The sequence below is a fragment of the Pedococcus bigeumensis genome (assembly GCF_006438965.1).
GTDB classification, from domain to species: domain Bacteria; phylum Actinomycetota; class Actinomycetes; order Actinomycetales; family Dermatophilaceae; genus Pedococcus; species Pedococcus bigeumensis_A.
Map to the genome: position 1 here is coordinate 969489 of NZ_RCZM01000001.1, position 104125 is coordinate 1073613.

General features: G+C 70.2%; 100 protein-coding genes, 2 rRNA genes and 1 riboswitch (1 of these 103 running past the window's edge). Of the genes, 73 read left to right on the forward strand and 29 right to left on the reverse strand.

All coding sequences use genetic code 11. From position 1 onward, the window contains the following. From EAH86_RS04445 to EAH86_RS04525, 17 genes are all read left to right on the forward strand, one after another. A 23S ribosomal RNA gene (locus tag EAH86_RS04445) occupies window positions 1-2927 on the forward strand; it begins 186 nt to the left of the window's first position. A gap of 78 nt (window positions 2928-3005) precedes the next feature. Continuing rightward, window positions 3006-3122: ribosomal RNA gene (gene rrf, locus EAH86_RS04450) — 5S ribosomal RNA — on the forward strand. A 141-nt stretch (window positions 3123-3263) separates the two neighbouring features. After that, a complete protein-coding gene (locus tag EAH86_RS04455) occupies window positions 3264-4337 on the forward strand; it encodes a tetratricopeptide repeat protein (protein ID WP_241668176.1) in 1074 nt (357 codons plus the stop codon). A 1-nt stretch (window position 4338) separates the two neighbouring features. Next, window positions 4339-5352 carry an HAD-IIA family hydrolase gene (locus tag EAH86_RS04460; RefSeq protein ID WP_140737350.1) on the forward strand — a complete coding sequence of 338 codons (1014 nt, stop codon included), beginning with the start codon at window positions 4339-4341 and terminating at the stop codon, window positions 5350-5352. 49 nt (window positions 5353-5401) lie between these two features. Beyond that, window positions 5402-6205 carry a hypothetical protein gene (locus EAH86_RS20515; protein ID WP_194150730.1) on the forward strand — a complete coding sequence of 268 codons (804 nt, stop codon included), beginning with the start codon at window positions 5402-5404 and terminating at the stop codon, window positions 6203-6205. Then, window positions 6202-6528, forward strand: a complete 327-nt coding sequence (locus EAH86_RS04470) for a hypothetical protein (protein WP_140737351.1) — start codon at window positions 6202-6204, stop codon at window positions 6526-6528. Before EAH86_RS20515 ends, EAH86_RS04470 begins: the two co-directional genes overlap by 4 nt. Next, window positions 6525-7331, forward strand: a complete 807-nt coding sequence (locus EAH86_RS04475; RefSeq protein WP_140737352.1) for a TlyA family RNA methyltransferase — start codon at window positions 6525-6527, stop codon at window positions 7329-7331. The genes EAH86_RS04470 and EAH86_RS04475 overlap by 4 nt, the downstream gene beginning before the upstream one ends. A 64-nt stretch (window positions 7332-7395) precedes the next feature. After that, complete coding sequence (locus tag EAH86_RS04480; RefSeq protein ID WP_170212765.1) at window positions 7396-8355, forward strand: NAD kinase; 960 nt, start codon at window positions 7396-7398, stop codon at window positions 8353-8355. Between the two features lie 36 nt (window positions 8356-8391). Next, a complete protein-coding gene (recN, locus tag EAH86_RS04485) occupies window positions 8392-10128 on the forward strand; it encodes a DNA repair protein RecN (protein ID WP_140737353.1) in 1737 nt (578 codons plus the stop codon). A 147-nt stretch (window positions 10129-10275) separates the two neighbouring features. Then, window positions 10276-11460, forward strand: a complete 1185-nt coding sequence (gene steA, locus EAH86_RS04490) for a putative cytokinetic ring protein SteA (protein ID WP_140737354.1) — start codon at window positions 10276-10278, stop codon at window positions 11458-11460. Beyond that, on the forward strand, window positions 11457-12398 hold the full coding sequence (locus EAH86_RS04495; protein ID WP_140737355.1) for a copper transporter: 942 nt from the start codon (window positions 11457-11459) through the stop codon (window positions 12396-12398). The genes steA and EAH86_RS04495 overlap by 4 nt, the downstream gene beginning before the upstream one ends. Before the next feature lie 5 nt (window positions 12399-12403). Further along, window positions 12404-13240 carry a hypothetical protein gene (locus tag EAH86_RS04500; protein WP_140737356.1) on the forward strand — a complete coding sequence of 279 codons (837 nt, stop codon included), beginning with the start codon at window positions 12404-12406 and terminating at the stop codon, window positions 13238-13240. A 13-nt stretch (window positions 13241-13253) separates the two neighbouring features. Beyond that, window positions 13254-14906 carry a murein biosynthesis integral membrane protein MurJ gene (gene murJ / locus EAH86_RS04505; RefSeq protein WP_140737357.1) on the forward strand — a complete coding sequence of 551 codons (1653 nt, stop codon included), beginning with the start codon at window positions 13254-13256 and terminating at the stop codon, window positions 14904-14906. Continuing rightward, window positions 14903-16021 (forward strand): glycosyltransferase family 4 protein, encoded by a 1119-nt coding sequence (locus EAH86_RS04510; protein ID WP_140737358.1) that lies wholly within the window; start codon window positions 14903-14905, stop codon window positions 16019-16021. Before murJ ends, EAH86_RS04510 begins: the two co-directional genes overlap by 4 nt. 11 nt (window positions 16022-16032) lie before the next feature. Further along, window positions 16033-17739 (forward strand): CTP synthase, encoded by a 1707-nt coding sequence (locus EAH86_RS04515; protein ID WP_140737359.1) that lies wholly within the window; start codon window positions 16033-16035, stop codon window positions 17737-17739. Then, a complete protein-coding gene (locus EAH86_RS04520; RefSeq protein WP_425325205.1) occupies window positions 17736-18371 on the forward strand; it encodes an NUDIX domain-containing protein in 636 nt (211 codons plus the stop codon). Before EAH86_RS04515 ends, EAH86_RS04520 begins: the two co-directional genes overlap by 4 nt. A gap of 127 nt (window positions 18372-18498) precedes the next feature. Continuing rightward, a complete protein-coding gene (locus EAH86_RS04525; RefSeq protein WP_140737360.1) occupies window positions 18499-19530 on the forward strand; it encodes a class I mannose-6-phosphate isomerase in 1032 nt (343 codons plus the stop codon). 49 nt (window positions 19531-19579) lie between these two features. On the opposite strand, the gene EAH86_RS04530 is transcribed toward EAH86_RS04525, so the two are convergent. Continuing rightward, window positions 19580-20464 carry a hypothetical protein gene (locus tag EAH86_RS04530; protein ID WP_140737361.1) on the reverse strand — a complete coding sequence of 295 codons (885 nt, stop codon included), beginning with the start codon at window positions 20462-20464 and terminating at the stop codon, window positions 19580-19582. A 138-nt stretch (window positions 20465-20602) separates the two neighbouring features. On the opposite strand from EAH86_RS04530, the gene EAH86_RS04535 reads away from it, so the two are divergent. The 3 genes from EAH86_RS04535 (at window position 20603) to aspS (ending at window position 23669) form a co-directional block, all read left to right on the forward strand. After that, window positions 20603-21322 (forward strand): VOC family protein, encoded by a 720-nt coding sequence (locus EAH86_RS04535; protein ID WP_140737362.1) that lies wholly within the window; start codon window positions 20603-20605, stop codon window positions 21320-21322. Next, a complete protein-coding gene (locus EAH86_RS04540) occupies window positions 21319-21720 on the forward strand; it encodes a YchJ family protein (protein WP_241668177.1) in 402 nt (133 codons plus the stop codon). The genes EAH86_RS04535 and EAH86_RS04540 overlap by 4 nt, the downstream gene beginning before the upstream one ends. 125 nt (window positions 21721-21845) lie before the next feature. Beyond that, window positions 21846-23669 carry an aspartate--tRNA ligase gene (gene aspS, locus EAH86_RS04545; protein ID WP_140737363.1) on the forward strand — a complete coding sequence of 608 codons (1824 nt, stop codon included), beginning with the start codon at window positions 21846-21848 and terminating at the stop codon, window positions 23667-23669. A gap of 66 nt (window positions 23670-23735) precedes the next feature. Here the strand turns inward: aspS and EAH86_RS04550 are convergent, their stop codons facing one another. Further along, the gene (locus EAH86_RS04550) at window positions 23736-24818 is read right to left on the reverse strand and encodes a helix-turn-helix transcriptional regulator (RefSeq protein ID WP_206665714.1); all 1083 of its coding nucleotides are present in this window, start codon (window positions 24816-24818) and stop codon (window positions 23736-23738) included. 119 nt (window positions 24819-24937) lie between these two features. Here EAH86_RS04550 and EAH86_RS04555 point away from each other — a divergent pair, with 119 nt between their 5' ends. Further along, window positions 24938-25294, forward strand: a complete 357-nt coding sequence (locus EAH86_RS04555) for a hypothetical protein (protein ID WP_206665715.1) — start codon at window positions 24938-24940, stop codon at window positions 25292-25294. Here EAH86_RS04555 and EAH86_RS04560 read toward each other — a convergent pair. Next, window positions 25291-25914: a hypothetical protein gene (locus tag EAH86_RS04560; RefSeq protein WP_140737364.1), complete on the reverse strand. Its 624-nt coding sequence runs from the start codon at window positions 25912-25914 to the stop codon at window positions 25291-25293. The genes EAH86_RS04555 and EAH86_RS04560 overlap by 4 nt on opposite strands. Before the next feature lie 77 nt (window positions 25915-25991). Between EAH86_RS04560 and EAH86_RS04565 the strand changes: the two genes are divergently transcribed. Then, the gene (locus EAH86_RS04565) at window positions 25992-26468 is read left to right on the forward strand and encodes a helix-turn-helix domain-containing protein (protein WP_241668178.1); all 477 of its coding nucleotides are present in this window, start codon (window positions 25992-25994) and stop codon (window positions 26466-26468) included. A gap of 9 nt (window positions 26469-26477) precedes the next feature. Then, window positions 26478-26906 (forward strand): VOC family protein, encoded by a 429-nt coding sequence (locus tag EAH86_RS04570; RefSeq protein ID WP_140737366.1) that lies wholly within the window; start codon window positions 26478-26480, stop codon window positions 26904-26906. Between the two features lie 96 nt (window positions 26907-27002). Here the strand turns inward: EAH86_RS04570 and EAH86_RS04575 are convergent, their stop codons facing one another. From EAH86_RS04575 to EAH86_RS04590, 4 genes are all read right to left on the reverse strand, one after another. Next, a complete protein-coding gene (locus EAH86_RS04575) occupies window positions 27003-27827 on the reverse strand; it encodes an alpha/beta fold hydrolase (protein WP_140737367.1) in 825 nt (274 codons plus the stop codon). 97 nt (window positions 27828-27924) lie between these two features. After that, entirely contained in the window at window positions 27925-28743 is an 819-nt protein-coding gene (locus EAH86_RS04580; protein ID WP_140737368.1) for a DUF427 domain-containing protein, read from the reverse strand. A gap of 55 nt (window positions 28744-28798) precedes the next feature. Further along, window positions 28799-29548 carry a GNAT family N-acetyltransferase gene (locus EAH86_RS04585; protein WP_140737369.1) on the reverse strand — a complete coding sequence of 250 codons (750 nt, stop codon included), beginning with the start codon at window positions 29546-29548 and terminating at the stop codon, window positions 28799-28801. Further along, complete coding sequence (locus EAH86_RS04590; RefSeq protein WP_241668179.1) at window positions 29545-31770, reverse strand: MMPL family transporter; 2226 nt, start codon at window positions 31768-31770, stop codon at window positions 29545-29547. Before EAH86_RS04590 ends, EAH86_RS04585 begins: the two co-directional genes overlap by 4 nt. Before the next feature lie 82 nt (window positions 31771-31852). Here EAH86_RS04590 and EAH86_RS04595 point away from each other — a divergent pair, with 82 nt between their 5' ends. Beyond that, window positions 31853-33187: a replication-associated recombination protein A gene (locus tag EAH86_RS04595; protein ID WP_140737545.1), complete on the forward strand. Its 1335-nt coding sequence runs from the start codon at window positions 31853-31855 to the stop codon at window positions 33185-33187. Between the two features lie 71 nt (window positions 33188-33258). On the opposite strand, the gene EAH86_RS04600 is transcribed toward EAH86_RS04595, so the two are convergent. Then, a complete protein-coding gene (locus EAH86_RS04600; protein WP_161988561.1) occupies window positions 33259-34167 on the reverse strand; it encodes a DUF559 domain-containing protein in 909 nt (302 codons plus the stop codon). Between the two features lie 184 nt (window positions 34168-34351). Here EAH86_RS04600 and EAH86_RS04605 point away from each other — a divergent pair, with 184 nt between their 5' ends. From EAH86_RS04605 to EAH86_RS04655, 11 genes are all read left to right on the forward strand, one after another. Further along, window positions 34352-34735 carry a DUF948 domain-containing protein gene (locus tag EAH86_RS04605; protein WP_091783080.1) on the forward strand — a complete coding sequence of 128 codons (384 nt, stop codon included), beginning with the start codon at window positions 34352-34354 and terminating at the stop codon, window positions 34733-34735. Between the two features lie 5 nt (window positions 34736-34740). Beyond that, entirely contained in the window at window positions 34741-35055 is a 315-nt protein-coding gene (locus tag EAH86_RS04610) for a DUF6167 family protein (RefSeq protein WP_194150731.1), read from the forward strand. Window positions 35056-35166: 111 nt separating this feature from the next. After that, complete coding sequence (gene alaS, locus EAH86_RS04615; RefSeq protein WP_140737372.1) at window positions 35167-37869, forward strand: alanine--tRNA ligase; 2703 nt, start codon at window positions 35167-35169, stop codon at window positions 37867-37869. 20 nt (window positions 37870-37889) lie between these two features. After that, a complete protein-coding gene (ruvX, locus tag EAH86_RS04620; RefSeq protein WP_140737546.1) occupies window positions 37890-38405 on the forward strand; it encodes a Holliday junction resolvase RuvX in 516 nt (171 codons plus the stop codon). Further along, window positions 38402-39604, forward strand: a complete 1203-nt coding sequence (mltG, locus tag EAH86_RS04625; protein WP_140737373.1) for an endolytic transglycosylase MltG — start codon at window positions 38402-38404, stop codon at window positions 39602-39604. The genes ruvX and mltG overlap by 4 nt, the downstream gene beginning before the upstream one ends. Beyond that, complete coding sequence (locus tag EAH86_RS04630) at window positions 39597-40415, forward strand: shikimate dehydrogenase (RefSeq protein ID WP_140737374.1); 819 nt, start codon at window positions 39597-39599, stop codon at window positions 40413-40415. The genes mltG and EAH86_RS04630 overlap by 8 nt, the downstream gene beginning before the upstream one ends. Next, window positions 40412-41107: a prepilin peptidase gene (locus EAH86_RS04635; RefSeq protein ID WP_140737375.1), complete on the forward strand. Its 696-nt coding sequence runs from the start codon at window positions 40412-40414 to the stop codon at window positions 41105-41107. Before EAH86_RS04630 ends, EAH86_RS04635 begins: the two co-directional genes overlap by 4 nt. Window positions 41108-41144: 37 nt before the next feature. Further along, window positions 41145-42368 carry a chorismate synthase gene (aroC, locus tag EAH86_RS04640; RefSeq protein WP_140737376.1) on the forward strand — a complete coding sequence of 408 codons (1224 nt, stop codon included), beginning with the start codon at window positions 41145-41147 and terminating at the stop codon, window positions 42366-42368. Continuing rightward, window positions 42362-42952, forward strand: a complete 591-nt coding sequence (locus EAH86_RS04645) for a shikimate kinase (RefSeq protein ID WP_140737377.1) — start codon at window positions 42362-42364, stop codon at window positions 42950-42952. The genes aroC and EAH86_RS04645 overlap by 7 nt, the downstream gene beginning before the upstream one ends. Beyond that, window positions 42949-44049 (forward strand): 3-dehydroquinate synthase, encoded by a 1101-nt coding sequence (gene aroB / locus EAH86_RS04650; protein ID WP_140737378.1) that lies wholly within the window; start codon window positions 42949-42951, stop codon window positions 44047-44049. The genes EAH86_RS04645 and aroB overlap by 4 nt, the downstream gene beginning before the upstream one ends. A 78-nt stretch (window positions 44050-44127) precedes the next feature. Then, window positions 44128-45045, forward strand: a complete 918-nt coding sequence (locus tag EAH86_RS04655; RefSeq protein WP_140737379.1) for an intradiol ring-cleavage dioxygenase — start codon at window positions 44128-44130, stop codon at window positions 45043-45045. A 35-nt stretch (window positions 45046-45080) separates the two neighbouring features. Here the strand turns inward: EAH86_RS04655 and EAH86_RS04660 are convergent, their stop codons facing one another. Further along, window positions 45081-46049 carry an aldo/keto reductase gene (locus EAH86_RS04660; protein ID WP_241668180.1) on the reverse strand — a complete coding sequence of 323 codons (969 nt, stop codon included), beginning with the start codon at window positions 46047-46049 and terminating at the stop codon, window positions 45081-45083. Window positions 46050-46200: 151 nt separating this feature from the next. On the opposite strand from EAH86_RS04660, the gene efp reads away from it, so the two are divergent. The 23 genes from efp to EAH86_RS04775 all read left to right on the forward strand — a co-directional run bounded on the left by efp (window position 46201) and on the right by EAH86_RS04775 (window position 71098). Beyond that, window positions 46201-46761, forward strand: a complete 561-nt coding sequence (efp, locus tag EAH86_RS04665; protein WP_140737380.1) for an elongation factor P — start codon at window positions 46201-46203, stop codon at window positions 46759-46761. After that, complete coding sequence (gene nusB, locus EAH86_RS04670) at window positions 46762-47175, forward strand: transcription antitermination factor NusB (protein WP_140737381.1); 414 nt, start codon at window positions 46762-46764, stop codon at window positions 47173-47175. A gap of 183 nt (window positions 47176-47358) precedes the next feature. Then, window positions 47359-47979, forward strand: a complete 621-nt coding sequence (pyrR, locus tag EAH86_RS04675) for a bifunctional pyr operon transcriptional regulator/uracil phosphoribosyltransferase PyrR (RefSeq protein WP_140737382.1) — start codon at window positions 47359-47361, stop codon at window positions 47977-47979. Next, window positions 47976-48998 (forward strand): aspartate carbamoyltransferase catalytic subunit, encoded by a 1023-nt coding sequence (locus EAH86_RS04680; protein ID WP_140737383.1) that lies wholly within the window; start codon window positions 47976-47978, stop codon window positions 48996-48998. The genes pyrR and EAH86_RS04680 overlap by 4 nt, the downstream gene beginning before the upstream one ends. Next, on the forward strand, window positions 48998-50287 hold the full coding sequence (locus tag EAH86_RS04685) for a dihydroorotase (RefSeq protein WP_140737384.1): 1290 nt from the start codon (window positions 48998-49000) through the stop codon (window positions 50285-50287). Before EAH86_RS04680 ends, EAH86_RS04685 begins: the two co-directional genes overlap by 1 nt. Further along, window positions 50284-51036, forward strand: a complete 753-nt coding sequence (locus tag EAH86_RS20520) for a hypothetical protein (RefSeq protein WP_140737385.1) — start codon at window positions 50284-50286, stop codon at window positions 51034-51036. The genes EAH86_RS04685 and EAH86_RS20520 overlap by 4 nt, the downstream gene beginning before the upstream one ends. Next, window positions 51033-52226, forward strand: coding sequence for a glutamine-hydrolyzing carbamoyl-phosphate synthase small subunit (carA, locus tag EAH86_RS04695; protein WP_140737386.1), 1194 nt, complete (start codon window positions 51033-51035; stop codon window positions 52224-52226). The genes EAH86_RS20520 and carA overlap by 4 nt, the downstream gene beginning before the upstream one ends. Then, a complete protein-coding gene (carB, locus tag EAH86_RS04700) occupies window positions 52227-55625 on the forward strand; it encodes a carbamoyl-phosphate synthase large subunit (protein WP_140737387.1) in 3399 nt (1132 codons plus the stop codon). Next, on the forward strand, window positions 55622-56530 hold the full coding sequence (locus EAH86_RS04705) for a dihydroorotate dehydrogenase electron transfer subunit (protein WP_140737388.1): 909 nt from the start codon (window positions 55622-55624) through the stop codon (window positions 56528-56530). Before carB ends, EAH86_RS04705 begins: the two co-directional genes overlap by 4 nt. After that, window positions 56530-57486, forward strand: a complete 957-nt coding sequence (locus EAH86_RS04710) for a dihydroorotate dehydrogenase (protein WP_140737389.1) — start codon at window positions 56530-56532, stop codon at window positions 57484-57486. Before EAH86_RS04705 ends, EAH86_RS04710 begins: the two co-directional genes overlap by 1 nt. Continuing rightward, on the forward strand, window positions 57483-58343 hold the full coding sequence (gene pyrF / locus EAH86_RS04715) for an orotidine-5'-phosphate decarboxylase (protein ID WP_425325206.1): 861 nt from the start codon (window positions 57483-57485) through the stop codon (window positions 58341-58343). Before EAH86_RS04710 ends, pyrF begins: the two co-directional genes overlap by 4 nt. 191 nt (window positions 58344-58534) lie before the next feature. Then, window positions 58535-58852, forward strand: coding sequence for an integration host factor, actinobacterial type (gene mihF, locus EAH86_RS04720; protein WP_140737390.1), 318 nt, complete (start codon window positions 58535-58537; stop codon window positions 58850-58852). After that, a complete protein-coding gene (gene gmk, locus EAH86_RS04725; protein WP_140737391.1) occupies window positions 58849-59433 on the forward strand; it encodes a guanylate kinase in 585 nt (194 codons plus the stop codon). The genes mihF and gmk overlap by 4 nt, the downstream gene beginning before the upstream one ends. Window positions 59434-59487: 54 nt before the next feature. Further along, on the forward strand, window positions 59488-59751 hold the full coding sequence (rpoZ, locus tag EAH86_RS04730) for a DNA-directed RNA polymerase subunit omega (protein WP_140737392.1): 264 nt from the start codon (window positions 59488-59490) through the stop codon (window positions 59749-59751). A 43-nt stretch (window positions 59752-59794) separates the two neighbouring features. Next, entirely contained in the window at window positions 59795-61093 is a 1299-nt protein-coding gene (locus tag EAH86_RS04735) for a bifunctional phosphopantothenoylcysteine decarboxylase/phosphopantothenate synthase (protein WP_140737393.1), read from the forward strand. Window positions 61094-61192: 99 nt separating this feature from the next. Beyond that, window positions 61193-62413: a methionine adenosyltransferase gene (gene metK, locus EAH86_RS04740; protein ID WP_140737394.1), complete on the forward strand. Its 1221-nt coding sequence runs from the start codon at window positions 61193-61195 to the stop codon at window positions 62411-62413. 26 nt (window positions 62414-62439) lie between these two features. Further along, window positions 62440-64488 (forward strand): primosomal protein N', encoded by a 2049-nt coding sequence (locus EAH86_RS04745; protein ID WP_140737395.1) that lies wholly within the window; start codon window positions 62440-62442, stop codon window positions 64486-64488. 201 nt (window positions 64489-64689) lie between these two features. Continuing rightward, the gene (locus tag EAH86_RS04750) at window positions 64690-66345 is read left to right on the forward strand and encodes an insulinase family protein (RefSeq protein ID WP_140737396.1); all 1656 of its coding nucleotides are present in this window, start codon (window positions 64690-64692) and stop codon (window positions 66343-66345) included. Window positions 66346-66424: 79 nt separating this feature from the next. Further along, complete coding sequence (def, locus tag EAH86_RS04755) at window positions 66425-66970, forward strand: peptide deformylase (RefSeq protein WP_140737397.1); 546 nt, start codon at window positions 66425-66427, stop codon at window positions 66968-66970. Next, a complete protein-coding gene (gene fmt, locus EAH86_RS04760; protein WP_140737398.1) occupies window positions 66970-67908 on the forward strand; it encodes a methionyl-tRNA formyltransferase in 939 nt (312 codons plus the stop codon). Before def ends, fmt begins: the two co-directional genes overlap by 1 nt. After that, the gene (locus EAH86_RS04765) at window positions 67901-69427 is read left to right on the forward strand and encodes an RsmB/NOP family class I SAM-dependent RNA methyltransferase (protein ID WP_140737399.1); all 1527 of its coding nucleotides are present in this window, start codon (window positions 67901-67903) and stop codon (window positions 69425-69427) included. The genes fmt and EAH86_RS04765 overlap by 8 nt, the downstream gene beginning before the upstream one ends. Window positions 69428-69490: 63 nt before the next feature. Beyond that, entirely contained in the window at window positions 69491-69994 is a 504-nt protein-coding gene (locus EAH86_RS04770) for a GNAT family N-acetyltransferase (protein WP_140737400.1), read from the forward strand. A gap of 42 nt (window positions 69995-70036) precedes the next feature. Next, window positions 70037-71098, forward strand: coding sequence for an LLM class flavin-dependent oxidoreductase (locus EAH86_RS04775; protein ID WP_206665716.1), 1062 nt, complete (start codon window positions 70037-70039; stop codon window positions 71096-71098). A 22-nt stretch (window positions 71099-71120) separates the two neighbouring features. Here the strand turns inward: EAH86_RS04775 and EAH86_RS04780 are convergent, their stop codons facing one another. Next, entirely contained in the window at window positions 71121-72137 is a 1017-nt protein-coding gene (locus EAH86_RS04780; RefSeq protein WP_140737401.1) for a hypothetical protein, read from the reverse strand. A gap of 92 nt (window positions 72138-72229) precedes the next feature. Here EAH86_RS04780 and rpe point away from each other — a divergent pair, with 92 nt between their 5' ends. Beyond that, window positions 72230-72886, forward strand: coding sequence for a ribulose-phosphate 3-epimerase (gene rpe, locus EAH86_RS04785; protein ID WP_140737402.1), 657 nt, complete (start codon window positions 72230-72232; stop codon window positions 72884-72886). Window positions 72887-72965: 79 nt separating this feature from the next. Here rpe and EAH86_RS04790 read toward each other — a convergent pair whose 3' ends face one another. The 3 genes from EAH86_RS04790 to EAH86_RS04800 form a co-directional block, all read right to left on the reverse strand. Continuing rightward, window positions 72966-74120, reverse strand: a complete 1155-nt coding sequence (locus tag EAH86_RS04790; RefSeq protein ID WP_241668181.1) for an HNH endonuclease — start codon at window positions 74118-74120, stop codon at window positions 72966-72968. Window positions 74121-74191: 71 nt separating this feature from the next. Next, entirely contained in the window at window positions 74192-74482 is a 291-nt protein-coding gene (locus EAH86_RS04795) for a hypothetical protein (protein WP_140737404.1), read from the reverse strand. 120 nt (window positions 74483-74602) lie between these two features. Beyond that, complete coding sequence (locus tag EAH86_RS04800; protein WP_140737405.1) at window positions 74603-74857, reverse strand: Smr/MutS family protein; 255 nt, start codon at window positions 74855-74857, stop codon at window positions 74603-74605. Window positions 74858-74960: 103 nt separating this feature from the next. After that, window positions 74961-75091, forward strand: a riboswitch (FMN riboswitch). Window positions 75092-75215: 124 nt separating this feature from the next. Here EAH86_RS04800 and ribD point away from each other — a divergent pair. Genes ribD through EAH86_RS04840 form a run of 8 tightly spaced genes read left to right on the forward strand, consistent with a single transcriptional unit; the run spans window position 75216 to window position 80931 of the window. After that, window positions 75216-76241 (forward strand): bifunctional diaminohydroxyphosphoribosylaminopyrimidine deaminase/5-amino-6-(5-phosphoribosylamino)uracil reductase RibD, encoded by a 1026-nt coding sequence (gene ribD / locus EAH86_RS04805; protein ID WP_241668182.1) that lies wholly within the window; start codon window positions 75216-75218, stop codon window positions 76239-76241. Beyond that, entirely contained in the window at window positions 76241-76885 is a 645-nt protein-coding gene (locus tag EAH86_RS04810; protein WP_140737406.1) for a riboflavin synthase, read from the forward strand. The genes ribD and EAH86_RS04810 overlap by 1 nt, the downstream gene beginning before the upstream one ends. After that, window positions 76882-77598, forward strand: a complete 717-nt coding sequence (locus tag EAH86_RS04815; protein WP_140737407.1) for a nicotinamide mononucleotide transporter family protein — start codon at window positions 76882-76884, stop codon at window positions 77596-77598. Before EAH86_RS04810 ends, EAH86_RS04815 begins: the two co-directional genes overlap by 4 nt. Continuing rightward, a complete protein-coding gene (ribB, locus tag EAH86_RS04820) occupies window positions 77595-78821 on the forward strand; it encodes a 3,4-dihydroxy-2-butanone-4-phosphate synthase (protein WP_194150732.1) in 1227 nt (408 codons plus the stop codon). The genes EAH86_RS04815 and ribB overlap by 4 nt, the downstream gene beginning before the upstream one ends. Then, window positions 78818-79303: a 6,7-dimethyl-8-ribityllumazine synthase gene (gene ribH, locus EAH86_RS04825; protein ID WP_140737408.1), complete on the forward strand. Its 486-nt coding sequence runs from the start codon at window positions 78818-78820 to the stop codon at window positions 79301-79303. Before ribB ends, ribH begins: the two co-directional genes overlap by 4 nt. Beyond that, window positions 79300-79563 (forward strand): phosphoribosyl-ATP diphosphatase, encoded by a 264-nt coding sequence (locus EAH86_RS04830; protein WP_140737409.1) that lies wholly within the window; start codon window positions 79300-79302, stop codon window positions 79561-79563. Before ribH ends, EAH86_RS04830 begins: the two co-directional genes overlap by 4 nt. A gap of 13 nt (window positions 79564-79576) precedes the next feature. Beyond that, complete coding sequence (gene hisG / locus EAH86_RS04835; protein WP_140737410.1) at window positions 79577-80422, forward strand: ATP phosphoribosyltransferase; 846 nt, start codon at window positions 79577-79579, stop codon at window positions 80420-80422. Next, window positions 80419-80931 carry a PH domain-containing protein gene (locus tag EAH86_RS04840; RefSeq protein WP_241668183.1) on the forward strand — a complete coding sequence of 171 codons (513 nt, stop codon included), beginning with the start codon at window positions 80419-80421 and terminating at the stop codon, window positions 80929-80931. Before hisG ends, EAH86_RS04840 begins: the two co-directional genes overlap by 4 nt. 111 nt (window positions 80932-81042) lie before the next feature. On the opposite strand, the gene EAH86_RS04845 is transcribed toward EAH86_RS04840, so the two are convergent. From EAH86_RS04845 to EAH86_RS04865, 5 genes are read right to left on the reverse strand one after another with little or no spacing between them, the layout of a single operon-like run. After that, window positions 81043-82239: a CynX/NimT family MFS transporter gene (locus tag EAH86_RS04845; protein WP_241668184.1), complete on the reverse strand. Its 1197-nt coding sequence runs from the start codon at window positions 82237-82239 to the stop codon at window positions 81043-81045. A 23-nt stretch (window positions 82240-82262) separates the two neighbouring features. Then, window positions 82263-83381 carry an FUSC family protein gene (locus EAH86_RS04850; RefSeq protein WP_241668185.1) on the reverse strand — a complete coding sequence of 373 codons (1119 nt, stop codon included), beginning with the start codon at window positions 83379-83381 and terminating at the stop codon, window positions 82263-82265. 1 nt (window position 83382) lies between these two features. Then, window positions 83383-83958 (reverse strand): DUF5655 domain-containing protein, encoded by a 576-nt coding sequence (locus EAH86_RS04855; RefSeq protein WP_140737411.1) that lies wholly within the window; start codon window positions 83956-83958, stop codon window positions 83383-83385. Window positions 83959-83991: 33 nt separating this feature from the next. After that, complete coding sequence (locus tag EAH86_RS04860) at window positions 83992-84183, reverse strand: hypothetical protein (RefSeq protein ID WP_140737412.1); 192 nt, start codon at window positions 84181-84183, stop codon at window positions 83992-83994. A gap of 1 nt (window position 84184) precedes the next feature. Next, the gene (locus EAH86_RS04865) at window positions 84185-84772 is read right to left on the reverse strand and encodes an AAA family ATPase (RefSeq protein WP_140737413.1); all 588 of its coding nucleotides are present in this window, start codon (window positions 84770-84772) and stop codon (window positions 84185-84187) included. 31 nt (window positions 84773-84803) lie between these two features. Here EAH86_RS04865 and hisF point away from each other — a divergent pair, with 31 nt between their 5' ends. Continuing rightward, window positions 84804-85577 carry an imidazole glycerol phosphate synthase subunit HisF gene (gene hisF, locus EAH86_RS04870; protein WP_140737414.1) on the forward strand — a complete coding sequence of 258 codons (774 nt, stop codon included), beginning with the start codon at window positions 84804-84806 and terminating at the stop codon, window positions 85575-85577. Between the two features lie 19 nt (window positions 85578-85596). Here the strand turns inward: hisF and EAH86_RS04875 are convergent, their stop codons facing one another. Next, a complete protein-coding gene (locus tag EAH86_RS04875) occupies window positions 85597-86241 on the reverse strand; it encodes a TIGR03085 family metal-binding protein (protein ID WP_140737415.1) in 645 nt (214 codons plus the stop codon). A 126-nt stretch (window positions 86242-86367) separates the two neighbouring features. Between EAH86_RS04875 and EAH86_RS04880 the strand changes: the two genes are divergently transcribed. Together EAH86_RS04880 and EAH86_RS04885 are read left to right on the forward strand one after the other, a co-directional pair. After that, window positions 86368-88197 (forward strand): ABC transporter ATP-binding protein, encoded by a 1830-nt coding sequence (locus EAH86_RS04880; protein ID WP_140737416.1) that lies wholly within the window; start codon window positions 86368-86370, stop codon window positions 88195-88197. Further along, a complete protein-coding gene (locus EAH86_RS04885) occupies window positions 88194-89975 on the forward strand; it encodes an ABC transporter ATP-binding protein (protein WP_140737417.1) in 1782 nt (593 codons plus the stop codon). The genes EAH86_RS04880 and EAH86_RS04885 overlap by 4 nt, the downstream gene beginning before the upstream one ends. A 66-nt stretch (window positions 89976-90041) precedes the next feature. Here the strand turns inward: EAH86_RS04885 and EAH86_RS04890 are convergent, their stop codons facing one another. Beyond that, entirely contained in the window at window positions 90042-90992 is a 951-nt protein-coding gene (locus EAH86_RS04890) for a transposase (protein WP_338325225.1), read from the reverse strand. Between the two features lie 12 nt (window positions 90993-91004). Continuing rightward, the gene (locus EAH86_RS20960; protein WP_338325226.1) at window positions 91005-91253 is read right to left on the reverse strand and encodes a hypothetical protein; all 249 of its coding nucleotides are present in this window, start codon (window positions 91251-91253) and stop codon (window positions 91005-91007) included. Between the two features lie 387 nt (window positions 91254-91640). On the opposite strand from EAH86_RS20960, the gene EAH86_RS04895 reads away from it, so the two are divergent. Then, window positions 91641-92045 (forward strand): hypothetical protein, encoded by a 405-nt coding sequence (locus EAH86_RS04895; protein ID WP_140737418.1) that lies wholly within the window; start codon window positions 91641-91643, stop codon window positions 92043-92045. An 89-nt stretch (window positions 92046-92134) separates the two neighbouring features. Here EAH86_RS04895 and EAH86_RS04900 read toward each other — a convergent pair whose 3' ends face one another. The 3 genes from EAH86_RS04900 to EAH86_RS04910 all read right to left on the reverse strand — a co-directional run bounded on the left by EAH86_RS04900 (window position 92135) and on the right by EAH86_RS04910 (window position 99495). Beyond that, a complete protein-coding gene (locus tag EAH86_RS04900; protein ID WP_140737419.1) occupies window positions 92135-95128 on the reverse strand; it encodes a S8 family serine peptidase in 2994 nt (997 codons plus the stop codon). A gap of 221 nt (window positions 95129-95349) precedes the next feature. After that, window positions 95350-95955 carry an FHA domain-containing protein gene (locus EAH86_RS04905; protein WP_140737420.1) on the reverse strand — a complete coding sequence of 202 codons (606 nt, stop codon included), beginning with the start codon at window positions 95953-95955 and terminating at the stop codon, window positions 95350-95352. 108 nt (window positions 95956-96063) lie between these two features. Then, on the reverse strand, window positions 96064-99495 hold the full coding sequence (locus tag EAH86_RS04910) for a protein kinase domain-containing protein (protein ID WP_140737421.1): 3432 nt from the start codon (window positions 99493-99495) through the stop codon (window positions 96064-96066). 373 nt (window positions 99496-99868) lie between these two features. On the opposite strand from EAH86_RS04910, the gene EAH86_RS04915 reads away from it, so the two are divergent. Continuing rightward, a complete protein-coding gene (locus EAH86_RS04915; protein WP_140737422.1) occupies window positions 99869-100369 on the forward strand; it encodes a cupin domain-containing protein in 501 nt (166 codons plus the stop codon). 182 nt (window positions 100370-100551) lie between these two features. Here EAH86_RS04915 and EAH86_RS20410 read toward each other — a convergent pair whose 3' ends face one another. From EAH86_RS20410 to EAH86_RS20760, 5 genes are all read right to left on the reverse strand, one after another. Next, a complete protein-coding gene (locus EAH86_RS20410; RefSeq protein WP_170212752.1) occupies window positions 100552-100716 on the reverse strand; it encodes a hypothetical protein in 165 nt (54 codons plus the stop codon). Then, window positions 100658-101179 (reverse strand): DUF309 domain-containing protein, encoded by a 522-nt coding sequence (locus EAH86_RS04920; protein ID WP_140737423.1) that lies wholly within the window; start codon window positions 101177-101179, stop codon window positions 100658-100660. The genes EAH86_RS20410 and EAH86_RS04920 overlap by 59 nt, the downstream gene beginning before the upstream one ends. 133 nt (window positions 101180-101312) lie before the next feature. Beyond that, window positions 101313-102278 (reverse strand): glutaminase, encoded by a 966-nt coding sequence (locus EAH86_RS04925; RefSeq protein ID WP_241668186.1) that lies wholly within the window; start codon window positions 102276-102278, stop codon window positions 101313-101315. A gap of 201 nt (window positions 102279-102479) precedes the next feature. Next, the gene (locus EAH86_RS04930; protein WP_140737424.1) at window positions 102480-103007 is read right to left on the reverse strand and encodes a cupin domain-containing protein; all 528 of its coding nucleotides are present in this window, start codon (window positions 103005-103007) and stop codon (window positions 102480-102482) included. Window positions 103008-103309: 302 nt separating this feature from the next. Beyond that, window positions 103310-103684 carry a DivIVA domain-containing protein gene (locus EAH86_RS20760; protein WP_140737425.1) on the reverse strand — a complete coding sequence of 125 codons (375 nt, stop codon included), beginning with the start codon at window positions 103682-103684 and terminating at the stop codon, window positions 103310-103312. A 264-nt stretch (window positions 103685-103948) separates the two neighbouring features. On the opposite strand from EAH86_RS20760, the gene EAH86_RS04940 reads away from it, so the two are divergent. Continuing rightward, the coding region (locus EAH86_RS04940; RefSeq protein ID WP_170212766.1) for a helix-turn-helix domain-containing protein at window positions 103949-104125 on the forward strand (177 nt) is incomplete at its 3' end.

Genomic DNA, 104125 nt, shown 5'->3' on the forward strand with positions numbered 1-104125 from the left:
GTGGGGAAGTGAAACATCTCAGTACCCACAGGAAGAGAAAGCAACCGCGATTCCGTGAGTAGTGGCGAGCGAAAGCGGAAGAGGCTAAACCGATCATGTGTGATAGCTGTCAGGCGTTGCATGGTCGGGGTCGTGGGACTTTTCAGTCAGTACTGACATTCTGACATGGAGTCAAAAATGCGCGTTATAGTCGAAGGGCATTGAAAGGCCCGGCACAGAGGGTGCGACCCCCGTAGACGAAATGATGTGCACTCCAGAGAAGTATCCCAAGTAGCACGGGGCCCGAGAAATCCCGTGTGAATCTGGCGGGACCACCCGCTAAGCCTAAATATTCCCTGGTGACCGATAGCGGACAAGTACCGTGAGGGAAAGGTGAAAAGTACCCCGGGAGGGGAGTGAAATAGATCCTGAAACCGTTTGCCTACAATCCGTTGGAGCCTCCTTGTGGGGTGACAGCGTGCCTTTTGAAGAATGAGCCTGCGAGTTAGTGCTCAGTGGCGAGGTTAACCCGTGTGGGGAAGCCGTAGCGAAAGCGAGTCCGAATAGGGCGATATAGTCGCTGGGTCTAGACCCGAAGCGGAGTGATCTACCCATGGCCAGGTTGAAGCGACGGTAAGACGTCGTGGAGGACCGAACCCACTTAGGTTGAAAACTGAGGGGATGAGCTGTGGGTAGGGGTGAAAGGCCAATCAAACTCCGTGATAGCTGGTTCTCCCCGAAATGCATTTAGGTGCAGCGTCACGTGTTTCTTACCGGAGGTAGAGCTACTGGATAGCTAATGGGCCTCACCAGGTTACTGACGTTAGCCAAACTCCGAATGCCGGTAAGTGAGAGCGTGGCAGTGAGACTGCGGGGGATAAGCTCCGTAGTCGAGAGGGAAACAGCCCAGACCACCATCTAAGGTCCCTAAGCGTGTGCTAAGTGGGAAAGGATGTGGAGTTGCATTGACAACCAGGAGGTTGGCTTAGAAGCAGCCACCCTTTAAAGAGTGCGTAATAGCTCACTGGTCAAGTGATTCCGCGCCGACAATGTAGCGGGGCTCAAGCACACCACCGAAGCTGTGGCATTGACACTTTGCCCGGCCGTGACATCTGAGGATCCACGGTCCAAGCGTGTTGATGGGTAGGGGAGCGTCGTGTGGCCAGGGAAGCGGCGGAGTGATCCAGCCGTGGAGGCCACACGAGTGAGAATGCAGGCATGAGTAGCGAATGACGGGCGAGAAACCCGTCCGCCGAATATCCAAGGGTTCCAGGGTCAAGCTAATCTGCCCTGGGTAAGTCGGGACCTAAGGCGAGGCCGACAGGCGTAGTCGATGGACATCCGGTTGATATTCCGGAACCGGCGAAGAACCGCCCATGACGAACCTAGTGATGCTAAGCGCCTGAAGCTCGATGACGTCTTCGGACTGATTTGAGTGGAGCGCGCGACCCGATCTAGTACTAGTCAAGCGATGGAGAGACGCAGGAAGGTAGCTGAGCGTGGCGATGGTAGTCCACGTCTAAGGGTGTAGGGAGTGAGATAGGCAAATCCGTCTCACACATATCCTGAGACCTGATGGGTAACCCGTATGGGTGAAATCAGTGATCCTATGCTGCCAAGAAAATCTTCTAGCGAGGTTCGAGCCGCCCGTACCCCAAACCGACTCAGGTGGATAGGTAGAGAATACCAAGGCGATCGAGTGAATCGTGGTTAAGGAACTCGGCAAAATACCCCCGTAACTTCGGGAGAAGGGGGGCCCTGATCGTGACGGCACTTGCTGCCCGAGCGTGATCGGCCGCAGAGACCAGGGAGAAGCGACTGTTTACTAAAAACACAGGTCCGTGCGAAGTCGCAAGACGATGTATACGGACTGACGCCTGCCCGGTGCTGGAAGGTTAAGAGGACGGGTTAGTTCTTCGGAGCGAAGCTCAGAATTTAAGCCCCAGTAAACGGCGGTGGTAACTATAACCATCCTAAGGTAGCGAAATTCCTTGTCGGGTAAGTTCCGACCTGCACGAATGGCGTAACGACTTCTCCACTGTCTCAACCACGAACTCGGCGAAATTGCACTACGAGTAAAGATGCTCGTTACGCGCAGCAGGACGGAAAGACCCCGGGACCTTTACTACAGCTTGGTATTGGTGTTCGGTACGGCTTGTGTAGGATAGGTGGGAGACTTTGAAGCCGGCACGCCAGTGTCGGTGGAGTCAACGTTGAAATACCACTCTGGTCGTTCTGGATATCTAACCTCGGTCCGTGATCCGGATCAGGGACAGTGCCTGGTGGGTAGTTTAACTGGGGCGGTTGCCTCCTAAAAGGTAACGGAGGCGCCCAAAGGTTCCCTCAGCCTGGTTGGTAATCAGGTTTCGAGTGTAAGTGCACAAGGGAGCTTGACTGTGAGAGAGGCATCTCGAGCAGGGACGAAAGTCGGGACTAGTGATCCGGCGGTGGCTTGTGGAAGCGCCGTCGCTCAACGGATAAAAGGTACCCCGGGGATAACAGGCTGATCTTGCCCAAGAGTCCATATCGACGGCATGGTTTGGCACCTCGATGTCGGCTCGTCGCATCCTGGGGCTGGAGTAGGTCCCAAGGGTTGGGCTGTTCGCCCATTAAAGCGGTACGCGAGCTGGGTTTAGAACGTCGTGAGACAGTTCGGTCCCTATCCGCTGTGCGCGTAGGAAACTTGAGAAGGGCTATCCCTAGTACGAGAGGACCGGGATGGACGAACCTCTGGTGTGTCAGTTGTTCTGCCAAGAGCACGGCTGATTAGCTACGTTCGGAAACGATAACCGCTGAAAGCATCTAAGCGGGAAGCGTGCTTCAAGATGAGGTTTCCATGGACTTAGGTCCGAGAGGCTCCCAGCTAGACTACTGGGTTGATAGGCCAGACGTGGAAGTGCAGTAATGCATGTAGCTGACTGGTACTAATAAGCCGATAACTTGATTACAAAGATGCTACGCGTCCACTGTGTGGTTCCCGAGATACGGTCGGGAAACAAAACCACTGATTGATATCTCCATAGAGTTTCGGCTGTCATAGCGAAGGGGAAACGCCCGGCTCCATTCCGAACCCGGAAGCTAAGCCCTTCAGCGCCGATGGTACTGCACTGGTGACGGTGTGGGAGAGTAGGACGCAGCCGGACATACTTTCAAAAGGGCCATCCCACTCGGGATGGCCCTTTTGGCATTCCCCGGGACAAGTTCGCCCCCGGTGGGCGGTGCTGTCCCGGGAAGACCGCAGTCCGTAGACTGCGACCGAATACCTGCACAGCGAGGAGCAGAACGTGCCCGAGAACCAGTCAGGCCGAGGTGGCCAGGACCGTCGTCCCCCGTCGGGTGGTGGTGGTCGCCCCTCCGGCGGAGCCGGTGGACGTGGTGGGTCCTCGGGCCCACGCCGTGACGGCCCCAGCTCGTCGCGCGGAGAAGGCTCCTCGCGTGGCGGTTCCGGAGGTCGCCCTAGTGGTGACCGGGGTGACCGGGGTGACCGGGGTGGCCACGCGCCTCGCGGCGGTTCCGCGTCGCGCGGCGACCGTCGGGACACCGGCGCGTTCGACACCGGTGAGCGCGGCGGCCCGCGGCTGGCGCCGAAGAAGCCCAAGCTCCCGGAGCCGCGGATCGCGGACGGCGTGACCGGCAAGGAGCTGGACCGCTCGGTCCACCAGCAGCTGCGCACCCTGAGCAAGGAGAACGCCGAAGGCGTTGCCCAGCACCTGGTCATGGCGGCCGCGCTCCTCGAGGTCGACGACCTCGAGAGTGCCGAGGCCCATGCCGAGACGGCGGTACGCCGGGCCGGGCGAGTACCTGCGGCCCGCGAGGCCCTGGGCCTGGTGGCTTACCGCAAGGGCGAGTGGGCCCGCGCGCTCAGCGAGTTCCGCACGGCCCGCCGGCTCAGCGGTTCCTCCCACATGCTCGCGCTCATGGTCGACTGCGAACGCGGTCTGGGCCGTCCCGAGCGCGCGCTCGAGCTCGCGATGTCCCCGGAGGCCAAGACCCTGGCCACCGAGGACCGGGTGGAGCTGGCGATCGTCATCTCCGGTATCCGTCGAGACCTCGGACAGCTCGAGGCGGCCCAGCTGGCCCTCGAGATCCCCCAGCTCAAGGCGGCTCGGAAGCCATGGACCGCCCGGCTGTCCTATGCCTATGCCGAGACTCTCCTGGCTGTCGGGCGCGACGACGACGCTCGTGAGTGGTTTGCCCGCGCCGCCGACGCCGACGACGAGCTGGAGACCGACGCGGCAGAGCGACTCGCCGAGCTTGACGGGGTCATCCTGACCGACCTGCTCGAGGGCGAAGAGGACGACGACGCGGACGACTCAGCGTCCCCTCGAGGAGAGGCTCCGGGCGGGGAAGCCCGCTGAGGTGACGGGTCTGATCGAGCAGTACTCGGCCGTGGTCTGTGACCTCGATGGGGTGGTCTACCGCGGACCGGAGGCGGTCGAGCATGCGGTCGCAGCCCTGACCGCCCTCACCGTGCCCATCGTGTTCGCCACCAACAACGCATCGCGCCCACCCGGGGAGGTCGCGGCACACCTGACCGACCTGGGCCTGCACGTGACCGGTCGCGATGTCGCGACCAGCTCGCAGGCGGGTGCGGTCGCGTTGTCGGGTCTGCTGCCTGCCGGAGCCACCATCCTCGCGGTCGGTGGGATCGGGGTGCGCGAGGCGCTGCAGCACCACGGCTTCACCGTCGTGACGCCGCAACAGGCGCGCGAGGATCCAGACGTCGACGTGGCCGGCGTGCTCCAGGGCTACGGCCTGTCGGTGACCGCCTCAGACCTCGCGGAGACGGCGTATGCCGTGACCGCGGGGGCGGTGTGGGTGGCGACCAACACCGACGTCACCCTGCCGACCCACCGGGGTACGGCGCCGGGCAACGGCACGCTCGTCACGGCGGTCCAGCTGGCCACCGGTCGCGACCCGCTCGTGGTCGGCAAGCCGCACGCGCCGTTGTACGCGCTCTGTGCGCAACGGCTCGGCCGCGAACCCGCTCAGGTCCTGGCGGTGGGGGACCGCCTGGACACCGACATCGCCGGGGCCGTAGCAGCGGGGATGGACTCGGTCCTCGTGCTGACGGGTGTCGACTCGGTGACCAGCCTGGCGACGGCGCCGCCTGCTCGCCGTCCCACCTACCTGCTCCAGGACCTCCGAGCGCTGTCCGAGTCCTACGTGGCCACCGAAGCCGACGAGGGCTGGTGGGTCTGCGGTGGCGAGCGTCGTCGCGTCGTCGACGGCGCGTGGGACGTGGCGACCACGGGTAGCCCGATCGAGACTGCCCGAGCCGGAATCGCGGCCCTGCACGAGGCACTGGACCGCGACCGGCTCGATCCCGATGCGGTCGGCAGACTCGTTCCGGAGATCGATGCGTGGCAGTAGCGTGAGGGTCGCGAGCGACACCCCGCCGCTTCCACCGAGGAGGACCACCGTGGCTTTCGAATCCGTGCGCAGTTACGTGCAGCTCGCTAGCGGGCTTGGCGAGATGACCAAGGCCAGGGCGATGGACGCGGCCCAGGGTCTGCTGGCGCTGCCCGGGGCCGACGAGGTCACCCGACGTGCGGTGCAGGCGTCGACCCTTGCTGACCAGCTGCTCGAGGCTGCCCGTGCGAACCGGGCCAACCTGCTCACCCTGATCCAAGGGGAGGTCGAGTCGGCCCTGAAGAAGGCCGACGTGGCCCGCGTCGCCGACGTGGATGCCGCCCGGATCGCGCTGACGGCCGTCACGAAGGAGATCGCTGACCTGCGCGCGATGCTCGTCGCCACCGGCGCGTCAGCCGTCGCCGGAGCGTCCCGCAGCCCGCTCGCCCGGACGGTCGGCGTCTCTGGCGCGGTGACCACGGCGCACCGGGCGCCGGCACCGGCCGTCGAGCCCAGCCCGACAGCAACGCCCGCGACCAGCTCCACCGTGAAGCGGGCCGCGCCGGCCAAGCGGGGAAGCGCGAAGAAGGCTGCGCCGGCCGCGAAGACGACGGCGAAGAAGACTGCGCCGGCCAAGAGGGCGACGGCGAAGAAGGCCGCGCCGGCCACCAAGGCGACCTCAGCCAAGAAGGCGACCGCCAAAAAGGCAGCGCCGGCGAAGAAGGCAGCGCCCGCCAAAAAGGCAGCGCCGGCGAAGAAGGCAGCGCCCGCCAAAAAGGCAGCGCCCGCCAAAAAGGCAGCGCCGGCGAAGAAGGCTGCGCCGGCGAAGAGGGCGACGGCGAAGAAGACAACTGCGAAGAAGGCCTCGACGTGAGTGACGATTTCCCCGACGACACCGACGTCGCGGGTGCGGCCTCGGACCTTCCGTCCGACAGCGCGGGTGACGGTCTGGCTGCGGCCGCTGCCGGTGGCAACGCCGCGGCAGTCGCGCACGCGTCCCAGCACGAGAACCCGACCGACCGGGCCGAGTCCCTCGGCGCGGGTCTGGGCGACCACGCCACCGGCGACATCGTGATCGACTCGGCCCTGCAGGACCTGCAGAACGCGCCCCAGGACGACCTCGACGCCCAGATCGACGCAGGTCAGCGGGTGCAGCAGACCCTCCAGGCGCGGCTGTCCGACCTCGGCGGCGAGTGAGCGACACGAGCCGGCTCGACCTCGAGCTCGTCCGGCGTGGGCTGGCCCGGTCCAGGGGGCACGCGCGTGGCCTGATCGACGCCGGTGACGTCAGCATCGACGGCAAGCCTGCGGCCAAGCCGGCCACGCCGGTCGGCCACGGCGACCGCATCGAGGTGCGCGAGGCGGGGCCGCGGTGGGTGAGCCGCGCGGCATACAAGCTGGTGGGTGCCTTGGAGACCTTCGGACCGGACGGACTCACGGTGGCGGGCAAGCGGTGCCTCGACGTGGGCGCCTCGACCGGCGGGTTCACCCAGGTGCTGCTGCACCACGACGCTGCGCACGTGGTCGCGCTCGACGTCGGGCACGGCCAGCTGGTGCCGGAGCTGGCCGACGACCCCCGGGTCACCGACCGGTCGCGCACCACCGTCCGTGGCCTCGCCGCCGCCGACATCGGGGGAGCAGTCGACCTGCTCGTCGCGGACCTCAGCTTCATCTCGCTGACCCTGGTGCTCGACACGTTCCGGGGGCTGCTGCTCGACTCCGGTGACGCCGTGGTGCTGGTCAAGCCGCAGTTCGAGGTCGGTCGCACCCGGTTGGGCAAGGGTGGCATCGTCCGCGCCTACGGTGACCGCGCCTGGGCCGTCACCGAGGTCGCCCGAGCGGGTGTCGCGGCCGGGCTGCATCCCCGAGCCCTGGCCAAGAGCCCGATCGAGGGCAGTGAGGGCAACGCCGAATACCTGTTGTGGCTGACCCCCCGCGACGCGCAGTCGCTGGGATGGGAGGCTCTGGTGAGGACCGCCGACGACGTGACAGCGCCATGAGCACCCTGAACGCCATGACGGATGCGCAGTTCCCGAAGGGACAGAACACCGTGGGGAGAACACCGTGAGCCCAGCGAGCGCGACGCAGGGACGCAAGATCCTGCTCGTGGCCCACCCCCGCCGCCAGGAGGCCCAGGACGTGGCGACCGAGGTGGTCGCCCGACTGCATGCTGCCGGTATCGAGGTGGTGGTCCAGCGCGACGAGGCCGCCGCGGTCAAGCTGGCCCAGCACCCGGGTGTCACGGTGGTCGACAACGGCAACTCCGCGGCCGAGGGGTGCGAGCTGGTCTGCGTCCTCGGTGGCGACGGCACCATCCTGCGGGGCGCCGAGGTGTCCCGGGGGAGCGGGGCGCCGCTGCTGGGGGTCAACCTGGGCCATGTCGGCTTCCTCGCGGAGGCCGAGCGAGAGGACATCGACGCCACGGTCGAGCACATCGTCGCGAAGACGTACTCGGTCGAGGAGCGGATGACCCTCGAGGTGTCGGCGCACGTCAACGGCGACCCGGTCTACACGAGCTGGGCCCTCAACGAGGTCACCGTCGAGAAGGCCAACCGCGAACGCATGCTCGAGGTCGTCGCCGAGATCGACGGTCGCCCGCTCACCACCTGGGGATGTGACGGGGTGGTCGTCGCGACCCCCACCGGGTCGACCGCCTACGCGTTCTCCGCGGGTGGCCCCGTGGTCTGGCCGGACGTCGAAGCGCTCCTGCTCGTCCCCATCAGTGCGCACGCCCTGTTCGCCCGGCCCCTGGTGCTCGGCCCCAACTCGCACCTTGCGCTGGAGGTCGTGCCCGACACGCTGGGCACGGGTGCCCTGTGGTGCGACGGTCGGCGGGCGGTCGACCTGCCGCCCGGCGCCCGGATCGAGGTGGTGCGGTCGGACACGCCAGTGCGGCTGGCTCGACTGAGCACCTCCCCGTTCACCGACCGGCTGGTGGCCAAGTTCGACCTGTCGATCCACGGGTGGCGTGGCGAGGCCCGGCGTGAGGACGCCGCTCGCGCGGGGCAGCTGCCGCCAGCCTGACCGGCGCCGTCGGTTGTGCGTGAGAGGCTGTGCACCGTGCTGTCCGAACTGAGGATCCAGGGGCTCGGCGTCATCGACGACGCCGTCCTCGAGCTGCACCCCGGGCTCAACGTCGTCACGGGTGAGACCGGCGCAGGCAAGACCATGGTCGTGACCGGTCTGGGCCTGCTCCTCGGCGCCCGGGCGGATGCCGGGCTCGTGCGCGCCGGTTCAGGCAGCGCCGTCGTCGAGGGTGTCGTCGACGTGGCCAGCGACCATCCCGCTGCAGTGCGTGCCGCCGAAGCCGGGGCCGATGTCAGTGACGGCCTGGTGCTGGTGCGCTCCGTGTCGGCTGAGGGCCGATCGAGGGCGCACGTCGGTGGGCGCACCGCCCCGGTGGGGGTGCTCAGCGAGATCGGTGAGCACCTCGTCGCCGTCCACGGCCAGGCCGACCAGTGGCGGCTGCGGCAGAGCGACCAGCACCGTGCGGTGCTCGACCAGTTCGGGGGAGCGCCGCTGCACAAGGCGCTCCAGCGCTACACCGATGTCTACGACGCCCACCAGGCCGCCGCCGCCGAGCTGGCGAGCCTGCGTGAGCAGGCCCGAGACCGGGCCCGCGAGATCGAGGTCCTGCAGCACGGGCTCGAGCAGCTCGAGCAGATCGACCCCCAGTCCGGTGAGGACGCCGACCTGCGGGTCGAGGATGAACGACTCGGCCATGCCGAAGGGCTTCGTGGTGCCGCGTCCCTGGCGCACGACCACCTGGCCGGAGCCGAGGAGTATGCCGTGGAGCCGGCACCCAGCGCCGTCGAGCGGATCGCCGCGGCACGTCAGGCACTCCTGGGGGAGGTCGACCACGACCCGGCGCTGCGTGAGCTGGACCGCCGGCTGGCCGATCTCGGCTACCTCGCGGCTGACCTGGCGGCTGACCTCAGCGGCTACCTCACCGACGTCGAGGTCGACCCGGCCCGGATGTCCTGGGTCCAGCAACGCCGCGCCGACCTCACAGCACTGACCCGCAAGTACGGCGAGACGATCGACGACGTGCTCGAGTGGGGCCGGACCTCGGCCCAGCGCCTCGACCTGTTGATGGGTTCGGACAGCCGGATCGAGGCCCTCGAGCCCGAGGTCGTCAGGCTGACCCAGGAGCGCACCGACGCCGCCCGGGCGCTGACCAAGGCCCGGGCCGCAGCCGCCAAGCGGCTGGCCGCCGCGGTGACCGGTGAGCTCGCGCACCTCGCGATGGGCGAGGCGACGGTCGACGTCGCTGTCAGCCCGCGCTCCACCGGACTGACCAGGCACGGCGGCGACGATGTCGAGATCCTGCTCGCCGCGAACCCCGGCAGTCCTGCCCGCACCGTGGCCAAGGCGGCCTCCGGTGGTGAGCTGTCGCGGGTGATGCTGGCGCTGGAGGTGGTCACGGGCGCGGCTGGTGGCAGCGACATCCCGACCTTCGTCTTCGACGAGGTCGACGCCGGGGTCGGCGGAGCTGCCGCCCTCGACGTCGGCGCCCGGCTGGCCGCGCTCGCGCAGCACGCGCAGGTCGTCGTGGTGACCCACCTGCCCCAGGTGGCCGCCTACGCCGACCGGCACCTCGTGGTCCGCAAGTCCAGCGACGGGCACATCACGTCCAGCGGGGTGCACGCCCTCGACGGTGACGAGCGGCTCCGCGAGCTCGCCCGGATGATGGCCGGCGTCGACACGGGCACCGCCCTCGACCACGCCCGCGAGCTCGTCGAGGAGACCACCTCCCGGCGCGCGGCCGCGGCCGGGGCGTCCTCCTCCCGCGTCTGACCCACCACCTCCGTCGACCGGCCATCGTCCGGCCATCGTCCGGGGCTTGCGTCCGGCTTGCATCCTTTGCCGGGGTGACCCAGGTCGCGCCCGCGTGCCCGCGTGGGGCGCGCGGCATACCCATGGGCCCATGGGAGGATGGGAACGATGCCTTTGAAGTTCCCCCGCCAACGTGCCCGCGACCCCGAGACCCCGGGGGTACGCGGGCTGGTCCGCGTGGACGCCCGGACCAAGAACCTCACCAAGCGGCTGCGCCCCGGCGAGATCGCGGTGATCGACCACCAGGACATCGACAAGGTGAGCGCCGAGGCGCTGCTGGCCTGCAAGCCGGCCGCCGTGGTCAACGCGGCGCCGTCGATCTCCGGGCGGTATCCCAACCTGGGACCCGAGATCCTCGTCGACGCCGGCATCCCGCTGATCGACAACGTCGGCAAGGACGTCATGCACGACCTGCACGAGGGTCAGCTGGTCCGGATCGACGGTGACGAGATCTGGGTCGACGACGAGATCGTCGCCAAGGGCCAGGCCTTCGACCACGCCCTGGTGCACTCCTCCATGGTCGAGGCCAGGGCCGGGCTGGCCGTCCAGCTCGAGGCGTTCGCGGCCAACACGATGGAGTACCTCCGTCGGGAGCGGGACCTGCTGCTCGACGGGGTGGGCGTCCCGGACATCACGACCAAGATCGACGGCCGGCACGCGTTGATCGTCGTGCGCGGCTACCACTACAAGGAAGACCTGCGCATGCTGCGCAGCTACATCCGCGAGTACCGCCCCGTGCTCATCGGCGTCGACGGGGGAGCCGATGCGCTCCTCGAGGTCGGGCTCAAACCCGACCTGATCGTTGGCGACATGGACTCGGTCTCCGACGCGACCCTGCGCTGCGGCGCCGAGATCGTCGTTCACGCCTACCGCGACGGCAACGCCCCCGGGCTGGAGCGGGTCCGCCGGCTCGGCGTCGAACCAGTCGTCTTCCCCGCCACCGGGACCAGCGAGGACGTCGCCATGCTGCTGGCCGACGACAAGGGGGCCGAGCTGATCGTGGCCGTCGGGTCGCACGCCACCCTGGTCGAGTTCCTCGACAAGGGGCGCAGCGGCATGGCCAGCACCTTCCTCACCAGGCTGCGGGTCGGCGGCAAGCTGATCGACGCCAAGGGTGTCAGCCGGCTCTACCGCTCCCGCATCTCCAACCTTGCCCTCACGCTCATGTTGCTCGTGGGTCTCAGTGCACTGCTCGCCGCGCTCTGGTCCACCACGGGTGGGCGCGCGTTCCTCCAGGTACTCGGCGCCCGCTGGGACGACTTCTGGTCCTTCGTCGTAGGAATTGTCACGTGATCGACTTTCGTTACCACCTCGTCTCGATCGTCTCGATCTTCATGGCTCTCGCCGTGGGCATCGTGCTCGGCGCCGGACCGCTCAAGGAGGACATCGGCAACACCCTCACCTCCGAGGTGAAGAACCTGCGCGCCGACAAGGCCTCCCTGCGCAGCGACCTCGATCTCGCCGAGAAGGGCACCAAGGCGCGCGACGAGTTCACCACCGCCAGCAACCGCAGCCTGCTGGCCGAACGGCTCAAGGACACCACCGTGACCCTCGTGGTGCTGCCGGGGGCCGACTCCAACCTGGTCAAGGCGACACAGGGCACCCTGGCCGCCGCCGGGGCGGTCATCGGCTCGACGGTCTCGGTGCAGGACAACTGGATCGACCCGGAGAAGGCGGCCTTCCGGGCGACGCTTGGCCAGCAGCTGGCCAGCCAGGTCGGCGTACCGATCGACCAGTCCGGCGCTGACGTCGTCAACGCCGTGCTCGCCCGGTCGGTGCTGGCCAAGGCCGGCTCGACGGCGGCCGGCGCGGCCGCCGCCCTCGAGGGTCTGCGCACCGGCGACCTCATCCGCTACACCCCCGGCGACGTCAAGGTCGCATCCGTCGCCGTGGTCGTGGCCGGACCTGTCACGGGGTCCGACAGCGGCGTCCGTGAAGCGCGCGCCACCGGGCTCAGCAGGCTCGCCGGTGCCCTCGATGCGGCCGGCGCCGGGGCGGTCCTCATCGCCCAGAGCGAGAGCCCCGGAGCCACCAACGCCACCTCGGTGATCAGCACGTCGCGCGAGGACGGCGACCAGTCGAAGGTGCTGTCCACGGTCGATGACGGGGAGCTGCCGATGGGCCAGGCCAGCCTGGTCTTCGGCCTGCTCGAGCAGGAGGCCGGCAAGTCGGGGCAGTACGGCCTCGCGTCGGACGCGGCGGCCACGTTCCCGCAGCTGGCGACCAAGTAGCCGCCGTGCGCGCACTCGTGTCCGGCGCCCTCGCCGGGGCGCTCGCGGCCTCGGCCTTGCGCCTGCTTCGCGACAACCCTCCGGGCGGCTCGACCACCTGGGACCGCACCAACCACGCCGGCCGCACCGTCACCCTGCTCGAGGGCCCCGCGTATGCCGTGGGGGCAGCGGGCGCGACAGCCCTGCTCGGAGCGGGCCCGGGCCCGGTGGTGGCTGCAGTGGCCTCAGCCGGGCTGGGGGCCCTCGACGACCTGGCTGGGGACTCGAAGAGCAAGGGCTTCAAGGGCCACCTCGGCGCACTGGCTCGAGGCGAGGTCACCACGGGTGCGGTGAAGATCCTCGGCCTCGGCCTCACCGGTCTGGTGTCGGCCGCACTCATCGACCTTGGCTCGCGCAGCCGCGAGCCCCAGCGGCACGGCATACCCACCGGCACACGCACCGTCTTGGACACCGTGGTCGGTGGCGCCGTGGTCGCCGGATCGGCGAACCTGCTCAACCTGCTCGACCTGCGCCCAGGGCGTGCCCTCAAGGCCACGATCCTGCTGGGGGCGCTCACCGCCAGGTCGCCTCGTTCGGCCGCGGCCTCGGGTGCCGCCACCGGCGCTGCCGTCGGGCTGCTGGGTCCGGACCTGTCCGGTGAGGCGATGCTGGGGGACACCGGCGCCAACAGTGCCGGCGCCCTGCTCGGCGCAGCCCTGGTCCAGCGCACCGGTCGACGCGGACGCTGGGCGGCCCTGGTTGTCCTCACCGCACTGACGCTGGCCTCGGAGAAGGTCTCCTTCACCAAGGTCATCGAGTCCACGCCCGGGCTGCGCGAGCTCGACGCGTGGGGCCGTCGATGACGCAGCGTCGCCGATGACGGCGAGGTCGGTCGGCACCTCGGTCGCCAAGGCTGCGGCGATCATCGCGGTCGTGACCCTGCTCGCGCGTCTCGCCGGGTTCGCGCGCACCCTGGTGTTCTCCGGCAGTGTCGGGACGGGTGGGGTGGGTGACACCTACCAGACCGTCAACATGCTCCCGAACGTCGTGTACGAGGTGGCCGCCGGCGGTGCCCTGGCCGCGGTAGCCGTGCCGCTCATCGCCGGGCAGCTGGGCGCCGGTCGCCGGGAGGACGCGGACCAGACCGCCTCGGCGCTGCTCACGTGGGCCCTGGCCGTGCTCGTCCCGTTGGCTGCGCTGCTCGCGGTGGCATCCCCGTGGATCAGCGACCTGTTCCTCGCCGACACTGCCGAGCCGGGCAGCGCCGACCTGGGCAGGACGATGCTGCTCATCTTCGCGCCGCAGGTCGCCCTCTACGGCGTCGGCATCGTCCTGGCGGGCATCCTCCAGGCCCACCGCCGGTTCCTCGCCGCGGCGCTGGCTCCACTGCTGTCGAGCCTGGTCGTCATGGCCGCCTACGTCGGCTACCGCCTCGTGGCCGAGCCCTCCACCACCCCTGCCGACATCTCGAGCGGGGCCGTCTGGGTGCTCGCCGGCGGCACGACCCTGGGTGTCGTCGTGCTCAGCCTCCCGCTGCTCGTCCCTGCGGCCCGTGCCGGGGTGCGGCTGCGACCGACCTTCACCTTCCCCGACGGGGTGGCCCGACGGGCCGGATCGCTCGCGGGGGCGGGTGTGCTGGCCCTCGTCGCCCAGCAGGCGGCCGTGGCGGCCACCCTGTGGTTGACGCACGCGCCACGCACCGTCGACACGGGTGTGGTCAACGTCTACACCTACGTCCAGGCCGTCTACCTGCTCCCGTATGCCGTGCTGGCCGTGCCGATCGCGACCTCCGCCTTTCCTGCCCTGGCCCACTCGACCGCCGTCGAGGAGCTCCAGCAGCAGGTCGGGACCTCGGCCCGGGACACCCTCGCAGGGGCGCTGCGAGGGATCCTGCTGCTGACCGCCGGTGCCGTCACGGTGCTGATGGCGGTCTCGCGGCCCGTGGGGGTCTTCTTCGCATCGTTCGACCGCGGCGCGCACGCCGGAGGTGCGGCCGCGCTGGCGGCCCTCCCGGGTGCGTTGTCGGCGTATGCCCCTGGACTGGTGGGCTTCTCGGTCACGGCGTTGCTGACCCGGGCTCTGTACGTCCGTGGTCGGCCGATCCACGCGGCGCTCGCGGTCGCCGCCGGGTGGGCGCTCGCCGCGTTGGTCCCTGTGGCGCTGATCCCGGAGGGCTCGGGCGCAGGCACGACGCTGGGAGTGCTGGGCATCGGTTCCACCCTCGGCATGACGGTTTCGGCCGCGGTCCTGGCGCTGCTGGTCCGCAGCGCCTGGGGCGTGGAGGCAGTCAAGGGCGCGGGACGGACGCTCGGAGCCGCGGTGGTGGCGGTGGCGGTCGGGCTCGCCGTGGGCGACACCGTGGCCCGTGGCCTGTCACCGGATTCGTTGTGGTCGGCGCTGGGCAGCGGCCTGCTGGTGGGGGTGGTGACCCTGTTGGCCTACCTGGGCGTGATGATGGTCGCCGACCGCAAGGCCATGCAGGCCCTCCGCCAACGCGGCCGAAGCCGGCGCAAGGGGACCCCCCCGTGAAGGTGGTGATGCTCGTCGGGCGCAGCACCGGGGGGATCGGGACCCATGCCGTCGACCTGGCAGAGGGCCTTCGGGCGCTGGGGGACGAGGTCAGCTTCGTGACGGACCGGATGACGGCCGACCGGTTCGCGATCGCGGGGGCGCTGCTGTGGTGGCCCGGCGGTGCGGTCGGGCCGGTCGAGTCGCTGCGGCACCTGTGGCGGCTGCGCCGGCTGGTCCGCGCTGCCGATGTCGTGCACGCCCACGGGCACCAGGCCGGACTGCTGGCCAGCATTGTCGCGGTCGGGACCCACACCCCGGTCGTCGTGAGCCAGCACAATGCCGTGCTCGGCTCGGGCGGCTTGAAGGGCAGGCTCTCGGGTCTGGTGCAGGGACTCGTCGCACGGCGGGCAGCCCTGACGACCGGAGCCAGCTCCGACCTCGTCGACGAGGCTCGGCGGCACGGCGCGCGCGACACCCGGCTCGCGGCGGTGCCGTCGCCACGGGTACCGGGGCTCCTTGCTCAAGAGACTCCAGACACCGAGGCCCGCCGTGCCCTCGCCGCAGAACTGTTGCGGGACAACGGAATCGACGCCGAGCCCGGCGCTCCGCTGGTCCTGACCATCGCCCGGATCGCACCACAGAAGGACCTCGAAACCCTCGTCGACGCAGGCGGCGCAGCCGAGCCAGCGCAGGCCCCCTGGGTGGTCGTCGGTGACGGGGACGCGGACCTGCTGAGCCGACTACGGCGGCGAGTGGAGGCAGCGGGCTTGCCGGTGCACTTCGTCGGACCGCAGGACGATCCCGACCGCTGGCTCCGTGCCGCCGAGGTCTTCGTGCTCCCCAGCCTGTGGGAGGCCCGTGCACTGGTCGTGCAGGAGGCGATGGCCGCCGGCGTCCCCGTGGTGGCGACCGAGACCGGCGGCCTGACAGACCTCGTGTCCGGCGTCGGCACGCTGGTGCCCGTGCGCGACCCCTCGGCCGTGGCCGCGGCAGTGCAGCGGTACCTCGCTGACCCGGCCGCCCGGCATACCGCCTCCGTGGCGGGCCGGGAGCGGGCCAGATCGTGGGACGACGGCACTGCGACGGCGAGTCGCTGGCACGAGTGGTACTCAGCCCTGCCCGGAATGACGTAGGCTTGAATCCCGTGGTGGAACAGACGAAACACATCTTCGTAACCGGCGGCGTTGCCTCTTCTCTCGGCAAGGGTCTGACCGCGTCCAGCCTCGGACATCTGCTCCGTGCTCGCGGTCTGCGCGTCACGATGCAGAAGCTCGACCCCTATCTCAACGTGGACCCGGGCACGATGAACCCGTTCCAGCACGGTGAGGTCTTCGTGACCGAGGACGGCGCCGAGACCGATCTCGACATCGGCCACTACGAGCGCTTCCTCGACAGCAACCTCGTCGGCCGGGCCAACGTGACCACCGGGCAGATCTACAACCAGGTGATCGCCAAGGAGCGGCGCGGGGAGTACCTCGGCGACACGGTCCAGGTGATCCCGCACATCACCAACGAGATCAAGGAGCGGATGCGGGCCCAGGCGGCCGGCAGCCCCGGCGTCTCGCGGACCGACGCCCCGGACATCATCATCACCGAGATCGGTGGCACCGTCGGCGACATCGAGTCGCTGCCGTTCCTCGAGGCCGCCCGCCAGGTCCGCCACGACGTGGGCCGCGACAACGTCTTCTTCCTGCACGTCTCGCTGGTGCCCTACCTCGCCCCGAGCGGCGAGCTCAAGACCAAGCCGACGCAGCACTCCGTCGCCGCGCTGCGCCAGGTCGGCATCCAGCCGGACGGCCTCGTGCTGCGCGCCGACCGTGAGATCCCGGACAGCATCAAGCGGAAGATCTCGCTGATGTGCGACGTCGACACCGAGGCCTGCGCGGCTGCGGTCGACGCCCCGAGCATCTACGACATCCCCAAGGTGCTGCACAAGGAGGGCCTGGATGCGTTCGTCATCCGTCGTCTCGGCCTGAACTTCCGCGACGTCGACTGGCACGACTGGGACGAGCTGCTGCGCCGCGTGCACAGCCCCGAGCACACCGTCGAGATCGCCCTGGTCGGCAAGTACATCGACCTGCCCGACGCCTACCTCTCGGTCACCGAGGCGATGCGCGCCGGTGGCTTCCAGAACGACGCGAAGGTCTCGATCCGTTGGGTCGCCAGCGACGAGTGCCAGACCGAGTCCGGTGCCCAGAAGGCGCTCGGCGGGGTCGATGCCGTGCTGGTGCCCGGAGGCTTCGGCGTCCGTGGCATCGAGGGCAAGCTCGGCGCGCTCAAGTGGGCCCGCGAGCGGCAGGTCCCCACGCTGGGCATCTGCCTCGGCCTGCAGTGCATGGTCATCGAGTACGCCCGCAACGTCGCCGGCATCGAGGGCGCCAGCTCGACCGAGTTCGACCCGAACACCCCAGCTCCGGTCATCGCGACCATGGAGGAGCAGAAGGCGTTCGTCGAGGGCGCCGGGGACCTGGGCGGCACCATGCGGCTGGGGTCCTACCCGGCCAAGCTGACCGAGGGCTCGGTCATCGCCGAGGCCTACGGTGCCGTGGCGGTCGACGAGCGCCACCGGCACCGCTACGAGGTCAACAACGGCTACCGCGAGCAGCTCGAGGAGGCCGGCCTGGTCTTCTCCGGCCTCTCACCGGACAAGAACCTCGTCGAGTTCGTCGAGCTGCCGCGCGAGGTGCACCCCTACTACGTGTCGACGCAGGCGCACCCCGAGTTCAAGTCGCGACCGCACCGGGCGCACCCGTTGTTCGCCGGTCTGGTCGAGGCAGCCATCAACGCCCAGCGCGCCGCCCGGCTGGTCGAGGTCGAGCGCCCGCGCAGCACGGCCGACGCCAGCGCGTGAGCGAGGAGCTCGCCGACCGGCACGAGGCCATGCCGGTCGTGCACTCCGAGGTCGCGATGCACGGCATGGTGTGGGACATCGTGCGTGACACCGTCGACCTCGGCGAGGCCGGCGAGGTCACCCGCGAGTACGTCCGGCACCCCGGTGCCGTGGCCGTCGCCGCCCTCGACGAGCAGGGCCGGCTCTGCCTGATCCAGCAGTACCGCCACCCGGTGCGCGCCTTCGAGTGGGAGATCCCGGCCGGGTTGCTCGACGTCACGGGGGAGCCGCCGCACGTGGGCGCTGCCCGCGAGCTGCACGAGGAAGCCGACCTCGTCGCGGCCACCTGGCACGTGCTCGCCGACTACGTCAGCTCACCCGGCGGGTTGGACGAGGCGCTGCGCATCTACCTGGCACGAGACCTCTCGCCCGTCCCGGAGGCCGAGCGCCACGTCCGCGACGGTGAAGAGCTCGGTATGCCGGTGCGCTGGGTCCCGCTCGAAGAGATCCGGGACGCGGTCCTCGCCGGCCGCATCCACAACGCCACGATCGTGATCGCCGTCCTTGCGGCACTGGCTGCCCGGGACCTGGGCTGGACCACCCTGCGGACGCACGACGCCCCGTGGCCGAGCCACCCGGCATACCGGAGCTAGCCCGCGGGCCGGATCCGACCAATGACGGTCAAGGGAGCGGATCTTGACAGCGCCGGCGCAGCCGACGAGTCTCGCGCCTGGTGGTGGGCGTCTCCGGCGACCTGCGCCCGACCCTGAAGGTGGCCTGATGGCGAAGAACGAGAAGCACGTGGGCATCGTCGAGCTGGCACCCAACACGCCTCGGCGGTTCTACCGGGGCGGCGAGCGGATCCTTGCGTTCCGGGGGCTTGGCCTGCCCGACGACTTCGACGGCCGACGTCCCGAGGACTGGCTGGCGTCCACCACGCAGCTCTTTGCCGAGGGCGGGGACGGTCTCACCGTGCTGGCTGATGGGCGACTGTTGGTCGATGCCCTTGGGGAGGACCCGACCGGCTGGCTGGGCGAGGCGCACCTCACCCGGCACGGCGCGTCCCCCGGACTTCTCGTCAAGCTGCTCGACGCAGGGGAGCGCCTGCCCGTGCACAGCCACCCCGACCGGGCGTTCGCCCTGCGTCATCTCGACTGCGCGCACGGCAAGACCGAGGCCTGGCTCGTCGTGGCAGCCGAGCCCGGGGCACGGGTGTGGGTCGGCTTCAAGGACGACGTCGACGCCACGCACCTCGCGGAGCTGGTGCAGGCCCAGGACGAACGGCTGCTCGCCCTCCTCAACGGGTTCGAGGTCGAGCGAGGCGATGCGATCCTCGTCCCGGCGGGACAGCCGCACGCGATCGGTGAGGGTGTCCTGGTCGTGGAGCTGCAGGAACCCACCGACTTCTCGGTCATGCTCGAGCACGACCGGTTCGGGCTCGATGCCGACCACGCCTGGCTGGGGCTGACCCCACAAGTCGCCCTCGAGAGTGTCGCCATGGCGGCGCTCGGGCCCGAGGACCTCGCAGCGCTGCGCACGCGGTGGCTGGGCAGTGGCGGGGTCCGGTCCGCGTTGCCCGCCGAGGCGCTGGAGTACTTCACGGCCGAGGTGGTCGACACCCGGGACGGACCCGCCGAGCTGGAAGCCGGCTTCTCCGTCCTCGTCGTCGTCGACGGCGCAGGCACCCTGCGCACGGCTGAACACGCCCCGGTGCCCCTCGTGGTGGGCCAGACCCTCTTGGTCCCCTATGGCGTGGGCGACCTCGTCGTCGACGGGGCCGTCACGGCGCTGCGGTGCTCGCCGTCGCGCTGAGCTGCTCGTCGACGCAGGACTCGACGCGCCTCAGCGGACTGTCCGGATCTCAGGGACGGGCCGAGGTGTGCACTTCGAGCGCCGACGCCGGTGCCTGCGAAGCGGGGACCTCGAACAACCGCTCCAGGCGGCGCGCCAGGCCTGGCACGAAGGTGATGACGAGGACGGCGCCGCACACGGCGCCGAGCAGGAGAAGGGCGACGTAGGGGTCCGCCGTCTCGATCCGGCTCTCGCTCACGTTTGCGGCCGGAGTCATGGCCACGGTGACGATCTGCGGCACCCAGCGATCCGGCACCAGGCTCATCAAGGACCCGACGCTCACCACGATCGACAGGGAGCCGATGGTGCCGGCCGTGAGCGCCGCTCCGACACGGCCTGCCCTTCGCGACCAGTAGCCGGCGCCCACCACGGCCGCGAACACCAGCAGGGTGGCCAGCCCAGCGTTGCCCGGTACAGGGGGTCGAACCGCCACGACGAGCAGCCAGACACCGGCGGCGCCGAGCCCGAAGGCAGCCCCGGCGCCCAGTCCACGGCCACCGGTCGAGGTCGGGCGGGCGGTGACCGCCTGGATCCCGATCAGGTGTGCGGCCAGCAGGACGGTGACCACCGGGATCCCGGTGGTGACCCGTTCGGTGGTGTCGCTGTCGCGGAACGACACGATGACGGCCGTGGTCATCGAACCCACGAGCAGCCAGCCCACGCCGCGGGTGATCGCGGGGGCCCGACCGTCCGCCAGTGCTGGAAGACGACCGCTGGCGCGCAGGACGAACGGCACCGCAGACAGGCCGCCGGCCATGCACACCAAGGCAACCCGCATGGGCAGGTAGGCCGTGTCCCACGTGATGACCAGCGCCGCGACCACCGACATGACCGTCGCCACCGCGAAAGCCACCCGCGAGCGGGATGACATGGTGGCCCAACCCCGAGTGCTCATGACTCGACGGTAGGTCTGGCATCGGCCGGATGGCTCCGCCGGTTGCAGTAGTCACGAGACATTCGGCCCTGGCTTCCGAGTTGCCGGCCGGTGGTGGTGCGGGCTGCTGGCGCGCGCCGGGCGTCGTAGGCTCCCTCCATGTTTCTGGAGAACATCGTCATCGATGCCGTCGACCCGCAGCGGCTCGGCCGGTTCTGGGAGCAGGCGCTCGGCACGGTCCCGCTGACCGACGACGTTGCAGGCTACGAGACCCGGCTGACGGTGCCCGACGGGCCGGTCCTCGACCTCTGCCTTCCCCGGGTGCCCGACCCGTCCACCGCGCCGCCGCGGCTGCACCTCGACCTCTCGGCCGGACCATCGCAGGCGGAAACCGTCGAGCGGTTGCTCGCGCTCGGGGCCAGCCACCTCGACATCGGCCAGGGTGACGTCCCGTGGGTGGTGCTGGCGGACCTGGAGGGGCACCCCTTCTGCGTGCTGGCCGAGCGCGACGCCTACCCCGACACCGGGCCGATCGCCGCGGTCACCGTCCTCAGTGCCGAGCCTGAGCGCAACGGTGCGTTCTGGGCCGGACTGACCGGGTGGCAGGAGTATGCCGGGACGGCGCCGCTCTCCCTGCGGCACCCGAGCGGGCGGGGACTCGTCCTCGACTTCTTCCCGACTGCGGAGCCCAAGGACACCAAGAATCGCCTGCACCTCGACCTGCGGCTCGAGCCGGGCGACGACGCCGCCGCCGTCTTCGACCGGGTCGAGGCGCTCGGCGCAGTACGCATCGGCCAGGACTGGGGCGACCTGCCGTGGACCTCGTTCACGGACCCGTCCGGCAACGAGTTCTGCTTCCTCCCGGCGAGGGCCGAGTGACGGTCTTCGGTGGCCCCCGCGCTGCGCCGACGCCCGGTGGCTGTCCGTGCGGGTCCGGTGCGATGTATGCCGAGTGCTGCGGACCGCTGCACGACGGCAACCAGGCCGCGCGGACCGCGGAACAGCTGATGCGCAGCCGCTACTCCGCGTTCGTCGTCGGCGACACGGCCTACCTCGCCCGCACCTGGCACCCACGGACCCGCCCGGCAGAGCTCGACGCCACGGACGGTCCGGCGTGGCAGGGCCTCGCGGTGATCGCGACCGCCGACGGCCGCGAGGACGACTCGGTCGGCGAGGTCGAGTTCCGGGCTGCCCACGACGGGGGTGTGCTGCACGAGCGGAGCCGCTTCATCCGCCGGGCGGGACGCTGGGTCTACGTCGACGGCGAGGTCATCTGACCGGTGCGACCGCTCGGCGGGGTCTGCTGTCCGCTGGGCTAGGAGGGCCAAACCGATTCGTATGCCGCGTGGCCCGGTCCGTAGGATGGCCGGGTTCACCCACCGCCTGAATCGAAGGATCTCTCGTGCTCCGCACCCATGAGGCCGGCACCCTGCGCGCCGACCACGCTGGTCAGACCGTCACGCTCACGGGCTGGGTTGCCCGTCGGCGCGATCACGGTGGAGTGGCGTTCCTCGACCTGCGCGACGCCAGCGGCGTCGCCCAGGTGGTCGTGCGCGACGAGGTGCTCGAGCAGGGTGGGGCCCACGACTTGCGCAACGAGTACTGCATCCGGGTCGTCGGCGAGGTCAAGGCCCGCCCTGAGGGCAACGCCAACCCCGACCTGCCCACCGGTGACATCGAGGTCATCGCCAGCGAGATCGAGGTGCTCAACGCCTCGGCGCCGCTGCCGTTCCAGATCGACGAGCGGGTGACGGTCGGCGAGGAGGCCCGCCTCAAGCACCGCTACCTCGACCTGCGCCGCCCTGGTGCCTCGTCGGCGGGAGCGGCCCTGCGGCTGCGCTCGCGGGTCAACGCCGCCGCCCGCTCCGTGCTCGGCGCCCGCGACTTCGTCGAGATCGAGACGCCCACCCTCACCCGATCCACGCCCGAGGGTGCCCGCGACTTCCTCGTGCCCGCGCGCCTCGCGCCCGGGTCCTGGTACGCCCTGCCGCAGAGCCCGCAGCTGTTCAAGCAGCTGCTCATGGTCGCGGGGATGGAGCGGTACTACCAGATCGCCCGCTGCTACCGCGACGAGGACTTCCGCGCCGACCGCCAGCCCGAGTTCACCCAGCTCGACATCGAGATGTCGTTCGTCGAGCAGTCCGACGTGCTCGAGCTCGGTGAGGAGATCGTCAAGGCGGTCTGGAAGCTGATCGGCGCCGACCTGCAGACGCCGTTCCTGCAGATGACCTACGCCGACGCGATGCGCCGGTTCGGCTCCGACAAGCCGGACCTGCGGTTCGGCAACGAGCTGGTCGAGTGCACCGACTACTTCAGCGACACCCCGTTCCGCGTGTTCCAGTCCGAGTACGTCGGGGCCGTCGTGATGCCGGGTGGCGCGAGCCAGCCGCGCAAGCAGCTCGACGCGTGGCAGGACTGGGCCAAGAGCCGGGGCGCCAAGGGCCTGGCCTACGTCCTCGTGCAGGAGGACGGCGAGCTCGGCGGGCCAGTTGCCAAGAACCTGTCCGACACCGAGCGGGCCGGACTGGCCGCGCACGTCGGCGCCCACCCTGGCGACTGTGTGTTCTTCGCCGCCGGCGCCACCAAGTCGTCGCGCGCACTGCTCGGCGCCGCCCGTCTCGAGATCGGCCGGCGCTGTGACCTGATCGACGAGTCCGCCTGGTCGTTCCTGTGGGTGCTCGACGCCCCGCTGTTCGAGCCCTCCTCGGAGGCCGTCGCCGCCGGTGACGTCGCCGTGGGCGCCGGCGCCTGGACCGCGGTGCACCACGCGTTCACGTCGCCCAAGGCCGAGTTCCTCGACACCTTCGACACCGACCCCGGCCCCGCGCTCGCCTATGCCTACGACATGGTCTGCAACGGCAACGAGATCGGCGGCGGGTCGATCCGTATCCACCGCCGCGACGTGCAGGAGCGGGTCTTCAAGGTGATGGGCCTGTCCGAGGAGGAGGCGCAGGAGAAGTTCGGCTTCCTCCTGGACGCGTTCGCGTTCGGCGCCCCGCCGCACGGTGGGATTGCGTTCGGCTGGGACCGCATCGTCTCGCTGCTCGCCGGCACCGAGTCGATCCGCGACGTCATCGCCTTCCCCAAGTCCGGTGGCGGCTACGACCCGCTGACCGCCGCTCCCGCGCCGATCACCTCCGAGCAGCGCAAGGAAGCCGGCGTGGACGCCAAGCCCGAGCCCAAGACCCCAGGCGCCAAGGCCGACGAGGCCGACACCCAGGCCTGAGCCCTGGACAACGCACCTCGGTATGCCGCCCGCTCATCGTGAGCGGGCGGCATACCCGCGTCTGGGTCAGCTCCCGAGCGCCCGGGCGAGCAGGTCGGCACGGCTGGCTGCACCGGTGCGCGCGAACACGGACTTGAGGTGGTCCTGCACGGTGAGCTCGGTGATGCCCAGCCGACGAGCGGCGCCGCGCGTGTCGAGCCCTGTCGCCACTGCAACCACGACGTCGCTTTCGCGAGGCGACATGGCGTGGGCGCGGGCGAAGAGGTCGAGCCGGTCCGCGGGTGAGGTCAGCTCGTAGCCGACAGCGATGCTGGCTCCTGAGAGGGGCTCGGTGAGGCGGTCGGCCCGGACCGTGAGCCAGGTCCCCGGCGCGAGCGCGACCCGGCCGCTGGGTGGGTGGTCGTCGACACCCGCCTCCACCGCCAGCAGCTGGGCCGCCACGTTGAGCGCACTCGCAGGGACGGGGCCGGCGTCACCCGCGGTGGGGAGCAGGGTGGTCAGCCAGTCCCGCAGCTGTCGGGTGCCTGCCACGGGAGTGAGGTCGTCGCCGAGCAGCAGCACTCCCGGACCGTAGGCAGTGGCCGCCTTCGGTGCTGCAGCGGGCGGGCCGACCACGAATGACCGCGCAACCACGTTGCGAACGGCCGCGGTCAGCCTTGGCAGCGCCGACGCGACGGCCGCCACCTCCGCACTGGCGAAGACGCCGGTGCGGCGCCAGAGGTCGAGGAAACCCCATGTCCCGTGGCGGTCCCGGAGCACGGCGACGAGGACATCTGTGACGCCGTGCTGGCGCAGGGCTCCCTCCCACTGGTCGCTGCGGCCGAGGTCACCGCCGGTCGCCGCGAGCAAGGTCGTGCAGCCGGACGCGTCGAGCGTGGTCCAGCGGCCCGGCCTGGTCAGGTACTTCAGCCGGATGACGCGCGGCAGGTCGTCGAGGTCCGGGACCTCGGCCAGCGGGGACGTGCCGACCGTGGTCTGCGGGTCGGTGAGGACGAAGGCGTAGAAGTCGTAGGGGATCACCGTCCCGATGACGTCGAGCATGCGTCGCCGCAGCGCGCGGTCCTCCGGGTCGTCCGGGTGGGGACAGGTGGCGGCGTCGAGGGCGTGCAGGTCCCTGACAATCCGGTCCGAAGGCAGCGGTGGTCCCACGGCCCGACCCTACGGCCGGGGGCCTGCTCGCCGCAGGCCCCCGAAATCTGGGATGTCGCCCGTCGAGCCGGCTTCCTAGCGTGGGCAGGACAGCGAACCGCTGACCGAGAGGAACGACGATGGCCACCTTGCACATCGAGCACGCGATCACCGACCTGGCCACCTGGGAGGCGGCGTTCGACCGCTTCGCGGAACGCCGCCGCGCCGCCGGGGTCGTGGCGCAGCGCATCCACCGGCCCGTGGACGACGACCGCTACGTCGTCGTGCAGCTGGACTTCCCGTCGGTGGCCGAGGCTTCGGCGTTCCGCGGGTTCCTCGAGACTCAGGTCTGGTCCAGGCCCGACAACTCGCCCGGCCTCGCAGGCAGCCCACGTGCCGTGGTCCTGGATGCGGTGGACCGGGACGACGACGAGACCACAGGTGGGCGCACCTCGAAGGCAGGCGTTGCTGCCAGCCCGTGCGGACCCACCAGCTAGGGATGCGCGGACGCGTCTATCTGAGGCTGGTAGCCGGCGCGGAGTGCCGCGACGGTGCTCGGCGGCGTGAGCACCTGCGCGACCCCGCGCGTGGGACGTCTGCGGCGCGGGCCGTACCCATCGGTCGTCCATGGCAGCACTGCGTCATCGACGACGATCGTGGGGATGTCGTCGTCGATGACAAACGCGCCGGAAGGCAGGTCCGCCCACGTCCCCTCGTGAAGCCGGCGCCGATGCGTGCCGCGCACGATGCGCTCTCCGTGGAGTTGACGATCGAGGTGCTTGGCGCTGAGCAGTCCCTCACTTGTCCCGGCGGCCACCGCGGCGCGGAAGGCGTTGTAGTCGGTGCGGCGACACAGGGCGCAGGGTCGGTGTCCGGCCGCGAGCGAGACCGCCTCGTCGTGGAAGAAGAGGACCGTGAAGTGGTGTGGTTGCCACTGCGGCAGGCGCCAGTCCCTGAACTGGAGGGCGCAGGTGATCCAGAGGTCGCTCGCGTGGTAGCGGACGACCTCACCTTCTGCGTGCAGGATGCCGCGGTTGCCGAGCCAGGCACCACGCAAGGGAATCGCGACGATGTCACCAGTTGGTGTGACGCGGTTGCGTCGAGGTGTGCTGCCCACGAGCACACCGTAGGCCGTGCCACTGACGTCAGCGCTCTGCGCTGTGGTTCCCGAGCCCGTGGACCAGAATGGGACGGGTGGGTGACAAGACGCTGCGGGCTCCAGGTGACGTGCTGGTGCACCTGCGTCGCGCGCGGGACCACGCCGACCGTTGTTATGCCGAGCCGCTCGACGTCGAGTCGCTGGCCGCGGTGGCGGGCCTGAGCAAGTACCACTTCCTGCGGCTGTTCAGCGCCACCTACGGGCTGACGCCGGGAGAGTACGTCTCACAGCGCCGGATCGAGCGTGCCCAGGACCTGCTGCGAGCCACCGGCCTGTCGGTGACCGAGGTGTGCTTCGCGGTCGGGTTCTCGTCGCTCGGCTCGTTCTCCAGCCGGTTCAAGACGGTGGTGGGGGAGACGCCGTCACAGTTCCAGGCCCGGTATGCGGTGGCCGGCGCGCCGCACATCCCGGGCTGCTACGTCTTCATGTGGGGCCTCGCGGAGCGGTCGACCGTCACTGCCCCAGGGGAGTCCGCAATCGAGGAGAAGCACGGCGAACCCCACGGCTCCTAGTCTCCGAACATGATCAACAACATCGCCATCATCAGTGTCTTCGTCAAGGACCAGGACGACGCCAAGAAGTTCTACACCGACATCCTCGGGTTCGAGGAGAAGGACGACATCACCCTCGGCGACGGCTACCGCTGGTGCACGGTCATCCACCCGTCCCAGCCCGAGCTGCTCGTCAACCTCGCCATCCCGGGACCGCCGATGGATGCCGACCTCGTCGAGGCCATGAAGCGGGCCCAGGACGCCGGTGGCCTCAACGGCCTGGGCCTCAACGTCGACGACTGCCGCAAGACCCACGAGGAGCTGGTCGCCAAGGGGGTTGAGTTCGTCCAGCCGCCGACCGACCGCCCCTACGGCGTGGAAGCCGTCTGCCGCGACAACTCGGGCAACTGGATGGTGCTCGTCGAGCAGAAGGCGTACGACCCGGCCGACGTCACCTGAGCTGACCCGCAGCGCCTGACCTGACCCGCTGCCCCTGGCCAGTTGCCTCAGGCACGCCGCCCGCTCGCCGTGAGCGGGCGGCGTCCGGCGCCGGGGCTACTTCGCGAGGAAGGCCACCAGGGCGTCGTTGAACTCCTGCACGTGGCTGGTGTTGATCCCGTGCGGCCCGTCCTCGATGACGACGAGCTCGCTGCCGTCCACCGCCTCGTGGGTGCGCTGACCGGAGACCTCGAACGGGACGATCCCGTCGCTGTCGCCGTGGATGACGAGCGTCGGCACGCTGACCTTGGCCAGGTCGCCGGTGAAGTCGGTCACCCAGGAGTGGATGCACTCGGCCGCCGCATGCACGTCCGCCTGCGCGGCGAGGCCCAGTGCTGCGAGCCGCTGCTCCTGGCTCACCTTGAGCTGGTCGCCGGCGGAGAAGAAGTTCGTCACGAACCCGTCGAGGAATCCAGTGGGGTCCTCGCGCAGCTGGCCCTGCCAGGCGCTGACCGTGTCGACGTCGACGGCGCCGTCGGGGTGGTCGTCGTCCTTGAGCAGGCACGGCGGGATGGCGGCGGCGAAGACCAGGCTGTGCACGCGGTCCTCGCCGTGGGTCCCCACGTAGCGGGCCACCTCCCCGCCGCCCATCGAGAACCCCACGAGGCTGACGTCCTCCAGATCGAGGTGGGTGAGCAGGGCATCGAGGTCGCTGGTGAGGGTGTCGTAGTCGTACGAGGACGCGGCGCCGGCCTTGCTGGACTGGCCGAACCCGCGGCGGTCGTAGGTGACGACGCGGTAGCCCTCGTCCTGCAGGACCGTCGTCTGGTCGGACCAGGACGCGCCGCTGAGCGGCCAGCCGTGGATGAGCACGACGGGTCGGCCCGAGCCGCCGCTGTCCTCGTAGTGGATCTCGACGTCGCCATTGGACACGGTGGGCATGTCAGTCCTCTCGGTCGGGGGTGCGGTCACCCCGAATGTAGGCACACCCTCAGCGTTCGCGCAGGTCGGGGCACGACCTTGGGCCGCGGCACCTTGGTCAGAGCGACTCCCGGGCGGGGCGTTCGGCGTCCGGCATCCCGCCGGTCACGCGTTCGTCGTCCACGGTCAGGTCCGTGCGCTCGGACCAGAAGGCGACGAGGTCGCGAACGGGCACCGCGTCGTCCAGCGGCTCGGGGTAGAACCAGGCGATGTCGGTTCCGCCGTCGAGGTCCGCGCTGAGGTAGCTCGCCTGTCCCTTGTACGCGCACACGGTGTGGGCGTCGGAGGGAGTCAGCAGGTCCATCCGCACGTCCTCGCGGGGGAGGTACCAGCGGGTCGGCAGGAAGGTCTCGTAGAGCGCCATCGCCCGGCGGGAGTCGGCCAGCACGGTGCCACCCAGCTCGACCACCACGTGCCGGTCGCTGCGCAGCACGTCGATCCGCTTGTACGGGTCGTGGGCGTGACCGGTGATGGGCTGGTCTTCCTCGACCCATTCGAACTTGGCGAAGTCGAGCAGCACCCGCCCGCCCAGGTCGGGGTCGTCGGGCCGGAAACCGATCTCCACGGACTCGCCGTCGCCGCCCTGAAGGCCCACCGGCGTCCCCGGACACGTGTGCAGCTCGAAGTGCCGTGGTCCGAGGACCGGTGGCAGCCCGTCGGGCACCGCACGGCGCGGCAGGTCGACGAAGCTGCCGGTGAGCGTCGTGGCGGGCACGGCATACTCCGGCACGACCCGACGGGGTTCCCACACCAGGTACGCGTCCGTCGTGTCGACGACTGTCGCCCCGCCGCGGGAGGCGCGCAGGCGCTTGGTGGTGGCGCTGCACCGCAGCTCGCCCAGGCCGCGGAACCACTGCTCGTGGAGGTCGAGTGCCATTGACCAACCATGCTCCGGGCTGGTGCCATGGGGCAAGCACTTGCGTGACGGGTGGTCAGCGACCCAGCCTCCGGCTGGACCACAGGTGGTCACCGCCGTACCCGAGCCCGTGGTAGACCCGGCGCGCCAGGTCGTTGTCCGAGTACAGCCTCAGCGTGCAGATCCCGCGCTCGCGGACCGCTTCCCGTGTCAGGTATGCCGTGACGGCCAGTCCCAGCCCCGTCCCGCGTTCGTCGGGGTGCACGGAGATGCCGGACAGGGCCGGCCAGCCGGCGACGTTGGGTTCGCGGACGCCGCAGGCAACCAGGCGCCCGGACTCGTCCCGGGCGCCGACCCACTGCTGGTCGGGGAACTCGAAGGGCCGCGCGTCGGTGCGCGGGTTGGCCACGTCGAGCAACGCGCGGATCTCGGGGAGGTCGGCCTCGTCCAACCCCACCAGCCGGGACTCGGCCGGGACCACGGAAGGTTCCCGCGCGGCATACATCCACTCCCAGTCGTTGCCGTCGGCCAGCGGCAGGTGCGCTGCGACGGCAGCCAGCCCACCCCTGGGCACCGTGACGGCGCGCAGGTCGGGCGGGATCAGGCCGTCGGCGAGCATCGCACCGACGAGCTGCCCCAGGTCGGCCGTCGGTCCCATGATGAGCAGGCGGAGTCGCCGGGTGTGGGTGCGCCGGGAGAGCGCGACCGCGCCGCCGAGGGTGTAGGCCGCACCTTCCAGCGGTGACGGGATGTCGTAGCGGATGAAGGCGCTGTCGTCGGTGGCCTCGAGCACCTCGGCGTGGGAAGTGAGCTGTCGCAACGTCATTCGGTGATCCCGAACCGTGCGTGCCACCGCCGAAGGCTCTTGGGCGCCCACCAGTTCCAGTCGCCGAGCAGCGCCATCGTGGCAGGCACGAGCAGCATGCGCACCAGCGTCGCGTCCAGCAGCACCGCCACCGCCAGGCCCACGCCGGTCTCCTTGATGACGAGCAGCTGGCCGGCGACGAAGCCGGAGAACACGATGACGACCAGGATCGCGGCCGAGGTGATGATGCGTCCGGATCGTTGCAGCCCGGCGATCACCGCCTCGTCGTTGCCGACCCCGCGCTCATGCAGCTCGACGATGCGGGACAGGAGGAACACCTCGTAGTCCATCGAGAGCCCGAACCCGAAGGCCAACACCAGCATCGGGATCGTCGACTCGATCGCTCCGACGCTGTCAAAGCCCATCAGGCCCTGGAGGTGACCCTGCTGGAAGATCCACACCACGACGCCGAGACTTGCGCCGAGCGAGACGACGTTCATCAGCAGCGCCTTGACCGGGATGACCACCGACCCGGTCATGAGGAAGAGCAGGACCAGGGTCGCGAGGGCCACCAGGGCGAAGGCGATCGGCGCACGTTCGCGCAGCGAGTCGGTGAAGTCGCGCAGGCCGGACGCCTGGCCGATCACCTTGGTGGGGAAGGCAGGTCGGTCGGCCCGCAGTGCCGTCACCGCATCCCGGGCGGCGTCGTCCAGCGCCCCGCCGGGGATGTTGATCGACACCAGGGAGAGGGTGTCGGTGACGCTCTCGACCCGCCCGGTGAGGCGCTGCCCGTCGACGACCGGCAGCGACGCGGCATACGCCTGCGCCTCCTGGAGGCTCGCCTCGGCGACGACCTGGACGTCCGGCCCGGACAGCTGCGGGTAGCTCCGTTCGAGCGACTCGAAGAACTGCCGCTGCGGCGCGCTGACCGGGAGCAGCTCCCTGCCCGACGAGGTGAGGCGGAGGCCGAGGGCGGGAGCGGCGAGAGTTCCGAGGATGGCGAGCACGGCGATGATCACGAGCAGCGGGTGGCGGAACACGCGGGTGGCGAGGCGGGAGAAGACGCCCTCCTCGGGGGCCTGCTCGGTGCCGCGCTTGAGGAGGCGGCGGGCGCCGACGACGCAGAGGGCGGGGACCAGGGTGAGGGCCACGAGCATGGCCACGAGGACGACGGACAGACCGGCCGAACCGATGGCCTTGAGGATCGACGCCTCGAACACGAGCAGGCCACCGAGCGAGATTGCCACGGTCAGGCCGGAGAAGACGACGGTGCGCCCCGCCGAGTCGACAGTGCGGGCGACCGAGGCGAGGATCTCCTCGCGGGTGATCTCGGCGGTCGGTCGGCCCTGGACGCGGCTGCGCAGCTCCTCGCGGAACCGGCTGACCGTGAGCAGCCCGTAGTCGATGCACAGGCCGAGCCCGAGGACGGTGACGACGTTGACGACCGTGGCATCGAGGTCGATGAGGTGCGAGAACCCGAGGAGCGAGGCGAGGGCGCCGGCGATGGAGGCGATCGCCCCGATGATCGGCATGCCGGCCGCGACGAAACCGCCGAAGACCAGCACCATCACGAGGAAGCTGATCGGCAGGGCTATCCCCTCGCCGGCCCGCAGGTCGGTCTCGACCTGGGAGGTGATCGCCTCGATCAGGTCGGCGAGGCCGCCGGTCGTGCCGTGAGCCCCGGGAATGGCTGCGACGAGGGCGTCGAACTGCGTGTCGACCTCTGCCTGCGCACGGTCGCGGGCCTCGCCCTCGAGGGCCGGGTCGAACGTCACCACCTCGGCGAAGCCGTCCCCGGACGTCGGCAACAGGGCCTTCGCCGCGGGGCTGTCGAGCCCCGCGGGCACGAGCTGGGGCGCTTCGACCGAGGCCACCCCGGGGATCCGCGCGATCGCCTCGGCGGCGCTGCGCACAGCGGTGACGGTCGCGGGTGCCGCGGCGTCGGCGCCGGTCACCTGCAGCAGGTGCGTCGACGTCGCCGACCGGCCGGCCGCGACGAGCTGGTCGCGCCCCTGGAGGTTCTCTCCGGCGACGGAGGGGTCGCCGGACTTGAGGCGGTCGAACAGGGACTGGTTGCCGAACGCTCCGGTCGCGCCCGCGAACGCAGCGACCACCGCGAGCAGCCAGATGACGATGACGGTCTTCGGGTGGCGCCCGACGAGACCACCGAGGTGCGACAGGGCCGAGTCCGACCGGTCCGGGTGACTGGCGGCTGGGCTGGCGTGGTCAGGCGCGTCGGTCACGGGGGATAGCCTGCCATCCGTGGGAACTGGCGCCGACGACGACCTGTTCGGTGCGGCCTCGTCCGCACGGGACGGCAACGGTATGCCGTCGGGGGCCTCCCTGCCGCCGCTCGCCGTGCGCATGCGGCCGCGTTCGCTGGAGGAGGTCCGCGGCCAGTCCGACGTGCTTCGACCGGGCAGCCCGCTGCGCCGGTTGATCGAGGGGTCCGGCGGATCCGCGGGCGCGCTGTCCGCGATCATCTGGGGACCGCCCGGCACCGGCAAGACGACCTTGGCCCACCTCGTGGCCACCGCTGCTGACCGCAGGTTCGTCGAGCTGTCAGCCGTGACCGCCGGCGTCAAGGACGTCCGGACCGTCATGGACCAGGCAGCTCGCGAGCGGGACATGTACGACCGCCAGACGGTGCTGTTCCTCGACGAGATCCACCGGTTCACCAAGGCCCAGCAGGATGCCTTGCTGCCCGGTGTCGAGACCCGGCAGGTCATCCTCGTCGCGGCGACGACCGAGAACCCGTCGTTCTCCATCATCGCGCCGCTGCTGTCCCGCTCGATGCTGATCACCCTCACCTCCTTGTCCGACGAGGAGGTGGCTGACGTGCTCGCCTCCGCCATCGGCGACGAGCGGGGACTGGCGGGGGAGTACGCGCTGGCTGACGACGCCACCGAGCACCTGGTGCGGATCTCCGGCGGCGACGCCCGGCGAGCCCTCACGGCCCTGGAGGCCGCCGCGGGAGTGGCGCAGGACGGCATACCCGCTGGTGCTGACCTGGACGGCCCCGTGGAGATAACGCTCGCGCACACCGAGCAGGCGGTCGCTTTCGCGAGCGTGCGCTACGACAAGACGGGTGACCAGCACTACGACGTCGCGTCGGCGCTGATCAAGTCGATGCGCGGGTCCGACGTCGATGCGGCACTGCACTACCTCGCGCGGATGCTGGAAGCGGGGGAGGACCCGCGGTTCATCGCCAGGCGGATCGTCATCGCGGCCTCGGAGGACGTCGGGATGGGTGACCCCACGGCGCTGCAGACCGCGGTCGCAGCCATGCACGCCGTCGCCCAGATCGGCATGCCCGAGGCGCGGATCATCCTGGCCCAGGCGGTGGTGCACAACGCGCTCGCGCCCAAGAGCAACGCGGCCTACGTCGGTATCAACGAGGCGATCGCCGACATCCGCGCCGGACGCGGTGGTGCAGTGCCCCCCGCCCTCCGCGGCAGTGGCTATGCCGGTGCAACCCGCCTCGGCCACGGAGACGGCTACGTCTACGCCCACACCGAGCCGGACGGCGTGGCCCAGCAGGACTACCTGCCCGACGACCTGCAGGGCAAGACGGACTACTACCGGCCGACCGACCGCGGTTTCGAGGAGCGCCTCGGCCCACGGTGGGAGTGGCTCAAGTCCCGCATCCGCCGCTCCTGACCGCCCGCAGCCCGGAGCTGTGACGTGCAGTGGTGCGCACCGGCCGAACCCACCTGCGTGGTCGCCCTCGATCAGGCCGGCACTGCACGTCGCAGCGCCGCGGGAGGCGGTGCTGTGGGTCGTCCGTCGAGCTCGGCCACCAGCGTCTCGATGGTCCAGCGCACCCAGTCGGACCGGTACATCACGTCGTGCCACGTGAAGCGCAGCACCCTCCAGCCGTAGATGGTCAGCTCGGTGTACCGGCGGCAGTCCCGCTCGAGCCCGGAGCGCGTGCCGTGGAACTCGAACCCTTCCGCTTCGATGGCCACCTTGCGCACGACGTCGCCGAGATCGACCGTCGCGAAGAGCCCGGGCTCGGCGACCTGCACCTGTGGTCGCAGGCTCAGGCCCTCCACCTCGACGGCGATCGCCCGAAGGCACGATTCGAAGGGATTCGCCGCACGCCCGTCTGCGAGAGCCGCGACCCGACGGGCCAGCCCTGCGCCGGGGCCACGCAACCGCGCTGCGGCCGCCCGCAACGCTTCGCGGTCGACATCACCCACGCGCGGAGCCGAGTCGGCGACGCACAACGCCTCGTCGAACGGGAGCTTCATGGCACAGTCGAGGACCGTCCGCAGGTGCCCGGTGACGCCTCGACTGCGCTCCCGGGCACTGACGTCGCGGTAGGCGACCTGCAGTCCGCGTCGTGAGGCGGGGTTCATCTTGCGGTTTCGCGGGACGGTGATCCACGGGGTCGTGGGCGGCCACTTGACGGACCAGCCGTGCGCCACCGCCGCACTGAGGTGGGACTGGACGACAGTGTGCTGGTGCGCGACATGGGCGTGCTGCGCGAGCTGCGCGAGGGCGTAACGACCTCGGGCCAGCTTGACCAGCTCCCCGCCCCGGACCGAGGCATCCAGTGCCGACCAGGTCAGGTGACGGCGCAGCTGGCTCCACGCCGCGCGGCCGCCCAGCTGGGTGATCACCTCGGTCGCGGTCATCAGGCCATGCTGGCGCGCGTCCGGCATCCCCTCCGGAGTTCTCCACAGGCGGGCGCTGCGACGTGCAGAACGGGCGCCCACCAGCGGCGATGAGGGGAGCGTCCGTCGCTGCGCCGTCCTTCTGCACGTCGGAACTCCGTGGGGCGCAGCAGTTGCTGCGGGGTAGGGTGCCCGCATGGATTCTGTGAGTTTGGGCGACATCGCGGGCATGATCGCGGCGCTGGCCTTCGCGTTCCTGGTCTTCCGACTGGGCAGCGTCATCGGCAAGGCCGGCAAGATCCTCGACGAGACGAGGGTCAGTCTGCGCAGCACCACCGAGAACGTGCAGCCGACCCTGCTCAAGCTCACCGACACGGTCAGCCTGACCAACGAGCAGCTTGCGCGGGTCGACGGCATCACCACCAACGTCTCGGCGATGACCACGAACGCCAGCGCGCTCACCTCACTCTTCGCGGCCACCCTCGGCAGCCCGGTCGTCAAGGTCGCGGCCTTCACCTACGGCGTCCGCTCGGCGCTGAGCGCCAGCGGCACCAAGAGCGCGGGCGGCCGTCGCCGCCGCAGGGGCTGATCACCGTGGCACGTCTGTTCTGGGTGGCGCTGGGCGCCGCAGCCGGTGTGTATGCCGTGCGCAAGGTCAGCAAGGCCGCCGAGGCCTACACGCCGACCGGGGTCGCGCACGGGCTGGCCGACTTCGGCGACGGCCTGCGCGAGCTCGCCTCGGCCGTCCGCGAGGGCATGGCCGAGCGCGAGGGCGAGCTGCGGCTTGCCCTGGGCATCGACGCCGGCACCGCCGACGACCCCGAGGCCAGCGCAGCACGGCTCGACGCCGCATCGGCCCGCGCCCTGCTCGACGACCCCACGGGCCCGCGAGGCGGACGAGCTTTCTAGGGGCGCTGGCGCACCCGCGCCGCCGCCCCGGCATACCCCTCTTGTTTGCCCGTACGATTCGTCATGCCGGCCCGTCGGTGGCCCCGCATGCGCCTAAGGACTGAGTACTTCATGGAAACCGCCGAGATCAGGCGCCGCTTCCTCTCGTTCTACGAGAGCAAGGGCCACACGATCGTTCCCTCCTCACCGTTGGTCTACGACGACCCCAACCTGCTGTTCGTCAACGCCGGCATGGTGCCGTTCAAGCCCTACTTCCTCGGGCAGCAGGCCCCCCTGTGGGACCGCGCCACCTCCGTGCAGAAGTGCGTGCGCACCGGCGACATCGAGGAGGTCGGCAAGACCTCCCGGCACGGCACCTTCTTCCAGATGAACGGCAACTTCGCGTTCGGCGACTACTTCAAGGAAGGCGCGATCCGGTTCGCCTGGGAGCTCATCACGACGCCCCAGGGGCAGGGTGGCTACGGCCTCGACGCCGACAAGATCTGGCCCACCGTCTACGAGGACGACGACGAGGCCTACGAGCTGTGGCACAAGATGATCGGCATCCCCGCCGAGCGGATCACCCGCCGCGGCAAGCTCGACAACTACTGGCACATGGGCGTTCCCGGCCCCGGCGGCCCGTGCAGCGAGCTCTACCTCGACCGCGGCCCCGAGTACGGCCGCGAGGGTGGACCCGCCGTCGACGAGGACCGCTACCTCGAGTTCTGGAACCTCGTCTTCATGCAGTACGAGCTGTCCGCCGTCCGCGCCAAGGACGACTTCGACATCGCGGGTGAGCTGCCCAAGAAGAACATCGACACCGGCATGGGTCTCGAGCGGATGGCGACGCTGCTCCAGGGTGTCGACAACCTGTACGAGATCGACGAGGTCTACCCGGTCCTGGACCGGGCGGCCGAGCTGACCGGCAAGAAGTACGGCGCGCACTCCGGCCACGCGGCCAGCGAGTCGCACCCCGACGACGTGCGGCTGCGTGTGGTGGCCGACCACGTCCGCTCGTCCCTGATGCTCATCGGTGACGGCGTCACCCCGGGCAACGAGGGCCGTGGTTACGTGCTGCGCCGCATGTTGCGTCGCGCGGTGCGCTCGATGCGCCTGCTCGGGTATGACGAGCCGAGCCTGCCGCTGTTGCTGCCGGTCTCGGTGGAGCGGATGAAGAACTCCTACCCCGAGCTCGAGGCCGGGTTCGACCGGATCTCCCAGATCGCGTACGCGGAGGAGGAGGCGTTCCGACGCACCCTCGCCTCGGGCACGACGATCCTCGACACCGCGGTGGCCAAGACGAAGTCGACCGGCGGCAGCACCCTCGCGGGCGACCAGGCGTTCCAGCTGCACGACACCTACGGCTTCCCGATCGACCTGACCCTGGAGATGGCGTCCGAGCAGGGCCTCGAGGTCGACCGTGCGGGCTTCACCCGGCTGATGGAGGAGCAGCGCAACCGCGCCAAGGCGGACGCGAAGTCCAAGAAGGGCGGCCACGCCGACACCGTGGTCTGGAAGGACCTGCGGGCGCTCGGCGCGACCGACTGGCGGGCCTACCAGGAGCTGACCAGCGACGCGAAGGTGCTCGGCATCATCGTCGACGGCGAGCGCGTCGAGGAGCTCGAGCCCGGCCGGCGGGGCCAGGTCGTGCTCGACCGGACCCCGTTCTACGCCGAGTCCGGTGGCCAGATCGCCGACGAGGGCGTCATCACCGCCGACGGCGCGCACCTCAAGGTCATCGACGTCCAGCGCCCGGTCAAGGGCCTGGTCGCGCACACCGTCGAGGTGCTCACCGGTCCGCTGCGGGTCGGGCAGGACGTCTCCGCAGAGGTCGACGCCGACTGGCGCATCTCGGCCTGCCAGGCGCACTCCGGCACCCACGTGGTGCACGCGGCCCTGCGCCAGGTGCTCGGCCCGACCGCGCTCCAGTCGGGCTCCTACAACAAGCCGGGCTACCTGCGGCTGGACTTCGCCTGGGGCCAGGGACTCTCCCCGGAGACCCGCAGCGAGATCGAGGAGGTCGCGAACCTCGCCGTCCGCCAGGACCTCCCCGTGTCCGCGCAGTACATGACCCTGCCGGCCGCGCGCGAGTTCGGTGCGCTCGCCCTGTTCGGTGAGAACTACGACGAGCAGGTCCGCGTCATCGAGATCGGTGGCCCCTGGTCCCGCGAGCTCTGTGGTGGCACGCACGTCGGCCACTCCAGCCAGATCGGCGCCCTGACCGTCACGGGCGAGTCGTCGGTGGGATCCGGCGTGCGCCGCCTCGAGGCCTTCGTCGGCATGGAGGCGCTGCACTACCTCGCCAAGGAACGGGCGCTGGTCGCCGAGCTGACGGACATCGTCAAGGTGCAGCCGGGCGAGCTCAAGGAGCGGGTGGCCGCCCTCGTGGCACGGGTCCGCGACGCGGAGCGCGAGCTGGAGAAGCTGCGCCGCGAGCAGGTCCAGGCCTCGACCGGCAAGCTGGTCGAGTACGCCCACGACGTCGACGGTGTCCGGGTGCTGACCCACGACGCCGGCGACGGGACGACTGCCGACGACCTGCGCACCATGGTGCTGGACCTGCGCAACCGCCTGGGCGAGGCGGCCCCGTCGGTTGTGGCGCTCACCGGCGTGGCCGGTGGCCGACCCGCCATCGTGGTGGCGACGAATGCCGGCGCCCGCGACCGCGGTGTCAAGGCGGGTGCCCTCGTGCGGCTCGCGGCCCAGACGCTGGGCGGCGGCGGCGGCGGCAAGGACGACCTCGCGCAGGGCGGCGGCACCGACCCCAGCCGCACCGGCGAGGCCCTCGGCCAGATCGACCGCGCAGTGCAGGCGGCCACCCAGGGCGCTGGGTGAACGACCCCGTCTCGACGTCGATGCCCACCCGCCCAGGACGGCGGGTGGGCATCGACGTCGGCAGCGTGCGGGTAGGGGTCGCCTCCAGCGACCCGTCCGCCCTGCTGGCCACCCCGGTGCGGACGGTGCGGCGCGACCCCGACGGCGCAACGAACGCCCCGGCCGACCTCGAGGAGGTCGCCGCGATCGTGGCCGAGCTGGACGCCGTCGAGGTCGTGGTCGGACTGCCCCGCACCCTCTCGGGTGAGGAAGGTGCCGCCGCGGAAGCCGCCCGCACGTATGCTGGGCGGCTGTCGGTGCGCATCGCCCCCGTGCCCGTCCGTCTGGTCGACGAACGACACACGACGGTCGATGCCCACCGCAACCTCCGTGAGAGCGGGGTCGACGGTCGGCGGCAGCGTTCGATCATCGACCAGGCTGCTGCAGTCCTCATCCTGCAGGCCGCCCTCGACGCGGAGCGCAACTCCGGGCGACCGCCCGGGGAGCTGGTCAGGACGGACGGGCGCAAGCCCAGGACGAAGGACAGGCGGCGATGACGGACCCCCATCTGGAGCACTCTATCTTCGGGGGACACCAGGAAGCGCACGACGGCCCGCACGGGACGGACCAGCCCGAGGTCCTCCGCCGGGCGGACCGGCACCGCCGCCCCGCGCGCAAGCCGCGCCGCCGCCGCGGCCGTCGGCTCGGCTGCCTGTTCATTGCCCTGGTGATCGTCGCCGTGGCGGCGTTCGCGGCATACACGGGGCTGCGTCCGGTCGTCGACGGATTCCTGGAGAGCGACGACTACCCGGGTCCGGGCACCGGTGAGGTGCAGATCGTGGTCAACGACGGGGACACCGGCCGCGCCATCGGCGCCACCCTGGAGAAGGCCGACGTCGTCAAGACCGCCAAGGCCTACCTCGACGCCGCCGCCACCGACACTCGTGCCGCTGCGATCCAGCCGGGCAGCTACACGATGAAGAAGCAGATGACCGCGAAGGCCGCGCTGGCCATCCTCGTGGACTCGGCCAACCGCAGCGTCCCCCGGGTCACCGTGCGCGAGGGGTTGTGGAAGAGCGAGGTGTTCGCGGCGCTGTCCAAGGGCACCGGCGTGCCGGTCGCGGAGTACACCGCCGCGGCCAAGAACCCGGAAGCCCTCGGGCTCCCCGCAGGAGCCAAGGGGAACGTCGAGGGCTACCTGTACCCCGCGACGTACGAGTTCCCCGTCAAGGCGACGGCTGTCCAGCAGCTCAAGATCATGGTGGGTCAGGCGATCGCCGAGCTGCAGAAGGCCGGTGTCAGCGAGGCCGACTACCAGAAGACCCTCATCGTGGCGTCGATCGTCGAGGGCGAGGCCGGGGTCGCCGACCGCGGCAAGGTGGCGCGCGTCGTGGAGAACCGGCTCGACAACCCGACCGGCCCCACCGTGGGCCTGCTGCAGATGGACTCGACGGTCAACTTCGCCCTCCAGAAGCGGGGCAACCTCACCAAGACCGAGTACGACTCCGCAAAGTCGAACCCCTATGACACCTACGCCCACAAGGGACTCCCGCCGGGTCCGATCAGCAGCCCGGGTGCCAAGGCCATCGAGGCGGCGGCCAACCCGACGGCCGGCCCGTGGTTCTACTTCGTGACGGTCAACTACGACACAGGGGAGACCCTGTTCGCGGCGACGCAGGCCGAGCACGACCGCAACAACGCGCAGCGCCAGGCCTGGTGCGACGCCAACAAGCCGAAGTGCGAGGGCGGTGGCTGAGCCGCGCCGCGCGGCGGTCCTCGGATCTCCGGTGGCGCACTCCCTGTCACCGGTGCTGCACAGCGCGGGCTACCGCACGCTGGGGCTGACCAACTGGACGTATGCCGCCCACGAGCTCAGTGAGCCAGAGCTCGCCGGGTGGGTGGCCGGCCTCGACGGCACATGGCGTGGGTTGAGCCTGACGATGCCGCTGAAGGAGGTCGCCTTCAGCGTCGCGACGACCGTCACCGAGACGGCTCGGGTGACCGGCGCCGTCAACACCCTGGTCCGCCGTCACGACGGTGGGTGGGACGCCCACAACACCGATGTCCGGGGTATCGAGGCGGCCCTGGCCGCCGTCGACCACGGAGGGGAGGCGACCCTGCTCGGCGGCGGCGCCACCGCCCGCTCCGCCGTCATCGCCCTGAGTGCGATCGGGGTCGAGCGGATCCGACTCGCCGTACGCGGTGACGCCCGTCCCGAGACGCTGCGGCTGGCCGTCCACGCGGGCCTCAGTGTGGACGTGGTGTCCCTGTCGTCGTGGGGCAAGGGCCACCACGGCGGGCTGGTGGTCAGCACCCTCCCGCCGGCAGCCGCCGAGACGGCAGCCGCGGCCACGGGGACCAAGAAGCGGTCCGGCACCCTGATGGACGTGGTCTACGCCGACTGGCCCACGCCGCTGGCGCGCGCGGCCGCGGCCGTCGGCATGGACGTCGTGTCCGGTCTCGACATGCTGGTCTACCAGGCTGCCGAACAGTTCCGGCTGTTCACCGGCGAGCAGGCACCGGTCCAGGCGATGTATGCCGCTGGGAGACAGGCACTCGGCCGATGATCGACCTCGCGGCCGGCTCCGGCGTCGCCGCCTGGGTGCTCGTCCTGCTTGCGCTGGCGGGGGCGAGCCTGGGGGCCGTCACCGGTCGGGCGCTCGCCGTCGCCGACTACCGGATCGAGTCCGACGAGGCCGGGCCACCGCCCAGGCACTGGTGGTGGCCCGCGGTCGCCGTTGGTCTGCTGTGGGCGGTCGTGGGCTGGCGGATCGGCGACCTCGCCGGCTGGGCCGCGCTGCCGGCATACCTGCTGTTCGCCTGGTTGACGGTCGCGCTGGTGTGGATCGACGCCGACGTGCACCGGCTGCCGGACGGGCTGGTCCTGCCCGCCTACCCCGCGCTCCTCGTTCTGGTCGTCGTGGCGACGGCCGGCCTGGGCGACTGGGGGGTCCTGGTGCGGGCGCTCGCGTGCATGGCTGGCATGTACGCCCTCTACTTCCTGATGGCGATCATCTCGCCGAGCTCGCTGGGCTTCGGCGACGTCAAGCTCTCCGGGCTGATCGGGCTGTTGCTGGGGTGGGTCGGGGTGGGGGATGCCTTCGTCGCGTTGCTGGCGGGCTTCGTCGTCGGTGGGCTGATCGCCGTCGTCATGCTGGTCGGCCGGCGGGTCGGGATGCGTTCGCACATTGCGTTCGGCCCGTCGATGCTCGCCGGCGCTTTCGTCGCGCTGGTCGTGCAGTACCAGTTGGTGGCCTAGCCAAACCGGGCCACCGGCTGCATGGGAGGATCGGTTCATGCTCCGCTGGTTGACCGCAGGTGAGTCCCACGGCCCGGCCCTCCTCGCGACGATCGAGGGTCTCCCGGCCGGGATCGAGGTGACCACCAAGGACGTGGCCGCCGCGCTCGCCCGGCGCCGGCTCGGCTTCGGCCGTGGCGCGCGGATGAAGTTCGAGCAGGACGACGTCGAGTTCCTCGGTGGCCTTCGCCACGGCGTGACGATGGGGTCCCCGGTCGCCATCCGGATCGGCAACACCGAGTGGCCGAAGTGGGAGACCGTGATGTCGCCCGACCCCGTGTCGGAGGAGGCGTACGCCTCGTCGGACGACGTGAACGCGGAGAAGGAGGTCGCCCGCAACCGACCCCTGACCCGCCCCCGTCCGGGTCACGCCGACCTCGTGGGGATGCAGAAGTACGGCTTCGACGACGCCCGCCCGGTGCTCGAACGCGCCTCCGCCCGCGAGACTGCTGCCCGTGTCGCACTGGGCGAGGTGGCCTCCCGGTTCCTCGAGCAGGCCTACGGCATCCGGCTCGTCTCGCACACCGTGGCCATCGGCACCGCGGGGGTGTCCGAGGACGCCCCGCTGCCCACGCCCGACCAGGTCGAGCAGATCGACGCCGACCCGGTGCGCACCCTCGACGCCGCTGGGTCCGCCGCGATGATCGCCGAGGTCGAGGCCGCCAAGAAGGACGGCGACACCCTTGGTGGGGTCGTCGAGGTCGTCGCCTACGGACTGCCGCCGGGCCTGGGCTCCCACGTCCACTGGGACCGTCGACTCGACGCCCAGCTGGCCGCCGCCCTCATGGGAATCCAGGCGATCAAGGGTGTCGAGGTCGGCGACGGCTTCCGCACCGCTGCCCGTCGCGGGTCCGCGGCCCACGACGAGATGGAGCGGTCCGCCGACGGCACGATCCAGCGCCGCACCGGCCGGGCCGGCGGCACCGAAGGCGGCATGTCCACCGGTGACGTGCTGCGCGTCCGGGCCGCGATGAAGCCGATCTCGACGGTCCCGCGTGCCCTCGACACGGTCGACACCACCGGTGCCGAGGCGGCCAAGGCGATCCACCAGCGGTCCGACGTGTGTGCGGTACCTGCTGCAGGGGTGGTGGCCGAGGCGATGGTGGCGCTCGTGCTGGCTCAGGCCTGTGTCGAGAAGTTCGGCGGCGACTCGGTCGCCGAGACGGCACGCAACCACGCGGCCTACCTCGCCTCGATCCCCGAGGCGATGCGCACGTGGTGACCGCTGCCCCCACACCCCGCGCGGTGGTCATCGGACCGCCCGGGGTCGGCAAGAGCACGATCGGACGACGGGTGGCCCGGGCTCTCGAGATCGCGTGGCACGACACGGACAAGGCCATCGAGGCCGCAGCCGGCCAGTCGATCGCGGACGTCTTCGTCGACCACGGCGAAGCCCACTTCCGCGCCCTGGAGCGCGCCGAGGTGCTGCGCGCGCTGGCCGAGGAGCCCGGGATCGTGTCGGTCGGTGGGGGAGCGCCGATGGATCCCGAGGTGCAGGCCGCCCTCGCTGGGCACACCGTGGTCTTCCTCGATGTGGGCATCGCCGATGCCGCGCGCCGGATCGGGTTCGACGCCAGCCGGCCGCTGCTGATGGTCAACCCACGAGCCAGCTGGACCAAGATGATGAACGAGCGGCGGCCGACCTACGAGCGGCTGGCCACCCTGCGCGTCGACACGGCAGGTCGTAAGCCCGCCTCCGTGGTCGAGGAGATCCTCGCCTTCCTCGGCGGCGCACCGGGCGGCGCACCTGGTGGCGCTGCCGGTGGCGCGGCGGAACACGCCAGCGGAACAGGGGACCAGTCATGAGCACCACCCGCATCAGCGTCGGGGGCGACTACGACGTCGTCATCGGCACCGGCCTGCTCGAGGAGCTGCCAGGGCTCGTCGGCGAGAGTGTGCAGCGCGTCCTCGTCGTTCACCCTCGCGCACTGGCCGCCACGGGCGAGGGCGTGCGAGAAGCGTTGGTGGCCAAGGGATTCGAGGCGTATGCCGCGGAGGTGCCGGACGCCGAGGAGGCCAAGACCTCCCAGGTGGCGGCCTTCCTGTGGGGCGTCCTGGGTCAGGCTGGCTTCACCCGCTCTGATGCGATCGTGAGCGTCGGGGGAGGGGCGACGACCGACCTCGCGGGGTTCGTCGCAGCGACCTGGCTGCGCGGCATCAAGGTCGTGCACGTGCCCACGACGCTGCTCGCGATGGTCGACGCGGCCGTGGGTGGCAAGACCGGGATCAACACCCCCGAGGGCAAGAACCTCGTCGGCGCGTTCCACCCGCCGGCCGGGGTGCTGTGCGACCTCGCGACCCTGGAGACCCTGCCACCGCACGACTTCGTGGCCGGGCTGGCCGAGGTCGTCAAGTGCGGGTTCATCGCCGACCCGGTCATCCTCGACGTCGTCGAGGCCGATCCCGAGGGCGTGAAGCGGCCCGACGGGGCCCACGTGCGGGAGCTCATCGAGCGCGCGATCCGGGTCAAGGCGGACGTCGTCTCGCAGGACCTCAAGGAAGCCGACCTGCGCGAGATCCTCAACTACGGCCATACCTTCGGCCACGCCGTCGAGCAGGTCGAGCGTTACGCCTTCCGGCACGGCGCCGCGGTGTCGATCGGGATGGTCTACGTCGCCGAGCTCGCCCGGCTCGCGGGCAAGATGGACGACGCGCTCGTCGACCGGCACCGCTCGATCCTGGGCTCGCTGGGGCTTCCGGTGTCCTACCGCGGCGACAAGTGGCCACAGCTGCTCGACGCGATGAAGCGGGACAAGAAGTCGCGGGGGTCGCTGCTCCGGTTCGTCGTGCTGTCCGGGCTGGCCAGGCCGGTGCGGCTCGAAGGGCCCGACCCGGCCCTGCTGCAGGCGGCCTACGCCGAGGTCAGCGCGGACGTCCGGCCCGGGCGCGTGTCGCTCGGCTGAGCGCGGCGGCATCGCCTCACAGGAGGCGCACAGGAGGTGCACAAGGCGTCGATGGACAGTGACGCGACAGTGGGGCGCATGAGTGAGAACCAGACCCCCGAGGACCACGGCACCGACCAGGTCGGCCCGCAGGGCCGCAATGTCAGCAGCGGCAACCCGCACGACGACCGGCACGACCGCGGACTCGAGTTCGACGTGCAGACCCTGCTGGCGCGGCGTCGCGTCCTGGGCATCCTCGGCGGGCTCGGTGCGGGAGCGGCTCTCGCAGCCTGCGGCACCTCTGACAGCGGCTCCACGACCAGCACCTCGTCCACGAGCAGCTCTTCGAGCACGTCCGGCTCGTCCGCTTCGAGCGCGGGGTCCACCCCGAAGGCCGAGGTGCCCGACGAGACCGGCGGTCCCTACCCGGGCGACGGGTCCAACGGCCCCAACGTGCTGGACGACTCGGGCATCGTCCGCTCCGACATCACGAGCAGCTTCGGGTCCTCGACAACCAAGGCCGAGGGCATCCCGCTCACCATCAACCTCACGGTCACCGACGCAGGGAACGGCTACTCGGCCATGCAGGGTGCCGCGGTCTACCTGTGGCACTGCAACCGCGACGGGCAGTACTCGCTGTACTCCCAGGGCGTCTCCGAGGAGAACTACCTGCGGGGCGTGCAGGCGACCAACGCGGCCGGGACCGCGACCTACACCAGCATCTTCCCGGCGGCCTACGACGGACGGTGGCCGCACATCCACTTCGAGGTCTACTCGTCGGTCGACGACGCCACGAGCAGCGGACAGATCGTCAAGACCTCACAGATCGCCCTGCCCGAGGCAGCGTGCAAGGAGGTGTACGCGACGACGGGCTACGAGGCGAGCGTGCAGAACCTCGCCAGGACGTCGCTCACGCAGGACATGGTGTTCGGCAACGACGGCGGGATCTACCAGCTCGCGACGGTGACCGGGAACGCCACCGACGGCTACGTCGCCAACCTCACCATCGGCGTCTGACCGCCAGCGTCTGAGCAACGGCGTGTGGCGGAGCGTCAGATCTCGTCCAGGTCGGCGAGGTCGGCGGCGGTCGGCTGCCACCCGGCCGCTCGGGCGTTACGGGTCACCTGCTCCGCAGTCGTCGCCCCGGCGATCACCGAGGTGACGGCCGGCTGCGCGGCGAGGCCGCCGATGGCGACGTCCAGCAGGTCCACGTCGCGTTGCGTGGCAAACGACTGGAGGGCCTCGACCCGGTCCCAGTCGGCCTCCGCCAGCCAGCCAGCCCGGTCCGCCTCCAGGGCCGCCCGCGACCCCTGCGGGGCAGCGGCGCCCCGCTGGTACTTGCCGGTGAGCAGCCCCTTGGCCAGAGGGAAGAACGGGAGTATGCCGAGCCCAAACCGCTCGCACGCGGGCGCCACCTCGTCCTCGACCGAGCGGTCGAGCAGGGAGTACTCGTTCTGCACCGAGACGAAGGACGCGAGCCCGGCGGTCGAGGAGGTCCAGGAGGCGTCGGCCACCTGCCAGCCGTCGAAGTTGGAGCACCCGATGTAGAGCACCTTGCCCTCGCGCACGAGGTCGGTGAGCGCTTCGAGCGTCTCCTCGATCGGCGTCAGCGGGTCCGGGCGGTGCAGCTGGTAGAGGTCGATGTGGTCGGTCTGCAAGCGGCGCAGGCTGGCTTCGACCGCGCGGCGGACATAGCGGCGCGAGCCCAGAGCGCCGAAGTCGTCCCCGTTGGCGCCCTGCATGTCCATCCCGAACTTGGTGGCGAGGACGAACTCGTCGCGCTGGCCCTGCAGGGCGTCGCCGAGCATCGTCTCGCTCTGACCCGGCTCGCCGCCGTAGATGTCGGCGGTGTCGAGCAGCGTGACGCCGTTGTCACGGGCCGCGGTCAGGATCGAGACGACACCGTCCTGGTCGACCCGACGGCCGAAGGCGTTGCAGCCGATGCCGACGGCACTCACCATGAGCCCGCTCGAGCCGAGCGGTCGGTAGTCCATCTCTGTCCTGGCAGCCGTCGAAGTCATGCCCCCAGCCTAGGTCTGCCGCCTCGACAGCGATTCGGGGGAGCGTGCACCCGGCGGCTAGACTGTCCGCCGAATCCCACCCCGAACCTTTCCGGGACTGCCGCACGCGCTCGACCACGCGGCATACCGGCTCTTTTGAAAGCGATATGACGTGGCATCGACCAACGACCTGAAGAACGGCCTGGTCCTCAACCTCGAAGGCCAGCTGTGGGCCGTCGTGGAGTTCCAGCACGTCAAGCCCGGCAAGGGCCCGGCGTTCGTGCGGACCAAGCTCAAGCACGTCCTGTCCGGCAAGGTCGTCGACAAGACGTTCAACGCCGGCCTGAAGGTCGAGACCGCCAACGTCGACCGTCGCGACATGCAGTACCTCTACAAGGACGGGACCGACTTCGTCTTCATGGACGGGTCGACCTACGACCAGATCCACATCCCGGAGACTGTCGTCGGCGACGTCGCGAACTACCTCCTCGAGAACCAGACCGCGCAGGTCGCGACGCACGAGGGCATCGTGCTCTACGTCGAGCTGCCCACGTCGGTCGTCCTCGAGATCACCTACACCGAGCCGGGTCTGCAGGGCGACCGCTCCACCGGTGGCACCAAGCCGGCGACGCTCGAGACCGGCGCGACGATCAATGTCCCGCTGTTCCTGGAGCAGGGCACCAAGGTCAAGGTCGACACCCGCGACGGCTCCTACCTCGGTCGCGTCAGCTAAGTGGGCGCACGGACCAAGGCACGCAAGCGCGCGATCGACCTCCTGTTCGAGGCCGAGAACCGGGGCCTGAACGCCCGTGACCTGCTCGCTGAACGGCTCGCCAAGCCGGTCACCGAGGCGCCGCTCAGCCAGTACACCTCCGACCTCGTCGAGGGTGTCGTCGCGCACTGGACCGACATCAACGAGCTGCTGTCGACCTACTCGCAGGGCTGGACGCTGGAGCGGATGCCCAGCGTCGACCGGGCGATCCTGCGGCTCGGCGCGTTCGAGGTGCTCTATGCGACCGAGGTCCCCGTGAACGTCGCGATCGCCGAGGCCGTCGAGCTGGCCAAGAGCCTGTCCACCGACGACTCGCCGAAGTTCGTCAACGGCCTGCTCGGTCGACTCGCCGAGGTCAAGCCCACCCTGGCCTGACGCTAGCCCGCCCGAGAGCCCAGCTTTCGGGCCTCTGGAGGGGTCGGAAGCCCGAAAGCTGGGATCTCGGTGGCGCCGCGGCGGGCCGGTATGCCGGGTGCTCACCGCACCGGGTATGGTGGCCACCGATCGACATCCTTTAACGACCTGTCCTGTGAGGCAGGGAAGGAGGTCCTGGCGCTGATGCGTCCTGACTTTGCTGCACCCTCGGCGGTTGAACCCGTGGTTCCCGCCACCCCTTCTGGCGAGGCATCCCTCGACAACTCCCGCGTCGTGATGACCGAGGCCGACGTGGCCCGCGTGCTACGACGGATCGCGCACGAGATCCTCGAGCACAACAAGGGCGCGTCCGACCTGGTGGTCCTGGGCATCCCCACCCGCGGGGTTGCCCTGGCGCACCGGCTCGCGGCCCTCATCGAGGAGGTCGAGGGTGTGCCGGTCGCTGTCGGCGCCCTCGACGTCACGATGCACCGTGACGACCTGCGCCGGCAGCCGACGCGCAGCCCGATGCACACCGACATCCCGCCGAGCGGGATAGACGACAAGGTCGTCGTGCTGGTCGACGACGTGCTCTACTCCGGCCGCACCGTGCGGGCAGCCCTGGACGCACTGTCCGACCTCGGCCGCCCGCGGATCGTGCGCCTCGCGGTGCTGGTCGACCGGGGGCACCGCGAGCTGCCGATCCGGGCCGACCACGTGGGCAAGAACCTGCCGACCTCGAGCAGCGAGAAGGTGCGGGTGCGGCTGAGCGAACCCGACCACGTCGAGGACCAGGTCACCATCGCTGGAGGCGAGACCAGATGAGCACCGCCACCACCACCACCACCACCCCCAGCGGCCCCGCCGGCCGCGAGCAGCAGGCGAGCACGCGGCATACCAAGCGGCACCTGCTGTCGTCCGCGGACCTGAACCGCGAGCAGGTCCGGGCCATCCTCGACACCGCCTCGGAGATGCACGGGGTGCAGCAGCGCGAGGTCAAGAAGCTCCCGACGCTGCGCGGCCGGACCGTCGTCAATCTGTTCTTCGAGGACTCGACCCGCACCCGCAGCTCGTTCGAGATCGCGGGCAAGTGGCTGTCCGCCGACGTCATCAACATCAGCGGCAAGGGGTCCTCGACCTCCAAGGGCGAGTCGCTGCGCGACACGGTGCTGACCGTGGCCGCGATGGGTGTCGACGCCCTGGTCATCCGGCACCACGCGAGCGGCGCCGCCCAGCAGGTCAGCCAGTGGGTCGACGCGCACATCATCAACGCTGGCGACGGGATGCACGAGCACCCGACCCAGGCGCTGCTCGACGCCTACACGATGGAGCGACGGCTCGGGGACCTCGAGGGACGTCACGTCGTCATCGTCGGCGACCTGACCCACTCACGGGTGGTGCGGTCCAACCTGATCACCCTCAAGACCCTCGGCGCGCGGGTCACCCTTGTGGCACCGCCGACCCTGATGCCGAGCGGGATCACCTCGTGGGCGCAGGCCGATGGGTTCACGCTGTCGAACGACTTCGACGCGGTGCTCCCGACGGCCGACTCGGTGATGATGCTGCGGGTCCAGCGCGAGCGGATGAGCGGTGGCTTCTTCCCCACGGCGCGCGAGTACACCGTCGGCTACGGACTGACCCGCGCCCGGCTCGACGCGCTCACCGCCGCCAACCCCGACGCCGTGATCTGCCACCCCGGCCCGATGAACCGCGGCCTCGAGATCGCTGCTGACGCCGCCGACGGCGCCCAGTCGCTCATCCTCGACCAGGTCAGCGCAGGCGTCGCGGTGCGGATGAGCGTGCTCTACCACCTGCTCGCCGGTGGCGAAGGAGAGGACAGCTGATGGCCACACTGCTCATCACCGGAGCGGACCTGCTCGGGACCGGGGCCCAGGACCTGCTGGTCGAGGACGGTGTCATCACCGAGGTCGGGTCGATCCGCTCCGCGAAGGGCGCCGACGTCCTCGACGCCGACGGCCTGGTCGCGCTGCCCGGCCTGGTCGACCTGCACACCCACCTGCGCGAGCCCGGTCGTGAGGACGCCGAGACCATCGCGTCCGGCGCCGCCGCAGCCGCGGTCGGTGGCTTCACGGCGATCCTCGCGATGGCCAACACCAGTCCCGTCACGGACACGGCCGAGGCCGCCGAGCGGATCCTCGACCTGGGCCGTGCGACCGGTCTGGTCGACGTCGTCCCGGTGGGCGCGGTCACCAAGGGACTCGACGGTGAGGAGCTCGCCGAGCTCGGCCTCATGCACCGGTCCCGGGCTGCCGTGACCGTCTTCTCCGACGACGGCCACTGCGTCCACAACGCGCGGGTGATGCGCCGTGCGCTGGAGTACGTCCGCGCCTTCGGCGGGGTCATCTCGCAGCACGCCCAGGACCCGCAGCTCGCCGGACCGAACGCCTGCGCCCACGAGGGCGAGCTCTCCGGTCGCCTCGGACTGCCCGGCTGGCCGGGCATCGCGGAGGAGTCGATCGTGGCCCGCGACGTCATGCTGGCCCGGCACATCGGCTCGCGGGTGCACGTCGCCCACGTCTCGACCGCCGGCACCGTCGAGGTGATCCGCTGGGCCAAGGCTCAGGGCATCGCGGTCACCGCCGAGGTCACGCCGCACCACCTCGTCCTGACCACCGACCTGATCGCGGGCTACGACCCCACCTACAAGGTCAACCCGCCGCTGCGCCCGCAGGAGGACGTCGACGCACTGCGCGCGGCGCTCGCGGACGGCACCATCGACGCGGTGGCCACCGACCACGCCCCGCACGCCAGGCACGACAAGGAGCACGCCTTCACCGAGGCGGCGTTCGGCATGCTCGGGCTCGAGACGTCCCTGTCCGTGGTCAGCGACGTCATGGTCGGCGGTGGCCTGCTCGACTGGGCCGGCGTCGCCCGGGTGATGTCGGTCGCACCGGCCAGGATCGCCGGGCTGGCCGCCCACGGGCAGCCGCTCGCGGTGGGTTCGCCTGCCCACCTGACGCTCGTCGACCGGGACGCCACGGTCACTGTCGACCGCAGTGCCTCACTTTCCTTGTCCCGCAACAACCCGTGGCACGGTCGCACCCTTCGGGGTGCAGTGCACGCCACGGTCTTCGGTGGTCGCCTGACCGCCCAGAAGGGAGCCATCGCGTGACCCGACTCCAAGCCGTGGGCGTGATGCTCGTGGCGCTGGGCCTCATCTATGCCCTGCTGTATGCCGCGTGGCTGCGCAAGCGCCGCGAGCACGAGTCCGCGGCCATCGCCGCGGAGCGCAGCCGGACGACCCGCGACCACTCCCTGGAGGCCCCGGCCCTCAAGGAGAAGCCGGCACAGGTCATCGCGGAGGGCACCTACGTCAGCACGACGGTCGCCGAGAACCGCTTGGACCGGGTCACGGTCGAGGGGTTGGGCAACCGCGCCAAGGCGACCCTCATCGTGAGCCGCGGTGACGCCGACGAGCTCGTGCGCATCGACCGGCAGGGCGAGGCGACGGTGATCATCCCGGCGGCCCGGCTGATCTCCGCGCGACGGGGGCGGGGGATGGTCGGCAAGTTTGTCGGCGCCAACCGGCTGGTGATCCTGCAGTGGAGGACCGAGAACGGCGACACCTACGAGACCGGGTTCCTGCCGCGCTTCAAGGCCGACGTCGAACGTGTCGAGTCCGCGCTGTGGTGGCACACCGGAGAGACGACAGCGGCCTTCAGCGAAGACGAGGCAGAGGTGGCCGACGACGCTGCCTCGAAGGCGCCCGCAGAGGACGCGACGACCGCTGACCCGAAGCCGACCGACGCCAAGAAGCCCGCCGCCACAAAGTCGACCGCCACAAAGTCGACCGCCGCGAAGAAGTCGACCGTGGCCAAGAAACCAACCGCGACCGACACCACAGGGAAGACGACGCCATGAGCACCGCAGCCGGGTTCGACCTGGACCGCGCACCCGCAGTCCTCGTCCTCGAGGACGGCCGCACCTTCCGCGGCGACACCTACGGCGCCACGGGTCAGACCGTGGGCGAGGCGGTGTTCAACACGGGGATGACGGGCTACCAGGAGACCCTGACCGACCCCAGCTACCACCGACAGGTCGTCGTCATGACGGCACCCCACGTGGGCAACACGGGTTTCAACGACGAGGACAACGAGTCGGGCAGGATCTGGGTGGCCGGCTACGTCGTGCGCGACCCGGCCCTGCGACCGTCCAACTGGCGTTCGCAGCGCCCGCTCGAGGACGCCCTCGTCGAACAGGGTGTCGTGGGCATCAGCGGCATCGACACGCGTGCCCTGACCCGGCACCTGCGTGAGCGGGGGGCCATGCGGGTAGGCATCTTCTCGGGGGAGCGTGCCCAGCTCCCGGTGACCGAGCTGGTCAACGCCGTCCAGCGGGCCCCGCTGATGAAGGGTGCGGCGCTGGCCGCCGAGGTGAGCACCGACGAGACGTATGTGGTGCCGGCGGTGGGGGAGCGACGCTTCACCGTGGCCGCGTTCGACCTCGGTATCAAGGCGATGACGCCGACCTTGATGGCCCAGCAAGGCATCGAGGTGCACGTCCTGCCGGCGACCTCGACCATCGAGGACATCCGTGCGGTGGGGGAGCACGGCCCCGACGGGGTGTTCTTCTCCAACGGCCCGGGAGACCCGGCTGCCGCCGACGCCGAGGTGGCGGTGCTGCGCGAGGTGCTGGACGCGCGGATCCCGTTCTTCGGGATCTGTTTCGGCAACCAGCTGCTGGGCCGCGCGCTCGGGTTCGGCACCTACAAGCTCAAGTACGGCCACCGCGGGATCAACCAGCCGGTCATGGACCGCACCACCGGCAAGGTCGAGGTGACCGCCCACAACCACGGCTTTGCGGTGGACGCCCCTCTCGACCGAGAGGTGGCCGCGCCTGCCGACGAAAACGACGGCACGGCATACGGGCGGGTGCGGGTGTCGCACGTGTGCCTCAACGACGACGTGGTCGAGGGACTGGAATGCCTTGACCTGCCTGCCTACTCGGTCCAGTACCACCCGGAGGCGGCGGCTGGTCCGCACGACGCCGGCTACCTGTTCGACCGGTTCGTGGAGCTCATGAGCAACAACGAGAAGGGAAACCGCTCCTAAATGCCGAAGCGGGAAGACATCAAGAGCGTCCTCGTCATCGGGTCGGGGCCGATCGTCATCGGCCAGGCCTGCGAGTTCGACTACTCCGGCACGCAGGCCTGCCGGGTGCTGCGCGAAGAGGGCATCCGGGTCATCCTGGTGAACTCCAACCCGGCCACGATCATGACCGACCCCGAGTTCGCCGACGCGACCTACGTCGAGCCGATCACCCCGGAGATCGTCGAGGCGATCATCGCGCGCGAGCGTCCCGATGCGGTGCTCGCGACGCTGGGCGGCCAGACGGCGCTTAACTGCGCGATCTCGCTGCACGAGTCGGGCGTGCTGGAGAAGTACGACTGCCCGCTCATCGGGGCCAACGTCGAGGCGATCCAGCTCGGCGAGGACCGCGAGAAGTTCAAGGGCGTCGTCGAGCGCTGCGGCGCCGAGTCGGCCCAGTCGGTCATCTGTCACACGATGGACGAATGCCTCAGTGCAGCAACGGAACTCGGCTACCCCGTCGTCGTTCGCCCGTCGTTCACGATGGGTGGACTCGGGTCCGGCTTCGCCTACGACGAGCGGGACCTGCGTCGCATCGCCGGCGCCGGCCTCCAGTACTCGCCGACCACCGAGGTGCTCCTCGAGGAGTCGATCACCGGCTGGAAGGAGTACGAGCTCGAGGTGATGCGTGACCACGTCGACAACGTCGTGGTGGTCTGCTCGATCGAGAACCTCGACCCGATGGGTGTGCACACCGGCGACTCGATCACCGTGGCCCCGGCGCTGACCCTGACCGACCGCGAGTACCAGCGGCTGCGCGACATCGGCATCGCGATCATCCGCGAGGTCGGCGTCGACACCGGCGGCTGCAACATCCAGTTCGCGGTCAACCCCGTCGACGGCCGGATCATCGTCATCGAGATGAACCCGCGCGTGTCCCGCTCCTCGGCCCTGGCCTCCAAGGCGACCGGGTTCCCGATCGCCAAGATCGCCGCCAAGATGGCGATCGGCTACACCCTCGACGAGGTGCCCAACGACATCACCCGCGAGACGCCGGCCAGCTTCGAGCCGAGCCTGGACTACGTCGTCGTCAAGGTGCCCCGGTTCGCCTTCGAGAAGTTCCCGGCCGCCGACCCGACGCTGACCACCACCATGAAGTCGGTGGGTGAGGCCATGTCGATCGGCCGCAACTTCACCGAGGCGCTGCAGAAGGCGCTGAGGTCGATGGAGCGCAAGGACAGCACCTTCCACTGGGACGGCCCGACGCCGAGCGAGGAGCAGGCCCGCACCTTCCTGCACACCGCCAAGACGCCGACCGACGGGCGGATCGTCACCGTCCAGCAGGCCATGCGCGGCGGGCTGTCGGTCGAGGAGGTCCACGAGGCCACCGGCATCGACCCCTGGTTCCTCGACCAGATGGCACTGATCAACGCGATCGCCGACCGCGTCGCCGGAGCGCCCGAGCTCACGCCGACGCTGCTGCGGCTGGCCAAGCGGCACGGCTTCAGCGACGCCCAGCTCGCCTCGCTGCGCGGTATGCCGGAGGCGGTCGTCCGCGGCGTCCGTCACGCCCTCGGCGTGCGCCCGGTCTACAAGACGGTGGACACCTGCGCGGCCGAGTTCGCCGCCACGACGCCGTACCACTACAGCACCTACGACGAGGAGACCGAGGTGGCGCCGCGCGAGAAGCCGGCCGTCCTCATCCTCGGCAGCGGCCCCAACCGGATCGGCCAGGGCGTCGAGTTCGACTACTCCTGCGTCCACGCCAGCTTCGCCCTCCGCGAGGCCGGCTACGACACGGTGATGGTCAACTGCAACCCCGAGACCGTGTCGACCGACTACGACACGAGCAGCCGGCTCTACTTCGAACCGCTCACCCTCGAGGACGTCCTCGAGGTCGTGCACGCCGAGCAGCAGGCCGGACCGGTGGCCGGCGTCATCGTCCAGCTGGGTGGCCAGACGCCACTCGGCCTGGCCAAGGCGCTCAAGGAGGCCGGCGTCCCCATCGTCGGCACCAGCCCGGAAGCCATCGACCTCGCCGAGGACCGCGGCGCCTTCGGACGGGTTCTTGCCGAGGCCCAGCTCCCGGCCCCCAAGCACGGCACGGCCTACAGCGCCGCCGAGGCGGTAGAGGTGGCCCGCGAGATCGGCTACCCCGTCCTCGTCCGCCCGTCCTACGTCCTCGGCGGGCGCGGCATGGAGATCGTCTACGACGACGAGACCCTCGCCACCTACGTCACCCGCGCGACCGTGGCGAGCCCAGAGCACCCCGTGCTCGTCGACCGGTTCCTCGACGACGCGATCGAGATCGACGTCGACGCACTCTACGACGGGACCGACATGTACCTCGGCGGGATCATGGAGCACATCGAGGAGGCCGGCATCCACTCCGGCGACTCGGCGTGCACCCTCCCGCCGGTGACTCTCGGTGTCGCCGAGCTGGAGCGGGTCCGCGAGGCCACCCTCAAGCTGGCCGAGGGCATCGGCGTCCGCGGCCTGATGAACGTCCAGTTCGCGCTGGCCCAGGACATCCTCTACGTCCTCGAGGCCAACCCGCGGGCGTCCCGCACCGTCCCGTTCGTGGCCAAGGCCACCGGCGTGCCGGTCGCCAAGGCGGCCGCCCGGGTCATGCTCGGCGCCACGATCAAGGAGCTCCGCGAGGAGGGCCTGCTCCCGCCCATCGGTGACGGTGGCACGATGCCGAGCCACGCACCGGTCGCGGTCAAGGAGGCGGTGCTGCCGTTCAAGCGGTTCCGCACCCGTGACGGCCAGGTCGTCGACAGCCTGCTCGGCCCGGAGATGCGCTCGACCGGCGAGGTCATGGGCATCGACCAGGACTTCGGGACCGCGTTCGCCAAGGGAATGCTGGCTGCCGGCTCCGGGCTGCCGCGCGAGGGCAGGATCTTCGTCTCCGTAGCCAACCGCGACAAGCGGGCGATGATCTTCCCGGTCAAGCGGCTGGCCGACCTCGGGTTCACCATCGTGGCCACCACCGGCACCGCAGATGTCTTGCGGCGCAACGGGATTCCGTCCGAGGTTGTCCGCAAGCACAGCGAGCGCACTGCCGGAGACGCCAGCATCGTCGACCTGATCCTGGCCGGTGACATCGCCATGGTGGTGAACACCCCGAGCGGCCCGAACGCGCGCGCCGACGGCTACGCCATCCGCGCCGCCACGACGTCGATGGACAAGCCGATCGTCACCACCGTCCAGGAGCTCGCGGCGGCCGTGCAGGGCATCGAGGCCCAGATGCAGGGCGCCTTCACCGTCAAGCCCCTGCAGGAGCACGCTCGCGACCTCGACCTCTACGGCGTCGGGACAGGAGTCGGGACAGGCGTCGGCACCGGCGTCGGGACCGGAGTCGGCACCGGCAGCGGTGCTGGTACCGCTGTCCCCGGCCCCGCGACCGGGGGTGCCGCGTGAGCGAGGCGACCACGCGGCATACCGACGCGCAGCAGTCCGGCGTCGTGCAGGTGACCGGCGAGCTCATCGCGACCCGGCGGGTCGGTGCCTACCACCACCTCACCTTCGTGGCGCCCGGGCTTGCCGAGCTCGCGAGGCCGGGCCAGTTCGTGGCCCTCGCGGTCGGTGGCGACACGAGCGCGAACCTGCTGCGGCGCTGCTTCTCGATCCACAAGGTCAGCCCGTCGGGCACCTACGGCGGCACCGTCGACATCGTGATCTCCGCGGTCGGGCCTGGCACCCAGTGGCTCAGCACCCTCCGCGCGCACGACGAGGTCGACATCGTCGGGCCCCTGGGCCGGCCCTTCCCGCTGCCCAAGGAGCCGGTGGCCTGCGTGCTGGTCGGTGGTGGCTACGGCAGCGCGCCGCTGTTCTGGCTCGCCGAGGGTTTGCGCGAGCGCGGCTGCCACGTCGAGATGGTGCTCGGTGCCGCCACCGAGTCCAAGCTGTTCGGCGTCGTCGAGGCGCGTCGCTACGCCGACGGTGTCTCGGTGACGACCGACGACGGTTCGGCGGGCACCAAGGGCTGGGTCTCGGACGTGCTGGCGGAGGTCATCCGGCGCACCGGTGCCGCGGTCGTCTACGGCTGCGGGCCGATGGGGATGCTCAAGTCGATCACCGACGTCGCCGCGGCCGAGGGCGCGGTCGCCCAGGTGGCGGTCGAGGAGTCGATGGCGTGCGGCATCGGCGTCTGCATGACCTGCGTCATGCCTGTGAGGGGCAACGACGGTGCGACGCGGATGGTGCGGTCCTGCGTCGAGGGTCCGGTCTTCCGCGGTGACCGCGTCCGGTGGGACGCCTTCGTCGACGGGGAATGCCGCGTGCCCGCCGACACCGTCGGCGCACCCCGGGTGGGTGGCCACTGATGGCCGTCGACATGTCGGTGCGGCTCGGGGGAGCCACCCTGCCGAGCCCGATGATGACCGCCTCCGGCTGCGCCGCCAACGGGCGGGAGCTGGCGCGGTTCTTCGACATCCGCGAGCTCGGCGCGTTCGTCACCAAGTCGGTGATGGCCGATCCGAGATCGGGTCGGGGCACGCCGCGCATGGCCGAGACGCCCGCCGGGATGCTCAACTCGATCGGTCTCCAAGGACCGGGCATCTCCGCGTTCGTCGACAAGGACCTCGCCTGGCTCAAGCAGGCCGGCGCCCGCACCCTGGTCTCCATCGCAGGGAACACCAGCGGCGAGTTCGCCGACGTCGCAGCGACGTTGCGGTCCAGCGACGCCTTCGACGCCGTCGTCGGGGTCGAGGTCAACATCTCCTGCCCCAACGTCGCCAACCGCGGGTTGGTCTTCGCGTGCGACCCGATGGCCAGTGCCAAGGTCGTCGCGCTGGTCCGCGAGCAGCTGCCCCGCGACATCCCGATCTTCGCCAAGCTGACCCCGGACGTGACCGACATCGTCAGTGTCGCCCAGGCCTGCGTGAAGGCCGGCGCCGATGGGCTGACCATGATCAACACGCTGCTCGGCATGGTCATCGACACCGACCGGCTGCGGCCCCAGGTGGCCGGTGTGACCGGCGGTCTGTCGGGTCCGGCGATCCGCCCAGTGGCGGTCCGGGCCATCTGGCAGACCCGGGCGGCGATGCTCGAGGGAAGGCTGCCGACCGTGCCGATCATCGGTGTCGGGGGAGTGCGCACCGGCCGCGACGCCCTCGAGCTGGTCGCGGCTGGCGCGAGCGCCATCCAGGTGGGCACGGCGACCTTCAACGACCCGAGCGCACCGGTGCGCGTCGGCCGTGAGTTGTCGGAGCTGTTGCAGGACAAGGGATTCGAGCGGCTCACCGACGCGGTCGGTGTGGCTCACGGGAGGTTGGCATGACCATGACGGAACTGACGTTCGGCCAACGGCTTCGGACCGCCACCGACACGCACGGCCCCCTGTGTGCGGGGATCGACCCGCACCGCGCGCTGGTCGAGTCGTGGGGCCTGGGCTACGACGTCGACGGGCTGGCCGCCTTCACCGACGCGTGCGTCGATGCCTTCGCCGGGCACGTCGGTGTGGTCAAGCCGCAGTCAGCCTTCTTCGAGGTGTTCGGTTCGCGGGGGATCGCGATCCTGGAGCGGGCCATCCTGGCGCTGCGCGAGGCAGGGACGCTGGTGATCCTCGACGCCAAGCGCGGCGACATCGGGTCGACGATGATGGCCTACGCCGAGGCCTACCTCGGCAAGGACGCCGTCGCGCCCGCCGACGCGATCACGGTGAGCCCCTACCTCGGGTTCGAGTCGCTGCGCCCGGCGCTCGACCTCGCAGCCCAGACCGGACGCGGTGTGTTCGTCCTGGGCCTGACCTCCAACCCGGAGGGCCGCACGGTCCAGCACGCCCGGCTGCGGGACGTCAGCGTCGCGGAGTCGATGGTGGCCGGAGCGGCCGGGGAGAACGCCGGAGCCCGTGAGCGTGGTGAGCTCGGCAGCGTCGGACTCGTCGTCGGGGCGACGGTGGGCTCGGCGGTCCAGGAGCTCGGGCTCGACCTGGCCGGAGCGGGCGGACCGCTGCTCGCGCCGGGTGTCGGCGCCCAGGGAGGCACGACCGAGGACCTGCGGCGAGTGTTCGGGGACGCCCTGCCCAACGTGCTGCCGGCCAGCAGCCGCGACGTGCTCAGCGCGGGGCCGGACGTGGCCGCGCTGCGCGACCGTGCCCTCCGGACGAGCGAGTCCCTGGCCGCGCTCCTGCGCTGACCCCGTCGACCCGACTGACCCGGCGAGCGGTTTCCGGGCCTCCCACCTGCACTGATACCGCGCCATACCACGAGGAACTTCCGCCGACAGGCCCAACCTCAACGGGCCACCCGGCCTCGCGGTTGCTAGAGTCGGATGAACACCACCTGGACACGAACCCGTGCCGAACCGCTTGCGCAAGGAGTACAACCGTGGCTCTTCCCCCGTTGACCCCCGAGCAGCGTGCGGCGGCCCTCGAGAAGGCAGCAGTCGCCCGCCGTGAGCGAGCCGCGGTCAAGAACCGGCTCAAGTACGCGCAGGGCTCCCTCAAGGAGGTCATCACCGACGGCAAGGCCAACGAGGTCGTCGGCAAGATGAAGGTCTCCGCACTGCTCGAGTCGATGCCCGGTGTGGGCCGGGTGCGTGCTCGTCAGATCATGGAAGAGGTCGGCATCTCCGAGAGCCGTCGCGTCCGGGGCCTCGGCACCAACCAGATCTCGGCGCTGCTCACCCGCTTCGACGAGGCGTGAGCCGACCCGCTTCCGTCGGCGAGGACCGCCCGAGGCGGCTCGTCGTGCTCGCAGGCCCCACGGCGGTGGGCAAGGGCACCCTCTCTGCCTACATCCGCGACAACTTTCCCGAGGTCTGGCTGTCGGTCAGCGCCACGACGCGCCGTCCGCGTCCGGGTGAGGTCGAGGGCATCCACTACCACTTCGTCGACGAGCCCGAGTTCGCCCGGATGGAGCAGGACGACGAGCTGCTCGAGTCGGCCGTCGTGCACGGCCACAACCACTACGGCACCCCGCGGGGTCCGGTGGAGCAGGCGCTGCGCGAGCACCAGATGGCCCTGCTCGAGATCGACCTGCAGGGCGCCCGCCAGGTGCGGGCCACGATGCCGGAGGCACTTTTCGTCTTCCTCGCCCCGCCCAGCTGGGACGAGCTGGTCCGCCGACTGGTCGGTCGGGGGACCGAGGACGAGGAGGAGCGGAACCGCCGGCTGGAGACCGCCAAGGTCGAAATGGCGGCCGAGGACGAGTTCGACGTGACCATCGTCAACGACGATGTTCGTCGTGCCGCCGAAGAACTCGTATCATTGATGCGATCCCACTGACGAAAACCGTCACCAACGACAGCTGCGCCAAACAACAGATAGTGAGTTTTCCCCGTGTCTGGAACCGTCGCGAACCCGATCGGCATCACCAACCCCCCGATCGACGACCTGCTCACCAAGGCTGACTCCAAGTACGCCCTGGTCATCTACTCGGCCAAGCGCGCCCGCCAGATCAACGCGTACTACAGCCAGCTGCAGGAAGGCCTGCTCGAGAACGTCGGGCCGCTCGTCGACAGCCAGGTCCACGAGAAGCCGATGTCGATCGCGCTGCGCGAGATCAACGAAGGCCTGGTCATCTCCACGCCGATCGAGAGCTGAGCCGGACCGAGTCGGGACAGGACCGGACGAGAGCAGGGGCGCAGTGGCGCGCATCGTCCTGGGTGTCAGCGGTGGCATAGCGGCCTACAAGGCCTGCTCGCTGCTGCGCCTGTTCACCGAGGCGGGGCACGACGTCACAGTCGTGCCCACCGAGTCGGCCCTCCAGTTCGTCGGCGCCCCCACCTGGGAGGCGCTGTCGGGCAAGCCGGTGCACACCGGCGTCTGGGAGTCGGTGCACGAGGTGCCGCACGTCCGCCTGGGACAGACTGCCGACCTCGTCGTCGTCGCTCCCGCCACAGCTGACCTGCTCGCCAAGGCCGCCCACGGGCTGGCCGGCGACCTGCTCACGAACGTGCTGCTGACGGCGCGCTGCCCCGTGGTGATGGCCCCGGCCATGCACACCGAGATGTGGGACCACGCCGCCACCCAGGCCAACGTGTCCACGTTGGCCGAACGCGGCATACACATCATCCCGCCCGCGTCGGGGCGGCTCACCGGCGCCGACACGGGCCCCGGGCGGCTCCCGGAGCCGGAGACGTTGTATGCCGTGTGCGAGCGGATCCTCGCCCACGTCGCCTCCGCACGCCTCACGCCCACCGGGCCTGTTGGAAGCGAAACTTCCGGATATCCGGAAGTTTCGGCACCGACCCGCGAGCTCGCCGGTCGCACCGTCGTCATCTCGGCCGGGGGCACCCGCGAGCCCATCGACCCCGTGCGGTTCCTCGGCAACCGCAGCTCGGGCAAACAGGGCTACGCCCTCGCCACCGTGGCCGCCCGACGTGGCGCGACGGTGACCCTGCTGGCCGCCAACACGTCCCTGCCCGCACCCGCTGGGGTGACGGTGGTCCCCGTGTCCACGGCACTGGAGCTGCAGGCGGCGGTCGAGGTGGCCGCCAAGGAGGCCGACGTCGTCGTGATGGCTGCAGCCGTCGCGGACTTCCGGCCGGCGCACTACGCGGACGCCAAGATCAAGAAGACCTTCGGTGAGCCGGGGAGTCCCGAGGCGGACGCCGCGCCCACCATCGAGCTGGTCCGCAACCCCGACATCCTCGCCGGTCTGGTCGAGTCGCGCGGCGTAGGGGCCAGCCCCGTCATCGTCGGGTTTGCCGCCGAGACCGGCGACGAGCAGGGCGATGTCCTCGCGCACGGCCGCGACAAGCTGGCCCGCAAGGGCTGCGACCTGCTCGTGGTCAACGAGGTGGGCGTCGACAAGACGTTCGGCCAGGACGACAACACCGTCCACATCCTGCGGTTGGGGTCCAGCCACGTGGTCGACGCCGGCCCGGCGTCCAAGGAGCTGGTCGCCGCCGCAGTGTGGGATGCCGTCCAGGAGATCCTCTGACCCTAGGTACACTCTCGGGATCGCGCGGCCTGTGCATGTCGCCGCAACGCCCGAAGCACCGCCAGCACCGTCAGCACCCGCTGCTCAAAGGAGATTTGAGTGTCCGCACGCCTGTTCACGTCCGAGTCCGTCACCGAGGGTCACCCGGACAAGATCTGTGACCAGATCTCCGACTCGATCCTCGACGCCATGCTCGCGCAGGACCCTGGCAGCCGCGTCGCCGTGGAGACCATGGTCACGACCGGGCTGGTCCACGTGGCCGGCGAGGTCACGACCGAGGCCTACGTCGAGATCCCCAAGATCGTCCGCGACACGGTGCTCGGCATCGGCTACGACTCCTCCACCAAGGGCTTCGACGGCGCCTCCTGCGGTGTCGAAGTATCCATCGGCCAGCAGAGCCCCGACATCGCCCAGGGTGTCGACACCGCCTACGAGAACCGCACCGGCGGCGTCGACCCCCTCGACAAGCAGGGTGCCGGCGACCAGGGCCTGATGTTCGGCTACGCCTGCGAGGACACCGCGGAGCTGATGCCCCTGCCGATCCACCTCGCGCACCGGCTGGCCGAGCGCCTGACCGCCGTCCGCAAGAGCGGCGCGGTCGCCTACCTGCGTCCCGACGGCAAGACCCAGGTCACCATCGGCTACGACGGCGACAAGGCCGTCAAGCTCGACACGGTCGTCCTGTCCACCCAGCACGCCGAGGACATCTCGCTGGACGGTCTGCTCGCGCCCGACATCATCGAGCACGTCATCAAGCCGGTCCTGGCCGAGCTGGCCGAGGAGGGCACCGAGCTCGACCTCTCCGACTACCGGACGCTGATCAACCCGACCGGCAACTTCGTCATCGGTGGCCCGATGGGTGACGCCGGCCTGACCGGTCGCAAGATCATCGTCGACACCTACGGCGGCATGTCCCGCCACGGTGGTGGCGCGTTCTCCGGCAAGGACCCGTCGAAGGTCGACCGCTCGGCCGCCTACGCCATGCGCTGGGTCGCCAAGAACGTCGTCGCCGCGGGCCTGGCCCGCCGCTGCGAGGTCCAGATCGCGTACGCCATCGGCAAGGCCCAGCCCGTCGGCCTCTACGTCGAGACCTTCGGCACCGAGAGCGTGCCGGTCGACAAGATCCAGTCCGCGATCACGACGGTCTTCGACCTGCGCCCGGGTGCGATCGTGCAGGACCTGGACCTGCTGCGCCCGATCTACAAGCCGACCGCAGCCTACGGCCACTTCGGCCGCACCACGGCCGGCAACGTCGAGAACCCGTTCACCTGGGAGCGCACCGACCGCGTCGAGGCGCTGCAGAAGGCCGTCAAGGGCTGACGGCCCCCTCCGCTAGGTTCGCTCCCGTGAGCGGACAGGAGGGCCAGACCGAGCAGCTGGAGCTGATCCGCTCCACGCTGCCCCGGACCCGCACTCCCCGCACCGAAGCCACCGCGTCCACGGACCCGGTGGCTTCGGTCGTCGTCGACACCGGTCTGGCCCACCTCGACCGTCCGTTCGAGTACCTCGTCCCCGAGTCGCTGGCCGACACTGCTGTGCCCGGGGCCAGGGTCAAGGTGCGGTTCGCCGGCCAGGACCTCGACGGTTTCGTCGTGGCCCGCGAGGCGGCCGCCGAGCACGACGGCAAGCTGGCGGCCATCCGCCGGGTCGTGTCGCCGGAACCGGTGCTCACACCCACCCAGCTGGCCGTCGCCACCGCCGTCGCCGCGCGCTGCGCCGGGTCGCTCGGTGACGTGCTCCGCCTGGCCGTGCCCCCGCGGCACGCGGCCGCGGAGAAGGCGCTGGCCCTCGAGGCCCCCACGCCTGACCCGTTGCCCCAGGCGGCCGGTCCCGCAGGTGCCTGGAGCAGGTATGCCGCGGGGCCGGCATACCTGTCCCGGCTGACCGCGGGGGAGTCGCCGGCAGCGTCGTGGCTGGCGTCGCCCAGCGCGGATCCGTCGCAGGACTGGCCGGCGGCGCTGGCCGCTGCGGCTGCCGCCACCCTCGTGGGTGGGCGGGGCAGCGTCATCGTGGTCCCCGACCACCGCGACGTCGTGCGCGTCGATGCCGCCCTCACCGAGGCGTTGGGCCCCGGCCGTCACGTGCGGCTCACCTCCGACCAGGGCCCTCAGGCGCGCTACACGGCCTGGCTGAAGGTCCTGCGGGGGCACGTCTCGGTGGTCGTGGGCACCCGGGCGGCCGCGTTCGCGCCGGTCCGCGAGCTCGGCCTCGTGGCGTGGTGGGACGACGGCGACGACCTCCTGGACGAACCCAGGTCCCCCTACCCCCATGTCCGCGACGTGCTCCTCACGCGGGCCGCGATCGAAGGGGCCGCAGCGCTCTCGGGAGGGTTCACCCGGACCGTGGCCGTGCAACGGCTCGTCGAGTCCGGCGAGCTGCGGACCATCGCCGGCGGCAGCGTGCGGGGAGCCGTGCCGCGCGTCCAGGTGGCGGGTGAGGGGGTCGAGGTCGAGCGCGACGCGGCGGCTGCCTCGGCCCACCTGCCGTCGATCGCGTGGCGGACCGCGAAGGCTGCCCTCGAGTCGGGCCCGGTCCTGGTGCAGGTGCCTCGCCGCGGCTACGTCCCGTCCCTGTCCTGCCAGTCCTGTCGCACGGCGGTGCGGTGCACCCACTGCGGGGGACCGGTGGCGTTGGGCTCCCGCCAGGCTGAGCCGGCCTGCCGGTGGTGCGGACGCGGCGTCGGACGGTTCGAGTGCCGACACTGCGGCGGCCGCGAGCTGCGGTCGTCCGTGGTCGGTGCCCGCCGGACGGCCGAAGAGCTGGGCAGGGCCTTCCCCGGGGTGCCGGTGCACACGTCGGGCGCCGGCGCCGTGCTCGACAGGGTCGCGGGAACGCCTGCCCTGGTCATCGCGACGCCCGGCGCCGAACCCGTGGCCGACGGCGGTTATGCCGCCTGCTTGCTCCTCGACGCCTGGGCCAGCCTCGACCGGCCCACCCTCGACGCGGGGGAGGAGGCCCTGCGTCGTTGGCTGGCAGCGGGCGCGCTCACCCGGGGATCGGGGGCCGGCGGACAGCTGGTGCTGTGCGGTGCACCCACCCACACGACCCTCCCGGTCGTCGAGGCCCTGGTCCGCTGGGACCCGTCATGGTTCGCCGGCCGCGAGCTGGCCGAACGTCGTGAGCTGGCCCTGCCGCCGACGGTGGCCATGGCGGCGGTGACCGGTGACCGGCGGGCCGTCGAGGCGGCCCTGCGGCTGGCCCACCTGCCGGCCGAGGTGGACCAGCTCGGCCCGCTGCCGGTCGCCGACGACGCCGTCCGCGTGCTGGTGCGAGCCCCGCTGGAGCAGCGCCCCGCCGTGGCAGCGGCCCTGGTCGCGATGAAGGCCGTCCGCAGCGCCCGCAAGGAGAAGGCCAGCGTGCAGGTGCGGATGGACCCGCGCGACCCCGCCACCTGACCTGGCCACGGCCGACGGTCGGGTCAGGCTCGTGAACCGCCACGAATCGCTCAGCATCGCCGGCCCGGCGCCGCTACCCTGACGGTCGGCGCGGCGGCCGGGGGTTCGGCAGCCGCACCCGAGCACGAGAGCACGAGCTGTGGAGCACGAGCTCGAGACGGTGTGGCGACGGGCCATGGGCCCGCGGGTCAGGAGGGTGGCGTGTCCGTAGTACGGCGCAGCGAGATCGACGGGGTCCAGGCGTTCTGGGTGGACAGCGGTCGACCGACCCTGACGGCCTCCCTCGTCACCCGGCAGGGCATGGTCGACGAGACCCTGCCGACGACCGGGTGGACCCACTTGCTCGAACACCTCGCGCTGCACGACCGCGCCAGCGGGCCCCTGCACGTCAACGGGTCGGTGTCCCTGCTGCACACCCGGCTCGATGCGCACGGCCCGGCTGACCGGGTGGCCCAGGTGCTCGAGGCGCTCACCGGGTGGCTCGCCGAGCCCACGTTCGACGAGCTGGCCCGCGAGCAGTCGGTGCTGCGGGCCGAGGCTGCGATGCGGGGTGCGGGAGAGGTGTCCGTCGGCCTGCTCTGGCGCTACGGCGCAGGCGGGCCGGGGCTGTCGGGATACTCCGAGCCCGGACTGTCCCGCGCCGACGCGCAGGCCCTGACCGGTTTGGCGCAGCAGACGTTCACGCGCGGCAACACGGTCCTGTTCCTCGACGGGCCGCCGCCGGAGGGTCTGGCGCTGCACCTTCCCGACGGTGCGCTCCGCCGCGCGCCCGCGGCCCGGCCGTGCGATGACACGCTCCCCGCGGCGTACCTGATCAACGCGGGCATCACCCTGTCCGGTGTGCTGCCCCGTTCCGTGGCGGGCACCGTGCTGCCGCACGTCCTGCGCGAGGTGCTGACGGCCGAGTTCCGGGAGCGTGACGGCGGCGCCTACGCCCCGTGGGCGCACTACGAGCCGGTCGACGACGAGTCCGCGGTGGTCTTCGCGGGGTCGGACGCGAACGAGGCGCTGCTCCAGAGCATCGCCGACCGGGCGATCTTCCAGCTGGGGCAGGTCGCCAAGGGTGTGTTCAAGTCGTCGTTGGTCACCGACACGGTCGAGCAGCTCGTCCAGGCGATGACGGACCCCTACAACCTGCCCGGTCTGGCTTACCGCGCGGCCACCGACCACCTCCGCGGGGACCCGCCGGTGGACCTTGAGGAGGTGCTCGAGGAGTACCGCGCCGTGGACCTCGACGCAGTGGTGGAGTCCGCCGCCGCGATGCGCTCCTCGCTGATGGTCGGGATCGCGCGCGAGGCACGGTGGACCCAGGAGATGCCCATCCTCGGTATGCCGTCCGGTGCGGCGATGGTGGACGGGCGCGGCCACCGCTCGCTGAACTTCCCGGCGCACCGTGAACGCCTCGTGGTCGGGCGCGAGGGGGTTCAGATCGGTTCTGCCAAGGACTTCCGGACGGTCCGCCGCGACGAGGTGGCCGGCATGTTCGTGTACCCCGACGGAGCCCGTGAGGTCGTGGCGAGGGACGGCTGGTCGATCAACGTCGAGCCCACGCTGTGGTCGGCCGGGGCCGAGGCCACCCGCGGCATGGACGCCATGGTCCCCGCAGACCTGCACATCCCGATGCTGGCGCGCGGCCCTGACCGGGTGCCCAGGCCGATGAGCTTCTGGCGCCGGCTGCACCATCTCGCCCAGCAGGGGAACCGGCGCTTCTGGGTCGTGGCCGCCGGCCTGTTCCTGCTGTGGATCGCCATCCTGGTGGTGGCGACCTCGGTCACCGGGCGGGTGCCGGTGGGCGGGGTGATCGGCGGCCTGGCCGTCGGGGCGTGGTCGTTCCTGCGCGAACGCAAACGCGAGTAGCAGCGGCCCGGACCACGCGGCATACACTGGCAGCCCCTTTCGCCCACCCCAGCCGTGCCCGTCCAACCCAGGGAAACCGTTGTCGATCCAGAACATCCGCCTCTTCGGCGATCCCGTCCTGCGCACCCCCGCCGAGCCCGTCGTGGACTTCGACCGGGAGCTGCGCCAGCTGGTCAAGGACCTCACCGAGACGATGATGGACGCGCCCGGCGCCGGCCTGGCTGCCCCGCAGATCGGAGTGGGACTGCGGGTCTTCACCTACTGGATCGACGGTGAGCTCGGGCACCTGGTGAACCCCGACCTGGACCTCTCGACCGAGCTCCAGGAGGGCGAGGAGGGCTGCCTGTCCTTCCCCGGGCTGCGGTTCGAGACGCCGCGCTCGCTGCGGACGGTGGCCAAGGGCTTCAACCAGTTCGGTGAGCCGGTCGTGATCGACGGGTCCGAGCTGCTGGCCCGGTGCCTGCAGCACGAGACCGACCACCTCGACGGGATCCTGTTCATCGACCGGATGGACCGCGAGCAGCGCAAGGTCGCCATGAAGGCGATTCGCGAGGCGGAGTGGGCAGGCGGCGACACCCCGGTCGTGAAGGTCAGCCCGCACGCCACCTTCGGCCGGGGCATGTGATGCGGCTGGTCTTCGCCGGCACACCCGGGCCGGCGGTGCCGTCGCTCGACGCCCTCATCGCCTCGCCGCACGAGGTGGTCGCCGTCGTGACCCGTCCCGATGCCCGGGCCGGCCGCGGCCGCGGCGTGGTGCAGTCACCGGTCCGGCAGCGGGCCGAGGAGCTCGGTCTCGAGGTGCTGACGCCGGACCGTCCGCGTGACCCCGACTTCCTCGACCGGCTGCGTGAGCTGGCGCCGGACGCCTGTCCGGTGGTGGCCTACGGTGCGCTGATCCCGCAGGTCGCGCTCGACATCCCCCGCCGCGGCTGGGTCAACCTGCACTTCTCTCTTCTGCCGGCCTGGCGGGGCGCCGCGCCGGTGCAGCACGCGGTGATGGCCGGCGACGAGGTGACTGGAGCCTCGACCTTCCTCATCGAGGCCGGCCTCGACACCGGACCGGTCTTCGGCCTGATGACCGAGCGAATCCGTCCGCGCGACACCGCGGGTGACGTGCTCGGTCGGCTGGCGGAGGGTGGCGCGGGTCTGCTCGTCGCCACCATGGACGGCCTCGCCGACGGATCGCTGACCCCAGTGCCCCAGGCCCTCGACGGGGTCTCGCTCGCACCCAAGATCGACGTCCAGGACGCACGAGTTCGCTGGGACCGTCCGGCCGTCGCCGTGGACCGGCAGGTGCGCGGGTGCACCCCTGCGCCCGGCGCGTGGTCGACCTTCCGTGGTGAGCGCGTCAAGCTGCTACCGGTCCAGCTCGACGAGGAGTATGCCGGGCCGGACCTCGCGCCCGGAGAGCTCGCCGCCGGGAAGCGTGCGGTCCACGTCGGCACGGCCACTGGGCCGGTGCGGCTGTCCGACGTCCGACCGCACGGCAAGAAGGAGATGACCGCGGCCGACTGGGCGCGCGGCGTCCGCATCGACGCGGGAGAGCGGTTCAGCCATGAGTGAGCACGGACCACGGGATCCTCAACCCGGCAGGCGGAACGCGAAGGGCCGGCAGCGTCCCGAGCGCACCCATGGCGACCGGGAACGCTCGGCTCAGCGACCGAGCGAGCGCAACCGCAGCAGCGATCCACAGCGGCTCGCCGCCTACACCGTTCTGCGGGCCGTCGCGGATGGCGCCTACGCCAACCTCGAGCTCCCGAAGGTGTTGCGCGACAGGGGGATCAGCGGCAGGGATGCCGCCTTCACCACCGAGCTCGTCTACGGCGCGGTCCGGATGCACGGGCTCTATGACCCCATCATCAGCGTCGCCGCGGGACGTCCCGTGGCCAAGATCGACCCCAACGTCCTGGACACGTTGCGGCTGGGTGCCCACCAGCTGCTGGACATGCGCGTGCCCACCCATGCCGCAGTCGACGAGACGGTGGCCCTGGCCCGCAAGGTCAACGGCGCGGGTGCGGCCGGGTTCGTCAACGCCGTCATGCGTCGGGTCAGTGAGCGCGAGCTGGACGCCTGGCTGGCCGAGGTCGTACCGACCGGCGAGCTGACCGCTCGGCTGGCCGTGGAGCAGTCGCACCCGGAGTGGATCGTCAAGGCCCTGCGAGCAGCCCTGCTCGGTCACGGTGCGGCGACGGCCGACACGGTCGACTCCGAGCTGACCGCGCTGGTGACCTCCGACAACGCCCCCGCGAAGGTGTCGCTCGTCGCCCGACCCGGCCTGGCCACCGTGGCCGAGCTCGTCGAGGCCGGCGCCGACGCCTCGCCGCTGTCGCGCGTCGGTGCGGTGCTCGACGGAGGCGACCCGGGCGGCATACCTGCGGTGCGTGACGGACGTGCGGCGGTCCAGGACGAAGGCTCACAGCTGGTCGCCCTGGCCCTGGCGGCTGTGCCGGTCGACGCCCACGGGCCCGAGCAGTGGCTCGACCTGTGCGCCGGTCCGGGTGGCAAGGCTGGGCTGCTCGCGGGCCTGGCCATCGAGGCGGGCGCCGACCTCACCGCCAACGAGGTCAGCGAGCACCGCACCGACCTGGTCCGTCAGACGCTTCGCCCGGCGATCGCTCGGGCCGCTGCTGCCGGTCGCACCGTCACGGTGCGGACCGGAGACGGCCGCACGATCGGCGAGGACGAGCCCGGACGCTACGACCGCGTGCTGGTCGACGCGCCGTGCACCGGACTTGGCGCCCTGCGTCGTCGGCCCGAGGCCCGGTGGCGGCGCACGACGGCCGATCTCGCCGACCTCGGCAAGCTCCAGCGCGAGCTGCTCGCCTCGGCCATCGACGCCACGGCGCCCGGAGGAGTCATCGGCTACGCCACGTGCAGCCCCCACCTGGCCGAGACCTCGTTCGTCGTCTCTGACGTGACGAAGCGGCGGTCGGACGTGGAGCTCCTCGATGTCCGTGACTTCGTGCGGGACACCTCCGGGGCAGCCGTGGACGTCCCGGGAACTGGCCAGACGGTTCAGCTGTGGCCGCACCTGCACGGCACCGACGGCATGTTCCTGGCCCTGCTGCGCAAGAAGGGCTGAGGGTTCGGCGGGGCCGATGTCGGCGCCGGGCGCCGCTCGCGTCGGCGTCGATAAGGTCGGGGAATGCCGGTGACGCTCCGCCCGATGGTGTTCGAGGACGCACGCGGCGTGGGTGCGATGCACCACCAAGCGTGGGTCGACAGCTACGGATCGATCCTTCCCGACGGCTACTTCACGACCTGGACGGTGGACGATGCCGCTCAGCGGTGGGAGGACCTGTTGGCTGCCCCCACCCCTCAGGGGTTGACGCGGCTGGTCGCGGACGACGACGGGGAGATCTGCGGGTTCGTGGTGGTGGGACCTTCGCGGGCGCTGGCCGAGCGACCGCAGCCGATGCGGCAGACAGAGCTCCGGGGCCTCTACGTCAAGGCCGCGAGGTTCGGGACAGGCCTGGGGCAGCAGCTCCTCGATGCAGTGCTGGCTCGCGAGGAGTCGGCGGAGCTCTGGGTCTTCCGCGACAGCCCGCGCGCCAGGGCGTTCTACCAACGCAACGGCTTCTCGCCAGACGGCGCCACGTGCACCGAGGAGCGGTTCCCGGACCTGCTCGAGATCAGGATGGTCCGCTGACCGCATCGGAATAGGGGCCGGTGGCAGCCGGTTGCGCCACAGGTGAGCACACCAGCGCTGTCCGTCCTCGACCTCGTACCCGTCCGCCAGGACCAGACCACCGGAGATGCGCTGGCCGCGACCCGCTCGCTGGCGCAGGTGGCCGATCGGCACGGCTATCGCCGCTACTGGCTGGCCGAGCACCATAACATGCCGGCCGTCGCGGCGACGAACCCGCCGGTCCTCATCGCGATGGTGGCAGCTGCCACCGAACGCATCCGGGTCGGCTCCGGTGGGGTCATGCTGCCGAACCACGCACCCCTGGTGGTTGCCGAGCAGTTCGCCCTGCTCGAGGCCGCCCACCCGGGTCGGATCGACCTGGGGATCGGTCGTGCGCCGGGCACCGATCCCGTGACGAGCTACGCCCTGCGTCACGGAGCCGGTGGCGTCGAGGCGGACGCGGTCGCGCGGTTCCCGCAGTACGTCGACGACGTCATCTCCCTGATGTCGCCTGACGGCGTGGGCATCCGGGTGGGCGGTGACGTCCACCCACTGCATGCGACGCCCCACGCGGTCTCGGCGCCTGATGTCTGGCTGCTGGGCTCCTCGGACTACTCGGCCCGCCTCGCGGCCGAGCGTGGCCTGCCCTACGTCTTCGCGCACCACTTCTCGGGACGCGGCACGGCGGCGGCGCTCGACCTCTACCGCACCGGCTACACCCCTTCGGCCGCACACCCTCAGCCGCGCACCTTCCTCACCGTCAACGTCGTGGTGGCTCCCACCCACGCCGAGGCCGAGCGGCTCGCGCTGCCCAACCTGGCCTCGATGGTGGCGCTGCGTTCGGGCGGACCGTTGGCGCCGCAGCTCCTGGTCGAGCAGGCTGAGGCGTCCGGGATCGCCGATGCCCACCGTGGCCTGGCGGACGAGATGCGCCAGCGATGGGTGGTCGGGACGCCCGACACCGTCGCCGCTCAGATCGCGGCCCTGGCCGCCGAGTACGACGTCGACGAGGTGATGGTGCACCCTGTCGCCGGAGCCGTCACCGGCACGCCCGCGAACCGCGCCCCAGCCCGCGAGGCGACGCTAGCCTGGCTGGCGGAGGCATTTGGCCAGCAGGTGGCGTAGCTGGACCCGACGGGTGCGGTCGTCAGGTCGGGCCTTCGAGACGTTCGATCACGGTGTCGATGTACTCGACATGGGGGCGCTCTCCCAGCGCTTGGTGCATCGCCCGGGCAGCACGCAGGTGCGAGGCCGCATCGGGTCGCGACAGGTGGACGCCGACCATGCCGGTCGCCCGCTCGAACGCGGCGTCCAGGGCCGGTGACGCCACAGCGTGCGCGTGGACCCGCGCTGCAGCCAGGGCAGCGTCAGCCGCGGCCTCATCGCCCGCCAGGGCGTGCGCTTCCGCGAGGTACAGGTCGACCAGCGCGATCCCCGGCGCGTTGTCCGGCCTGACGCTCAGCATCTCCCGGGCGGCGCCGATCCGTCGGACGGCCTGTTCCCGGTCCCCGCGGGACAGGGCCGCCTGCCCGAGGTGCAGCTCGCAGTAGGCCTCGTCGACCTCGCGCCCTGCCATCGTGGACGCTCGGTAGAGCCGCTGCGCCTCGCGAACCAGGGCCTCGCCCTCGTCAAGTCGCAGGCGGCGGATGTGCAGCTCCCCAAGGATGCGGCGACGTCCGGCATCGTCGTCGGGCTCCCGATCGGGCACCGCCAGCAGCCGCAGCGCCACCGCGTCGTCGCCGGTCTCGACCGCCACCTGGGCGCGTTGGTGCCGGGCGAGAGCCGTGGTCGGCTCGTCTCCGAGGACCGCGGTCGCCTCGAGGTACCGGCCCAGGCCGATCAGCGCGGCACCTCGCAGGTTCACGTCCGACGCCGCCAGGGTCGATCGCAGCCGTCCGGGCACGCCGGCCTCGTCCAGGAGGTGCAGCGCTCGCGCGTACTGCCCGGTGAGCACGGCACTCGTCGCACGGAGCTGGTTGCCCACCGGCCGATAGGGCCGCGGAGGCTGAGCATGGTCGAGGACCCGGGCGTGCTCACCGGCGAGGAGCAGGTCGCTCATCGCAGCGAGTCGGCGTTTGGCGACCTGGTCGGTGAGGCCGGCCCACACGACGGCGAGCCCGGACAGCACGAGGAGCGTGACCCCAACACTCTCGAGCGCCTGCATGCGCCAGATTGTGCCGACCGCCTCCGTAGCGCGTCCCACGGTCAGGCGGAGCCGGTCCGTTCGGACGATGGCACGCCGATAGGCTTGGCAGCGTGCAGATCTCGCCCAGCATCCTGTCCGCCGACTTCGCGAACCTCGAGACCGAGCTGGCCCGGATCGCCAATGCCGACTGGGCCCACGTCGACGTGATGGACGGCCACTTCGTGCCCAACCTCACCCTGGGCCTGCCGATCGTCGAGGCCCTCGCGAGGGTCAGCCCGATCCCGCTCGACTGCCACCTCATGATCGAGGACCCGGACCGCTGGGCGCCGATGTATGCCGAGGCGGGCGGCGCGTCCGTGACGTTCCACATCGAAGCTGCTCGAGACCCGCGCACCCTGGCCAAGAACCTGCGGGGGCTCGGCGCCCGCGCGGGGATGGCCATCAAGCCGAACACCCCGTTCGCGCCCTACGAGGACCTCCTGCCCGACCTCGACATGGTTCTTGTCATGACGGTGGAGCCGGGGTTCGGTGGCCAGTCGTTCATGGCCGACCAGATGCCCAAGGTCGCCCAGGTCCGCGAGGCGGTGCGCCGCCACGGCGGCGAGATCTGGGTGCAGGTCGATGGGGGAGTGTCCGCCAAGACCATCGAGGAGTGCGCCGAGGCGGGTGCCGACGTGTTCGTAGCCGGCTCGGCCGTCTACGGAGCCGAGGACGCAGCAGCCGCGGTTGACCAGCTGCGCGCGTTGGCGACGGCACACGCCCACTGAGCTGATCCGTCTCGCAGCCGCAGCCGCAGCCGCAGCCGCAGCCGCGCCGCAGCCGCAGCCGCAGCGGTCGGGCCGATCGTCAGCCGGACTCATCCCACCGCCGGATCACGTCGAACGGGTCGCGCTCGATCACGGTCGGCTCCATCACGGGCGGCTCGGTCGCCATGCTCGTTTCGGAATCGCGGACCAGGCGCAGCTGCGGCGTCAGGGTGTCCCTGCGCTCGCGGTCGGAGGGAAGCTCGATCTCGCTCCAGCGAGCGCGCTCTCCCGTTGGCGGTCGGTACGTGGTGGGTACCTCGTCGTCCTCGCCGGAGCCCCCATCCGGTGGTGCGAGCTCGTCGGGACTGGGTGGGCGCAGCCGGTGGCCGTACCCACTCACCACGACGATCCCGTCGTGGTGAGTGGGTTCATCGGTGATGGTGAAGTCCCCGCGGTCGATGGCGTCGTGGTGGAACGGGCAGAGGCTGACCTGGTTGTCGACGTCGGTGGCTCCACCCCTGGCCCACTCCCGCAGGTGGTGGACCTCGACGAACCGGATGGCGGTACAGCCCGGGAACCGACAGCCGCGGTCGCGGTCCTCGATCAGCCTGCGTGAACGGGCGGGAAGGATGCGCATGGTCCGGCCGACGCTGACGGGTCGCCCGTCCGTCTCCCACACCGGTTGCAGGACGCCGTCGGTGAGGAATCGCGCCAGGAGCTGGGCCGGAATGGCGCCGCCGTTGTTGATCCAGCCGCCGCCCGTGTCGAGGTGGAGGTAGACGCGGTAGTGGCTGGCCCGGCTCGTCGAGGCGATCCCAGCGAGGGACCGGTGCGCGACCTCTGCGAGAGGGTCCGCGTAGGTGGGTTGCTGGGTGCCCAATGTGTCGCCCGAATCCACCGACCTGAGGTTCGCGTCCGCATCGGCTGCCGTGGCGGCGCCTTCGCCGCCCCGCTGGTGGGTCAACAAGGCATCCTTCGCCTCCTTGACGGCCTGCTCGACGAGGGCTCCGATCGTGGCCGGGGCGCTGTACCTCAGCTGGAACCGGCCATCCCGGTCGTAGTGCATGGACAGCTCAGGTTTGGCGCACGCCCGACGCTCCCACTCGCTCCCAGAGGCGGCGGCATCAGAGGGGACGACGTCCGACGCGGACTCGGGGGAGACGGTCCGCAGGTCAGGAGCCGGGTCGTGGAAGGCATGTCGACTCACGGCCCGGCGCAGCTGCGGGACCGTCGCGTTCCGGGCCAGCTGGGTCATCGACGCCTGGTAGTCGGCGGGTACGTGGTGCGCAACGACAGCAGCCGCGTCAAGGGACAGCTCACCGGACCTCAGGGCTGTTGCCGCGTCCGGATGGTCGGCTCGTCGTCATGGTCGGCTCGTCGTCGTGCGACCACCTCGACGTCGCGGGCGTGTGCGGGCGACAGGCCGGCACGGACGGTGAAGTAGTGCTCGGGGGAGCGGAACCCGCCGTCGCCCCAGTGCCCACCCTCGATCAGCTCCACGGCGATGGCGACCAGGTCTGCGTGCGCCCGGTTGAGTCGCCCGGCGGCCGTCGCCGTGCGCGTCCAGAGGTCCTGTTGGTCCCCTTCACGCTGCGCCGCGGTAGGACTGGCTGACATGGTTGTATCGTACACCTGTTCGAACGACCAGGGAAGACAATCCACAGCCAATTCCATTGTGGCGCAGGCTATCTCACGCGTTCCGTGACTGAGCGCAGGCGTCATGGAAGGAGCGCGCGGCTACTTCCATCGGAAATGGACGAACACCCTGCCGAAGTTGTCCGAGTCCTTCTCCACGCGGTGGTACAGCGGCTTGATGTCCTTGCGGTCGAGGAAACGAAGCACGCGCTTCTTGAGCTGACCTGAGCCCTTGCCCGGGATGATCTCGACCATCGGCGCCTTCTTGTCCTTGGCTTCCTGCATGACCGCCTCGAGGGCTCGCTCGATCTCGTCGCCGCGGTTGTAGATGTCGTGCAGGTCGAGCTTCAGCTTCACCTCGCCATACTGCCCCGTCCCGACAAAGGGCCGCCACACCCCGTGAGGACCGTCACGCGGACCGGACGGAGCCGCGCAGGTGACCCTGCGGCATACTGGAGGCTGACGTGCTCCGGGGTCGGTGTAATTCCGAACCGGCGGTGACAGTCCGCGACCCGACCGCAGCCAGCGGCCGGTTGACTGGGTGGAACTCCCAGACCGACGGTGAAAGTCCGGACGGTAGGCAGCACGCAGCAGCGGGACCAGTGGGTTCGCAGTGCGGCAGTGTGCCGTCCGTGCGTCCTCGGTCTCGTCAGCAGGCTCGCCTGCACGACCCCCGGAGCTCAACCGACACGGTTTCGAGCGCAAGGGCAGGACAGTGGCAGAGCAACGGACGTCCGACACGGCGATGATGCGCCGTGCCCTGGCGTTGGCTGCGCATGGGCCGCGGGCCAACCCCAACCCCCGCGTCGGCTGCGTGCTCGCCGATGCGGGTGGTGCCGTCGTGGCCGCTGGATGGCACCGTGGCGCGGGCACCCCGCACGCCGAGGCCGACGCCCTGGCTGCCGCCGGCGAGCGGGCAGCCGGCTGCACGGCCTACGTCACCCTGGAGCCGTGCAACCACTCCGGGCGCACCGAGCCATGTGCCAAGGCCTTGTATGCCGCGGGTGTGGCTCGTGTGGTCTATGCCCAGACCGACCCCAACCGGGCTGCGGCCGGCGGCGCCAAGTGGCTGCGCCGCAAGGGTGTCGAGGTGGTCGGTGGGCTCCTGGCGGACGAGGCGCAGGCGCTCAACCGCACCTGGACCCACCTCGTGACCACCGGCCGTCCCTGGGTGACGTGGAAGCTCGCGACCACCCTCGACGGCCGTAGCGCGGCGGCTGACGGGTCGAGCCAGTGGATCACCGGAGAAGCGGCCAGGGCCGACGTCCACGAGCAGCGGTCGCGCTGCGGTGCCGTGCTCGTGGGAACCGGCACCGCCCTGCTCGACGACCCCCAGCTGACGGCTCGTCGCCCGGACGGGTCGCTCTATCCCGAGCAGCCGATCCGCGTGGTGATGGGTGAGCGGGACCTGCCAGCGGGTGCGCGTGTCCTCGATGGCGCCGCAACCACGTGGCAGCTGCGGACCCGCGATCCCAAGGATGTCCTGTCGGCGCTCGCCGACGCGGAGGTGCACCACGTCTGGCTCGAGGGTGGCCCCACCGTGGCGGCCGCGTTCATGGCAGCCGACCTCGTCGACGAGCTCGTGGCCTACGTCGCCCCAGTCCTGCTGGGGCGCGGACGTCCGTCGGTCAGCGACCTGGGCATCACCTCGATCGACCACGCCCTCCGCCTGAAGCCGACCGACATCACCCTGATCGGCGACGACGTGCGGATCACGGCTTCACTGAAGGGACTTCGCTGATGTTCACCGGAATCGTCGAGGAGCTCGGCCACGTCGTCGCGCTGGAACCCGGCGCCGACTCGGCACGGCTCACCGTGGCCGGACCGCTGGTCACCTCCGATGCCGTCCACGGCGCGTCCATCGCCGTCAACGGCGTCTGCCTGACCGTCGTCGAGCACGACTCCGAGCAGTTCACCGTCGACGTGATGGCCGAGACCCTCGACCGGAGCAGCCTCGGCGCGCTCCGTGCCGGTGACCGCGTCAACCTTGAGCGCGCCATGGCGGCATCGAGCAGGTTCGGTGGCCACATCGTCCAGGGCCACGTCGACGGCACGGCCGCCATCCTCACCCGCACACCGGGGGAGCGGTGGGAGGTCGTCCAGTTCAGCCTCCCGCACGCGCTCGCCCGCTACGTCGTCGAGAAGGGCTCGATCACGGTCGACGGGGTCAGCCTCACGGTGTCGGCGGTCGACGAGCTCGACGCGCTCGGCGCCGTCGACACGGAGTCGTCCGGCGACGCCACCTTCAGCGTCTCGCTCATCCCCACCACGCTTGCCCTCACCACGCTGGGACACAAGGAGGTTGGCGACACCGTCAACCTCGAGGTCGACGTCCTGGCCAAGTACGTCGAACGCCTGCTCACCACCAAGGAGACCTCCGCATGAACATCTTCAGTCGGCTCTACGAGGCGCACCTGACGATCGCCGGCCACCCCATCACGTGGCGCGAGATCGTCGGCAACGCCTTCGGCTTCGCGTCCGCCATCGGCGGCCTGCGGCGCCGTGTCTGGGCCTGGCCGATCGGCATCGTCGGCAACGTGCTCCTCTTCACGGTGTTCATCGGCGCCACCTTCGACGCCCAGGCGCAGCAGCCCTTGTTCGGCCAGGCCGGGCGGCAGGTCTTCTTCATCCTCACGAGCGTTTACGGCTGGTGGCGCTGGAACGAGGTCCGCAAGGCGCGCGAGGTCGCGGGCAGTGGTGTTGGGGCTCCCGCCATCACGCCGCGCTGGGCCACGGTCCGGGAGCGGACGGCATACCTCGTGGCCGCTGTGTCGGGCGTGCTGGTGTTCCAGTGGGCGTTCTCCGTGATCGGCGCAGGCTGGCCCGCGCCGCGCTGGTACTTCTGGTGCGACGCCTGGATCTTCGTCGGGTCGATGGTTGCGACGTACGCGATGGCTCGCGGCTGGAACGACTTCTGGCTGGCGTGGATCGCGGTCGACCTCGTCGGCGTCCCCCTCCTCTGGCACTCGCAGTACTACCCGACGGCCATCCTGTTCGTCGTCTACGGCGCCCTGGTCATCTACGGCTTCTTCGTGTGGCTCAAGGCTTCTCGTGAGGAGCGCGACCCCGCTCCCGAGCTGGCGGAGGTCTCCGCATGATCGGCCTGGCCAGCATCGAGGACGCCCTCGCCGCGCTGCGCGGTGGCCGTCCTGTGCTGGTCACCGACAGCGAGGACCGCGAGAACGAGGGCGATGTCATCTTGGCCGCCGAGACGCTGTCGTCCGAGTGGCTGGCCTGGACCATCCGCCACACCAGCGGCTACCTGTGCGCGCCGGTGACGAACGAGATGGCCGACCGGCTCGGTCTGCCGCTCATGGTCGCCGACAACCGTGACCCCTTGCGTACGGCCTACACCGTGAGCATCGACGCGGCACAGGGCGTGACGACGGGCATCAGCGCCGCGGACCGGGCGCGGACGATCGGTCTCCTGGCCGACCCGTCCTCCACCGCCGACTCGTTCGTCCGTCCCGGCCACGTGATCCCGTTGCGGGCCAAGGCCGGTGGCGTGCTCGAGCGCCCGGGCCACACCGAGGCCGCCGTGGACCTGTGCCGGCTCGCGGGTCTCGCGCCGGCCGGGGCGATCGGCGAGCTGGTCAACGACGACGGCACGATGATGCGCCTGCCGGAGGTGCTCGCGACCGGGGCGGTCAACGACCTCCCGGTCATCACCATCGAGCAGCTGATCGCCTGGCGGCAGCTGCACGACCGGGTCGAGACCCTTGCCGAGACGACGCTGCCCACCAAGCACGGCGAGTTCTCGGCGGTCGGGTTCCGCGACCGGCTGACCGGTGACGAGCACGTGGCGCTCGTCAGCCCGCGTGGCGCCGGGGGGCCGAACCCGTTGGTGCGGCTGCACTCCGAGTGCCTCACCGGCGACGCCTTCGGGTCGTTGCGGTGCGACTGCGGCCCCCAGCTCGAGCGTTCCCTCGACCGGATCGCCGCCGAGGGGGGCGTGCTCGTCTACCTGCGCGGCCACGAGGGGCGCGGGGTCGGGCTGGTCTCGAAGCTGCAGGCCTATGCGTTGCAGGACAACGGTTTCGACACCGTCGACGCCCAGCTCGAGCTCGACCTGCCCGTGGACGGCAGGGAGTATGCCGCCGCGGCGGCAATCCTGAGCGCGCTGGGTCTGCACACGGTCCGGCTGCTGACCAACAACCCGGCCAAGGTCGAGGCCATGCAGCGCTACGGCATCGAGGTCGCGGCGGTCGAGGGTCTCTCGATCGCCCCCAACGCAGCCAACCGCGCCTACCTGCGGACCAAGCGGGACCGGATGGGGCACGACCTCGTCGTGGACGCGAGCGACCAGGACGCCACCGCATGAGCGGGCACGGCGCACCGGCGATCACTGCCGAAGGTGCCGGCCTCAGGGTGGCCATCGTGGCGGCCTCGTGGCACACCGAGGTCATGGACGGGCTGGTTGCCGGGGCCGAGCGTGCCCTCGCTGAAGCCGGCGTCGAGGACGTCCCGCTCGTCCGGGTGCCGGGCACGGTCGAGCTGACCGTCGCGTGCGCTCGTCTCGCGCCGGCATACGACGCGCTGGTGGCCCTGGGTGTCGTGATCCGCGGTGGCACACCGCACTTCGACTACGTCTGCAGCGGAGTCACCAACGGCCTGGCGCAGGTGAGTGTCGCGACGGGGTGTCCCATCGGGTTCGGGGTGCTCACCTGCGACGACGATGCCCAGGCGCTCGACCGGGCCGGGCTGCCCGGATCCAGCGAGGACAAGGGGCACGAGGCGGCGATGGCTGCCGTGGCGACCGCGGTCACCCTCGGCGCCCTCGCTCCCCGTACCCTTGGCGTGTGAAGACTTTCGACGACCTGTACGCCGAGCTGGCTGAGAAGGCGGTGAGCCGTCCCGAGGGGTCGGGCACCGTGCGCGAGCTGGACGCCGGCGTGCATGCCATCGGCAAGAAGATCGTGGAAGAGGCGGCCGAGGTCTGGATGGCTGCCGAGCACGAGGGCAAGGACCGTGCGGCCGAGGAGATCAGCCAGCTGCTCTACCACCTGCAGGTGCTCATGGTCGCCTCTGACATCACCCTCGACGACGTCTACGCCTACCTCTGAGGACTTCACGGACATGTTGCGAATTGCAGTGCCCAACAAGGGATCCCTGTCCGAGCCTGCGGTCGAGATGCTGCGCGAAGCGGGCTACCGCACGCGCCGCGACACCAAGGAGCTCGTCCTCACCGACTCCGACAACGAGGTGGAGTTCTTCTACCTGCGTCCGCGCGACATCGCCGTCTACGTCGGGTCCGGCACCGTCGACTGCGGAGTCACCGGTCGTGACCTCCTGCTGGATGCAGGAAGTGCCGCGATCGAGGTCATGACGCTCGGCTTCGGCGGCTCCACCTTCCGGTATGCCGCGAAGCCCGGCACCTGCGCCAGCGTCACCGAGATCTCGGGTCATCGGGTCGCGACCAGCTATCCCGGTCTGGTCGCCAAGCACCTCGCCGACCAGGGTGTCAGCGCCGAGGTGGTCCGGCTGGACGGGGCTGTCGAGACGGCGATCACGCTCGGGGTCGCCGACGTCATCGCGGACGTCGTCGAGACCGGCACCACCCTGCGGCAGCAGGGACTGGAGGTCTTCGGCGAGGAGATCCTGCGCAGCGAGGCCGTCCTCATCCGGCGCGAGGGGTCGCACGAGACGGCTGCCGTGGACGTCCTGCGCCGACGCCTCACCGGTGTGGTCACCGCGCGCCACTACGTGATGCTCGACTACGACGTCCCGGTCGCCCTGGTCGAGGCCGCCTGCGCCATCACGCCGGGCCTGGAGTCGCCCACCGTGTCGGCACTGCAGAACAAGGACTGGGCCGCGGTCCGGGCGATGGTGCCGCGGGTGCGGACCAACTCGATCATGGACGAGCTCTACGACCTCGGGGCGCGGGCGATCCTGGTGACCGACATCGCCGCCTGCCGGTTGTGACGGCCGTGACCCCGGCGGGTCGGGCCCCGAGTGGTGCGGACGAACAGGCTGCCTTCGCGGTCTTTCGCGCCCGCCGCGGCCGCACCGTCGCCTATGCCTTCGCCGTTGCCACATTGGTCATCTTCGGGGTGATCGCGGTCCTGCTGCCCGGCCCTGACCAGGGTGGCACCTGGCGCACCGGTGACAAGTTCTTCTTCGCGGCCGTGGGTGTCGCGATCGCGATGCTGCTGTGGCGGTTCGCCTCGATCCGGGCGACGCCGACCCGGGAGTCGCTGACCGTGCGCAACCTGTTCACGACGCGCACGGTGTCCTGGCAGGAGATCGTCGACGTGCGGTTCTCCGGGGGCGACCCGTGGGTGACCATCGCCCTGTCGGACACCGACACGCTCGCCGTGATGGCCATCCAGAAGGCGGACTCAGGCTTCGCCCGGGCCGAAGCCGGTCGGTTGGCTGCCCTGGTGCAAGCCCTCGGACCGTCGGCGACCAGCCCGGACGTCACGCTCGACTGAGCCCCGGCCGCCGGCCGCAGGTCTGTGCACAGAGGTTGGCACCACTGCGCAGAGACCTGATCTCTGCGCAGAGCTCCCAAGGTCTGTGCACAGACTTTTGGGAGACCCCGGCTAGTCGACCTTGCGGAGGCCAGGGCGCAGGAATGAGGACAGCCCCACCTGGGCGAACATCAGGACCGTCAGCGTGCCCCAGACCGCCGTGAACGAGCCAGACAGGTCGCGGACAGCACCCATGCTCGCGGGTCCGAACGACGCGATCGTGTAGCTGAAGAAGAACGCCATCCCGGCCAGCCGCGCACTGGCCGCGGGAGTGCCCGCGTAGTCGACCATCAGCACCAGCCCGAGGGCGAACGACGCCCCCTGCCCGAACCCCAGCACGGTCGCCCAGACCCAGGGCGCGGCGGTCGGTGCCAGCCAGAGGCCAGCCTGGCCGAGCAGCCCGAGGACCGACGCCGACAGCAGCAGCACCCGCCGGTCGACGATCTTGTCGGTCAGCGCTGGGGCCAGCAGGCCGGACACCAGCTGGGCCGCCGTGAAGACGGACAGCAGGTAGCCCGCGTGCGTCGGGTCCCAGCCACGCGCGGTGTACGAGGGCGCGAGCCAGGCCAGGGTGGAGTAGAACTCGACCGACTGGACGGCGAGGTAGGCGGCGACCAGCCACGCGGTGACATGTCGCCACGGGAGCCGGACGGGCGCGACGACGGCCGGGTTCGCCGCGCGGTGCCGCGCATGCCCCGTCAGGACCGGCACCCAGGCCAGCACCCCGACGACGGCGAGCAGCGAGCACGAACCCAGCGCCGCCTGCCACGAGCCCAACCAGCCCTCGAGCGGTACCGACAGGGCCGACGACGCACCGGCTCCGCCCATCATCGCGAGCATGTACAGCCCCGTGACCAGCCCTGCGCGTTCGGGCGGGAACAGCTCCTTGACCAGGCCAGGGAGGAGCGTGCCGCCGATGGCGATACCGACCCCGGCGAGGAACGTCCCGGCATACAGGGGCCACGTCGCGCCACCGGCGAACCGCAGGGCCAGACCGCCCGCGACGCACGCGATCGACAGCTCGATGGAGGCCGCGGCACCCAGTCGCGCGGCGATCCGCTGCGCGAACGGCGCGAACAGGCCCATGCACAGGACGGGCAGCGTGGTGAGCGCGCCGAGGGCCGTGTTGGACAGGCCCAGGTCGTCCGCGATCGACTCGGTGAGCGGCGGCACGCTGGCCATGGCGGTGCGCAGGTTGGCGGCCACGGCGACCAACGCCAGAGCCATCAGCCAGACAGGGGGGAGGTGGGGGCTGCGACGGGAAGACATCCCGGCCAGTCTTGCAGCCGGGTTCAGTCGTCGTGCGGGCCGGTCGACATCGACTCAGGCACCATCTCGATCGCCTCGTCATGGGGCACGCCGGTGAGCATCAGCAGGTCGACGACCATCGAACGGATCTGCGCGCGCATCACCTCACCCGACAGCCCCGCGGACTTGTCGATGACGGCACTGGCCTCGCCGATCCGCTGGAGCCCGACGCGCGCGTTGGTGGGCAGGCGACGTTCGCCCAGCTCACGGGAGATGTCCTCGCTCGTCTCGGCGAGGGCGTCCAATAGGTGCAGGTATGCCGTGGGGACGGCTTCCTCGCGCCACGTCGCGATCGCGGCGCGACGGACCAGGACCCGCAGGTTGCGGATGGCGCGGTCAAGGGGTTCGAGCAGGTCCGCAATGGCCTGGACGCCGGGGAGGTGACGACGCCGGAACGGTGACAGCCGCACCACCGCGATGCCCTCAGCGGACAGCGCCCGGGCCTCGTCGAGCAGGGACTCGGACTCACGCGCGCGAGACAGCGTGGCCGACGCGAGGTCGGAGTCATGGTTGCGCAGCGAGCGGGCCGTGTCGGCGAGGATCTCGCCGATCTCGTGGACGACCAGTGCGGCCTGCTGTCGGGGCCGGCGCAGTGGTGCGGCAGGCGCGACCAGGGTGAAGAGCAGGGCGACCACCCCGCCGACGACGGCGTCGAGCCACCGGGTGAACGCCTGTCCGGACCCCGCCACGAGGGTGGTGACGATGACCGACTGCACGCCGGCCTGGGTGATCAGCAGCATTCCGGCGCCGAGCAGTGCGGCCACACTCATGGCCAGCACGACGACGACCACGATCTGCCAGTACCCGGACCCGAAGAAGTGCACGAAGACGTCGCCGACGAACACGCCGACCGCCACTCCGATCATCACCTCGGTGACCCGGCGGAGTCGCTGGCCGAAGGACATCCCCAGCGAGATCATCGCCGTCACCGGCGCGAAGAACGGCCGGTTGTGGTGCAGGACCGCGCTGGCCACCCACCAGGCGGTGGCGGCGCCCAGACCGCACTGGACGATGAAGAACATCCGGCTGACCAACCGGTCGACGCGGGCCCTGGCCTCGTGGCGGGAGCGCCGGCCGGCACGTGCGAAGTCGACGCTGGTCACGTCAGCCGTTCTGGCGGTAGGCCGCCTGGAGCAGTGGTTCCAATGAGCGAAGGTCGTCCTCGTCGGCGTCTGCAGCCAGGTGCAGCCAGTGGGTGGCCTGCGCGAAACCCTTGGCGGGAGAGAGTCGTTCGTCGTCCGGAGGGGTCTCACGGAAGCGGAAGCCAACTCGCACGGTGTCGCGCGGCCCTGGGGCCACGGCGACGAACTGGGTCCTGCGCACCACGGGGATGTAGGTGCCGCGACCCTCACGCCGCACGTCGTCGCCGAGGCCCTCGGCCAGGATGATGATCGCGTCGTGGATCGGGCGCAGGTGCGCTTTGGCGCCGCTGTAGAGCGCGTCGGTGTAGGCGTCGACATCGGGGCGTTGCCGGCCCGCTGCGGTTGCCGCAGCATCGGCGATGGCCCACTGGGAGTTCTGCGGAACCCCGTGCACCTCCCGCAGCCAGGCGCGGACGGCCCGCTGGTCCAGGGGGTCCGGGCCGGTCTCGCGCACCAACGCCACCCACTCGTCCAGGGATCGGCCGGTGCGTTCGTCCAGCGACGTGGTGACGGCCGCCATCATGTCTGCCGGTTCCATGCCCCGATTATGTCGGTCTGGCCCAGGACCTGCTCAGAACACGACCACGAGGAAGAACAGCACCGTGATGACCACCGCGACGAGGCAGCCGGCCCCGGCGCCCGAGGCAGCGCCCCCGGAGCCGCCCTTGCCCAGCCGGTAGACGACCGCGAACAGGACGACGAGCGCGACGATCCACCACCACCCCTGGACGCTCGCGCCGAGCTGGTCCATCACGTGCGCCACGCTAGCGACGGTGGGTGGTGTCGACGAACAGGTCGGCGCGCTCCCAGGTGCGGTCGGCGTCGTAGAGACGGCGCTCCTGGACGGCCCAGCCCTCCCAGTAGGGGGCGTAGCCGGCGTCCCGGGCGAGTCCGCGCGCCCTGCGCACGGTCTCCTCGGCCTCGACCCAGACCAGCACCGAAGCCGCCTTGCCGGCGGGGAGGGCGCCGGACCCGCAGCCCTCGAGGACGACGACCTCCGACGAGGGCAGCTGCACCCACTCGGCATACTGCTCGGCGGCCCAGTCCCAGCGCCGGTAGCGGGCGGGGAGGCCCTCGGCGAGCGGCCCCACGATCCACTCCTGGGCGCGGTGCGTACCGGCCCTCAGGCCGTCCCACCCGGGGTAGAGGTCGTCCATGTGCACGGTCGGCGCGGCGAGCGTTGCGGCCAGGTCGCGGGCCAAGGTCGTCTTGCCGGCGCCGCTCGGGCCGTCGATGCAGATGAGGTGCGTGCTGCCGCACAGGGCGTCGCTGCCGTCGACCAGGCTGACGATGGCCGCGACCACGTCCACCGTGCGGTCGAGGCGGATGGCCGCTCTGTGGTCGGTGGGCATGTGCTCAAGACTAGATCGCTACGCTCGCAGCGTGAGTGTTGCGACCCGCGTCATCCCCTGCCTCGACGTGGACGCCGGGCGGGTGGTTAAGGGCGTCAACTTCGCCAACCTGCGCGATGCGGGCGACCCGGTCGAGCTCGCGAAGGCCTATGGGGAGCAGGGTGCCGACGAGCTCACCTTCCTCGACGTCACGGCCAGCAGCGGCAACCGGGAGACGACCTACGACATCGTGCATCGCACCGCCGAGCAGGTCTTCATCCCGCTGACCGTCGGCGGGGGAGTGCGCACCGTCGACGACGTGGACCGCCTGCTGCGGGCCGGAGCGGACAAGGTGGGTGTCAACACCGCCGCCATCGCGCGACCCGAGCTCATCGCCGAGGTCGCGGACCGGTTCGGCTCGCAGGTGCTGGTGCTCTCCGCCGACGTCCGTCGCCGCCGGGACGACTCCGGCGCGACGACGGCTGACTTCGAGGTCACCACGCACGGAGGGCGCCAGGGCGCGGGGCTCGACGCCATCGAGTGGTGCGCCCGCGCGGCCGAGCTCGGTGCCGGGGAGATCCTGCTGAACTCGATGGACGCCGACGGCACCAAGGACGGCTTCGACCTCGAGCTCATCGAGCTGGTTCGCCGGGAGGTGCGGATCCCGCTGATCGCTAGTGGCGGGGCCGGCCGGGTCGACCACTTCGCGCCAGCGGTACGCGCAGGGGCCGACGCGGTCCTCGCCGCCAGCGTCTTCCACTTCGGTGAGCTCACCATCGGTGAGGTCAAGGACGCCCTGCGGGAGGGCGGCATACCGGTGCGTTGAGGTTGCCGTCGCCGGGCGGTCAGGTGAGGCCGAGAGGGGCGGCCCACAGGGCGTCCACCGCGGACTCGCCGCCCGTCACCTCGAGGTCGGCGACGCGATGACGGCCGTATGCCGCGAGCATCAGCTCGGCAGGGGTGCCCTCCAGGACCACCGTGCCGAGCTCGGTGGCACTGCGGGCCTCCAGAGACTGACCTTCCGGGGTGCGCAGGACGACCCCGACCGGGCTGCGGCGGAAGAACACCTTGGCCATGCGGGACAACATCTTCCACAGTGCACGCGATTCGCGTGGGGACAGCTCGCGCTGCGGACCGACGGTCTCGTCGCCGCGGAGGACGTCCTCGTGGTGGATGAAGTACTCGATGAAGTTGAAGGCGTCGTCGACCCCGGCGAACTGGGCGGGCGACCACTTGGGGGGTCCGGAGCGGACCAGCTCGACGAGCTCGGGCCACGGTTTGGCGGCGTACTCCTCCATCCCGCTCTCGAGCCGGCTGGCCAGCGGCGGCAGCCAGATGCCGGGTGCGAGGTCGGGGCGGCGCTCGCGCACGACGAGGTGGGCGGCGAGGTCAGCGGTGGTCCAGGGCGAGCAGAGGGTGGGGGCGTTCGGACCCATCGCGACGAAGGTGTCACAGAGGGCGTCGCGCTCGAGCTGGGCGAGGTGGGTCATGGGACGACCTTACGAGGCGTCGACGAGGGGCCTGGATGGAGTGGGAGTCCGACCCGCGTGAGAGGGTTGGACCTTCCACATTGTCACTCGCCCTGGGCGCCCTGTGCCCGAACCCGGAGGTCTGTCGTGTCCGTCGACGCTGCGCCGTCGCTGCGCCGCAGCCTCGGCATCGTGGGCGTCGGGATCCGGCGTGAGCCGCGGTGGTTCGCGCTCGCGGTCGCGGGCAGCGCCCTCTACGGCGTGATGACGGTGCTCACCGCCGCGGCGATCGGCAAGGTGACGCGTGAGCAGGTCCAGCCGGCGGTCGCCGCGGGCCATGCCACGCCGGCCCAGCTGTGGGCCATCTTCGGGTGGATCGCCGGGGTCGTCGTGATCAACGTCGTCGGCGTCGTGATCCGGCGCATCGCTGCGGGCTTCACGATGTACAACGTCGCGGCGGGCTTCCGTCGCGAGGTGACCCGGCAGTACCTCAGGCTCCCGCTCGCGTGGCACCACCGGCACCCGTCCGGCCAGCTGCTGTCCAACGCGAACGCCGACGTCGAGGCGACGTGGAACGTGTTCGCGCCGCTGCCCATGGCCATCGGCGTGATCATCATGCTGGTCGCCGGCATCGTGCAGATGATCCTGGTCGACCCGGTCATGGCGATCATCGGCCTGACCGTCTTCCCGTTGCTGTTCCTGGCCAACATGGTCTTCCAGCGCGCCATGTCACCCAAGGTCTCCCGCGCCCAGCAGCTCCGCGCCGAGGTGAGCGAGGTCGCGCACGAGAGCTTCGAGGCCGCCCTCATCGTCAAGTCGATGGGGCGCGAGGAGCAGGAGTCGGTCCGGTTCGAGGAGGTCACCAGGCGGCTGCAGCGGGCCAACGTCGAGGTCGGCCGCACTCGCGGCACCTTCGACCCCGTCATCGAGTCCATCCCCACCCTGGGCACGCTTGCCGTCCTCGTCGTCGGCGCACACCAGGTGGCCTCGGGCCGCCTCGAGCCCGCGGCGGTCGTCCAGGTGGCCTACCTCATCTCGGTGCTGGCCTTCCCGGTCCGCGCGCTGGGCTGGGTGCTCGGCGAGCTCCCGCGGACCGTGGTCGGCTGGGACCGGGTCGACGCTGTCCTCAAGGCGCGAGGTGAGCTGGCGTTCGGTGAGGCCGAGCTGCCGCGTCGTGGCGCGTCGCACGCGGCGCTGTCGCACGTCGACTACTCCTACGACATCGTCGACGAGGCGGGTGAGGAGTCGACCTTCCAGGCCATCCACGAGGTTTCCCTCGAGGTCCCTGCTGGGTCGACGGTTGCGCTGGTCGGCCCCACCGGCTCGGGCAAGACGACGCTGACCAACCTCACCCTGCGGCTGGTCGACCCCCACCGTGGGCACGTGACGCTCGATGGTCTCGATCTTCGCGAGATCACCCGCGGCGGCGTCTCCGCGGTGGCCGCCCTCGTGCCGCAGCAGACCTTCATGTTCGACGACACGGTGAGCGGCAACGTCGCCCTGGGCGGCGACTACACCGACGACCAGGTGTGGGCGGCGCTGGAGATCGCGCAGGCGACCGGGTTCGTGCAGGACCTGCCGCTGGGCATCGAGACCCGGGTGGGGGAGCGGGGCACGTCACTGTCGGGTGGCCAGCGCCAGCGGATCGCGTTGGCCCGAGCCGTGATCCGCGGCCCGCAGCTGCTCGTCCTCGACGACGCCACGAGCGCGGTGGACCCGGCGGTCGAGCAGGCGATCCTGGCCGGGCTCCGCCGGTCCAGCGCCGGCACCTCGGTCCTCGTCGTCGCCTACCGGATGTCGACGATCACGCTGGCCGACCAGATCGTCTACGTCGAAGGTGGTCGCGTCGTCGACCACGGCACCCATCGTGAGCTGGAGCAGCGGTGCGAGGGCTACCAGCGCCTCGTCACGGCCTACGCGCGTGAGGCGGCCGAGCGGGCCGCCGTCGCCGCCGACGAGGAAGGGGCCACGGCATGAGCACGTCCATCGACGCCACCTCCTCCCTCGGCACCATGGCGACCCTGCGTCGCGGGCTCGACCTTTCACCTGAGCTGCGGCGCGGGCTCTGGGTCACCCTCGGGCTGGCTGCCATCACGACCGTCGGCCGGATCGTCGTGCCGTTCGTGGTCCAGCAGACGACCGACCACGGACTCCTCGGCAAGGGCGGCCCCGACCCGGGCCTGGTGACCCGCTACGTCCTGTTCGCCCTCATCGCCGTGGCGGCCACCGCCCTGAGCGCGTATGCCGTGAACGTGCGCCTCTTCCGCGCCTCCGAAGCAGGCCTCGCGTCGCTGCGGCTCAAGGCGTTCCGCCACATCCACGACCTGTCGATGCTCACCCAGAACACCGAGCGTCGCGGTTCGATGGTCAGCCGGGTCACGTCGGACGTCGACACCATCAGCCAGTTCGTCCAGTTCGGCGGCATCATCCTGGTGCTCAGCCTCGGACAGATCGCCGTCGCCACCGGGCTGATGTTCTACTACAGCCCGCTGCTGACCGGCGTCGTGTGGCTGTGCTTCGTGCCGCTGCTGTTCGTCATCAAGCGGTTCCAGGCCATCGTCGGTAGGGCCTACACGATCGTGCGCGAACGCGTCGGCGACCTGCTGGCGGCCGTGTCCGAGTCCGTCGTGGGCGCGGCGACGATCCGGGCCTATGGGGTCGAGGAGCGCACCGCCCATCGCATCGACGGTGCCATCGAGGCGCACCGGAGCGCCTCCATCCGGGCACAGGTGCGCTCGGTCGTCGCCTTCTCCTCGGGCCAGCTCGTGGCCGGGCTGACCCTGGCCGTGGTCCTCGTCGTCGGGACGATCCAGGCGTCTGCTGGCCACCTCACCCTCGGGCAGCTGCTCGCGTTCCTCTTCCTCGTCAACCTGTTCACCCAGCCGGTCCAGCAGGCCACCGAGATCCTCAACGAGCTCCAGAACGCCGTCGCCGGCTGGCGCCGGGTCATCGGCGTGATCGACACCCCGGCCGACGTGGCCGACCCAGGCGACGACGGGCAGGTGCTGCCCCGTGGACCCATCGCCGTCGACTTCGACGGCGTCTCCTTCGCCTACCCCGGCGCCGACACGGTGCTGCACGACGTCAACCTCGCCATCGGGCCGCGCAGCCGAGTCGCGATCGTGGGGGAGACCGGCTCCGGCAAGTCGACCCTGGCCAAGCTGCTCACCCGGCTGATGGATCCCACCGAGGGCACCGTCCGCATCGACGGGGTCGACCTGCGCGAGGTCCGGTTCTCGTCGCTGCGCGAGCGGGTCGTCCTGGTGCCCCAGGAGGGTTTCCTCTTCGACGCGACGCTGCGCGAGAACGTGCGGTTCGGCCGCCCCGACGCCACCGACGACGACGTGAAGCTCGCCCTCACCGAGCTCGGCCTGGATGCCTGGCTGGCCGGTCTGCCCCAGGGGCTGGCCACCGAGGTCGGTCAGCGTGGCGAGTCGCTGTCCGCAGGGGAGCGGCAGCTGGTGGCGCTGGCTCGCGCCTACCTCGCCGACCCCGACCTGCTCGTCCTCGACGAAGCCACCTCCGCCGTGGACCCCTCCACCGAGGTGCGCCTCCAGCGCGCGCTCGAGGGGCTGACCCGGGGACGCACCTCCATCGCCATCGCCCACCGCCTGTCCACCGCCGAAGCCGCCGACGAGGTCATCGTCGTCGACCGCGGGCGGATCGTGGAACGTGGCCCCCACCGGGACCTCGTCCGACAGGACGGCGTGTATGCCGCGTTGCACGCTTCGTGGGCCGCCCAACAGCGCAGCTAGCCCCCCCGTCGACGAGGGCCAAGCTGGACAACATCCGGCCCGCGTCATACCGGCTCCCTTCTGTTGTCAACCGGTCGGCTGGAGACGCTTGGCGGGCTCGGTCTTCCGGGGCGGCGCGGTGGGGCGTAGCGTCTTTGGTGCGGGTCCGGGAAGTGGCTGATCCGAAGTGTCGGTGTGCGGGTGTGAGCCGGCCGCGCTGGATTGAAGTGACGCCCCGCGGTGCCCTCCCGGGCCCGCGTTGGTGCCTTGAGCCTGGGCTGAGTCGGCGTCGGCAACCAGCTGTCGATAGATGGTGTCGGAGATCCGTCGCTTGAGACACCGCAGCGCTTCCAGGGGCTTCTTGCCCTCGGCTCGCTTGCGCCGGAAGTAGGCCCGGCCGTCGGTGTCCAGGCGGAGTTGGGTGACGGCGGCGATGTGGATGACGTGGTTGACCCGTCGGTTGCCGGCCCGGGAGAGCCGGTGCCGGTTCTGCTCTCCCGAGGACGCGTCGAGCGGGGCGGTGCCGGTCCAGGACGCGAACCGGTTGCGGTCGGCGAACCGGGCGACGTCGCCGACGTCAGCCAGGACACGCGCGGCGACGACTGGGCCGACGCCGTGGATGTCTGTCAGGTGCGAACCCCGGGCCGCGACCATTGCCTTCAGCTCGGCGGTGGCCTTCTTCATCTTCGCCTCGACCGCGACCAGCTCGGAGAGTTCTTCGGCCGCGATCCGCCGGCGGGTCTTTCCGGCGATGTCGCGCGGGCGCACGGAGGCCAGCATTCGCTTGCCCTGGCCGGTGGTGAGGTCCTTCTTCGCTTGTCCCGGAAGGAGTTCCGCCAGCAGCGCCTGCAAACGGTCGACGATCTGGACCCGGCGACGAGTCAGCGCCTCACGACGCTCAACGAGCAGTCGCAGGGCCTCGAGCTCGCCGTCGACCTGCAGCACCCGAAGGCCTCGGGTGCGGACTGCGACCATCGCGATCGAGTGCGCGTCATGCGCGTCGGTCTTGCGGTTGTGGCCGGTGTCGAAGAGCCGCACTCGCGCCGCGAGCTAGGCCGGGACATCGACGACGTGCTCACCTGACTCCAGCAGCCGCTGCGCCAGCGGACGTCCGACGCCGTTGGCGCCTTCGACCGCCCACACCCGCACCGGCCAGGCCTTCGCGTAGGCCCGCATCGCCGCGTAGCCAGCCCGGTCCGTCGTGAACCGGCCCTGGCCCAGCATCCGTTCGTGATCGTCGACGACCTCGATCGTCGCCGACAGCTTGTGGGGGTCGACCCCGATGACAACGTGCTCCATGCCTCGCTCCCGCCTGTGCTCGTACCGGTGTGGACGGCGAGGTGGGCAGTGCTACTACGAGCAGGGCAGTCCCTTCTTGAGCCACGCCTCGTCACGGCACCCGGCGGGCCGCAGTCCGATAGTGAGCCACACCGATGAGGCTGGTGGGCAGCCCAATAGAGAGCGTCCCGCCGAGCACCTGGACCGAGTCTGGCCAGACACCGGCCCTGCGGAAAGTCTCTAGTAGCCCACTAAGACGCCTCCAGGCACCGCTAGCTGTGATGTCCAGCCGTGCCGCGGGCGGAGTTGCCTAGTCCTGCAAGAACGGCTTAATGGTTAGCCGCCGTGCCGATAAGCCAGCTGTGGACGATGCCGGAACCCGGCGTAGGTCACGGTCGTCACACAAGGATGAGCCGCTCCCTGTCCTTGGCCGTGGTCCTCGTCCTGGGTGGCTTCCTACTCGTGGCGTGCGGCGCCGTGACGACAGAGTCGGACGGAAGCACTGTCGACTCGGGGGTCACGGCGCCGCGCTCGTACGCGCCGGAGCCCAGTTCGGGCTCGCCCAGCAACGCCAGCCCCGAGCTCACCCTCACCGGCACCGTGGAGGCAGGGGTCGAGAAGGGGTGTCTCGTGCTGGTGGGCAATGGGACGGCCTACGTGCTGATTGGCGAGCTGGCTGGTGTGGTGCCCGGCAGTCGGGCCACTGTCCGAGGCCATGAAGCGACCAACGTGCGGACGACGTGCCAGCAGGGGTCGCCCTTCCGGGTCACCGCGGTCGTCGAGGCGACGGTGGGTACCGATCCGGCCACCTGATGTCGGTGCGCTGGCCCGTCCGGTGGCGGAACTGGATGCAACGGAGCCCCCACCGAGGGTTTGGTGGGGGCTCCGCTGGGGCGGTGCGGCTACTTGAGGATGGCCACCAGGGTGCGGCCCACCGAGCTGGTGCCGTCGCTCCAGTCGACGGCGCCGAGATAGCGGGTGCCCGCTGCCAGGCCTGTCCACGCCACCGTGGCCGACGCTGGGCGGCCGACCGTCACGGCCTGGGTGGCCGGGGTGACCGTGAGGTTGCCCGACTGTGTGATGCCCACGGCGAAGCTGTTGACCTGGATGCCGAGGGACGCGGTCGCTCCGGCGAAGTAGGTCGCCTGGATCGTGTAGGTGCCACCGAGGTCGTCACCCGAGAGGTTGACTGCTTCTTCAGCTGTGGCACCACCACTGGACCCCACTTCAGTGGTCCCCTTCTTGACGACGAGGTCGACGTCGGTGTTGGCCGGGTAGTCCGCGTCATATGTCGCGAAGCGGAGGACCTTGCTACCGGCGGGGGCGGTGAACGTCGTCGTGCCGGCGGCGCCCTTGGACGCCGTAACGGTGCCGACCGTCGCGGGGTTGAGGCCCGCTGTCGTCGCGGCCAGGGTGCCGGTGAAGCCGGGGGTGACGGAGACCGTCTTGGACCCGCTGGTGCCGGTCCCGCTCAGCTCGGTCGGAACTGTCGCTGCCACAGGCTGTAGCGCGACCGCACTGCGCACCGAGTGACCACGCTTGTCCGTCCACGTCAGCGAACCGAAGGCCCACTTGGTGAGCGGTGCCGTGGTCCGGGTGAAGGTGACGCTGAAGGAGCGGGACTGCAGCGGCGGGACAGTCAGCTTGGAGACGTTGACCGTGGCGGTGAAGCCAGTCGGTGCGACGACCGTCGGGGTGTACTGCGACGCCTGGTCTACCGACGTGTTCGTCACCGTGCGGGTCACCGTCTGGGAGCCGGCCAGGCCGGCGACCGCGATGCTCGGGTAGTTGAGGTTGCTCGGGTCGATGGAGCCGTACGTCGCGCAGAACGACGGGTCCGAGACCAACTGGAACTGCCCGATGCCGCAGCCGTACCGCACCCAGTCGACTGCGCCGTTGTCATAGACCAGGCCCGGGTCGAAGGCCGGGGCGGGAGTGACATGGCCGTTGCCATAGTCCAGCGGCGTCGCGTCAGCACCGCCGCGCTGGATGGGCAGGCCCTTGTTGTCGAGCGGCGACGCAGTCGTCATGAGCGCTGACTTGACCCACATCGGCGACCAACCGGGGTGCGCCTGGAGGACGAGGGCGGCGATGCCCGTGATGTGCGGCGCAGCCATCGAGGTGCCGGAGTATGCGTCAAAACTGTTGCCGTTGTTCCCCGGAGGGGCGACGGCTGCCACGACGTCGACGCCCGGAGCGGTGATGTCCGGCTTGAGCAGGTCGCCACCGCCCGCCAGGGCCGGACCGAAGGAGGAGAAGCCCGCCATCTCCGGAGCTCGCACCGGGGTGGTGTCGCGCGCCGAGATGGTCGCCGTGGCACTTGACCCGACTGAGGCGGCATACGCCTTGATCGCGCTGCCGTCGGCTGAGTTGACGTGGCTGGTGGGGATGATGTGGAAGTCGGCGTTGAGCGACTGGGCGGCGCTCGTGTTCGCCAGCACCATGCCGACGCCACCGGCCTCGTTCACGGCCTGGGACTTGTCGACCCGGGCGTTGACGCCGCGGTCACAGATGACGATCTTGCCGGCCACCTTGGCCGGGTCGAGTGCGTTGCCCCCGGGGGTGGCGGTGCTGTAGCAAAGTCGGGCGGCCTCCGAGTTAGCGCCTGCCAGGACCGCGTCCGTCGACCGGATCAGCGGCTTGGGTCCGATGCCGGGCGACACCCCGACGCCGTGGTAGACGGCACCGTTGCCGAGTGTGACCGTGTTGGTGTTGCCCCTGTCGTGGGTGCTCGCCGCAACGGTCATCTCCCAGGGGGCGTTGTGGGCCACGCTGCTCGCGCCGACCGTGTCGCCGCTGTTGCCGGCGGAGGCCGAGATGAAGACACCTGCTTGGGCGGCGCTGAAGAACGCCAGCTCGTCGGGGGAGACGATGTACTGCGACGAGCCGGAGATGGAGTAGTTGATGACGTCGACGCCGTCGCTCACCGCATCGTCGATCGCCGCCACGATGCCTGCCGTGGTGCCGGAACCGCTGGTGTGGTCGGCGGTCTCCCACAGGACCTTGTAGATGGCGAGCCGGGCCGCCGGGGCCATGCCTGAGGCCTGACCGACAACACCACCGTTGATCACTGCGGTGACGCCGTTCGCCCCGGCCGCCGTGCTTGCGGTGTGCGATCCGTGGCCGTTGTAGTCACGTGGGCCAACGAACTCTTCGGGGATGACCGTGTTGCCGAAGTCGGCCCCGTAGTAGCGGGCGCCGATGATCTTGTTCGTGCACGCGATCGGCTCTTCAGCTCCGGCGTCGCACACACCGTGCCACTTGGCGTTGATCGTCGCCTGGTCGGGTCGCGGGATGGAAAGTGGTGCAAAGGCTGGGTTCTCGGCCCAGATCCCTGTGTCGAGGTCGGCGATGATCACTCCCTCGCCGGCGTGGCTGACGCCGCCGAACTGCTTCTGCCACACACCGCCCGTGCCGGACAGTCCGAGGAAGCCCGGGGTGCTGATCGTGTCCGCCTTGCGGACCTCGTCCTTCCAGACCTTGACGACGCCCGGCGCCTTGGCGATGGCGTCAGCCTGGGCACCTGTGAGTGTGGCGGAGAAGCCGTTGAACGCCACCGAGTAGTCGTGCCGGCCGCGGGCAGACGCCCCGACCGAAGCGAGGGCCTTCGTATGGGCGTCGGACAGGTGTTTGGCGTAGCCACGCGCGTTCGCGCTGCGGGTGTCGACCTTGGCGCCCACCTTCGGCTTGGTGGCCTTGAAGCCCGGGACACCTCCGGCATACGTTGCAAGCGGGTCGCCGGCCGTCATGACGATGTATCGCCCGGACGGCGAAGCGGCCGCCGAGGCGACCGCCGTCGGAACCGTGAACGCAAGCGGGACGGCGACGACGGCCGCGGCTCCCGTCGCGGCAGCGACAAGCCGGGTCACGGGCCGCCGCACAGTGGATTGGATCATCAGTGAACTCCTCCAGTGTCTGAGCGCCCCTAATCTGTGCACCCTGCCCGGAAGATAACGGCGCGGAGACGCTTCCACCACCCCCATCAGCGGGTCGCATCCCTAAAGGTTCGGCAAAGTCCAGCCAGCCCGCCCGCCACGTAGCGCCTGGCCACGACCAGGTGGCAGTCGCCTTGCTCATGGGAGTCCTGGCTACGTCGGTGCGGACGCGTGTCGGAGGCTCAGTTTCCAGGCGACGCGGAGCGAATGTCCGCGACGCTGACCACTCCGCGCCGAAGAGCCTCGTTGGCGAGCCTCGCACGCGTTCGCTCGGTCGGCAGGGTGAGGGCAAACTTGTCGTAAAGCTTCACCAGATGCTGCTTGACGGCCGCATCCGTCACCTGCAACGCGCGTGCGATTTCGTGTGTGGTCGCAGGCTCTACGAAGACAGCGTCCGGGATTCGCCCGCTGAACAGGGCGAGCAGAACATCCCGTTCTCGCCTCGTGAGGTCCGGCACACCGCGTGGGCTTGCCGTCGGGGCGAGGTCGATGGTGCTCGACTCAGGGCGGTAGACCAAGCGTGAGCGACCAATCCGAATCTCGTCGCCACGGCGGAGGGGTCGTTCGGTGAGAACGCGCTCGCCGTTGACGAAGGTGCCATTGCGGGAACTCAGGTCGCTTACGCTCCAGGAACCGGCAAGCGGTTCCAATGCCGCGTGCACGGCTGAGGATTCCGGATCCGAGATGGTGATGTCGTTCTCGGCGGCCCGACCGATGGTCATGCGCGGGCCCTGAAGGAGTACCAAGCTGGCCCGCCCCAGTGACCAGAGTTCGATGACGTCCGGCATGTCGAGCATTGTATGAGCGGGTCCTCTGGACTGGCGGGTTTCGCGGAGTCATGGGTCACGTCGGAGCCATGCCGCCGGCGGGCGGCGCCGGGCTGTTGCACTCTGAGTTCAGACGATCCACATCTGGTCGAAGAGGACACCGATGACTGGATTTCGGACGTAGTTGTGCACGCGCTTGGACACCGCGTCCACCCAGGACGCGTTGACGAGCGAGATCCACGGCGACGCGTCTGTGATGCGTTTGTCGGCCACCGCCCAGACGTCGTTCGCGGCGTGCAGCGACGTCGACTCGAGTTGTTGGGCCTCGCGCATTGTCGCGTCGATGCGCGCATCGCAGAACCCGGACGTGTTCGAGTTGTCCGGGTCGCCGGCGGAGAAGGAGGCGCAGGCGAACAACCGAGGGATGAAATCCTCGACGCTCTGGTCGTTCGATATCCAGCCGAAGAACGAGGCCTGCACCTTGTGGCCCGAATCGGCGACATATGCGAAGTAATCACCTCCGGGATTGCCGACATTGAAGCTGACCCGGTACCCCAGGTCACGCAGCGCACGCACGACCGCCTGCACTCCCGGCGCGGGATTGGGAAGCGACCAGACGGTCACCCGCATGCCAGCCGTGTGCGAGGCGGCCACGAGCCTTTCGGCCGTCACGAAGTCCGGTGAGTCCCAGGACCCTCGGGAGTTTGGGTGCAGCGTGTAGGGGCAGTAGGGCCGATACCCCGGAGAATCGGGTGGCAGAATCTGACAGGTAGGCGTCACGATTGAAGGCCACGCCGCAGCGGCCGCGGCGCGGTCCACCGCAAAGTTCAGCGCCCGGCGCACCCTCACGTCGTTGAACGGCGGGATTCGGGTGTTCAGCGCAACACCCCTTGTCGAGCCGTCCGCTGTCAGATGCAAGCGATCTCCGAATCTGGCGGCCAGCTCGGCTTCGGTACCGGCGAATCGGGCATCGGCCCAATCGGTTCGTCCCGCGTCAACGTCGGCGATCTCCGTCTTCGCCTCAGCCGCTGAGACCGGAGACCCGACCGACGCGACCAGGTAGTCGATGCCATCAGGAAATCCGGCGGGTTGGGCCGCGGTCGACCATTGTTCGAAGTACGAGTTGCGGGTGAGCCTGATCAACTTGCCCGGGATGTAGGTACTGATCCGATATGGTCCGGACGCGGAAACGGGCACCACCTTTTGCTCGGCCAGCGGTGTGGCTGCGGGCACGGCCGCGCAAGCGGTGGCGATCTGTTCGAGGAATGCGGCGTTTGGCCGGACAAGGTGGATGGTGACGGAGCGTGCCGTCGGATCGATAACGATGCCACTGATGACGCATTTGGAGACACTGCAAGTTGACGCGCCAACGATCTCGTTCTGGACCGTTGTCAGGCCGGAGGCGATGGCCCGCTCGAATCCACGCCGAACGTCGTATACCGTCAGCGGGCTTCCGTCGGACCAGCGGATGCCTGCGCGCAGGTGAAACGAGTAGCTGCGGCCGCCCTCGGTTGACGCGGGGAGGTCGGTCGCCAGATCCGGCACGATCTCGGTCCCCTTCGCGCCAGGAGCGTGACGCAGACCGACCAGGCCGTCGTAGGTGCTGTTGAGCAGTCCGGAGGTGATTTGGGTGCCTCCGTAGGACGGGTCAACCGAGCCGGGATTCTCGCCGCGGATGCGCAGGGTGCCGCCGCGGTGGCGCGTCGGGTCGATCGCGCCTGCAACCCACACCGCACCGCCCTTCCCCGCGGTCGTGACACCGGTCGGGATGACTCCGAGAGGGATAGTGCGGACGAGCCGCGCAGGCGATTGCCCGACGTCCACCTCGTACAGCGCCGCCTCGCCGGTGGACGCCACCCAGAGAATCCCGCTGCCGCCAGCGATCATTGCCGTCGGCTGGGATGCTGTTCCGAGGGCGACAGTGGTAGCGACGGAGTTGCCGGTCGCAGGAAGCCGGGAGATCGTGCCGTCCAAGTTGTTCGCCACCCAGACGTCGTTTCCGACCACGCGGATGCCTTCGGGATCGTGACCAACGGGGATTGTCTGGACGACAGTGTTGCTGGTCGGATCGATGCGCGACACGCTGTTCGACGTGGAGTTGGCTACCCATACGGGGCTGCCGCCGCTGATCGCTCCGGGTCCAGCCCCGACCGGGATGGTTCGCACGACGATGTTCAGGGCTGGATCGATGCGGGAGACCGTCGCGTCGCCGGTATTCGTGACCCAGACCGCTCCTGAAGCGACAGCGATGCCACCCGGGGCGGTGCCGACCGCGATGCTCCGCGTCCGATCCGTGGCGGGATCGATGCGAGACACCGTGCCGGACGCGCCGTTGGTGACCCACACCGAGCCAGCCCCGATCGCGACGGCGGAGGGCGCTGACTCGACCACGATTCGCGTCACCGAACCAGTGGCTGGATCGATGCGCGACACGGTGTCCGCGTTGGTGTTTGCAGTCCAGATCGCGCCGAACCCCGCTACCACCGCGCTCGGCCCGGCGTCGACGGCGATGCTGCGGATCAACCGGCCCGTCGTGGGGTCGAGCATGCTGACCGAGTTCTCGCCCGCCGCACTGATCCTCGTTCCGGCGACCTCCCCATCCCGGGTCGTGGCCACGACCGCCGCGGTGATCGCAACCACACTAAGCGCCAGGATTGCGGCCAGCGCGGGGTGCGACTGTCGGGCGGCTCGTGCCGCCCAGCGACGCCATCTTTCGGATCGCCGCGTGGCGGGATCGCGCTCCAGTGCGTGCCGGGCAGCGAGGGCCAGCTCGGTGGCAGTCCGGTACCGCTTTGCCGGATCCTTCGCCAGCCCCCTTGCTATGACCGCATCAAAGGCGGCCAGGTTTTGCACCCTCGCCGACGGTTTGGGCGGCGCCTCGTCGAGATGGGCGTGCAGCAGGTCCGGCAGGGTCGTGTTCTCGAACGGACGTCGCCCAGTTAGACATTCGTACAACAAGCAGGCCAAGGCGTAGATGTCGCCCGACGCAGCCGGGCGTGCTCCACGGAACCGCTCCGGGGCCATGTACGCCAGGGTCCCGGCAGGCTGATCCTCGCGGGTGGTCGTGGGAGCATCTACTGACCGAGCGATGCCGAAGTCCACGAGATACGCAAAGTCGGAGCTTCCGGAACCGCGCGAGATCAAAACGTTCGACGGCTTGACGTCACGGTGAACAAGGCCCGCGTCGTGCGCCGCTTCCAGCGCGCCGGCCACCTGCTCGACGATATGCACGGCCCGTCCCGGGGATAGCGCGCCAGCTTCGAGGATGGTGGCCAGGTCCGAGCCCTCGACCAGTCGCATGTCGAGGTAGAGGCGACCCTCGATCTCGCCGAACCCGTGCACCGGGATGACGTGAGGGTGTCGCAGCGTGGCGACAATCTGTGCCTCCCGCCGAAACCGGGCGCACAGCTCTGCGTCCTCGCTCACCTCGTGTGCCAGCAACTTCAGTGCGACATACCGGTTGTGTCGGACATCGAGGGCGTTGTGGACCTCGCCCATCCCTCCGCGACCGATCAGCCAGTTCAACGTGTAAGGCCCGAACTGCGTGGGAATGGGGATCATCCTCCCCGGCTGGTATTGGCCACCGCGAGCCGATGGTGGCGCTTCCGCAGTGCACATCGGCCAGTCATGAACCTGTCCGCGGGTGAACAAACCCTTACCCGATGTGAGTGCATCCTAGCCACCGCGGCATACCGAATCGACGCGATCGAACCCACTCTCAGATGAAGCATCTCGCCACGTCGTGCCGAACGGACGGTGGACGCTGCGAGCCGCGAGGCGTCTCAACCCCATCAGGTGGTCGAGACCGTCCATTCGGAAAGGGGCTGGCATGAGGGGACCCTCCTGATCGCCTGCGCGAGCGGCACCGCCGCGGTTCCGCCATTGACACCACGGCCCAACCCACCCAACCAACCAACCAACCAAGGAGAACACAATGAAAGCAAGATGGCCCCTGGCCTCTGCGCTGGCTCTCTCAGGGGTAGCCCTCTTCAGCGGAAGCGTCTCGGCATCGACTCCCGTACCCGGTGTCACGACAACGATTCTCGCGAAGTCGACCTTCGGCAAACTCAACATCAAAGCGCATGCGGATCCGTCCAACCTCTGGAGCGCTCGCCTCAAGACTCACGGAGCCTCCGACATCTACGTCGTGGACAACAAGTTCGCGCCGGGATCGGACACTGGCTGGCACTCCCATCCGGGGCCCAGCCTCGTCTTCGTGGTCGCAGGCACAGTGACGAACTACACGAGCGACGAACCGGGCTGCCCTCCGCACGTCTACACCGCCGGAACCAACTTCATCGACACCGGCGGAAGGGACTCTCACCTGCTCCGCAACGAAGGAACGGTGCTAGCAGAGACGATCGCCGTGCAGCTTCTGCCCAACGGTGCGACCCGCAGGATCGACGAGCCCGTTCCCGCGTCCTGTTCCCGTTAAGCCGGGACCAACGGCCCATGCACAGAAGGGGCGACTGCCCAGGTCGCGGGCCTGACGTCTTTGCCCTCCGTTCGTTGAGTGGGTCGCGACCGGACCCGTCGGCGCAGATCAGGTGTCACCTATCCGTGCAGCAGACCCACTGCCTGAGTGATGGGTATGCGGCGAGTCTTCCCCCGCCTACATCAGTCCCTAGGTGGATCCAGCAGGGCCGCAGTCACGCTGGTCAGGCCCTCGATGCCGTGGTCGCCCATGAAGCCTTGCCACGCGGCGTAGGCAGCGTTGGCCAACTCAAGGGCGTCGACGGTCGACTCTCGGGGACTCGTGGCGGGACCGTATCCAATGGTCACGAAGTTCCCGACGTCTTGGCTGCCCGCCTCCAGAACTGACGCCTCCGGAACTTCTCGCTTGCGCCACGACGGAATCCAAGTCAAGGCCGTAGGCCCAGCGTCTGGTCGCGGCAAATGCTGTCAACCGCCCCGCGGCACGTTCGAAGAGTCGATCGGCTCCAACCCGATTTCCGCGAGCCGCATGCGTCAAGGCAACACAGACCTGCGCCAGCCCCTGCCACAGGTCACGTTCTTCAACCGGTCCCGCCTTCCACCGGGCCTCCAGCACCTCGTGGGCTGAGAACGGGCGGCCTGCTCTCACGAGCTTTCGAGCTGCCTCAAGTGTCTCTTGGGGAGGCAAAGGTTCCTCCGACACAGGCTCGACGCCCTTGGCCCCATAGGGCAGCGGTCGGCCCAGAGCGTCGCGAGGCCTTGCCTGGCGTGCGCGGCCTTCGGTGTCCCGGTCACGATCAGGTCCCGTCATGCGACCAGTCTCGCAAGAGACGGCACCAGGCGGCACGTTGTCCGGGAGCGTCTAACCGCCGCGATACTGTTCGCTCGCTGTCGGGGTGATGGTGACCGGCTTCCGTTGCTCCGTGTTCGTCGCTGGCCGAGGCTCAGAAAACGGTCCAGTCGGAGTACGTGGTGAACGCGTCCAGCGCGGCCAGCCCTGCTGCAGAGCTGCCGGAGGGGCCCAGTGCCGGACTCCACACGCAGGCGACACCCCGGTCGGGGATGACTGCCAGGATGCCGCCACCGACGCCACTCTTGGCCGGCAGTCCAACTCGGTAGGCGAATTCGCCGGCCGAGTCGTAGGTGCCGCAGGTGAGCATCACGGCGTTGATCCGCTTTGTCTGCCGCGCACTGAGGAGCCGCGTTGCGTCTGAGAGAACGCCGTCGCGGGCAAGAAACAACCCGGCCAGCGCCAGCTCGCGGCAGGTCATCGATAGAGCGCACTGGGCGACGTACTGGTTGATCACCTGATCAACGGGACACTCCAAGTTCCCGTAGCTGGCAAGCAGGTGTGCCAGTGCCGTTGTGCGGTGGCCGACCTCGAGCTCTGAACGGGCCACCGCAGGGTCGCTGTCCACGTCGGCGTTACGGCTCTCCCGGCGCATCAGGTCGCGAAGAGCGCCGTACGCGTTGCCTGTCAGCGAATGCAGCCGGTCGGTGACGACGAGTGCACCGGCGTTGATGAACGGGTTGCGAGGACGCCCTTCCTCCTGGTCAAGCTGGAGAAAGGAGTTGAACGGGTTGCCCGACGGTTCGCGGGACACCCGATCCCAGATGTCTTCTCCCTCGGCGGCGACTACTAGCGCGAGCGTGAAGACCTTGCTGATGCTCTGCACCGAGAAGCGCACGTCGGCGTCACCGAGGACGTGCACTTGGCCGTCGCAGGAGGCGATGACCATCCCGAACTGACGCGGATCTACCGCCCCCAGGCTGGGGATGTACTCAGCCAGCCGACCCCGACCGACCTCGGGAGCCGCAGCTTCCTGCGCGCGTAGCAGAGCATCCATGATTTGCACGTCACCATCCTCGCAGCAGACGGTCGATGCGTCCGGGCCGGGCTTGGGAGCCAATCGTGTGGCCGATCCCGTTCGATCCCGAGGACCGACGATCTACCCAGGACCTGTCCTGCGATGAGTTACCTGCGTGCTCAACTGGCCAACACTGATGTCACTAGTCCCCGCCGGTATGCGCCCAAGCCGCTGCCGAGGTACGTCATACCGCCGGCCGGAACTCCAAGCGCCATGAAGGGCGTCATTCCGCGTTTTGGCCGCTCAGGAGCCGGAGCGGTGAAGCAGCCTGTCCGTCGTGGCTAGCACCCGAAAGGCAGCGCGTTGCAGGGGCACGGGCGGACCCGCCAGGTACATATCGTGAGCGAGACCCAGACGGGCGGTGATCGGGAGCGAGGGCATCCCCTTGGCGTTGACCCGACCTTCGCGGGCGAGACGGAAGAACTCATCGAAGAACTGCTCGATGCCGGCCCCTGGAGTGAAGGTGATGCGCACTCTTGCCGCGGCGCCGCCGTGCGGCGCCCACGCGTGCGGGGCGCCCGCAGGCACGACCACGGTGTCCCCTGGGCCGCTTATCGACTCTTCACCGCGACACCGCAGCAGGATGCCGCCGTCAAGGACGTGAAACTTTTCTTCCTGCGAACGGTGAATGTGTTCCGCAGCCAAGAAGGCCGTGGGGCTCAACTCGAGGTCCAACTCCGCGAGCGCACCACCGGTCTGTTCGCTCGTCCGCACGAACGTGATCCTCTCGCCGGTGACCGGGTTCTCAATGACATCACCGACATTGACCATCGGTGGAACGTAACAGAGGCCGGTCGTGCCCGCTCGGCGGATGCGGGCGCTGCCCCATGGGGTGCTGACCTCCAGGAAGCGATCCAAGCCCCCGGGGCTGCACAACGACGACGTGCGTCTAACCGCCGCGTGCGCCCGGCGCCGGTCAGACCGGCCACGAAGCTTCCCGGGACGGACAGTGTTCTGTCTGTACGGCTCCCGTCGTTCCCTTTGCACCAGCCAGGCGTCGTAGTCCGCCACAACCTCCGGCGACTCTCGCGCCGAGTCGCCCCAAGGCAAGATGCCCCTGCGGCATCACCGATTCAGGACCTTGGGTCTCCACGCAGCCAGCGAAGGGCCCGATGACCGAGCCCTTCCGGCTCCGAGCCGACCAGGGATGCCAAGGCATGGAGATCGGGCCGACCGCCTTGCTCGTAGAAGTGCATGGTCTCGATCACCTGGTCGAGGAAGTCGTCGACTTCCCCCTCTTCGTACCCGCGACGAAACTTCGTTGACGTGAAGCGGTGACCTAGGGTCGGCGAGGCTGGCGCCTCTGGCCCCGGTCGACCGCCCTGCTCGTAGTAGCGCAAAGCCCCAGCGATCTTGTCCAGCAAGTCGTCCACCTCGCGCTCGTCATACCCGGCGTGGAACTGCGTCGGCGTGAGCGTCTTGTTCATGACGTCCTTCGAGGTGAGCATCCGACCATCATGCGCTCCACCACGGCCCTGGCAGGGACGTTGGCGACGACCTACCGGCCGAGCACCACGCTGACCACCAGGTTCTGATTCGGCGCCACTCAATGTGGCGCGTGATCCACTAAGTGCGTCTTTCCGTCGCTAGTTGTGATGTCCAGGCACGTTGGTCGAGATTGTGTGACGACACGGTCTGAGGTGGTGGATGGGTGAAGACCTCCCGGTGTGAAGTGGAGCTGTCTAAGAAACCGCTTCACCCAGGAGGTCTTCATGTCCCACGCTACCCACTCGAACGCTGCTCTGACTCCACGTGCCCGGTTGCGGCTGGCCCGCTTGATCGTTGACCATGGTTGGCCACCGGCACGAGCGGCCGAACGCTATGACGTGTCCTGGAAGACGGCAGCGAAATGGGCGGCCAGGTACCGCGACGAAGGGGTGGCCGGGATG

Bases quoted from the DNA above. Each gene is read 5' to 3' on its own strand.
- steA (WP_140737354.1), top strand. From the start codon at position 10,276: ATGCCTTTGAAGTTCCCCCGCCAACGTGCCCGCGACCCCGAGACCCCG.
- murJ (WP_140737357.1), top strand. From the start codon at position 13,254: ATGACGGCGAGGTCGGTCGGCACCTCGGTCGCCAAGGCTGCGGCGATC.
- EAH86_RS04525 (WP_140737360.1), top strand. From the start codon at position 18,499: ATGGCGAAGAACGAGAAGCACGTGGGCATCGTCGAGCTGGCACCCAAC.
- EAH86_RS04530 (WP_140737361.1), bottom strand. From the start codon at position 20,464: ATGAGCACTCGGGGTTGGGCCACCATGTCATCCCGCTCGCGGGTGGCT.
- EAH86_RS04535 (WP_140737362.1), top strand. From the start codon at position 20,603: ATGTTTCTGGAGAACATCGTCATCGATGCCGTCGACCCGCAGCGGCTC.
- EAH86_RS04555 (WP_206665715.1), top strand. From the start codon at position 24,938: ATGGCCACCTTGCACATCGAGCACGCGATCACCGACCTGGCCACCTGG.
- EAH86_RS04570 (WP_140737366.1), top strand. From the start codon at position 26,478: ATGATCAACAACATCGCCATCATCAGTGTCTTCGTCAAGGACCAGGAC.
- EAH86_RS04575 (WP_140737367.1), bottom strand. From the start codon at position 27,827: ATGCCCACCGTGTCCAATGGCGACGTCGAGATCCACTACGAGGACAGC.
- EAH86_RS04580 (WP_140737368.1), bottom strand. From the start codon at position 28,743: ATGGCACTCGACCTCCACGAGCAGTGGTTCCGCGGCCTGGGCGAGCTG.
- EAH86_RS04585 (WP_140737369.1), bottom strand. From the start codon at position 29,548: ATGACGTTGCGACAGCTCACTTCCCACGCCGAGGTGCTCGAGGCCACC.
- EAH86_RS04595 (WP_140737545.1), top strand. From the start codon at position 31,853: ATGCCGTCGGGGGCCTCCCTGCCGCCGCTCGCCGTGCGCATGCGGCCG.
- EAH86_RS04600 (WP_161988561.1), bottom strand. From the start codon at position 34,167: ATGACCGCGACCGAGGTGATCACCCAGCTGGGCGGCCGCGCGGCGTGG.
- alaS (WP_140737372.1), top strand. From the start codon at position 35,167: ATGGAAACCGCCGAGATCAGGCGCCGCTTCCTCTCGTTCTACGAGAGC.
- ruvX (WP_140737546.1), top strand. From the start codon at position 37,890: ATGCCCACCCGCCCAGGACGGCGGGTGGGCATCGACGTCGGCAGCGTG.
- mltG (WP_140737373.1), top strand. From the start codon at position 38,402: ATGACGGACCCCCATCTGGAGCACTCTATCTTCGGGGGACACCAGGAA.
- EAH86_RS04635 (WP_140737375.1), top strand. From the start codon at position 40,412: ATGATCGACCTCGCGGCCGGCTCCGGCGTCGCCGCCTGGGTGCTCGTC.
- aroC (WP_140737376.1), top strand. From the start codon at position 41,145: ATGCTCCGCTGGTTGACCGCAGGTGAGTCCCACGGCCCGGCCCTCCTC.
- aroB (WP_140737378.1), top strand. From the start codon at position 42,949: ATGAGCACCACCCGCATCAGCGTCGGGGGCGACTACGACGTCGTCATC.
- EAH86_RS04655 (WP_140737379.1), top strand. From the start codon at position 44,128: ATGAGTGAGAACCAGACCCCCGAGGACCACGGCACCGACCAGGTCGGC.
- EAH86_RS04660 (WP_241668180.1), bottom strand. From the start codon at position 46,049: ATGACTTCGACGGCTGCCAGGACAGAGATGGACTACCGACCGCTCGGC.
- pyrR (WP_140737382.1), top strand. From the start codon at position 47,359: ATGCGTCCTGACTTTGCTGCACCCTCGGCGGTTGAACCCGTGGTTCCC.
- EAH86_RS04680 (WP_140737383.1), top strand. From the start codon at position 47,976: ATGAGCACCGCCACCACCACCACCACCACCCCCAGCGGCCCCGCCGGC.
- EAH86_RS04685 (WP_140737384.1), top strand. From the start codon at position 48,998: ATGGCCACACTGCTCATCACCGGAGCGGACCTGCTCGGGACCGGGGCC.
- carA (WP_140737386.1), top strand. From the start codon at position 51,033: ATGAGCACCGCAGCCGGGTTCGACCTGGACCGCGCACCCGCAGTCCTC.
- carB (WP_140737387.1), top strand. From the start codon at position 52,227: ATGCCGAAGCGGGAAGACATCAAGAGCGTCCTCGTCATCGGGTCGGGG.
- EAH86_RS04710 (WP_140737389.1), top strand. From the start codon at position 56,530: ATGGCCGTCGACATGTCGGTGCGGCTCGGGGGAGCCACCCTGCCGAGC.
- pyrF (WP_425325206.1), top strand. From the start codon at position 57,483: ATGACCATGACGGAACTGACGTTCGGCCAACGGCTTCGGACCGCCACC.
- fmt (WP_140737398.1), top strand. From the start codon at position 66,970: ATGCGGCTGGTCTTCGCCGGCACACCCGGGCCGGCGGTGCCGTCGCTC.
- EAH86_RS04765 (WP_140737399.1), top strand. From the start codon at position 67,901: ATGAGTGAGCACGGACCACGGGATCCTCAACCCGGCAGGCGGAACGCG.
- EAH86_RS04770 (WP_140737400.1), top strand. From the start codon at position 69,491: ATGCCGGTGACGCTCCGCCCGATGGTGTTCGAGGACGCACGCGGCGTG.
- EAH86_RS04780 (WP_140737401.1), bottom strand. From the start codon at position 72,137: ATGCAGGCGCTCGAGAGTGTTGGGGTCACGCTCCTCGTGCTGTCCGGG.
- EAH86_RS04790 (WP_241668181.1), bottom strand. From the start codon at position 74,120: ATGACCCAGCTGGCCCGGAACGCGACGGTCCCGCAGCTGCGCCGGGCC.
- EAH86_RS04795 (WP_140737404.1), bottom strand. From the start codon at position 74,482: ATGTCAGCCAGTCCTACCGCGGCGCAGCGTGAAGGGGACCAACAGGAC.
- EAH86_RS04810 (WP_140737406.1), top strand. From the start codon at position 76,241: ATGTTCACCGGAATCGTCGAGGAGCTCGGCCACGTCGTCGCGCTGGAA.
- EAH86_RS04815 (WP_140737407.1), top strand. From the start codon at position 76,882: ATGAACATCTTCAGTCGGCTCTACGAGGCGCACCTGACGATCGCCGGC.
- ribB (WP_194150732.1), top strand. From the start codon at position 77,595: ATGATCGGCCTGGCCAGCATCGAGGACGCCCTCGCCGCGCTGCGCGGT.
- ribH (WP_140737408.1), top strand. From the start codon at position 78,818: ATGAGCGGGCACGGCGCACCGGCGATCACTGCCGAAGGTGCCGGCCTC.
- hisG (WP_140737410.1), top strand. From the start codon at position 79,577: ATGTTGCGAATTGCAGTGCCCAACAAGGGATCCCTGTCCGAGCCTGCG.
- EAH86_RS04845 (WP_241668184.1), bottom strand. From the start codon at position 82,239: ATGTCTTCCCGTCGCAGCCCCCACCTCCCCCCTGTCTGGCTGATGGCT.
- EAH86_RS04855 (WP_140737411.1), bottom strand. From the start codon at position 83,958: ATGGAACCGGCAGACATGATGGCGGCCGTCACCACGTCGCTGGACGAA.
- EAH86_RS04865 (WP_140737413.1), bottom strand. From the start codon at position 84,772: ATGCCCACCGACCACAGAGCGGCCATCCGCCTCGACCGCACGGTGGAC.
- EAH86_RS04875 (WP_140737415.1), bottom strand. From the start codon at position 86,241: ATGACCCACCTCGCCCAGCTCGAGCGCGACGCCCTCTGTGACACCTTC.
- EAH86_RS04885 (WP_140737417.1), top strand. From the start codon at position 88,194: ATGAGCACGTCCATCGACGCCACCTCCTCCCTCGGCACCATGGCGACC.
- EAH86_RS20960 (WP_338325226.1), bottom strand. From the start codon at position 91,253: ATGGAGCACGTTGTCATCGGGGTCGACCCCCACAAGCTGTCGGCGACG.
- EAH86_RS04895 (WP_140737418.1), top strand. From the start codon at position 91,641: ATGAGCCGCTCCCTGTCCTTGGCCGTGGTCCTCGTCCTGGGTGGCTTC.
- EAH86_RS04900 (WP_140737419.1), bottom strand. From the start codon at position 95,128: ATGATCCAATCCACTGTGCGGCGGCCCGTGACCCGGCTTGTCGCTGCC.
- EAH86_RS04905 (WP_140737420.1), bottom strand. From the start codon at position 95,955: ATGCCGGACGTCATCGAACTCTGGTCACTGGGGCGGGCCAGCTTGGTA.
- EAH86_RS04910 (WP_140737421.1), bottom strand. From the start codon at position 99,495: ATGATCCCCATTCCCACGCAGTTCGGGCCTTACACGTTGAACTGGCTG.
- EAH86_RS04915 (WP_140737422.1), top strand. From the start codon at position 99,869: ATGAAAGCAAGATGGCCCCTGGCCTCTGCGCTGGCTCTCTCAGGGGTA.
- EAH86_RS04920 (WP_140737423.1), bottom strand. From the start codon at position 101,179: ATGACGGGACCTGATCGTGACCGGGACACCGAAGGCCGCGCACGCCAG.
- EAH86_RS04930 (WP_140737424.1), bottom strand. From the start codon at position 103,007: ATGGTCAATGTCGGTGATGTCATTGAGAACCCGGTCACCGGCGAGAGG.
- EAH86_RS20760 (WP_140737425.1), bottom strand. From the start codon at position 103,684: ATGCTCACCTCGAAGGACGTCATGAACAAGACGCTCACGCCGACGCAG.